A 114,576-nucleotide genomic window follows, 5' to 3' on the forward strand; every position below is an offset into this window, starting at 1 on the left:
ATGTCCCGACTCAATCCCCGGCAGCAAGAAGCCGTGAACTACGTCGGCGGCCCTCTATTGGTGCTCGCCGGTGCAGGCTCCGGCAAGACCAGCGTGATCACGCGCAAGATCGCGCACTTGATCCAGAACTGCGGCATCCGTGCCCAGTACATCGTCGCCATGACCTTTACCAACAAGGCTGCGCGGGAGATGAAGGAACGGGTCGGCACCCTGCTCAAGGGCGGCGAAGGTCGTGGCCTGACCGTGTGCACCTTCCACAACCTGGGCCTGAACATCATCCGCAAGGAACACGTGCGGCTGGGCTACAAGCCGGGCTTCTCGATCTTTGACGAGACTGACGTCAAAGCCTTGATGACCGACATCATGCAGAAGGAATACGCGGGCGACGACGGCGTCGACGAGATCAAGAACATGATCGGCTCGTGGAAGAACGACCTGATCCTGCCGCCCGAAGCCCTGGAAAACGCGCGTAATCCCAAGGAACAGACCGCCGCCATCGTCTACACCCACTACCAGCGCACGCTCAAGGCGTTCAACGCGGTGGACTTCGACGACCTGATCCTGCTGCCGGTAAAACTCTTCCAGGAACACGCCGACATCCTCGAAAAGTGGCAGAACAAGGTGCGCTACCTGCTGGTGGACGAATACCAGGACACCAACGCCAGCCAGTATTTGCTGGTGAAACTGCTGATCGGCACGCGCAACCAGTTCACCGTGGTCGGCGACGATGACCAGTCGATCTACGCCTGGCGCGGTGCCCGGCCGGAAAACCTGATGCTTTTGAAGGACGACTACCCGTCCCTGAAAGTGGTGATGCTGGAGCAAAACTACCGCTCCACCAGCCGCATCCTGCGCTGCGCCAACGTGCTGATCTCGAACAACCCCCACGAGTTTGAAAAACAACTGTGGAGCGAGATGGGCCACGGCGACGAGATCCGAGTGATCCGCTGCCGCAATGAAGACGCCGAAGCCGAGCGCGTGGCCGTCGAGTTGCTGACCCTGCACCTGCGCACCGACCGGCCGTACAGCGATTTCGCGATCCTCTATCGCGGCAACTACCAGGCCAAGCTGATCGAGCTGAAGCTGCAACACCATCAGATTCCTTACCGACTTTCCGGCGGCAACAGCTTTTTCGGACGTCAGGAAGTGAAAGACCTGATGGCCTACTTCCGCCTGATCGTGAACCCGGACGACGACAACGCCTTCCTGCGCGTGATCAACGTGCCGCGTCGGGAAATCGGTTCGACGACCCTGGAAAAACTCGGCAACTACGCCACCGAACGCAAGATCTCGATGTACGCCGCCACCGACGAAATCGGTCTGGGCGAGCATCTGGACACGCGCTTCACCGATCGCCTGTCGCGCTTCAAGCGCTTCATGGACAAGGTCCGCGAGCAGTGCGCCGGCGAAGACCCGATCTCGGCCCTGCGCAGCATGGTCATGGACATCGACTACGAGAACTGGCTGCGCACCAACAGCTCCAGCGACAAGGCCGCCGACTACCGCATGGGTAACGTCTGGTTCCTGATCGAGGCGTTGAAAAACACCCTGGAGAAAGACGAAGAAGGCGAGATGACCGTCGAAGACGCCATCGGCAAACTGGTTTTGCGCGACATGCTCGAACGTCAGCAGGAAGAGGAAGACGGCGCCGAAGGCGTGCAGATGATGACCTTGCACGCCTCCAAGGGCCTGGAATTTCCCTACGTGTTCATCATGGGCATGGAAGAGGAAATCCTCCCGCACCGCTCCAGCATCGAAGCCGACACCATCGAAGAAGAACGCCGACTGGCCTACGTCGGGATTACCCGGGCGCGTCAGACCCTGGCTTTCACCTTTGCCGCCAAGCGTAAGCAATACGGCGAGATCATCGACTGCGCACCGAGCCGCTTCCTCGATGAACTGCCGCCGGACGACCTGGCCTGGGAAGGCAACGACGACACGCCCGTTGAAGTCAAAGCCGTTCGCGGCAACACCGCATTGGCGGATATACGCGCGATGTTAAAGCGCTAGAATCGACTACTTTTTAACCAGCCCTGGACGCACAGGCGTCCGTAGAGGAAAGCTTCATGGAAGCACTGCACAAGAAAATTCGCGAAGAAGGCATCGTGCTTTCCGATCAGGTCCTGAAAGTCGACGCCTTTCTGAATCACCAGATCGACCCGGCCCTGATGAAGCTGATCGGCGACGAATTCGCCACGCTGTTCAAGGACTCGGGCATCACCAAGATCGTCACCATCGAAGCCTCGGGCATTGCCCCGGCGATCATGACTGGCCTGAATCTGGGCGTGCCGGTGATCTTCGCCCGCAAGCACCAGTCCCTGACCCTGACCGAAAACCTGCTGTCGGCGACCGTTTATTCGTTCACCAAGCAGACCGAAAGCACCGTGGCCATCTCCCCGCGCCACCTGACCAGCAGCGACCGCGTGCTGATCATCGATGACTTTTTGGCCAACGGTAAGGCGTCCCAGGCGCTGATCTCGATCATCAAACAGGCTGGCGCGACGGTCGCCGGTTTGGGGATCGTGATCGAGAAGTCGTTCCAGGGTGGGCGTGCGGAACTGGATGCGCAGGGTTATCGGGTTGAGTCGTTGGCTCGCGTTCAGTCGTTGGCTGGCGGTGTCGTGACCTTCATCGAGTAACCCCCGCAATGATCGTTCCCACGCTCCGCGTGGGAATGCAGCCCGGGACGCTCCGCGTCCCATCCAAGCCGAACGCGGAGCGTCCGAAGAGGCATTCCCACGCAGAGCGTGGGAACGATCAGCATGTCGTGCCAAATGTTGTAGTCGACATAACCCCTGTAGGAGCGAGGCTTGCCCGCGAAGGCGCCCTCACTGCTGGCCGGTGGCTTTCAGGCCGGTGAGCAGTAGCCGCTGAAACAAATCCTCTTTCAACCCGTCCGTGTCAGTCAGCTGCATCCGCTCCAAATGTTCCGGGTATTGCGATGCTTCAGGCGCATCCAGCGCAGCCTTGCCCAATTCCAGAATCTCGCTCAGCTTGAACTTGCTCTTCAACCAGTTCAGCGCCCGCAACACATCCCGCTCCACCTCGGTGAAATCACAGCCCAGCGGATACTCCGGAAATAAATTCGGATGCCGCGCCTGGATCGCCTGCAAACGCTGTGGATGGTTGTCGGCAAAGCGCGGATCGAGGCGGAAGTTCTTCGGCAACTTGCCAACGTTCTGCGCCTGTTCAATCAGCCCCGGCTGGAAGCGTGAATCGCTGATATTGAGCAACGCCTCGATCACCGCCGAATCGGTCTTGCCGCGCAAATCGGCGATGCCGTATTCAGTGACGACGATATCCCGCAGATGCCGGGGAATGGTGCAATGGCCGTACTCCCAGACAATGTTCGAACTGACCTCCCCGCCCGACTCACGCCAACTGCGCAGGATCAGCACCGAACGCGCGCCTTCCAGCGCATGGCCCTGGGCGACGAAGTTGTACTGCCCGCCGACGCCGCTGAGCACCCGCCCGTCTTCCAACTGATCCGCCACACCGGCGCCCATCAGAGTCATGGTGAACACGGTGTTGATGAACCGCGCATCCAGGCGCTGCAAACGCTTGAGCGCTTCCTGGCCGTAGAGTTCGTTGATGTAGCTGATGCGGGTCATGTTGAATTCGAGGCGCTTGCTTTGGGGCAACTCGCGCAGGCGCTCGTAGAAACTGCGCGGGCCGAGGAAGAAGCCGCCGTGCACCGAGATGCCGTCGGTTTGCGCCGCTTCGTCGAGGGTGCCGTCGTTGGCCTGTTGCTGGGTCGGCACGTCCGGGTAGACCTTGCGCCGGATGATGCCGGCGTCGCCCAGCACCAGCAAACCGTTGACGAACATCTCGCTGCAACCATAGAGCCCCTTGGCGAAAGGTTCGACGCCGCCCTCGCGCTCGATCAACTGCGCCCACTGGCTCAGGTTCAGGTCAGCCAGCAGCGCCTTGTACCCGGCGTTATCCGCCTGGCGCGCCAGCAATGCCGCGGTCAGCGCATCCCCCATGGAGCCGATGCCGATCTGCAAGGTGCCGCCATCGCGTACCAGCGTACTGGCGTGCAGGCCGATGAAGTGATCCTGGAAACCCACCGGCATGTTCGGCGTCGAGAACAGCGTGGTGTTGTCCTTCTCGTCGATCAGCAGGTCGAACGCGTCCATGCCGACTTCGGCATCACCGGGCATGTAGGGCAAATCGTTGTGCACCTGGCCCACCAGCAGGATCGTCTCCCCCGCCTCACGCCGTTTGGCGATCATCGGAAACAGGTCGAGGGTGATGTCCGGGTTGCAGCTCAGGCTCAGGCGATCGGGATGCTCGCTGTGGCTGGCCACCAGTTGCGCCACCAGGTTCAGCCCGGCAGCGTTGATGTCACGGGCGGCGTGGCTGTAGTTGCTGCTGACGTAATCCTGCTGGGCCTGGGCGCTGTGCAACAGGCTGCCGGGTTGCATGAAGAATTGCTGGACCTGGATGTTCGGCGGCAGGCTGTCTTTTTGCAGCGGCGCCAGAAACTCCAGCTCTGGATAATCGCCGAAGACCCGTTCAATGAAGGGTTCGAGGAAGCGCTTTTGCAGGCCATCGCCCAAGGAGGGCCGGCCGAGGCACAGGGCGGTGTAGATCGTCAGCCGCCGCTCGGGCAGTTGCGCGATACGCTGGTACAGCGCGTTGACGAAGTGATTGGGCTTGCCCAGACCCAGGGGCAGGCCCATGTGAATATGCGCCGGCAACCGCGCCAGTACGTCATCGACCGCCTGTTCGATAGAACACAACTGCACCATCTGATCCTCCCGCACGTTCCGTGAATTGGGGTTGGACCGAGCTTGCCGGGTCTTTGCTGCAAAGAATAGTCGCGCAGGCAAATCGCAGGCACAAAAAAGCCGCTCGCAAGCGGCTATTTCGCTGAAGATGGGGGCTTATTTCAGGCCGGACATCTTCTCGATTGCGCCCTTCAGCTCAGGATCGGAGCAGTCGGCGCAGGTGCCTTTTGGCGGCATGGAGTTGATGCCGGTGATGGCTTTGGCCAGCAGACCGTCAAGCCCGCCTTGTTCTTTGGCACGTTTGCCCCAGTCAGCCGCATCGCCGATTTTCGGCGCGCCCAACAGGCCAGTACCGTGGCAAGCGTTGCAATGTTTTGCAATCACTTCATCAGGGGTCTTGGCCCCGCCGCCGCCCGCCGAAGCCGCGACTTCCATCCCTTTGCACTCTTGACCCGTTACACAAACCTGACCCACAGGCTCAAGGCGTTTAGCAATATCGTCGTTCGTTGCAGCTTGTGCGCTCACAGCCCAAAGGGCCAATACAGTTGCTGGTGCAGCCAGCATTTTCATAATTAGGTTCACGCGTTCACCCTCAATGGTGGCTATTCACGCCCGCGGCCACGGTTCGCAGGCGGGCGCAAGTATAACGGCAAGCCCGCCACACTGAAACAACCCCAAAGTCGAAGGGGTCTTGTTGCGTGGCGTAAAACGGTTCAGGCGCCTTCGCAATGCTTACAGGACGCCTCTTTTTTAGAAGTTCGCCGGTGTGGCTGCGCTGATTAGTCGCGCCGGTGCGTCGAACGGATTCCGGAAACGGTGCGGCTTGGTACTTTCAAAGTAGTAGCTGTCGCCGGCTTCGAGCACAAAAGTTTCAGCGCCGACCACCAACTCCAGCCGCCCTTCCACCAGAATCCCGGTTTCCTCGCCCTCATGGGTGAGCATCTCGTCACCGGTGTCGGCGCCTGGCGGGTAGATTTCATTGAGGAACGCGATAGCCCGGCTCGGGTGCGCGCGGCCGACCAGCTTCATGGTCACGGCGCCATCGGAGATATCGATCAGCTCGTTGGCCTTGTAGACGATCTGGGTCGGTTTTTCCTGCAGGATTTCTTCGGAAAAGAACTCGACCATGGACATGGGAATCCCGCCCAACACTTTGCGCAGCGAACTGATCGAGGGGCTGACGCTGTTTTTCTCGATCATCGAAATGGTGCTGTTGGTGACGCCCGCGCGCTTGGCGAGCTCACGCTGCGAAAGACCTTTGAGCTTACGGATGGATTGCAGTCGTTCACCGACGTCCAATGCTGGAGCCTCCAGGGATTCAGGTTGTAAGGATATTGAGCGTTATCATGGCGACAGCGTTCAGTATTTACAACACTTTGGCCTGAATCCCATTCGGCGAGGCGACTTCCGACGCGCGTCGTTTCGTCTCAAGCCCCGGAATAGAGCAGCGGCACCCGGCGCAGGTTGCAGAAGATCTGGTACGGAATCGTGTCGGCGGCCATGGCCACTTCGCTGGCCAGGATGTTTTTGCCCCACAACTCGACGGTCGAACCGAGCCCGGCTTGCGGCACATCGGTCAGGTCGATGCAGAGCATGTCCATCGACACCCGGCCCAGCAACTGGCTGCGTTGCCCGGCGACCAGCACCGGCGTACCGGTCGGCGCATGACGCGGGTAGCCGTCGGCATAACCCATGGCGACCACGCCAATGCGCATCGGCTTCTGGGTGATGAATTTGGCGCCATAGCCAACCGGCTCGCCGGCCGGCAGTTCGCGCACGCAGATCACTTTCGATTCCAGTGCCATCACCGGTTGCAGGCGCGAGGCCACGGCGTTGGCTTCTTCAAAAGGAGTGGCGCCGTAGAGCATGATGCCCGGACGTACCCAATCGCTGGGGATCTGCGGCCAACCGAGCACCGCCGGCGAGTTGCGCAGGCTGACCTCGGCGGACAAGCCCTGGCGCGCCGCCTCGAACACCGCAACCTGCTCGGCACTGGCCTGCTCATGCAGCTCATCGGCCCGGGCGAAGTGGCTCATCAAGACGATTTTTGCCACTTTGCCGCTCGCCAGGAGCCGTTGATAACCCGACTGGAAATCCTTTGGATGCAGACCGACCCGGTGCATGCCGGAATCGAGTTTGAGCCAGACCGTGATCGGTTTGCTCAGCACGGCTTTCTCGATCGCTTCGAGTTGCCACAGCGAATGCACCACACACCAGAAGTCGTGCTCGACAATCAGCGACAGCTCATCGGCTTCGAAAAAACCTTCCAGCAACAACACCGGCGCCTTGATACCGGCGGCGCGCAGCTCCAAGGCTTCTTCGATGCACGCCACGGCAAAGCCGTCCGCCTCGGCTTCCAGCGCCTGGGCGCAACGCACCGCGCCATGGCCGTAGGCATCGGCCTTGATCACCGCGAGGGCTTTGGCCCCCGGCGTGAGTTCACGGGCGATCTGGTAGTTGTGACGCAGGGCTTGAAGGTCGATCAGGGCACGGGCAGGACGCATGGCGGCAGACTTCTAGGCGGTCATGGGAATAAAAACCGGCGCTGGCTGACGGCGTGAACCGCCAACAGCACCGGGAGAGGGATCGTTACAACCGGTTAAGGCAGTGCGGCAACCACTGACAGCTCAACCAGGATTTGCGGTTCGCACAGCTTCGACTCAACCGTGGCACGGGTCGGGGCGGCGCCTTTTGGCAGCCACTTGTCCCATACCGAATTCATGCCGGCGAAATCGGCGTTGATGTCTTTCAGGTAAATCGTCACCGACAGTATGTGGTTCTTGTCGGTGCCGGCCAGGTCGAGCAACCGCTCGATGTTGGCCAGGGTTTCACGGGTCTGCTGTTCAATCCCGGCGCTCATGTCATCGCCGACCTGCCCTGCCAGGTACACCGTACCGTTGTGGGCGACGATCTGACTCATGCGTTCATTGGTGAGCTGGCGCTGGATTGCCATGCTTTGCGGACTCCTTGATTTTGCTGCCATAACGGGAAATATCGAGGCCTTCGGCGCTGATCTGCGGCGTTTTCTTCGCCATCAGGTCAGCCAGCAAACGACCGGAACCACAAGCCATGGTCCAACCGAGGGTGCCGTGGCCGGTGTTCAGGAACAAGTTGCTGAACGGGGTGGCGCCAACGATCGGTGTGCCGTCCGGGGTGGTCGGACGCAGGCCGGTCCAGAAACTCGCCTGGGCCAGGTCGCCGCCCTGAGGATAGAGGTCGTTGACGATCATCTCCAGGGTTTCGCGCCGACGCGGGTTAAGCGACAGGTCAAAACCGGCGATTTCCGCCATGCCGCCCACGCGGATGCGGTTGTCGAAACGGGTGATCGCGACCTTGTAGGTCTCGTCGAGAATAGTCGAGGTCGGGGCCATTGCCGGGTTGGTGATCGGCACCGTCAGGGAGTAACCCTTGAGCGGATACACCGGGGCCTTGATGCCCAGCGGCTTGAGCAGTTGCGGCGAGTAGCTGCCGAGGGCGAGGACGTAGCGGTCAGCGGTTTCCAGCTTGCCGTCGATCCACACGCCATTCACGCGATCACCAGCGTGGTCGAGGCGCTGGATGTCCTGGCCGTAGCGGAACTCCACACCCAGCTTCACGGCCATTTCGGCCAGGCGGGTGGTGAAAATCTGGCAGTCGCCGGTCTGGTCGTTCGGCAGGCGCAGGGCACCGGCGAGGATGTCGGTGACAGCCGCCAGGGCCGGTTCAACCCGGGCAATGCCGGCGCGGTCGAGCAGTTCGAACGGCACGCCGGACTCTTTGAGCACGGCGATGTCTTTCGCGGCGCCGTCGAGCTGAGCCTGGGTGCGGAACAGTTGCGTAGTCCCCAGGCTGCGGCCTTCGTAGGCAATGCCGGTTTCGGCGCGCAACTCGTCGAGGCAGTCACGGCTGTACTCGGACAGACGCACCATGCGCTCCTTGTTCACCGCATAACGGTTGGCGGTGCAGTTGCGCAGCATCTGCGCCATCCACAGGTATTGGTCGATGTCGGCAGTCGCCTTGATCGCCAGCGGCGCGTGGCGCTGCAGCAGCCACTTGATGGCCTTGAGCGGCACACCCGGCGCGGCCCACGGCGAGGCATAACCCGGCGAGACCTGCCCGGCGTTGGCGAAACTGGTCTCCATGGCAGCGGCCGGCTGCCGGTCCACCACCACCACTTCAAATCCGGCACGGGCCAGATAGTAAGCACTGGCGGTACCGATGACGCCGCTACCCAAGACCATAACGCGCATTTTTGTATCCCTCATCGCGGCTTACCGCTGACGTGTGTTGTGCAGACCGAAGATGTGGGCAGTTTAAAAAAGATTAGCCAGTGCATTTCACTATATAAGTGCCTATATTTGGCGACAATTCTCGGCAAAAACCCTTTTCACGGAGGCGCATCCCCTATGCGTACCAACACTCAGACCAAACGTGAGCTGGACAAGATCGACCGCAACATCCTGCGGATCCTGCAAGCGGACGGGCGCATCTCCTTCACCGAGCTGGGGGAAAAGGTCGGCCTGTCGACCACGCCCTGCACCGAGCGGGTCCGTCGGCTGGAGCGCGAAGGAATCATCATGGGCTACAACGCCCGGCTCAATCCGCAGCACCTCAAGGGTAGCCTGCTGGTGTTTGTCGAGATCAGTCTCGACTACAAATCCGGCGACACTTTCGAAGAGTTCCGACGCGCCGTGCTGAAACTGCCCCACGTGCTGGAGTGCCATTTGGTGTCAGGGGACTTTGATTATCTGGTGAAGGCGCGGATTTCCGAGATGGCGTCGTACCGCAAATTGCTGGGCGATATCTTGCTCAAGCTGCCGCATGTGCGCGAGTCAAAGAGCTATATCGTGATGGAAGAGGTGAAAGAGAGTTTGTGTTTGCCGATTCCGGATTGACCTCACGCCGATCGTTCCCACGCTCTGCGTGGGAATGCCTCAACGGACGCTCCGCGTTCGGCTCTTGGGACGCAGAGCGTCCCGGGCTGCATTCCCACGCGGAGCGTGGGAACGATCACACGAGGACCTGCCGCGTCGAAGCCATGTACTCATGAATCTGCTTCTCCACCCGCGGATGAATCAGCTCCACCGGCCCGCGCCCGTTGGGGCATGGCAAGGTCTTGGTGGTGCCGAACAGCCGGCAGATCAGCGGCCGCTCGTCATACACGGTGCAGCCGTCGGGCCCCAGGTGGACGCAATTGAGCTCATCCATCGCCGCATCCTGCTCGGCGCGGGTCTTTCGCGGCAGGCGGGACATTTCTTCCGGTGAGGTGGTGACCGGCCCGCAGCAGTCATGGCAGCCCGGCACGCACTCGAACGAGGGGATTTGCTGGCGCAGGGTGCGAATCTTCTGACTGTTGCAGCTCATCGAAGTGGTGACCAAAAGCGGAATAGAGCGCGATTCTGACGCATCCGGCCCGATCCATACAGCCGCAACTGACCAGTGTTGCCCGCGTCGGAAGGTCCGGCTTATGCTCCGTCAACTTTTTCAAACACACGCATCAGGAATCCACGCATGAATGCCCCTGCCCGGCACACCGCCTCTTATTACGCCGCCAGCAGCCTGCCGCAGCCCGATCATCCGGCGCTGCAGGGCGAGTTGACGGCGGATGTGTGCGTGGTCGGCGGCGGGTTTTCCGGGTTGAACACCGCACTGGAACTGGCGGAACGCGGCTTCAGCGTGGTGTTGCTGGAAGCCCACAAGATTGGCTGGGGCGCGAGCGGGCGCAACGGCGGGCAATTGATTCGCGGGGTCGGCCATGGCCTCGATCAGTTCGCCCATGTCATCGGTGTCGACGGCGTGCGTCAGATGAAACTCATGGGCCTGGAAGCGGTGGAAATCGTCCGACAGCGGGTCGAGCGTTTTCAGATTCCCTGCGACCTGACCTGGGGTTATTGCGATCTGGCCAACAAACCCCGGGATCTTGAAGGCTTCGCCGAGGAGGCCGAAGAACTGCGCGGCCTCGGTTATCGCTATGAAACCCGACTGTTGCAAGCCAATGAAATGCATTCGGTAGTCGGCTCCGATCGTTATGCTGGCGGCTTGATTGATATGGGCTCCGGGCATCTGCACCCGCTGAATCTGGCGCTGGGCGAAGCGGCCGCCGCGCAGCAATTGGGCGCCAAGCTGTTTGAACAGTCGGCGGTTACCCGAATCGAGTACGGCACCGAAGTGAAGGTCCACACCGCCCAAGGCTCCGTCCGCGCCAAAACTCTGGTGCTGGGCTGCAACGCCTACCTCAACGACCTCAACCCCGAACTCAGCGGCAAAGTGCTGCCCGCCGGCAGCTACATCATCGCCACCGAGCCGTTGAACGAAGAGCAGGCGCACGCCTTGCTGCCGCAGAACATGGCGGTGTGTGATCAACGGGTAGCGCTGGATTACTACCGGCTCTCGGCGGATCGGCGCTTGCTGTTCGGCGGTGCCTGCCATTACTCGGGTCGGGACCCGAAAGACATCGCCGCTTATATGCGGCCGAAGATGCTGGACGTATTCCCGCAATTGGCCGAGGTGAAGATCGACTATCAATGGGGCGGCATGATCGGCATCGGCGCCAACCGACTGCCGCAGATCGGCCGGCTCAAGGACCAGCCGAACGTCTATTACGCCCAGGCCTATTCCGGTCACGGGGTGAATGCCACGCACCTGGCGGGCAAGTTGCTGGCTGAAGCCATCAGCGGCCAACACAGCGGAGGGTTCGATCTGTTTGCCCAGGTGCCGCACATCACCTTCCTGGGCGGCAGGCATTTGCGTTCGCCGTTGTTGGCGTTGGGGATGTTGTGGCATCGGATGAAAGAGTTGGTCTGATAGCTCTTTAGCGTCTGTAAGGGCGCCTTCGCGGGCAAGCCTCGCTCCTACAGGTTACGCGTCGTTCGTTGGATCAACGCTAAACCGCAGGAGCGAGGCTTGCCCGCGAATGGATCGAAAGATTGACACAAGACTCAGATCCGCCAGAACGGCTTAAGCCCCTCCGCCAATGCCTGCTCCCGACTCAACCCAACATCCCGCAACTGCTCCGGGGTCAGGCTCAGCAACGCCTTGCGCGTGTGCAGACGATGCCAGAACAGACCCCAGCGCCCCAGGCAGGACGGCGCGTTGCGCATTTGCGCCTCACGGGTGCCGTGGTTCTGCCCTGCCGCCAGTTCCTGACTGTGTAACGTCAGCCGCACATCGCTCAAGCCGTTCATGTTGATCGCTCCTGTTTACTTGGGTAGCCAGAGGTTTCATCATGCGCGGACGGCGAAAAGCATTACAGATTCAAAGCCGCTGTATTATTTCCATACAGATTGACCACTTAAACCTCTGAATTACGTATTTTTGCCCCATCTGTACTGGTTAACCGAATCACCCGCATCGAGGCAGTGTCATGACCCTTTACGTCAATCTCGCCGAATTGCTCGGCACACGTATCGAACAGGGCTTCTATCGTCCCGGCGACCGGCTACCGTCGGTGCGGGCGTTGAGTGTCGAGCACGGGGTCAGCCTGAGCACGGTGCAGCAGGCGTATCGGGTGCTGGAAGACAGCGGGCTGGCGACGCCGAAACCCAAATCCGGGTACTTTGTGCCGGTCAGTCGCGAGCTGCCGGAACTGCCTGCCGTCGGCCGTCCGGCGCAACGTCCGGTGGATATTTCCCAGTGGGACCAGGTGCTGGAGCTGATCCGCGCCGTGCCGCGCAAAGACGTGGTGCAACTCGGTCGCGGCATGCCGGACATCACCACGCCAACCATGAAACCGTTGCTACGCGGGCTGGCGCAGATCAGCCGTCGCCAGGACATGCCCGGCCTGTATTACGACAACATCCACGGCAACCTCGACCTGCGCGAACAGATCGCCCGGCTAATGCTCGATTCCGGTTGCCAACTGAGCGCCGCCGACCTGGTGGTCACCACCGGTTGCCACGAAGCGCTGTCCACCAGCATCCGCTCCATCTGCTCACCTGGTGACATCGTCGCCGTGGATTCGCCGAGCTTCCACGGCGCCATGCAGACCCTCAAGGGCCTGGGCATGAAGGCCCTGGAAATCCCCACCGACCCGATCACCGGCATCAGCCTCGATGCGCTGGAACTGGCCCTGGAACAATGGCCGATCAAGGCCATACAGTTGACCCCCAACTGCAACAACCCCTTGGGCTACATCATGCCGGAGGCGCGTAAACGCGCATTGTTGAACCTGGCACAGCGCTTCGACGTGGCGATCATCGAGGACGATGTGTATGGCGAACTGGCCTACACCTACCCGCGTCCCCGCACGATCAAATCCTTCGATGAAGACGGCCGCGTGCTGCTGTGCAGTTCGTTTTCCAAGACGTTGGCGCCGGGGCTGCGCATCGGTTGGGTCGCACCGGGCCGGTATCTGGAACGGGTGCTGCACATGAAATACATCAGCACCGGCTCCACCGCGCCACAAGCGCAGATCGCCATCGCCGATTTCCTCAAGGCCGGGCACTTCGAACCACATTTGCGGCGGATGCGCACCCAATACCAGCGCAATCGCGACATGATGATCGATTGGGTCACGCGCTACTTCCCCGCCGGCACCCGGGCCAGTCGTCCCCAGGGCAGCTTCATGCTGTGGGTCGAACTGCCGGAAGGCTTCGATACCCTGAAACTGAATCGTGCGCTGCACGACCAGGGCGTACAGATTGCCGTCGGCAGCATCTTTTCGGCTTCGGGCAAATATCGTAATTGCCTGCGGATGAACTACGCTGCCAAGCCAACAGCGCAGATCGAAGACGCCGTGCGCAAGGTGGGCGCGGCGGCGATCAAACTGCTTGCGGAAACTGATTGCCTCAACGACTGACCTTTATCCGAAAACCCGCGTCCATATGCCGACCCTAGCCAATCGGAACGACCCCACGTGAGCCTCAGACAGCCCCTACTCGCTCTGCTGTTACTCGCCTCGTTCCTCAGCGGTTGCGCCAGCCTCGACGTGCCCCGCGAACCGAGCCAGGCATTGCCCGCAGCCGACTCAAGCTTCGGCCGTTCAATCCAGGCCCAGGCCGCGCCGCATCAGGGGCAATCCGGCTTTCGCCTGCTGTCCAACAGCACCGAAGCTTTCATGGCCCGGGCCGAGTTGATCCGCAACGCCCAGACCAGCCTCGACTTGCAGTACTACATCGTCCACGACGGCATCAGCACGCGCATGCTGGTGGAAGAATTGCTCAAGGCCGCCGATCGCGGTGTGCGGGTGCGGATCCTGCTCGATGACACCACCAGCGATGGCCTCGACCAGATTATCGCGACCCTGGCGGCCCATCCGCAGATCCAGATCCGCCTGTTCAACCCGCTGCACCTGGGGCGCAGCACGGGCGTGACGCGGACCATGGGCCGTTTGTTCGACTTGTCGCTGCAACACCGGCGCATGCATAACAAGCTGTGGCTGGCGGACAACAGCGCGGCCATCGTCGGCGGGCGCAACCTGGGCGACGAGTATTTCGATGCCGAGCCCAACCTGAACTTCACCGACATCGACATGCTCAGCGTCGGGCCGGTGGCCGAGCAGCTCGGGCACAGCTTCGATCAGTACTGGAACAGCGCCCTGAGCAAGCCGATCGACGAATTCCTCTCCAGCAAACCGACGCTCAAGGACCTGAAAAACACCCGCACGCGCCTGGAAGAATCCCTGGAAGAAACCCGCAAGCAGAACCACGCTCTGTATCAACAACTGATGGTCTACGACAAATACCCACGCCTGGACATCTGGCGCCGGGAGCTGATCTGGGCCTGGAATCAGGCGCTGTGGGACGCGCCGAGCAAAGTCCTGTCCAAGGGCGAGCCCGACCCGCAGTTGCTGCTGACCACGCAATTGGCGCCGGAACTGCGCGGCGTGAGCAAAGAGCTGATCATGATTTCCGCCTACTTCGTGCCCGGCCAACCGGGGCTGGTGTACCTGACCGGGCGCTCCGACGCCGGGGTCTCGGTGAGCCTGCTGACCAACGCGCTGGAAGCCACCGACGTACCGGCGGTGCACGGTGGTTACGCGCCGTATCGCAAGGCCTTGCTGGAGCATGGCGTGAAGCTGTTCGAACTGCGTCGCCAGCCTGGCGCCGGCAGCGGCAGTGGTCCGCATCTGTTCCGGCGTTCGGCCTATCAGGGCTCGGATTCGAGCCTGCACAGCAAGGCGATGATCTTCGATCAACAGAAATCGTTTATCGGCTCATTCAATTTCGACCCGCGCTCGGTGCTGTGGAACACCGAAGTCGGCGTGCTGGTGGACAGCCCGGAGCTGGCCGCGCATGTGCGTGAATTGGCGCTGCAAGGCATGGCGCCGCCGTTGAGTTATGAGGCGAAACTGGAGAAGGGGCAGATCGTTTGGGTGACCGAGGACAACGGCAAGTTGCACACCCTGACCAAGGAACCGGGAAGTCTGTGGCGCCGGTTTAATGCGTGGTTCAGCACCACCGTCGGCCTGGAGCGGATGTTGTAGTCAAGGTTTACTGATCAATTGTGGCGAGGGGGCTTGCCCACGCTGGGCGGCGAAGCAGCCCCAAAGTTGACGACACGAATCTACCCGTTATGTCGCGTTGGATGGTTTTACGACTGCTGCACAGCCGAACGGGGGCAAGCCCCCTCGCCACACAAGCTCGCTTCCACAGGTTTTAAGCGGGCTCGGCCACCGCGCCAAACGCCCCTTGGCGCATCAGCAAAACCACCAACCCTAACGCCCCCACCGCCATTAGCAACGGCAACGCATGCCCGCTGATCCACTGGCTCCCCGCCCCGGCCGCCAAGGGGCCGATCAGGCACCCGATTCCCCACAACTGCGCGATATGGGCATTGGCCCGCACCAGCGCATCGTCGCGATAACGCTCGCCGATCAGGATCAGCGACAGGGTGAACAATCCACCGGCACTGGCGCCGAACAACACCCACAGCGGCCAGATCAGCAACGTATCGATCAGCAGCGGAATCGCCAGGCTGGACAGCAGCAAGACTACCGCGCAGCCCGTGAACAGACTGCGCCGGGACAACCGATCCGCCAGCGCACCGATGGGAAGCTGCAGCAAGGCATCGCCGACCACCACGGTACTGACCATGGCCAGGGCGATTTCCGCAGTGAAGCCCTGGCGCAGGCAATACACCGGCAACAAGGTCAGGATCATCGCTTCAAACGCGGCGAACAGCGACACCGCCCAGGCAATCGCCGGCAACCCCCGGCAGAAGGTCCACAAATCGCCGAAGGTCACGCTGCTGGCTTCACTGCTCGGTGCGCCGCTGCGGCCCAACAGCAGCAACGGTGCCGTCAGCAATAACCCGACACCGACCCAGAAGCCGTAATCGTGTTCCGTGCCAAGAGCCCCCAGCAGCAACGGCCCGCCCAGTTGGCTCAACGCATAGCTGCTGCCATACAACGCCACCAGGCGCCCGCGCCACTTTTCGATCACCAGTTGGTTGATCCAGCTTTCACCGAGGATAAAGACCAGGGTCAGAATCACCCCGATCATCAGGCGCAACACCAGCCAGATCGGATAACTCGGCAACAGCGCCAGCAATCCGATGGACACCGCCCCGGCCCACAGGCACAGACGCATCAGATTAGCGGTGCCAAGACGCGCGGCCAGGTGACTGGAGATCTTCGCCCCCAGCAGCACGCCAATGGCCGGCATCGCCGCCATCACGCCGATGGCAAACGAACCGTAACCCCAGCTTTCCAGGCGAAACGACACCAGCGGCATGCTGACGCCAAGGGCCAGGCCGACACTCAAGACCGACGCCAACACGGCGAAATAAGTCGCCCAACGCATGTTCCACGCTCCTGTGGATAGTGTTTTTCAAACAACAGAGACGACACAGCCGGACCTTCCTTTGAGGAAAGTCCGGCTGCGGCGATAGACCTGTGGTACCGCGTCGCCCCGCCCTACGCGATCTCTGTAGGAGCGAGGCTTGCCCGCGAAGGCGTGATCAGCAACACCGCAGGCTTGAGACTTACAACTTGATCCAGGTCGCCTTCAGCTCGGTGTACTTGTCGAACGCATGCAGCGACTTGTCGCGACCATTGCCCGACTGTTTGAAACCACCGAACGGCGCAGTCATGTCGCCGCCGTCGTACTGGTTGACCCACACGCTACCGGCACGCAGGGCCTTGGCGGTCAGGTGTGCCTTGGAGATGTCCTTGGTCCACACCGCAGCGGCCAGGCCGTAGGGCGTGTCGTTGGCAATCGCAATGGCTTCTTCGGCGGTATCGAAAGCGATGACCGACAACACCGGGCCAAAGATTTCTTCCTGGGCGATTTTCATCGCGTTGTTCACGCCGTCGAAAATCGTCGGTTCAACGTAGGTGCCGCCGGTTTCCTGCAGGATGCGCTTGCCGCCGGCCACCAGTTTGGCGCCATCGGTGTGGCCGGATTCGATGTAGGACAGCACGGTGTTCATCTGCTGGGTGTCCACCAACGCGCCGACGTTGGTCGCCGGGTCCAGCGGATTGCCCGGCTTCCAGGTTTTCAGTGCTTCGATCACCAGCGGCAGGAAGGTGTCCTTGATCGAACGCTCGACCAGCAGACGCGAACCGGCGGTGCAGACTTCGCCCTGGTTGAAGGCGATGGCGCTGGCGGCAGATTCGGCGGCGGCTTGCAGGTCCGGGGCATCGGCGAACACGATGTTCGGGCTCTTGCCGCCGGCTTCGAGCCAGACGCGCTTCATGTTCGATTCGCCCGAATAGATCAGCAGTTGCTTGGCGATCTTGGTCGAACCGGTGAACACCAGGGTGTCCACGTCGTTGTGCAGGGCCAGGGCCTTGCCGACGGTGTGGCCGTAGCCTGGCAGCACGTTCAGCACGCCTTTCGGAATGCCGGCTTCAACAGCCAGCGCCGCGATACGGATAGCGGTCAGCGGGGATTTTTCCGACGGCTTGAGGATTACCGAGTTACCGGTGGACAGCGCCGGGCCGAGTTTCCAGCAGGCCATCATCAGCGGGAAGTTCCACGGCACGATGGCGCCGACCACGCCGACTGGCTCGCGAGTGACCAGACCCAGTTGATCGTGCGGAGTGGCGGCCACTTCGTCGTAGATCTTGTCGATGGCCTCGCCGCTCCAGCTCAGGGCTTGCGCCGCGCCGGGAACGTCGATGTACAGGGAGTCGCTGATCGGCTTGCCCATGTCAAGGGTTTCAAGCAGGGCGAGTTCTTCGGCGTGCTGTTTGAGCAGGCCGGCGAAACGAATCATGGTGGCTTTGCGTTTGGTCGGCGCCAGGCGCGACCACACGCCGGAATTGAAGGTGGCGCGGGCGTTTTCCACGGCGCGCTGGGCGTCGGCGGCGTCACAGCTGGCAATCTTGCCCAGCAGACGGCCATCGACCGGGCTGATGCACTCGAAGGTCTCGCTGGAGACGGCATCGGTGTATTCGCCATTGATGTAGGCGCGGCCTTCGATCTTCAGATCGCGAGCCCGTTGTTCCCAGTCGGCACGAGTCAGGGTGGTCATTCGAGTGTCCTCCTCTTGTTGAATACGAGAGCCCCGCGTTCTTCGCGGGTGCTGTCAGGAATTCTGCCCGGCACAGCCTACTATCGGCCCGAGGCACCTGCCACCCTAAACCAGTGGCCGGGGTTGTTTCAATATATTTGACACAAGGTCGGAAAACGGCCTTGCAGTGTTCATTTTAATAAACATAGACTTTGGGTCTTTTCAGCCATTGCGCCGCAATCACGGGGGATTACAACAAAATGAATATCCAGGACGTCGTCGACTTCAGCCAAGCCACCACCCAGCCCGATCGCTATCGGCCGGACCCGGCCAAAGTCCTCAAGGGCGACCCCGAGCAAGCGGTGTACAACCACTACAACAGCCCGTGCGGGCAGATGAGCGCTGGTGTGTGGGAAGGCGAAATCGGCCAGTGGCTGGTGAATTACACCGAACATGAATACTGCGAGATCGTTCAGGGCGTGTCGGTTCTGCGCGATAACGATGGCAACAGCAAGACGCTGCGGGTGGGTGATCGTTTTGTGATTCCGGCGGGTTTTCGCGGGACCTGGGAAGTGCTGGAGTCGTGCCGCAAGATTTATGTGGTGTTTGAACAGAAGGCTTGAGGATTTGAGGATTTGTGTTGTCCGGGCCGGCCTCTTCGCGGGCAAGCCTCGCGCCTACAGTTCAGTGTGATCCGAGCGAGGCTTGCCCGCGAAGGCGTCCTGACAGGCAATGCATAACCCCCAGGCAACAAAAAAGGCCCGTATCTCGCGATACGGGCCTTTTTTGTAAGAGAGAAAAACCAATTACTTGATTTTGCCTTCTTTGTACATAACGTGCTTACGAACGCGCGGGTCGAACATGCGCTTTTCGAGCTTGTCCGGGGTAGTACGCTTGTTCTTGTCGGTAGTGTAGAAGTGACCAGTACCGGCGCTAGAAATCATTCGAATCAATTCACGCATGATTAGCTCCCTTAGATCTTGCCAGCTTTGCGGATTTCGGCCAGCACGACAGTGATGCCACGCTTGTCGATGATACGCATGCCTTTGGCAGATACGCGCAGACGCACGAAACGTTTCTCTTCTTCAACCCAGAAGCGATGATGCTGCAGGTTCGGCAGGAAACGACGACGGGTTTTGTTGTTTGCGTGGGAAATGTTATTCCCAGTTACCGGACCCTTACCGGTAACTTGACAGACTCTCGACATGCCTCAGCCCTCTAAAACCACATGCCCAACCCGGCATGGGTTGGCCGCTTAATCTCTCAGTCATTTGGCGCCAGGCGCCGCGTTTCTTTAGAGGTCTTACCGGCTACACCTACAGTGAAGGAACCGGGCCCCTAGAAAAGAGCGCTGCTTTATACCAGAAAGACCAGAGAGCAACAACATTCGGTGTGCGATGAATTTACAAAAAGCCCATTTTCCGGGCTACGAGCGCCTTGGACAAAGGCTGTCGTCGATGGCGACCGCTCGTCGCAGAGCATCGGCCAACACGCCAATCAACGGCTTTATGAAACCACGCACACGCAAATAAGGCGCCTATAGTCGCCTCAAAATGAAAATGGGGATAGTCATTTGCAAAAGAGCCCACTAGGGTAGGCCTTTTCCAGACTGCACTTGCAGATGGGCCTTCGATCTGTAAAGGAATCCGACCATGCGCCTCGCTGCCCTACCGCTGCTGCTTGCCCCACTGTTACTGAGCCCGCTGGCCCAAGCCGCCGCTCTGACCGTCTGCACCGAGGCCAGCCCTGAAGGGTTCGACGTGGTGCAGTACAACTCGCTGACCACCACTAACGCGTCGGCCGATGTACTGATGAATCGCCTGGTGGACTTCGACACCGCCAGCGGCAAAGTGGTCGCCAGCCTTGCGGACAGCTGGGAAGTCTCGCCCGACGGCCTGAGCTACGTCTTCAAATTGCACCCGCAAGTGAAATTCCACAAAACCGAGTACTTCAGCCCGACTCGCGATTTGAGCGCCGAAGATGTCAAATTCAGCTTCGACCGCATGCTCGACCCGGCTCACCCGTGGCACAAAGTCGCCCAGAGCGGCTTCCCCCATGCCCAGTCGATGCAACTGCCGGCACTGATCAAAAAGATCGACGCCCTCGATCCGCTGACCGTGCGCTTCACCCTCGATCACCCCGACTCGACCTTCCTCGCCACCCTGAGCATGGGCTTCGCCTCGATCTATTCCGCTGAATACGCCGACAAACTGCTGAAGGCCGGCACGCCCGAAAAGCTCAACAGCCAGCCGATCGGCAGCGGCCCCTTCATCTTTACGCGGTTCCAGAAAGACGCCGTGATCCGCTACAAGGCCAATGTGGACTACTTCGGTGGCAAGCCGTCAGTGGATCCGTTGATCTTCGCCATCACCCCGGACGCCAATGTGCGTTTGCAGAAACTGCGCCGCAACGAGTGCCAAATCGCCCTGTCGCCCAAGCCACTGGATGTGGTGGCCGCCAAGCAAGAGCCGACGCTGAAAGTGGAAAAGACTGACGCGTTCATGACCGCATTCGTCGGCATTAACAGTCAGCATCCACCGCTGGACAAGCCCGAAGTACGCCAGGCGATCAACCTCGCGTTCGACAAGGCCAATTACCTCAAGGCTGTGTTCGAGGACACCGCCGAAGCCGCCAACGGCCCTTACCCGCCGAACACCTGGAGCTACGCCAAGAGCCTGCCGGGTTATCCCCACGACGTGGCGAAAGCCAAGGCATTGATGGCCAAGGCCGGGCTCAAGGACGGTTTCCAAACCACCATCTGGACTCGCCCGTCCGGCAGCTTGCTGAACCCCAACCCGAGCCTCGGCGCGCAACTGTTGCAGTCCGATCTGGCGGAAATCGGCATCCAGGCCGAAATCCGCGTGATCGAATGGGGCGAGCTGATCCGCCGCGCCAAGGCCGGCGAGCATGACCTGCTGTTCATGGGCTGGGCCGGCGACAACGGCGACCCGGACAACTTCCTCACGCCGCAATTTTCCTGCGCGGCGGTCAAGTCCGGCACCAACTTCGCCCGTTACTGCAACCAGGACCTGGACAAGCTGATCAGCGCCGGCAAGACCACCAGCGAGCAAGGCGTACGCACCAAGCTCTACGAACAGGCCCAGGCGCAGATCCACCAACAGGCGTTGTGGCTGCCACTGGCGCATCCGACGGCGTTCGCGTTGACGCGCAAGGATGTGCAGGGTTACGCCGTCAGTCCTTTCGGCCGGCAGGATTACTCCAAAATCAGCTTCAAGCCGTAAGCTGCAAGCTGCAAGCTAGAGCAGGCCGTGCACTGCTTTAGCTGGCCGCTTGAAGCTTGAAACCTGCAGCTGCTTCTACATCCAGCCGTACTCGGCCATCGACAGCGGATCACCGTCGCCGACGATGAAATGGTCGAGCACTCGCACATCAACCAGCTCCAGCGCCTCCTGCAGCCTCTTGGTCAGCATTCGGTCCGCCTGACTGGGGTCGGCGTTGCCCGAGGGGTGGTTGTGGCACAGGATCAGCGCTGCAGCGTTGTGAGCCAGGGCACGCTTGACCACTTGTCGCGGATAAACGCTGGTGTTGTCGATGGAGCCGCGAAACAGCGCTTCGAACGCTAGCACCCGATGCCTGGAATCCAGAAACAGACAACCGAATACTTCGTGAGGCTCATGGCGCAGCATCGCTTTGAGGTAATCACGAACAGCCTGCGGGTTTTCCAGCGCCGACTTCTGCCGTGAGTGTTCCGCCAGATGCCGTCGCGACATTTCCTGAACGGCCTGCAATTGAGCGAATTTCGCCGGCCCGAGCCCCAATTGTTTGCTGAATGTTTTTTGATCAGCCTCCAGCAGCGAACGCAGGTTGCCGAACTGACTCAACAAGTGTCGCGCCAGGTCCACCGCGCTTTTGCCGGAGACGCCGGTCCGTAAAAAAATCGCCAGCAGCTCGGCATCCGAAAGACTCGCCGGGCCCAACTCCAATAACCTCTCCCGCGGCCGCTCCGCCGCTGGCCAATCACGAATACTCATAACACCTCCCTGGTCTGTGGGCGCCGCTGTTCCGTAGCGGTCGCTGTGATATCGTAGCCCATCTTTTTTGCGGACGAATTCATCCCTGGGGAGGGGGTTTCGCCACGCAGTCATCAACGAAATGAAAGGCAGACCTATGCAGCGGCTGTATCGGAAACGCATCGTTCTGGGCGTCGGCGGCGGCATTGCTGCCTACAAGAGCGCCGACCTGGTTCGCCGCCTGATCGATCAGGGCGCCGAAGTGCGCGTGGTCATGACCCGTGGCGGCAGCGAGTTCATCACCCCGCTGACCATGCAGGCGCTGTCCGGGCACCCGGTCCATCTCGACCTGCTGGACCCCGCGGCCGAAGCCGCCATGGGCCACATCGAGCTGGCCAAATGGGCCGACCTGGTGCTGATCGCCCCCGCTACTGCGGACTTGATCGCCCGCCTGGCCCAAGGCATCGCCAATGACCTGCTGACTACGCTGGTGCTGGCCACCGACGCCGTGGTCGCCGTGGCCCCGGCGATGAACCAGGCGATGTGGCGCGATCCTGCGACCCAGGCCAATCTGCAACTCCTCGAAAGCCGCGGCATCAAGTCCTTCGGCCCGGCCTCCGGCAGCCAGGCCTGCGGCGACGTCGGCATGGGCCGCATGCTCGAAGCCACCGACCTCGCCCAGTGCGCGGCGGACTGCTTCCAGCGCATGGCGCTGACCGGCAAACACGTGCTGATCACCGCCGGCCCGACCCAGGAAAACATCGACCCGGTGCGCTACATCACCAACCACAGCTCCGGGAAAATGGGCTTTGCCCTGGCCGAAGCCGCGGTGGAAGCCGGTGCCCGCGTCACGCTGATCACCGGCCCGGTGCATTTGCCGACGCCGGATCGCGTGACGCGCATCGATGTGGTCAGCGCCCGGGACATGCTCGCCGCCTGTGAATCCGCGATCCCCTGCGACTTGTTTATCGCCTCGGCAGCGGTCGCGGACTACCGCCCGGAAGTGGTCGCCCCACAAAAACTCAAGAAAGATCCTACGAACGGCGACGGCTTGTTGCTACAAATGGTGCGCAATCCAGACATTCTGGCCAGCATCGCCACTCGCCCTGACCGTCCGTTCAGTGTTGGTTTTGCCGCCGAAACCGAACACCTGCTCGATTACGCTGCGCGCAAGCTGAAAGACAAAAACCTCGATTTGATCGTCGCCAATGACGTCGCCAACCCGAGTATTGGCTTCAACAGCGAAGAAAACGCCTGCAGCGTGATCGACCGGGACCTGCATGCCACGCTTTTCGCCCAGACCAGCAAGAGCAAGATTGCTCGCCAGCTGATCACTTTTATCGCCGACCGTCTGAACCAGGTTTAATTTACATGCACGCTTTGCAAGCCAAGATCCTCGACCCCCGCATCGGTACCGACTTCCCGCTGCCACAGTACGCCACCCCAGGCTCCGCCGGCCTCGACCTGCGCGCCATGCTGGAAAAAGACACTGTGATCAAGCCGGGCGAAACCCTGCTGATCCCCACCGGCCTGTCCGTCTACATCGGCGACCCGGGCCTGGCGGCGCTGATCCTGCCGCGCTCCGGCCTGGGCCATAAGCACGGCATCGTGCTGGGCAACCTGGTTGGCCTGATCGACTCCGATTACCAGGGCCCGCTGATGGTTTCGTGCTGGAACCGCAGTGACAAGGAATTCACTCTGGAAGTGGGTGAGCGTCTGGCTCAACTGGTTTTGGTGCCGGTGGTTCAGGCGCACTTCGAGATGGTCGAAGAATTCGTCGAAACCGAGCGCGGTGCCGGCGGTTTCGGCCATTCCGGTAGCCATTGATCCGATAGATGCCCCCTTTGTGGCGAGCGAGCTTGCTCGCGCCGGGCTGCGAAGCGGCTCCAAAAGCTTGGGAGCGCTGCGCACTCCAGCGCGAGCAAGCTCCCTCGCCACAAGTGCATTCCAGGGTACAAATTGCACAGCCGTCATCTGGAAGGTTTACCACTGAATATCAAGGGATTGGCGGGCCAAATGCGCGCCGATGCCGCGGTCATGGCCTTTGCACACCACGAACTCTCTGTGGAAAACGCCGTCATACCCTTCAGTTTGAGCCTGCCGACAAGTTAATTCCTGGCAGGTCCAGTCACTTTCGAAATGGAGCAATCCCACAGATGAGCAGTCCAGCCCAAGTCGCACCCAAGTTCCCCGACAGCATCTTCCGCGCCTACGACATTCGCGGCACCGTCCCGGAATTCTTGAACGGTGAAACCGCTTACTGGCTCGGCCGTGCCATCGGCGCCCAGAGCCTGGCTCAGGACGAACCCAATGTTTCCGTCGGCCGCGATGGCCGCCTGTCCGGCCCGGAACTGGTCGAACGCCTGATTCAAGGCCTGGCCGACAGCGGCTGCCACGTCAGCGACGTCGGCCTGGTGCCAACGCCTGCGCTGTACTACGCCGCCAACGTACTGGCCGGTAAATCCGGTGTCATGTTGACTGGCAGCCACAACCCGTCGAACTACAACGGTTTCAAGATCGTCATTGCCGGCGACACCCTGGCCAACGAACAGATCCAGGCCCTGCACGAACGCCTCAAAACCAACAACCTGACCAGCGGCAAGGGCAGCATCACCCAGGTCGAGATCCTCGATCGCTACAACACCGAAATCGTCCAGGACATCAAACTGGCCCGTCGCCTCAAAGTCGTGGTCGATTGCGGTAACGGCGCGGCTGGCGTGATCGCCCCGCAACTGATCGAAGCGCTGAATTGCGAAGTTATCCCGCTGTTCTGCGACGTCGACGGCAACTTCCCGAACCATCACCCGGATCCGGGCAAGCCTGAAAACCTCGTGGACCTGATCGCCAAGGTCAAGGAAACCAACGCCGACCTGGGCCTGGCTTTCGACGGTGACGGCGACCGCGTCGGCGTGGTGACCAACACCGGCAGCATCGTCTACCCGGACCGCCTGCTGATGCTGTTCGCCCGCGATGTTCTGGCGCGCAACGCCAACGCGGAAATCATCTTCGACGTCAAATGCACCCGTCGCCTGACGCCGCTGATCAAGGAATACGGAGGTCGTCCGCTAATGTGGAAGACCGGTCATTCGTTGATCAAAAAGAAAATGAAACAAACCGGCGCCCTGTTGGCCGGCGAAATGAGCGGGCACATCTTCTTCAAGGAGCGCTGGTTCGGTTTCGACGACGGCATTTACAGCGCCGCGCGGTTGCTGGAGATCCTCAGCAAGGAAAAATCCACCGCGGAAGAGCTGTTTGCGACCTTCCCGAACGATATTTCTACGCCTGAAATCAATATCCATGTGACCGAAGAGAGCAAATTCAGCATCATTGATGCTCTGCACGACGCGAAGTGGGGCGAAGGCGCCGACCTGACCACCATCGACGGCGTGCGGGTCGACTACGCCAAAGGCTGGGGCCTGGTGCGCGCCTCCAACACCACACCGGTGTTGGTGCTGCGTTTCGAGGCTGATGACGAGGCTGAACTGCAGCGCATCAAGGACGTATTCAAAGTCCAGTTGAAGCGTGTTGCCCCTGATCTCCAACTACCGTTTTGATCTTCTGATTCACCCGGAGCCCTGAATGACCCTCGAACGCGAAGCCGCCGCCAACACCGCCAAGGTCCTGTCCGAAGCGCTGCCTTACATCCGCCGTTATGTCGGCAAGACGCTGGTGATCAAATACGGCGGCAACGCGATGGAAAGCGAGGAGCTGAAAACCGGCTTCGCCCGCGACATCGTGCTGATGAAAGCCGTGGGTATCAACCCGGTGGTGGTTCACGGCGGCGGCCCGCAAATCGGCGACCTGCTCAAGCGTCTGTCGATCGAGAGCCACTTCATCGATGGCATGCGCGTGACTGACGCGCAGACCATGGACGTGGTGGAAATGGTCCTCGGCGGCCAGGTGAACAAGGACATCGTCAACCTGATCAACCGTCATGGCGGCAGCGCCATCGGCCTGACGGGTAAAGACGCCGAGCTGATTCGTGCGAAAAAGCTCACCGTGACCCGCCAGACGCCGGAGATGACTCAGCCGGAAATCATCGACATCGGGCAAGTGGGCGAAGTGGTCGGGATTAACACCGACCTGCTGAACCTGCTGGTCAAAGGCGATTTCATCCCGGTGATCGCGCCAATCGGCGTGGGCGCCAACGGCGAGTCGTACAACATCAACGCCGATTTGGTGGCCGGTAAAGTGGCCGAAGCACTGAAAGCTGAAAAGCTGATGCTGCTGACCAACATCGCCGGCCTGATGGACAAGCAAGGCACAGTACTGACCGGCCTGACCACCCAGCAAGTCGACGACCTGATCGCCGACGGCACGATCTACGGCGGCATGTTGCCGAAGATCCGTTGCGCGCTGGAAGCGGTACAGGGCGGCGTGGGCAGCTCGCTGATCATTGATGGCCGGGTGCCGAATGCGATTCTGCTGGAGATCTTCACCGATACCGGTGTGGGGACTTTGATCAGCAATCGCAAGCGTCCGTAAGCGACACCTACAAAAAGACCCCGCTCAGCCTGGCTGAGCGGGGTCTTTTTTTGCCTGCGATCCCTGCGGGGGACACGTCTATTTGTGGCGAGGAAGCTTGCTCCCGCTGGGCTGCGCAGCAGACTCAAGAGCTTGTGAGCGCTGCGCACTCAAGGGGAGCAAGCTCCCTCGCCACACAAGCCCGCCTCACAGGGAGATCAGCGTTAAACGCCGAACTGGGCGCGGTAGGCTTCTACGGCAGGCAAATGCTGCTTGAGCTGCGGATCATCGGCCAGGAATTGCAGGACCTGGGTCAGCGACACAATGCTGATGACCGGGATCTTGAAGTCACGCTCCACTTCCTGGATCGCCGACAACTCGCCGTTGCCACGCTCCTGACGGTTCAGGGCGATCAGCACGCCGGCGGCTTTGGCGCCGTCCTGGCTGTCAATGATCTGCATCACTTCGCGGATCGCGGTGCCGGCGGTGATCACGTCGTCAATGATCAGCACTTCACCAGTCAACGGTGCGCCGACCAGGCTGCCGCCTTCGCCGTGGGCCTTGGCTTCCTTACGGTTGAAGCACCATGGCAGGTCACGGCCGTGATGTTCGGCCAAGGCCACTGCAGTGGTCGCAGCCAACGGGATACCTTTGTACGCAGGGCCAAACAGAACATCGAAGGGAATGCCGCTCTCAACGATGGCTGCCGCGTAGAAACGACCCAGTTGCGCCAGGGCCGAACCACTGTTGAACAGGCCGGCATTGAAGAAGTAAGGACTGGTGCGCCCGGACTTCAGGGTGAACTCACCGAAGCGCAAAACGCCGCGATCGATGGCAAAACGAATGAAATCGCGCTGATACGCTTGCATGAAAAAAACCCCAAATACCACGGATTTAGCTAATTAGGTTGACGCCGTGTATCATACACGCACGCGATTTTTGGGGCCATTTATGCGGATCATCAGTGTGAACGTCAATGGTATTCAGGCTGCAGTGGAGCGAGGTTTGCTCAGTTGGCTGCAAGCACAGAATGCCGACGTCATCTGCCTGCAGGACACCCGCGCCTCCGCCTTTGAACTGGACGATCCAGCCTTCCAACTGGATGGCTACTTCCTTTATGCCTGCGAAGCTGAAGTTCCCGCCCAGGGTGGCGTGGCTTTGTACTCGCGGTTGCAACCGAAGGCAGTCATCAGCGGTCTCGGCTTCGAGACGGCCGACCGCTACGGGCGCTACCTGCAAGCCGATTTCGATAAGGTCAGCATCGCGACCTTGCTGCTCCCTTCGGGGCAGAATGGCGATGAAGACTTGAACCAGAAGTTCAAGCTAATGGACGATTTCGCCCGTTATCTGGATAAACAGCGACGCAAGCGTCGCGAGTACATTTATTGTGGCTCGCTGTACGTGGCGCAACAGAAGCTGGATATCAAGAACTGGCGCGACAGCCAGCAATCCCCGGGCTTCTTGGCACCTGAACGTGCCTGGATGGACGAGATTGTCGGCAATATGGGTTATGTCGATGCCCTGCGCGAAGTCAGTCGTGAAGGCGACCAGTACAGCTGGTGGCCGGACAACGAACAGGCTGAGATGCTCAACCTGGGCTGGCGTTTCGACTACCAGTTGCTGACCCCAGGCTTGCGCCGCTTTGTACGCAGCGCACGCCTGCCACGTCAGCCACGGTTCTCGCAACACGCACCGCTGATCGTGGACTACGACTGGACGCTGACTATCTAAGCGTCGATTCGCCGATAAAAGAATGCCCGTATCGCAAGATACGGGCATTTTTTTATGCATCAGTCGACATGACCCGAACCTCAGGCAACGGCAAAAAACGGCAGCGCAAGGTACAGCTTGATCACGATGACGTTAATGATGTCGATGAAGAACGCACCCACCATCGGAACCACGAGAAACGCTATCTGCGAAGGCCCGTAGCGCTGCGTCACCGCCTGCATGTTAGCGATGGCCGTAGGTGTGGCACCCAGCCCGAAACCGCAGTGCCCTGCCGCCAACACCGCCGCATCGTAGTTACTGCCCATGATTCTGAACGTCACGAAAATCGCAAACAGCGCCATGACCAACGCTTGCGCAGCCAAAATGATGAAGATCGGCAAGGCCAGTGCCGCCAGGTCCCACAGTTTGAGCGACATCAAGGCAATCGCCAGAAACAGCGACAGGCTGACATTCCCCAGCACTGAGACTTCACGCTCGAATACCTGATACAAGCCCAACGCTGAAAGCCCATTGCGTAAAACGACACCCACGAACAAAACACAAACGAACGTCGGCAATTCAAGTGCCGTTCCGTGCAGCCAGCCATTCAGAAGATTGCCGGCCAATAAGCTGACGGCAATCAGGGCAAGTGTTTCGATAAACGAAAATGGCGTAATCGAGCGCTCTTTGTTCGGCTGCTCAAAGCCCTTTGGCAACTGTGGTGTTTCCTGAGGGTGGCAGCCTGGTACTTGAACACGCTTGATCAGCAGGCGAGCGACCGGACCACCAATCAAGCCACCCAACACCAGGCCGAACGTCGCAGAGGCAATCGCCAGCTCGGAGGCCGACGCCAGACCATACTTCTCGCTAAACACCGTCCCCCATGCAGCGCCTGTACCGTGACCGCCCGACAACGTAATCGAACCGGTCAGCAGTCCCATCAAAGGATCGAGCCCGAGCATTTTTGCGAGGCCGATGCCCATGGCATTCTGGACGATCAGCAGTCCGGCCACCGCCAGCAGAAAAACGCCCACTACGCGACCGCCCTTCTTCAGGCTGGCGAAGTCCGCACTCAAGCCGATCGTGGCGAAAAAAGCCAACATCAACGGCGTCTGTAATGAAGTATCGAAGCGGACTTCAATATCAAAAGTTCGTAATATCAGGAAAGCCAGGGCAACCAACAGACCGCCGGCAACGGGTTCGGGAATATTGTAATTACGTAGAAAACCAACACGTGTAACAAGTCCGCGCCCCAGCAAAAGCACCAAGGAGGCGGCCACAAGCGTTCCATAAAAATCGAGCTGAATCATTGGGATTATTCTTGGCTATATATATATTCAAAGGCGAACTTTTTACCTGCGCACGCCTCTTGAACCGGCTGAGTTTCTCAACACTGATTGCTTGAAATTCAAGGACCTTCGATGGCTTGAATATGTCGAAATATTTCTTAGTGAATATAACGTGGGGCAACTCTATCAACCGTAAAGTCTCATTGCCAAGGACGCAGCCAATGTTGAGGCATTACAGTTGTGACTAAAGATGTAAGAGTGATCGCTGATATAGAACTGCGGCGCAGTTATCACCCGCCCCGTGCGCCAGAGATGTGAATTGAACTGCAAAAATACAAATGCCCTGACAAGTCAGGGCATTTGTTTTACAGCGCTCAATGTAAGGCGGGCCTGTCCGGCTTGATCGTTACTTGATCAACCGCCAGGTGAACGGATATCGATAAGGCACCCCTTCATTGGCTTTCACGCCAGCAATGATCGTCAGCACCAACGCGCCGATGGCGATCAGGCCAAGCAGGAAGAACCCGATGACCACCAACATCAAAAAGAACGATAGGGTCGCGGCGATGGCGACGGTGATCTGAAAATTGAGCGCTTCCTTGCCCTGCGCATCAATAAACGGATCACTCTCGCGCTTCATCTGCCAGAGAATCAACGGGCCAATCAGCGTACCAAACGGAATCCAGATCCCCAGCAAGGCGGACAAGTGACAAAACATTGCCCACTGACGAACCTCCTGGCTCGGCGTGGGTAGCAGTTGCTGATCACTCATGGCGTCCTCCTTGGTGTGGAAAGGTTCGATCAGTCAGCCAGGGCGGCTTTCTGCAGTTCGAAAATTTCATTCATGCCTTTCTTGGCCAGTTCCAGCATGGCGTTCAGCTCTTCCGGCTGGAACGGCGCGCCTTCAGCGGTGCCCTGGACTTCGATGAAGCCGCCAGTGCTGGTCATCACGACGTTCAGGTCAGTCTCGGCAGCCGAATCTTCCAGGTAGTCAAGGTCAAGCACAGGTTCGCCCTGGTACATGCCCACCGAAACGGCCGCGATCATTTGCTTGAGCGGGTCGCCGCCTTTCAGGCCGCCGCGCTTCTTGATCACTTTCAAGGCATCGACCAGCGCAACCATGGCGCCAGTGATGGATGCGGTGCGAGTGCCGCCGTCAGCCTGGATCACGTCGCAATCGACGTACAGGGTGACATCGCCCAGCTTGGACATGTCCAGCGCAGCGCGCAGGGAACGGCCGATCAGGCGCTGGATTTCCAGGGTGCGCCCGCCTTGCTTGCCACGGCTCGCTTCACGCTGGTTACGCTCGCCGGTGGCGCGCGGCAGCATGCCGTATTCAGCGGTCAACCAGCCTTGGCCTTGACCTTTAAGAAAACGTGGCACGCCGTTCTCGACGCTGACGGTGCAGATGACTTTGGTATCACCGAACTCGACCAGCACAGAACCCTCGGCGTGTTTGGTGTAGTTGCGGGTAATGCGGATCGAGCGGAGCTGATCGGCAACGCGACCACTTGGACGTTTCATAGGGAATACCTGTACTGGGGACGGAAAACTGCGGAGCATTATAGAGCCGCCAGCCACGACTGGGCACTTCTAAAAAATCCGGCCGACGGTTGAAGGCGGCAAAAAGCGCCTAACCGACGGCCTGCTGCCCTTTGTCACAGGGTGTGTTTGGGCGCATCCGCCCCACTGCGCTACAATCCTGCGCCTTTGCTGCCAGTCGGCTTACATTCATTGATATCGGGTCCGCGAAGCCCTACGGGTTTCGCGCCGGCCTGCATTGCGAGGTACCTCCATGGTGCACAGCATGACCGCCTTCGCCCGTGTCGAAAACGCCGGTGTCCAAGGCACCCTGAGCTGGGAACTGCGCTCGGTCAACAGCCGCTACCTGGAACCGCACCTGCGTCTGCCGGAATCCTTTCGCGACCTCGAAGGCGCCGTCCGCGAAGCGCTGCGCCAGGGCATTTCCCGAGGCAAGCTGGAATGCACCCTGCGTTTCACTGAAGAAAGCACCGGCAAAACCCTGCAAGTGGATCGCGAGCGCGCCGCGCAATTGGTCGCGGCCGCCGAAACGATTGCCGGCCTGATCAAGAACCCGGCGGCGTTGAACCCGCTGGAAGTCCTGGCCTGGCCCGGCGTGCTGGTGGGCGACGCTACTGACCCGCAAGCCCTGAATGCCGAGGCACTGGCGCTGTTCAATCAAGGCTTGAAAGAGCTGAAGGCCGGCCGCGAGCGCGAAGGCGCGGAGCTGGCTCGCCTGATCAACGAGCGCCTGACGTCCATTGAAGAAGACGTCGTGACCCTGCGCGAACTGGTCCCGCAGATGCTCGCCACCCAGCGCCAGAAAGTCCTCGATCGCTTTGCCGACATGAAAGCCGATATGGACCCCCAGCGCCTGGAGCAGGAAATGGTCATGCTCGCGCAAAAGAGCGACGTCGCCGAAGAACTGGATCGCCTGAGCACCCACATCATCGAAGTGCGTCGGGTGCTCAAGTCCGGCGGCGCAGCCGGTCGGCGCCTGGACTTCCTGATGCAGGAACTCAACCGCGAAGCCAATACACTGGGCTCCAAAGCCTTCGATCCGCGCAGCACCCAGGCGGCGGTCAACCTCAAAGTGTTGATCGAGCAGATGCGCGAACAAGTACAGAACATAGAGTAAGGCCACCCCGACATGACCCACAGCACCGGCACCCTTTACATCATTTCCGCGCCTTCGGGCGCGGGCAAGAGCAGCCTGGTCAAGGCCCTGACCGACTCCGACCAGGAAATCCGCGTCTCGGTTTCCCACACCACCCGCGCCATGCGTCCCGGTGAAGTGGACGGCGTGAACTATCACTTCGTCTCGCGCGAAGCGTTCGTGAAGATGGGCGAACACGGTGATTTCCTGGAGCGCGCCGAAGTGTTCGGCAATCTCTACGGCACCTCGCAAAGTCACTTGCAGCAGACCCTGGACGCGGGCCACGACCTGATCCTGGAAATCGACTGGCAGGGCGCCGAGCAAGTGCGCAAGTTGATGCCGCAAGCCCGTTCGATCTTCATTCTGCCGCCGTCCCTGGAAGCCTTGCACCAGCGCCTGACCAATCGCGGCCAGGACAGCGACGAGATCATTGACGGCCGGATGCGTGAAGCGGTCAGCGAGATGAGCCACTATGTCGACTACGACTACCTGATCATCAACGACGATTTTGCCCACGCCCTGCACGATTTGAAGGCGATTTTCCGTGCCAATCAGCTGCATCAGAAGCGTCAGCAGCAGCGTAACGGAAAACTTTTGGCTGAATTGCTCGGCTAAACAGCTCTTCCCAAAACCGCTGCGGGGGCTTTACATTGGCACTTGCAGCGCGTTGAAGGGCTTGGTCAAAAAATCAGCGCTTCCCTAATCGCTGGTGATTTTTTAAACTGTTGAGTCCGCTCGCCCAACCGGGCAGCGCGCATATTGCATTCGCTCCGAGGAATACCATGGCCCGCGTAACCGTTGAAGACTGCCTGAACCACGTGGAAAACCGTTTTGAGCTGGTCATGCTGTCCACCAAACGTGCCCGTCAACTGGCCACCGGCGGCAAAGAGCCACTGGTTCAGTGGGAAAACGACAAGCCTACCGTTGTAGCGCTGCGTGAAATCGCTGAAGGCCTGATGAGCTATGAGTTCATCGCCAATGCTGAAATCGTCGAAGACGAACCGCTGTTCGCAGCGTTCGAGGACGAGTCCAACGAGGCCGTCTAAGCCTATGCCTGGTCGACGTAGCACGGCGCGGGGTCACAGCGAACGGCAGGAGTCATCATGCCGAGCATAGACGCCCTCGCCGATCGCTTATCGACCTACCTCGGCAAGGACCAGGTGAACCTGGTCCGCCGAGCGTATTTCTACGCCGAACAAGCCCACGACGGCCAACGCCGCCGCAGCGGCGAGGCGTATGTCACGCATCCCCTTGCCGTGGCGAATATTCTTGCCGACATGCACATGGACCATCAGAGTTTGATGGCGGCGATGCTGCATGACGTGATCGAAGACACCGGGATTGCCAAGGAAGCGCTGCAAGCGCAGTTCGGCGAAACCGTGGCCGAACTGGTCGACGGGGTCAGCAAACTGACCCAGATGAACTTCGAGACCAAAGCCGAAGCCCAGGCCGAAAACTTCCAGAAAATGGCCATGGCCATGGCGCGCGATATTCGCGTGATCCTGGTCAAGCTCGCCGACCGCCTGCACAACATGCGCACGCTGGAAGTGCTGTCCGGCGAAAAACGCCGGCGCATCGCCAAGGAAACCCTGGAAATCTATGCGCCCATCGCCAACCGGCTGGGCATGCACGCCATCCGCATAGAATTCGAAGACCTCGGCTTCAAGGCCATGCACCCGATGCGTTCCGCGCGGATCAACCAGGCGGTCAAACGCGCCCGGGGCAACCGCAAGGAAATCGTCAACAAGATCGAAGAATCCCTGAGCCATTGCCTGGCGATTGATGAAATCCAGGGCGAAGTCAGCGGACGGCAGAAACACCTCTACGGCATCTACAAGAAAATGCGCGGCAAGCGTCGGGCCTTCAACGAGATCATGGACGTCTACGCGTTCCGGATCATCGTCGACAAGGTCGATACCTGCTACCGCGTGCTAGGTGCTGTGCATAATTTGTACAAACCGTTGCCGGGACGCTTCAAGGATTACATCGCGATCCCCAAGGCCAACGGCTATCAGTCGCTGCACACCACGTTGTTCGGCATGCACGGCGTACCGATCGAGATCCAGATCCGCACCCGTGAAATGGAAGAGATGGCCAACAACGGCATCGCCGCCCATTGGCTGTACAAATCCAGCGGCGACGAGCAGCCAAAAGGCACTCACGCCCGCGCCCGCCAGTGGGTCAAAGGCGTGCTGGAAATGCAGCAGCGCGCCGGCAACTCGCTGGAATTCATCGAAAGCGTGAAGATCGACCTGTTCCCGGACGAGGTCTACGTGTTCACGCCCAAAGGCCGGATCATGGAGCTGCCCAAAGGCTCCACAGCGGTCGACTTCGCTTACGCGGTGCACACCGACGTCGGCAACAGCTGCATCGCGTGCCGGATCAATCGTCGCCTCGCACCGCTGTCCGAACCGCTGCAAAGCGGCTCCACGGTCGAGATCGTCAGCGCGCCTGGCGCGCGGCCGAACCCGGCGTGGCTCAACTTCGTGGTCACCGGCAAGGCGCGGACCCACATCCGCCATGCGCTGAAGCTGCAACGCCGCTCCGAATCCATCAGCCTCGGCGAACGCCTGCTGAACAAGGTCCTCAACGGTTTCGACAGCACCCTGGACAAAGTCCCGGCCGAGCGCGTCAAGGCGATGCTCACCGAGTACCGCCTGGAACTGATCGAAGACCTGCTCGAAGACATCGGTCTGGGCAATCGCATGGCCTATGTGGTCGCTCGCCGCCTGTTGGGCGAAGGCGAACAACTGCCGAGCGCCGAAGGCCCACTGGCGATTCGCGGCACCGAAGGCCTGGTCCTCAGCTACGCCAAGTGCTGCACGCCGATCCCGGGCGACCCGATTGTCGGGCACCTGTCGGCGGGCAAAGGCATGGTCGTGCACCTGGACAACTGCCGCAACATCAGCGAAATCCGCCACAACCCGGAAAAATGCATCCAGCTCTCGTGGGCCAAGGATGTCACCGGCGAATTCAACGTCGAGTTGCGCGTCGAACTGGAACATCAGCGCGGCCTGATCGCCCTGCTGGCCAGCAGCGTCAACGCGGCCGACGGCAATATCGAAAAAATCAGCATGGACGAACGCGATGGTCGCATCAGCGTGGTCCAACTGGTGGTCAGCGTGCACGACCGTGTGCATCTGGCCCGCGTGATCAAGAAACTGCGCGCCTTGACCGGGGTGATTCGCATCACCCGCATGCGTGCGTAGCCCATCCATTACAAGGAGTCATTCATGACCAAGACTGTTATCACCAGCGACAAAGCCCCGGCCGCCATCGGCACTTATTCCCAGGCGATCAAGGCTGGCAATACCGTCTACATGTCGGGTCAGATTCCCCTGGACCCAAAAACCATGGAACTGGTCGAAGGCTTCGAAGCCCAGACCGTCCAGGTGTTCGAGAACCTGAAAGCCGTGGCTGAAGCCGCTGGCGGTTCGTTCAAGGACATCGTCAAACTGAACATCTTCCTCACCGACCTGAGCCACTTCGCCAAGGTCAACGAGATCATGGGCAAATACTTTGACCAGCCCTACCCTGCCCGCGCCGCCATTGGCGTTGCAGCCCTGCCAAAGGGTTCGCAGGTAGAAATGGACGCCATTCTGGTCATCGAGTAATACATCCGGCGCAGCCTCCCAGGTTGCGCCGTTTTCGTTTTGAAAGGATTCCACCATGCGCAAAGCGCTTGCCCTCTCCTTGCTCGCCGTTTTCCTCGGCGGCTGCGCCAGCAATCCTGCCGACCGTGATATCAGCGGCACCTGGATCAACCAGGTGGCCATCGATGCTGCCTCCAAGGGCGGCCCCCTGCGCGAAGCGCTCCAGGCTTACGGTCCGAACCTGGAATGGGACGTCAACACCAAGGCCAACCAGGCCCGCTACACCAACGGTTTTGAAAACGTCGAAGGCAAGCTGCTGGCCGATGAGTCCGGCGCCTGGAAAGTCGACTTCTATGGCAGTTCCGCCAGCGAACTGCGACGTGACGGCAAGCAATTGAGCCAGGTCGCCAACGACAACGAACCGGCGCAAGTCTTCGACCGCGCCCTGATTCCAGTCCCGGAAGGCGCGCCAATTGGCGCCAGCTTCGAACGCGCGCTGTACTCGGCCTACATGGGCGGCAGCTGGAAAATCGTCAACGGCCAGGGTGAAGGCAGCACCGTGCAGTTCCAGGCGGATGGCCAGGTGGCCGGCCTGCCGGGTGCGGATCGTTATGCCCTGTGTCTGGCGGGTGACTGCGCGTCGATGAGCGGTGGCAACGACAATATGTGGCTGCAACTCAACGGCCAGGGCAACACCTGGATCTTTGCGCGTAAAGGCAAGGAACTGGAAATCTTCCAGGCCGTGAACACGGCGCAGGCGGATGAAATGCCGCAGTTCACGCCGGGTGATCGCAAGTGGTTGCTGGAAAAGCAGTGATCGAATACCTGTAGGAGCGAGGCTTGCCCGCGAAAGCGTCATAACATCCAACATCTATGTCGGCTGTTACATCGCTTTCGCGGGCAAGCCTTGCTCCTACAGTTGTTTTGGGTGACTCGAAGTTAGCTGCGGTCTCCAAGAATTGCGGCATAGCCTTCGCGATAACTCGGGTACTTCGGCTCCCAGCCCAGCGCTTTCGCCCGCGCATTGCTGCAACGCTTGCTGCCAGTCCTGCGCACACTCTCGTTCTCGGCCCACTCGGTCACGCCCAGATACTCACGCAACCAGCCCACCACGTCAGCCAATGGCGCAGGCGCATCGTCGACGCCTATATAGACGTTATCCAGCGCAACTCCTCGCTGATCAGCCTCAAGCAGATACGCCATCAACCCAGCCGCATCGTCCGAGTGAATGCGGTTGCCGTATAACGGCGGGTCAATCGCCACGCGATAACCGCGACGAACCTGAGTCAGCAGAAATTCGCGTCCCGGACCGTAAATCCCGGTCAGCCGCACGATGCTCGCCGGGACGCCGCTATTAAGGGCAATTTGCTCGGCTTCCAGCATCACTTGCCCGGAATAACCAGCCGCCACAGTCGGTGAAGTCTCGTCGACCCACTCGCCGTCCTGCTGGCCATAAACGCTGCTGCTGGACACGAACAGCAACCGATTCGGCACCTGGCCGTAATCGCCCAGCCATTCCAGCACGTGCTGCAAACCCTGAATATAAGAGGCGCGATAACCTGCTTCATCGTGATCGGTGGCCGCCGCGCAATACACCAGGTAATCCACCGCACCGATTGGCCAGGTTTCCGGACAGTCTTTATTGAACAAGTCGCCGGCAACGCCAATCACCCCTTCGGGCAGGCGCGAGACGTCACGCCGCAAGCCGTGAACTTCCCAACCCGAAGCCAGTAATTGCGTGGCCAGACGACTGCCGACATCACCGCAGCCGGCGATCAAAACAGATGGCGCAGACATCAGAAAACTCCCTCAGGAAAGGTACAGATTAGCGCCCGTAAAGGACGATCGGATAGCAATGGAGGAAAAAAAGAGAAGCCATTACTTCTGTTAACAAGAATTACTTGCAATAATGCCGACCACTTTTGTTCTCGGCCTTACGAGGCCTGGAAGAACATTTACCCTATTTTTCTCTCAGGTCCGGCCAGCATGACACGCAATCAATTCCCCGCTTCGCCAACCAAACGACCTCGCGCCTGGAGCGCTGTGGCCGCCCTGCTGCTCAGCCTGATGCTGGCACCTGTCGCCGCTTTCGCCGATGCGCAAGCACCTGCCGCTCCTGCCGCCACCGCTGCAGCCCCGGCGGATCACGCCGCTCCCGCCGTAGTACCTGCCGCAACCGATCCGGCCCTGGCGGTAGATGCCAACGCCGAAGACGCGCCAGAAGTCCTCGAACCGGACAATTCCCTGGGCATGGCCCACGACCTGTCGCCTTGGGGCATGTACCAGAACGCCGATATTATCGTGAAAATCGTGATGATCGGCCTGGCCATCGCCTCGATCATCACCTGGACCATCTGGATCGCCAAGGGCTTTGAGCTGATGGGCGCCAAGCGTCGTCTGCGCGGTGAGATTGTCCACCTGAAGAAAGCCACCACCCTGAAAGAAGCCAGCGCCAGCGCCACCAAGCAAGGCACCCTCGCTCATCTGCTGGTCCACGATGCCCTCGAAGAAATGCGCCTGTCGGCCAACAGCCGCGAGAAAGAAGGCATCAAGGAACGTGTCGCCTTCCGCCTTGAGCGTCTGGTTGCCGCCTGCGGTCGCAACATGAGCAGCGGCACCGGCGTGCTCGCCACCATCGGTTCCACCGCGCCGTTCGTGGGTCTGTTCGGCACCGTGTGGGGCATCATGAACAGCTTCATCGGCATCGCCAAAACCCAGACCACCAACCTCGCCGTCGTCGCTCCCGGCATCGCAGAAGCCCTGTTGGCTACTGCGCTGGGCCTGGTTGCCGCGATTCCTGCCGTGGTCATCTACAACGTCTTCGCCCGCTCCATCGCCGGTTACAAGGCGCAGGTGTCGGACGCCTCTGCTGAAGTCCTGTTGCTGGTCAGCCGTGATCTGGATCACCTGCCGACCGCTGAGCGCTCCACGCAACCCCACGTGGTCAAAGTAGGGTAATCAGCCATGGGCTTGCATTTGAAAGAAGGCGCAGACGACGATCTGGCCGAGAACCACGAAATCAACGTCACGCCGTTTATCGACGTGATGCTGGTGCTGTTGATCATCTTCATGGTGGCTGCACCATTGGCCACCGTGGACATCAAGGTCGACCTGCCGGCCTCCAGCGCCAAACCGGCGCCACGCCCGGAAAAACCGGTATTCCTCAGCGTAAAAGCCGACCAGCGCCTGTTCCTCGGTGAAGACGAAGTGAAGGCCGAAGCACTCGGCGCCACCCTCGACGCCAGGACCAAGGGCAAGAAAGACACGACGATCTTCTTCCAGGCCGATAAAGGCGTGGATTACGGCGACCTGATGAGCGTGATGGACAACCTGCGCTCCGCCGGTTACCTGAAGGTGGGTCTGGTCGGGCTTGAGACGGCAGTCAAGAAATGATCACGACGCGCCATAAGCTGACGCGTTACAGCGGGAGCCTTGCCGTGGTGCTGGGCGTCCATGCGCTGGCCATTGCGCTGGCGGTGAACTGGACGGCGCGCCCACCGATTGAATTGCCTCCGCAGGCGATGATGGTCGAGTTGGCGCCGGTTCCGGCCCCGCCACCGCCGGCACCGCCGAAGGTGATCACGCCGCCTCAGCCACCGGCCCCGGTGGAAGAACTGCCGATCCCGAAACTGGCGCAAGTGCCTAAGGCAGAAATTGCCGTGCCGAAACCGGTCAAACCCAAGCCCAAGCCGCAACCGCCCAAGCCTGTGGAGAAAAAGCCGGAGCCGCCGAAGGAAAAACCGTCCGAGGAAAAACCGAGCGACGCGCAACCGACCCAGGCCCCGACCGAGAAATCCGCACAACCGGCGCCAGGTCCATCGCCCGCCCAGCAGGCCGCCAAGGCCAGTTGGCAAGGCACCCTGCTCGCGCACTTGGCCAAGTACAAAAAGTACCCGGCCAGCGCGCAATCAAGGGGCAAGGAAGGTCTGAACCGCCTGCGCTTCGTGGTCGATGGTGAAGGCAATGTGTTGTCGTTCGAACTGGTGGGCCGTTCCGGCAACGCCGACCTGGACCGGGCGACCCTGGACATGATCAAACGTGCCCAGCCGCTGCCCAAGCCACCGGCCGACATGCTGAACAACGGCTCGATCGAAATCGTTGCACCGTTTGTTTATTCGCTGGAAAAACGCCGGCGCTAAACAACACACGGCAACTGTAAGAGCGAAGCTCGCTCGCGAAGAGGCCATCACATCCAACATCCATGTTGGCTGATAAACCGCTTCCGCGAGCAAGCTCTGCTCCTACAGGTTATGCAGCGGCCATAAAGGCACCGAAAGGTGCCTTTTGCTTATCCGCCAGCGGCAAACCCGCATTGCCCTGTGTCACTCAACACACTCTCTCTGATAACGTGCGTCTATCGATTGCAGCCGGTATGCTTGGCCCGCAACTTCATGGACGCTCGCTATGACTCTTACAGAATTACGCTACATCGTTACCCTCGCCCAAGAGCAGCACTTCGGCCACGCGGCCGAGCGTTGCCACGTCAGCCAGCCGACCCTGTCGGTGGGCGTGAAAAAGCTTGAAGACGAACTCGGTGTGCTGATTTTCGAGCGCAGCAAGAGCGCCGTGCGCCTGACTCCGGTCGGCGAAGGCATCGTGGCCCAGGCGCAGAAAGTCCTGGAACAGGCCCAAGGCATCCGCGAACTGGCCCAGGCCGGCAAGAACCAACTGACCGCGCCGCTGAAAGTCGGCGCGATCTACACCGTCGGCCCGTACCTGTTTCCGCACCTGATTCCGCAACTGCACCGGGTCGCCCCGCAGATGCCGTTGTACATCGAAGAAAACTTCACCCACGTGCTGCGCGACAAACTGCGCAACGGCGAGCTGGACGCGATCATCATCGCCCTGCCGTTCAACGAAGCCGACGTGCTGACCCTGCCGCTCTACGACGAACCGTTCTACGTCCTGATGCCGGCCCAGCACCCGTGGACCCAGAAAGAAACTATCGACGCCGCCCTGCTCAACGACAAGAGCCTGCTGCTGCTCGGTGAAGGCCACTGCTTCCGCGACCAGGTGCTGGAAGCCTGCCCGACCCTGGGCAAAGGCAACGACGGCGCCAAGCACACCACGGTGGAATCCAGCTCCCTGGAAACCATCCGCCACATGGTCGCTTCCGGCCTGGGCATCTCGATCCTGCCGTTGTCGGCCGTGGACAGTCACCACTACGCCCCCGGCGTGATTGCCGTGCGTCCTCTGTCGCCGCCGGTGCCGTTCCGCACCGTGGCCATCGCCTGGCGCGCCAGCTTCCCGCGGCCGAAGGCGATTGAAATCCTCGCTGACTCCATTCGCCTGTGCTCGGTGGCCAAGCCACAAGCGCCGGTGGTGGCCGGTTAAGTCGCTGCCATGACCGAGTTGTCGCAAGTGTCGGTGACGGCACTCAAGGGTGTCGGTGAAGCCATGGCCGAGAAACTGGCCAAGGTCGGCCTGGAGAATCTCCAGGACGTGCTCTTTCACCTGCCGTTGCGTTATCAGGACCGCACTCGTGTGGTCCCGATCGGCCATTTGCGACCCGGTCAGGACGCCGTGATCGAAGGCACCGTCAGCGGCGCCGACGTGGTCATGGGCCGCCGCCGGAGCTTGGTTGTGCGGATTCAGGACGGCACCGGCGGCCTCAGCCTGCGCTTCTACCATTTCAGCAACGCCCAGAAAGAAGGCCTCAAACGCGGCACGCGGATTCGCTGCTACGGCGAAGCCCGGCCCGGCGCTTCGGGGCTGGAAATCTACCACCCGGAATACCGCGCCATCACCGGTGACGAACCGCCGCCGGTGGATGAAACCCTGACCCCGGTTTACCCGCTCACCGAAGGCCTGACCCAACAACGCCTGCGCCAACTGTGCATGCAAACCCTGACCCTGCTCGGCCCTACAAGCCTGCCCGACTGGCTGCCGACCGAATTGGCCCGGGACTATCAACTGGCGCCGCTGGCCGATGCGATCCGCTACCTGCATCACCCGCCCGCCGATGCCGACGTCGACGAACTCGCCCTCGGTCATCACTGGGCGCAGCATCGCTTGGCCTTTGAAGAACTGCTGACCCATCAACTGTCCCAGCAGCGTCTGCGCGAAAGCATGCGTTCCCTGCGCGCGCCGGCGATGCCCAAAGCCACCAAGCTGCCGGCCAAGTACCTGGCCAACCTCGGCTTCACGCCGACCGGCGCCCAGCAGCGGGTCGGCAATGAAATCGCCTACGACCTCAGCCAGCACGAGCCGATGCTGCGCCTGATCCAGGGTGACGTCGGCGCCGGCAAAACCGTGGTCGCCGCCCTCGCCGCGTTGCAAGCGCTGGAGGCCGGTTATCAGGTTGCCTTGATGGCGCCGACCGAGATCCTCGCTGAACAGCACTTCATCACCTTCAAGCGCTGGCTCGAACCGCTGGGCATCGAAGTCGCGTGGCTGGCCGGCAAGCTCAAGGGCAAGAACCGCGTCGCGGCGTTGGAGCAAATCGCCAACGGCGCGCCCATGGTGGTCGGCACTCATGCGTTGTTCCAGGAAGAAGTGCAGTTCAAGAACCTCGCGCTGGCAATCATCGACGAACAGCACCGCTTCGGCGTCCAGCAGCGCCTCGCCCTACGGCAGAAAGGCGTGGGCGGACGGATGTGCCCGCATCAACTGATCATGACCGCCACGCCGATTCCACGGACGTTGGCCATGAGCGCCTACGCCGACCTCGACACCTCGATCCTCGACGAACTGCCGCCCGGTCGAACCCCGGTCAACACCGTGCTGGTCACCGATACACGGCGCGTTGAAGTCATCGAACGGGTGCGCGGCGCCTGTGCCGAAGGACGTCAGGCCTATTGGGTTTGCACGCTGATCGAAGAATCCGAAGAGCTGACCTGCCAAGCGGCGGAAACCACTTACGAAGACCTGACCGCCGCCCTCGGCGAGTTGAAGGTCGGGCTGATCCACGGGCGCATGAAGCCTGTCGAGAAAGCCGCGGTGATGGCCGAATTCAAGGCCGGCAACCTGCAACTGCTGGTCGCGACCACGGTGATTGAAGTCGGCGTCGACGTGCCGAACGCCAGCCTGATGATCATCGAAAACCCCGAACGCCTCGGCCTCGCGCAACTCCACCAGTTGCGCGGTCGTGTCGGTCGGGGCAGCGCCGCCAGCCATTGCGTGCTGCTTTATCATCCGCCGCTGTCACAGATCGGCCGTCAGCGCCTGGGCATCATGCGCGAGACCAACGACGGATTTGTCATCGCCGAAAAAGACCTCGAACTGCGCGGCCCCGGCGAAATGCTCGGCACACGCCAGACCGGCCTGCTGCAATTCAAGGTCGCGGACCTGATGCGCGACGCCGACCTGCTGCCCGCCGTGCGCGATGCGGCCCAGGCGCTGCTGGAGCGCTGGCCCGATCATGTCAGCCCGTTGCTTGATCGTTGGCTGCGCCATGGGCAGCAATACGGCCAAGTGTGAGCACCGTCGCAGTTTCTGGACCATGGCTTTAAACAAGCTGGTTATACTCCAGCAATTGTTTCAAAAACGGATACACACCATGACCGAAGCTGCCCTCATCCCCGAAACCCCGCACGCTCCGTCTGTTATTCGGCTGCTGCTCGGCAAGCTGGGCATCGCCTACGAAGAAGTCCTCGACCATCACGGCCTCAACGCCGCACGTAAAGTGCAGGCGGTTTTGCTGGATGATGCGGTCGGCGCACTCATGGTGCTGTTCCCGCAGAGTCAGTTGCTGGACCTCAATCGCCTCGCCGAACTGACGGGCCGCCGACTGACTGCTGTCTCGACCGAACGCCTGGAGAAGATGCTCGGCAAACACAGCCTGAGCCTGCTGCCCGGCCTGCCGGCGCTGACCAGTTCACCGTGCCTGTACGAAGAAAGCCTGCTGCGCGAGCCGAAGTTGCTGATCAACTCGGGCGAGCCGAATGTGCTGCTGGAAATCACCAGCGAAGCCTTCAAGAGCATGCTGACCAAGGCCAGCGCCGCCAACTTCGGCGAAGCCCTGACCAGCATCCGCCCGAACCTCGACCGCCCCGACGATGACCGCGAGGAAATCACCCAGGCCGTCCAGGCGTTCACCGCGCGGCGCATCCAGCAACGCCTGGAAGCCACCATCGAGATTCCACCGCTGGCCGAAACCGCGCAAAAAATCATCAAGCTGCGGGTCGACCCCAACGCCACCATCGACGACATCACCGGCGTGGTTGAAACCGACCCGGCTTTGGCCGCGCAAGTCGTGAGCTGGGCGGCGTCGCCGTATTACGCCTCGCCGGGCAAGATTCGTTCGGTGGAAGACGCGATCGTTCGGGTGCTGGGCTTCGATCTGGTGATCAACCTGGCCCTGGGCCTGGCCCTCGGTAAGACCTTGAGCCTGCCCAAAGACCACCCGCAACACACCACGCCGTACTGGCAGCAATCGATCTACACCGCCGCCGTCATCGAAGGCCTGACCCGCGCCATGCCCCGGGCCCAGCGCCCGGAAGCCGGCCTGACCTACCTCGCCGGCCTGCTGCACAACTTCGGCTACTTGCTGCTGGCCCACGTCTTCCCGCCGCACTTCTCGCTGATCTGCCGCCACCTGGAGGTCAACCCGCACCTGTGCCACAGCTATGTTGAACAACATCTGCTGGGCATCAGTCGCGAACAGATCGGTTCCTGGTTGATGCGCTATTGGGACATGCCGGATGAGTTGGCGACTGCGCTGCGCTTCCAGCACGATCCGGGCTATGACGGCGCCTATGCCGAATACCCGAACCTGGTATGCCTGGCGGTGCGTTTGCTGCGCAGTCGCGGGATTGGCTCCGGGCCGGATGAAGACATCCCGGATGCGTTGCTGGAGCGTGTGGGCCTGACCCGCGACAAGGCCAACGACGTGGTCAGCAAAGTGCTTGAAGCCGAAGTGCTGCTGCGCGAACTGGCCTCGCAGTTCACCCAGGCCTAAAAGCTTCGCGGGCAAGCCTCGCTCCTACAGGAGCAAGGCTTGCCCGCGATGAACCCAACTCGGTCTTCCTGACTACCTGATCGTTCCCATGCTCCCGCGTGGTAACGCATCCCGTGACGCTCCGCGTCACAGCCCCAACACCGAACTCAAGCCTTAGGCTTAGCCTTCCTCGGCTTCAAATACTTGGTCAACCCCTGGAACCAGATCACCAGCGCCGGGTTGCCCTTGATTTGAATCGACTTGTCCTGAATCCCCGTCATAAACGCCAACTGCTTGTTCTTCGCCTGCATCGTGGCAAAGCCATACGCCGCGTCTTTAAAGGCAATCGCAAACGCCGGTTCGGCATACACCCCGGACTTGCTGGTGATGCGCTGATCCTTCACGCGAAAATGCCGCGCCACCTTCCCGTCCAGGGTCTGGAGTTGAAACACCAGTTCCTTGTCCCCCAACTGCTGTTGAAACGCAGGATTGGTCCGACTGGCCTTACCCATCAACAAACCCAGCATCCACAGAAGAAAACGAAATTTCATGCGCACAGCCTCAAAGAAAAATGAACGGCCGGCGCAGTGTAGCGGCTTCAGACGATAACGACACTATTGCGTTGTGTTTGAAGAAGATGATGCGGTTTTTGGCGTCAATGACTGCCAAGTCACGCTAACTCCCCAACGGATACACTCCCTTAGGAGCTGCCGAAGGCTGCGACCTTTTGATCTTCGCGTCTGCCCATCACTCCACCACTCCACTGCTACGCTCAGCCACTCGCGCAGGAATCTTCGACGCCTTGCCCGCGTCGCTCATTAGCGAGGCGTACTTCGTGTAAGCCTGTGCCGCCAGCGCTTTATTCTTCAAACCCCAGTAACTGTCGGCGAGGTTCAGATAGGCCACGGTGCGTGTGGGATTTCGGGCAATCACCGCGTTGAGCAATTCGACAGATTCATCGTAATAACCGGTCTCACCGAATAGAAACCCCAAGTCATTCGACCAGGCGGGTAACTGAGGAAAGTCATACTTTTGCGCGATGTACCTGTCCGGGTCGCATTGACCTGCGTTGTCGTACATCAGGAAGCTTCCCATCACCTCCGAGAGCGCCTCGGTCTGCCCTTTTCGATACAGCGCCAACGCCTTGTCGAGCTGTTCCGCGACGTCCGTCATCATCAATTTTTTGTAATCGCCGCCCGCTTGAATGCGCAATTCAGACAACTGCTCAAACAGCTTGCGGCCATCGAAAGACGCCAGGGACATTTCGCCGATCAGGCTTTTGGGGACTTCTTCAACACTGACAACCGAGTGATCGCAGGACTCGTTGTTGACGACCTGCAATACATGTTTCAGCTCGAACTGCCGGGAGCTTTTGTTGTAGCGAAACACCAGGTTGAAGTTATAAACGGCGTTATCTTCTTCGCTGCTGACCAGTACAAGGGCGTTCCCGGCCTCGGCAGAAGGCTGCTTGACCGACACGGTGTCACTTTGCGGATCGATGACCTTCAGCACGCCTGCCGGGTTGCTGATGATGTGGACGCTGAAGATATCGCTCATGGCCGACGAGTATTGGCTCTTGATCAACGGCAATGCTTTGGCCGTATCCAGCAGCATGTCGTTGCCGGTGCCGTGTTCAGGTGTGATCTGCAGGCGGCGGTAGTCTGCGCCGGCTTCACCGGACAGCACAGACACGTTTTGACGGGATGCGGCACCCAATAAACTGGCCTGTTGCTGTTTGATCACCGTTGGCGGATTGGCACCGGAACTTGGTTGCGCGACCTTGCCCGTACTTTGCGAAGCCGTTTCTTTCAAGGGCAGCGCGCAGCCGGAATCACACGCCAACTTCAAAAGCTCAGGCGCGTCCGTCCCCTCGAACACATAAGTTGCCGCGCCATTGCGTTGCCCGTCGCTGTACACCGGCACACTGACCGCCAGCGAAGCGGCGGCCGAAGAGGCCGGAGCAGGTTCAACAACCGTTACCACGTTTGCTTCAACGTCCTTGCAAAGGGTATCGGCTGCCGACTCCAAGAGTGACTTCCCCGTATGCGCGCCCAACTTCGCACTGACCGGACGGCAGTCATAGCCATGCCAGTAAGGGCCCACTTGCATCGAGATATTCTGGGAAAAAATATAGAGATGGTTCAGGACGACTTCTTTGCCGTCATAACTGAAGACCACCCAACGGCGAGATTTAGCGGAAGAGTAATTCTCACTGTCCAGAATGTACTGATTGCCGGATCGATACAGCGCGTTGGTAAACATCGCGCCGGTATATTCCGCGTCGTCGAACAGTCGCTTTCCTGAGCTGGCATCTAAGATGTAGCCGTCAGCGTCCAGGGCCAATGAACAACTGCCGGGCGCCTTGCCATAAGGCTCACAGCGGGTTGCGTGCGAGAAAACCGACTCAGCAGCACCCGCGCCAAAGCTCAATAACACCATCAAGAACATTGAAATCTTCAAGGTAAACAGCTTCACCACTGACACCCCTTCTCGGCAGAAGACTCAGTCAACGGGTGATGATCAAACTCAAACCGCTTCTTGGTTTTGGCATTGGTGTAGGACATGCCGTAAATCAACGCACCCTGGCGAACCATGACGTATTCACCGGTGACGGCGCCGCCCACGACTTCGACCCAGGTGGTGGTGAATTGAAAAGGCCGGCCCTCGGCCATTTCTTCTTGCTCGGTACTTTTGAACACCAGCGGGATCGACTCTTTGGACGTCCCATACTTGGCCCCCGCCCCGCTCCACTTCGCGGCCTCATCACGGTAGATCCTGAACTCAAGCTTTATGTTTTTGCCTTCCAGGGATTTAAAACAGTCAATTTCCGTTCCCACTTCGCTGTGAGCGAATGCGGGGAAGGCCAGCAACATCAGCATCAATAACTTTTTCAAAGACAACTCCCTTTGCCAGATCGCTTATGAATCGGTGATTTTCAACAGCCGGAATTCGTTGTTCACAAACTCGTAATAGCGCGTTCGGTAGAGATTTTTCAGCGGTTTACCCATCAGGTCTTCTTCGGTGTCGACGGTGATGCCGTAGACGATGATCAAGTTGCTGTCGGGCCGGTAAGACAGCGCCAGCGCGTTGCCGTCGTAGGCATTCGGCAGACCCGTGGAGATTTCGCCCGTCTGCGCATCCAGCACCTCGACACACATCGTGCTGCCGCCACAGCCCATCCGGTGCAGAACGTAGTGCCCGGCGAAATTGACCTTGCCGGCGAGGGCTTGTGCGCGCGCTTCATCCATCCATTGATTGCTGTTTTCCTGGGGCACCGGGGCGTGGTTTGGGCCGGCAAACACTTCGGTGATGGTGAAGTCTGTGAAGGATGGATCGGCGGCGAAGGATAAAGAAGTTGCACCGGCCAGGATGCAGCCCAATAAAATCGACAGTCCTTTCATGTTGTAACTCCTGAACAAATTCACTGTTCCCATTGGCATCCGTTCTCCGGAGAAAAATCGATACTCCAGTTGTGAGAAAAGTCGTACTGCCTACCATTCGATTTCTTCGTGTAAGTCATGGAAAGGACTGTTACGCCCTGACTCACCATTTCGTATACGCCGGTTACCTTCCCCTCAGAGACCTCGGTCCACGTAGTGGTGGCCAGCCAAGGCCTATCCGGACTCACTTCTTCAGATTCGCTGTCGGTTAAAACCAGAGGAATCGCCACACCGGAGGAAGCGTACTTAACAAACCCACCGTGCCATTTGTTCGTTTCGTCGTAATAGGTTCGCAGCTCGAAATTCACCGGGCTCGACTCACCTGTCCCAAAACAATAGATTTCCGACACCACCTCGCACCGACCCACCAACGGCAGCACGCCAACCACCAACAGCAGCCATCTTTTCACTTCAAATCCCTTGAAATAACCCGCCTTCAAATCGAAAAGTCCTGCACTTCATCCAGCCCCCAACACCCCTCAAAACTGAACCGGTAAATCACCTGATAACCCGTATCCGGCTTTTGCAGTTTCACCGTCGCCGACGTGTCGCTCTTGTCCACGATCTCTAGCGTCAGCCCTTGCATCTCACGCGCCTTCGCCTCGGGGATCAGCGGGAACACCAGGTCACTGCGATCCAGCATCGTACTGACCTGCTTCGGCTCGGGCTCTGCATCCACCGTGATCAGCTTCTTCATCGGAACGCGGGTGAAGGTTTTTTGACTGGCCGTGCTTTCCATGAAGTCGGCTAAAAACCCTTCGAAATCCTTCGAGGGACAGCCCAACACCTGGGCTTGTTCGGCAGGTTCCGGCATCAGGCAGGGCTTGGCCGGGTCAACCTGTATGCCTTGAGCGCTCAACTGCTCTGCGTTAGTGCGTGAATCTTCCTGTCCCATGTTGGCCGCCGCCAGGTAACAGGCCAGTGCCCGTTGCGAATCCTGAATGCCCAGGGTGCCACGTTGAAAGGCACTGCCCAGGTCATTGAGCGCATAGGACGCACCTTGCGCGGCAGACCTTTTCAGCGCCGCCAGGGATTTGGCCGGGTCGGCGCAAGGACGCGGGTCGCCATACTCGCCTTCGTCACAATAAAACCCGGAAAGTGCATGACTGGCCTGGGCCAGCGTTCGGGAACCTTGGCTCAAAAGCTCGAGAATTTTGCTGTTGTCCAGGCGCGGCGCCTGCCCCGAAAGGCTGACTGACGCGGCAGCATAGGCCGCCTGGTCGTTACCTTGGGCGGCCCCGTCCAGGTAACTGTCCAGGGACGAAACATACAACTGCACGTCGGCCGGATACCCCGACTCGTTCGTCAGCTTGTCATACAGCGCCCCTCGCTTGAGGGCGCGGGCACCCGGCGCAGCGCGCAGTTCCCCTTGTTGCTCGGACAGCACCTTTTCCAGCGACCAGTCTTCGACCCGCACCAATTTCCAGCAGTCGCCGAACTTGAACGTGAAGGCCTTCAGCACTTCGCCTTTGTGGTCGCGGACGAACACATAGTTGGGCAACTGAACCTGCAAACTCAGCCCGGATTTCGCGATGTAGTCCGCCGACAACTCAGTCAGAGATCGCGGCGCCAGCGTCGCCACCTGCCGTTGCACCACCCGGGGTTTCGACCCGGTGGAGACCACCGACAACTCCATCACCGGCGAAGCGACAAAGGCTGGCTGAGTATCGGGATTCGCCGTAAACGCGGTGACGAACTCCACAAAATTGGCGCTGGGGCATAGCACTGCACCCGGCTCCGCCGCAAACGCCGCCGACGACATCACCAGCGCCAACCACACCAGGCACCCACGCTTCAAACCCGCCACTAGAGAATTCCTTTTCATCAAAAAATCACTTCACCAACGTCAGCTCACCATCGCGATACAACACCTCACACCCCAGCCACGCCACGTCGACTTGAGGCAGCACCGCCGAAGGTTTGCGCAGTTCACGCAACAAGGTCGAGCCGTGGGACAAGCGCCCACCCATGCGCGCAATCACCGCCCGCGCGGCCTGGTAGTGCGCGTGGCGACCGGGGTCGAGGGTGTCTTCGAGCAAAATGTCGTCGCCCAGAATGCCTTGCACCTGGCCCGGATAAATCATGAAACCCGTCGCTTGCTCGGTGCCTTCGCGACCGTCTTGCCAGAAGCTGCCGTCGCGGCTGCGAATGTCTGGATGCGGCGCGAACCAATGCACTCGATCCGCCATCGGCATGGCGTGGTGCAGGCGGAAGAACACCCGCATCAGGTTGTCGCGATACCACTCGCGCACTTGCAGGTAGTAGCCGCGCAGGCCCGGCAGGCCAGTGGAATGGGCGACACGGATAAGCCCCGACCATCGCGGGAAGGCCTGCAACGGCAAGTCAGTCGGTGCCGGCCGTGGCGTGGCCGGATCGGTTTCCCAGGGCAATCGATGCGGGCTGTTTTCAAGATCTTCATACGCCGTCGGCGGCCGGCCCAGCAGATCGCCGCCGCTGCTGGCCAATGATGTGGCGATGCACAGATTGCCTTGCACCACGAACACATAGAACCGGGTGAACCAGTCTGCCAGTTGTTGGCCGTTGGCACCTTGGGCGATCAGTCCGGACAGTTCTTCGTCGAAGCGGCGCAAGCGCGGTTCCAACGTCAGTAAGTGCCCGCGGGCGATACGTTGCATGCGCAGGAACAACGGCAACGAACGCAGCATTCGCAGCGGTCGCCACGGCAGGTGCGGTGTCGCGCCACCAACTTCACCGGCATAGCTGCTGGCGGAAATCCCCCAGTCGGCCAACCGTGCCAGAAACAGGTCGTTGTTGATGTATGAGGCGCCGCCAAACACGGCGGTAAACGGCTCGTTGTCCTGCAACACCCGCGAGTCCCAACGCGCCATGATCGCCGGAATACTCGCCGCCGCACGCCGTTGCGCGTACTCCACGAACACGCTCGGTTGCGGTGGCAGGATCTCGGCAATGTTGGCGGCGGTCAGGTGCCGGCGCCAGCCGTAGTCGCTGATCGGCCGGTATTGCAGCAACCAGAGTTGCTGGCCATCCCAGGCCCATTCGACGTCGCCGGGCACGTAGTGAAAGACCCGCAACACGCCTTGCAGAAAGCGCCACAACAGGTCCGCCGTCAGGCCATGGGAAGGCTTGAACGTGTCGCTGCTCCACGAATCACCGAGGCGGGAAATGATCGCGCGCTCGGGGCTGACCTGACCGTCGGCCAGCGACTCGAGATGCCCTTCGACCCACTCCAGTTCCACCGACAGATGCCGCACAAACCCGATCCCGGACACCTTGGGCGTGATGAAGCGCTGCACCACCACTTCTTCCACACCCGCCGCGCTCAACTCGGCGATGCGCGCCGACACGTTGGACGTCGGTTCGCGCAGGAACGTGGTGCTCAACCCGGCATTCGCCGCATCGGCCTGATCCTCGCCATAACTGGAGGAACGCACCGCCCACGTGGCGTCCGGTTGGCTGGCGAGAAACGCCGGCAAGCGCGGATCATGACCCTCGTTGAGCGACAGCGCCGGCGGCACCGCTTGCCCGGCCAACTCCGCCAGACGCAAGCGACCGCCCTTGGTGTGCGCAACGAATCCGCATTCGCCCGATTCCAGCCACCCGGCGAATTCGGCCGGTGAGTCGATCCACGGGTAATGGCCCCAACCGGTTTTCAAGCTGATTGTGAGATCTGCGCGAGCCAGAATCGCCGACCACGCGGCAGCCTGCGCGATGCCGAGCACGTTGTCCTGATCGCCCCACACCAACTCCACAGGGTCGGTGATCCACTCCAGCAGCGGCAGCGCCGTGTCGGCGCGCACCAGGTCCCAGTGCGGCACAAACGCGCGGCAGCGAGCGTATCCGGCGCCCATGCGCTGGTACTGCGCGGGCGTCCAGGTCTGGTTGGAGAACTTGTGCGCGAACACGGCGGGTTTGTTCGACAGCAACCAGTGAATGGTCTTGCGAATCGGCAGCGGCGACATCAACGCCGGCAGCCGTCGTTGCCACAAGAATGCGCCGACCGGCGCCAGCAACACGCTGCGGCAAAAGTGCCCCGGCTGACGTTGCAGCGCGTGCAACACCAGCAACGCATTGACCCCGACCGCCATGATCGCGCTGCCTTCAACCGTCATCGCCAGCAACGCTTGCGCGTACGCCGTAAGGTCTTCGCACGGCGCCTGTGGATTGCTGCCGAAGCCCGGCAATTCCAGCGGCACCACGTGGTAGCGCTGAAAGTGCGGCAGCGCGTCATCCCACCATTCGGCGGCGCTGCCGTTGCCGGCCAGCAGGTACATCACAGGCTTGCTCATGGACAATCCTCAGGTCAGGTCGCGCAAGGCAGCGTCGAGGGTCGGGTAACGGAAGGTGTAGCCGGCCTCGGTCAATCGGCTCGGCACCACCCGTTGCCCATCGAAAAACAACTGCGCCATCTCGCCGGCCAGTGCGCGTACGGGCGCGGCGGGAATGTGGAACCACACCGGGCGCTTCAGGGCTTTACCGACGCGGCTGGCGAACACGCCCTGACTCACCGCATCCGGCGCCACCAGGTTGTACGTGCCGCTCAAGCTGTTGTCATCGAAGGCACGGGCGATCACTTGAATCACATCGTCGCGATGCACCCAACTCATGATCTGCTGCCCATCGCCCATGCGCCCGCCGAACCCCAGGCGAAACGGAATCAGCAACGGCAACAACGCGCCGCCCGGGCCGAACACCACGCCCAAGCGCAGCACCACCTGACGCACGCCGAACTCGGTGGCCGGTTGCGCGGCGGCTTCCCACTGGGCGCACAACTCAGCCATGAAACCGTCGCCCTTGCTCGCGCCTTCATCCAGGCTTTCGCTGGCATCGCGCACGCCGTAAAAACCGATGGCCGAGGCCTGAATCCACAGCGCCGGTTTGTGTTTGGCGTTCTTCAGCCAGGTCATCAGCGCTTCGGTGGTGTTGACCCGACTGGCGATCAATTGCGCCTGGCGTTTCTCACTCCAACGCGGCCCGGCGACCGGTGCGCCCGCGAGGTTGATCACCACGTCGAACGTCTCGTTGTAGCCGAGCTTGCTCAGGGAACGCACGCACCGGGCGCGACCATCAAACAGGTACGCCGCTTTCAACGGATCACGCGCCAAGACGCTGACCGTATGACCGGCGTCGAGCAATTGATTGACCAGCACTTCACCGATAAACCCGGTGCCACCGGTCACCAGCACGCGCTTATAAGTGCCACCCGCGAACGGGTTCGACGGTTTGCCTTCGCGCTGCATGCGCAACGCCGCCAAGCCATCGCGAATCCCAGAGGCCGTCACGCCAATGGCGAACAACGTCAGCAACCAACCACGCCAGCCGAAATCAATCGCGGTCAGCCCTGTCGGCAGGCTCGCCCACTGCGCCAGTTGCACGCCGTACAGCGCAAAAAACGCCCCGCCATTCACCGCCAACACGGTGTGCATGATCCGCTCGATGGCCGGCAGTTTGCGGCTACGATCCTCGACCACGAAATCCCACAGCGTCAGGCAAATCTCCAGGGCAAACAGCAGCGCAATCACAATCGCCCACGTGCCCTGGAACGCCAGATGCGCCATGCCCAGAAACAGAACCCCGTAGAAACACGAGCGCAGCGCATGGATCGACAACTCCAGCCGCGCACTGTGCCGATACGGCAGCGCGACGGTCAGTTCGTGGTGATAAATCGTATCCAGCGCACCCAAAATGGCCTGGGCAATCAGCAGCGCGACCGCCCAATCCAGAAGAGAAAAATCAGGCATGGTCAGCGTCACTCGGTGGGGTGTTTGAAGAGGCGGCGCGGCGGTCGTGGCGATAGAGCCAGATCAGCGGCGGCAATAAAGTCAGTAGCGCGAAGCCATCGATCCACAGGTTCACCCACAGCTGCGCCGTCAGGGAGAACCACATGTCCTGCGGCGCCCACAACACAATGCCGGCGATCAACCAGCCCCAGGCCATGGGACTTTTCAGGCGATTGCCGATGCGCACGAGACCGAGCATGTAGAGGGAATAACTTTGCAGCGTGGCGCCGAACACGGCGAGCCACCAGAGTTGCTGCTCGCGGGCGGCGCGCGGTGGCAGGTCCGTCCAGAAGGCGTAGTCGACGTTTTGCAGGTAGACGTCGAGCCATCCCGAAGGGCCGACCCAGGTCAGCACGATACTGACCAGCAGATGCACCAGCGCGGCGGCGGATAGCCAAGCAACCAGGGCTTGGCGAAGGGTATTTGAGGGGACTGGCATTCCGTGTCCTGAGGGCTTCCTTGAGGGGGGCAAGTCTAAAGGAAATTGGGGACAGGAAATTGGGGACAGATTTATTTATTAATGGCAGTGGCGAGCCTCCACTCATAGGCCGAAGTATCAATCAGCAACCACCCGTATCACCGCATTGCACCCAACCCCTAATGGATTTGCCCTTGGGGGTTTTGAACAAGATCTTGACCCAACCCGCCTCAACCCCTTCCTGCAACACCGAATCACCCGGGATCAAATACATCTTCGTCACCTCCGCTAAAACCGGCGAACTGTAGAGGGAGGTCTTCTTGTTGATGGTGAGCGTTACTTTGTCTCCCGCTGCCCAGTGTTTATAAGCGGCGGAATTGAGTTTGGCGACGATGGCATCGGCGGTTTTATAGGGGAATGTGTAGACCAACTCCTCGGAGTCGAAATCGCGCACGATATCGCCGCCATTGCCGAAGTAGTTCGACAGTTGCTCATCCCTCACATAGCCCTTCGCCGTAGGGGAATACGCGTGAACGGTGTAGTACTCGCCCAAATAATTAACGCCGGTATCGGCTCTGATTCCGACGGCATGAATGACGAACAGCATTGGCTCGGCGTCGGGTTTGGCCTGAGCGAAGAAAGCCGCTTGTACGCGCCCGGTGGCCGCCAGAAATGGCAGGCCGCCGATGTTCGTCTTTTTACCGTCGGCGCAATTTACGAAATCGATGTCGATGGCTTTTTCGTCGGGGTCTTGGGATTCGTTTTCGGGGAGTTTGATGTAGTTGAAAACGATAGCGCCCGAGTCTGTTTGCAGCGCTGGGAAGGCTTCACTTTTTGCGGGGGTGCAGGTGATTCCGGCGAGGAGTTTTTTCAGGCTCGAGACACCCTCTTCATAAAAGGTGTTGCACTGCGAAACCACGACAACACCCTGGGCTGTTTCTGCTTGAAGTGTGTTGCAGGTTAACGAAAACCCCTCAACATCCTCCGGGCCAGGGTAGATAACGTTTTTCATGTCCAACAGCGTCCAGCCTTGCTGCTGCATTAACGCTTTTGCGGTGGGCGCAGCGTCCGAAAACTCCCTGAGTTCTTCAGCGCGAGGCACTTCGATCAGCTTGTTGTAACGCCGTGCGCTGTCGATGCCGACAACCGCCAAAATGTCCGGCAGGTTTTTCCCGGAGACGACGAAGGTAGGCAGGTTATCGAAGACGTTGGTGGACTCAGGGTTGTTGCGGGGCACGAGTTTCAGGATGTTCACGCTCCCTTCCTGCATGCAGCTCGCGACCTTCAGATCTGTTTGCGGGACTTCGAACGGGCAAGGTGGGTCTTCAGCGAATGCATGCGCGCTGCCCAGGAACAGGCTCAGCAGGAAAGCAGCCTTCAGTGCTGCGCGGTTTTTGTTAACTAAACAATCCATGTCGATCACTCAAAAAGACCTTGTTTAAGCTGTGCGGTGGCTGCGTTTAAAAGTGTCGGATCATCCGCTTACATTGCCTGCAAAACCATCGGATATTTCCTTCGATACGTGGGGGTGTTCGTGAACTAGGCGGGCTGCATTCATAGGGATAACCTTTCTTCGTCACCGCAAAATCGGTGACTCGAACGTGCAAGTTCGGTGGGATACACAATGGTTATGGCAATTCGTCGTGCGTTTTCCTATGCTCGCGAACCGTTATGGCAGTTGTGTATGGGAGACCTTCGGGTCTGCCGGATAATCCCGCCGGTCTTGCACACCTATGCACAGCTGCCACCTCTTTCGAAGCGCAAGCGAAACGGTGTCGGCTCCTTAATTACGGGATTACTTCTATGATCAAGCCAACACCAAATCCACCCGACGACTTATCCACATCCCCCTACGAATCCCTCGATTCCAGAAAACTCCACGAAGCCGCCGAACGCGCCCTCGACTACCACCTCGGCCCAAAACCCGACGCAAAACCCAAAACCAGGCCCCGCAAAGGCGCCCTGTTCAACGTCACCCCCGACCTCCAAACCGAAACCCTCCTGGCCAACGCGTCCGAAGACCTGCTGTCCATCAGCGCCATCGCCGCGGACCTGGCCGATGACGTGGAAGGCTCCCGCCGCTCGGTAGCCTTGGCATTGAGTCGATTGGCGGACGGGGTGCATTTGTTGGTAGAGCGAGCGCTGGATCAAATTGATTCGCCAGATCCTGAGGGACATCGGGCCGCCGCGTAGTAAAAGTACGAAGGGGACTTAGTGTCCCCTTCTTGCTGCGGCGTAATACGATCAGCCAGCCCCAACCTCACACGTACCATCCTGAAGATCAGGCATCCTGTTTTTCCCCTTCGACAGATACCAATCAGCTAGCGCGCTGCTTGAGCAAAAAGCGTTTTTCTCAGCATCGAAATACAGCGCCACGATGTGGTTCACCATCGCGCCACGGTTGGGCAGGAAAACCTCCAACTCGTACACAACATCCGGCAGCGCAGCTTTCCTGTCGGATTTCAGCTTCGGCGGGCCTTTAAACTTGCAGGGCACGTTCAAAAACACCACGCCCAGAACACCGCCCTGATAGGTATAAATCGAACAACTGCCTATCGAATCCTCATACGCTGCCACCCCGACAACACTCCCCTTCCAACTCACCGAACCGTTTGGTACCAGGCGAAGCTCCTGCGCCGACATATGATTTTCCAATTCGATGGCGGCGACCATGGCAGCGGGCAATGAGGGTTCTACTTTCAGAGCGGAAGACGCGGCGTTAGCGGACACACCCTCCAACTCCTCGCTTCGTTCCTTAACGCGCTTCGGGATTTTTTGCTTCTTGCCCGACAACTCCATTAATTCCGAGTATTTCTTGTAATGTCCCAACGCAATCCGCTTTTCATTTCGGCCCCAATAGGCGTCAGCCAGATTGAGATAAGCAACAGCACGCTCAGGACTATTAGTGATCACCTTTTCAAACAACAAAATAGCATCCTCATTAAACCCAGCTTGTTGCCAGTAGTAGGCAATATCATTGTAAAGCTGCTGATCAGACTTAGAATAACCATTGAGCTTTATATAACGTTCAACAAATGAACGCCTAGGGAAGCCGCGAAAATGCTTTTCATCAAGATACAGTCGAGCCGTAGCGTTCTTAAACTCGATTAACGCTTCGGACTTGATACTTAACTCAAGTCGCTGAACGAGTTCTTTTTTTGTTTTACAGTCAGCGGTGTCGCACGAATTCGGCATCCCTGAATCATCAACCACGTAACAATAAGGTTGAGGGGCACCAGCCGGACTTGGTATTTTGCTCAATCTCACCAGCGCCCCTTGAGATTGCGACGATATTGAACAAAAAGGTACCAAGCCAAAAATATCTGACACTCCTGCCTTGTTTTTCTCAAACTCTGCAAAAGTTAATATTTTACTCGCATCAACTAGGACAACAGACGAGTCGTCAGACTTGTTGATAAGCCAAAAAGCATTTTCTTGCGATGTACAGTTACATTCGCAACTGAGCACGTACTGATCAGAACGCATATCCCATCTGGTTTTGGCCGTTTCTCCCAAGCCACAATAATTATCAACCGAGGTAACAGTACAAACGTTTGAGTCTGGATCGCAATTAAGATTTCGAGCATCGGCCGAAATATGTCCAGCGAATAAAACAAGAAAGGCCCCTAACGCGATTGACTTCGCACTTACCATTGATTGCCCCAAATATTGTAAATGCTTACTAAAAAAGAAATGGATTTATTTCTCGACAACCAAAGATCCAGCCTAACCCACAAACAATCCGCCTCTTTTCAAGTAAATGGGGACGGGTTTATTTATCCATTGACGCTGAATAAGACAAACCATACCTAGAAGCAGCCTTGGACGATAAATATTTTTGCACCTGCAAAGCAAAGACCAATGCAGGAGTAACACATCCTTTTTCTAGAACCCATTCGTTTGGCGAATCCTTCTCTAATTCATCCGAGATTTTCACCAACGAATCGCCATCCATTTCAACCACACAGCGACCATAGGTGCTGGCAAACAATTTCGTGGCGTTGTCATTATTTTCCAGCAGAAACTGGTAACTCAGTGACTTCAAGGGAACGGCTGGCTTCTGATAAAAAGTACCGACTAACGCAATTTTATCCGCACTTGAAGCAGTCTCTTCTCGCGAGAACACAAACTGCCCGTCTTTAAAATTACTTATGATATTTCTAAGATAGCAGACACTACTTGAGGGACTGCAGAAACGATATCTAATAGAAATATTCCCATCCACCACAGACAGACCTTGAAAAACTTCCAGCCCACCACTGTTCTTTAGAGTTTTCGGTACGAGGTTTTCATTTTTCAAGATCTCCTTGCCACCAGATTCAACAATGAGCTCGTAAAATTCGGCGTTACTGTCGATGAGTTTTATCTGATCAATATTTCCGTCCCCGGTCACATCTCGGTTAATCACGATAAAATCGGAGGCATTCGCAAGACCAATGCAACTACTGAGCAAAGCAAATATAAAAATACCTATTCCGAAGCATTTTTTTATTTTCCTAGGTTTTGGCGAACTGATCTGTACAAATAAATCTGCTTCCTTTTCCGTGGCAACACAAGGCTGGACGAATAGCAATACAAACAACGTAGTTGCGTGATACTGATTAAACATTTAAGGCTACCTTTGCGGCGTCAATACATACATTGGCAGATCTGTCGATCCAGTATAATTTCTAGCATACTCGACCAGATCCCTTGGATAGACTGTTAAATCGACTATGCTGTCATCGATACCGTATAAAAAAGCAATGGCGCCCGCCTCAAAAGCCCAATAGCCAAAATAACTACCGTCATCACCATCGATACTTAAGTGTGTATCATGCCAACCGGCTTTTAGTTCACCGAACGAAGAATACCACTGAGCACAATATTCATTGAGCAATTTAGAAGCATCGGCTTTATTACCAGCATAAATCGATCGAATTAACAGGGTATACACAGCATGAAACCAACCGTCTAGATCCGCTCTTCCCGGAAGAACTTTACGCAACAAGTCCTCATACAACTTATCTTCGCCGTAAAAGCCTGCTGCATCAGTCAACAGTACAAACCGAGCTAGCAGATCGTTGCGATGCAGTAAAATGCACAAACTTACGATTTGAACAAATTCCTCATAATCACTTGGCGACTCATCCAGATTAAAAGGTGAAATGTTAGCGACACCTTCATACTTGGCCAACGCTCCTTGATAAGCTTCAAAATTCTGTATCAAGCGCTCAAGCGGTTTAATTAACGCCTCAACGGGTTCGCCTGCCGTATATCTAATTATCAAGGCGCCGAATGAATCTTGCTTGATCTCGAAGGCTTTTAAAGATGCTTCCTGCCCCGGAAAATCTTCCTCTATTCGATGAGAAGCCCAATAAACTTCTGAGGAGTCATAAAATTCGACAAGAACTTTGTAATAGCTTTCCGTAATATACTGCTGTCTTCTTTTCATTATTTTTTGAGTATCCAGCCTGTTTTCTCGCTAGAAAGACCTGCCCAAACACGTGGAGCACCCGTAAAGTTGGTCGTGACGAAGTTTCGTGCATAGTCGACCAAATCTTTAGGGTAGACCCTGTGCTTAATTGCGCTGTCATCAATACCATACAGATAGGCAATTGCTGCGGCCTCAAGGGCCCAATAGCCAACATAGCTCCCTTTGTCACCCATCAAATGAGTATCGTGCCATGGTGCCTGTTCAAAGGCGGAATACCAGCTCCGGCAATACGCTTCGAGCAGCGCCGAAGCCTCTTCTCCATCCTCCTCATAAATGGCATGAACCAGCAGGGTATAGGTTTCGTGGTTCCACTCATCCACGTCTTGACGATTGGGAATGACCTTACTCAGCAAATCCTCAAGAAGCGTATCGTCGCCGGCATAACCCGCGTTATCAAACATCGCGACGAAGGGAACCACTAAATCTATTCGATGAAGCAATACACACAAGCTGATGACTTGAACACATTCCTCATATTCGTAAAGCTGGCATAGATCAAGCGGGGGGATATTGGGTGAATTTTCATAAACCGCGAGGGCTTTTTGGAATTCCTGATATTGCTCGACGAGCTTTTCCAAGAAAGTAGCCAGACTGTCAATTGCATCCCCAGCCGTGTAACGAATCAATATTTCATCCAGAGTAAGCTCTTGAAAATACCGAGCCCTAAGAGATTTTTCCTGTTCTGGTGAATCAGCTTCAAATATATTTTTATTGGCGAACTCAAAGTCAGCCTCTTTGATTTTAAAGAAATTTAAAAGCCTTGTATCACTCAAAAATTCTTGTCGTTTGCTCATGACTACCAAACCTTTTTAACCAAGGCCTTCAACGCGCTGAAAAAATGGACATATTTATCATTGAACAATGGCTAATCCTATTCCATAAATAAATCTTCCATTTTTCATATAAACAATGCCGATCTTAAGTTTGAGGGAGTTTGGTAACGCACCCTTTGGGCACATTCATTTCCCAATAAGTGCTGACTAGCGTTTTTCGCGCGCGCTCTATGCGGAGATTGACAAATCCATCACCACAATCAGGACGCAGTTCCTTAAAAGAACCTGATTCAGGCTGATAAACAAAAATCCTACTAACGGTATAAGTTCCCATCCCGTCATCGACCTGCCAGACAGCGAAATCCTCTTTACCATCGAAGTTAAAATCGTCTATTTGAATGTGCAATTCGTTGATTGCTTCAAAGTCGATTGTCTTGGTTTCGGTAAGAGAGCCGCTTTTAATACCAACCGTTAAAACAGATCCGCTCAATGCAAGAGTGGCTTCAACTTCTTTCGATGGATGAAAAGAAGTAACAGCGGTAGAAGGTGGAGTTTTTGAATCTGGCGAGCCTTTCTCAACTGAAGCAAAATAATTTTTAATACTCGCTGCGTCCTTGTAAGGACACACTACCTCTTTTCCAGTAGCTAAGTCACGACCATCATTACAGTTCTGCAATGCAGGATATTCTTGGTCGCCTGAGAAAAAAGCGACAGACAGCTCACCGCCGTTTTTAATCAGCGGCAATACCATTACCGAATAGCTGACACCTTCAAACACAGCATTTGAAACTTTGTTCTTCACTAACACATACATTGACTTCTGCCCTCTATCCGGCAATCTTCTCTCATAGAAAAATACCGACGCAATCTGCTCGCCTTCAATCTTCCACACATAATTTAGCGAAGGCTTGGCAACATTCATGGGCGAGTAAAATATTTCCGCATAAGGCACATGAGTTTCTACCACTTTGCCTTTCAAATTATTCGTCAAAAAGAACACTGTAATCTTTTGATCACCTAATGAAGCTATAACAGGAGGATGTAGCTCTCCGATAGTACGCGCATCCTCTGCCAATGTGATTTGACTGGATAGTCCAATCATTATCGCGAGAACGCAGATACCGCTGAAAACCCTGTAAAAGCCCATATACTTTCCATAGCAATAATAAATTATAGGAAGGAGATCAACTCTCTCTTCAAACAAGAGCACAGCATGCAAGGATCGCTCTAGAATACACCACGCTTATCGAATCACTTTTTCTTAGGAATGTAGTAGTTAACTGGAAAGGTACTATCTAAATAATTTGATCGTTCGGGACTCATGTTGGCGACGCAGATGTTCACCGTCACCTCATAAGCTGGCATCGCCTCATCATATTCAAAAGCTTCTATAGCGCAATTAGTGTCCCGCAACTTTAACCAAGCCAGTTGCGAAGCTTTCAACTTAATCAAAAATTTTGCTCCCAGCTCAGCATCTCTTTGATATTGAGCGCCCACCCTAGCTATAAGCTGCTTGTAGCTTACATTCAGCTTCGAATCAGCGGAATTCTTTGCCTGTTTAACACACAAATTAAATTCCAAAGTTGACGCAACGACACCACAATCAGTTTCACCCGCCAAGACAAAGAGCGGACAAACCAAGCAAATAAACAATATAAACGATTTCATAGTCATCCTGTCGATGATTTGCTTAGTTGATTGGTTCTTCGCCAGGTTGGCTCATGCTACAGATTTCAAAGAGACAGATTATTTTTATCGAACGCTAGAAGCTTAGACTATCCAATAAATAAATCTGTCCCCTTGCAGCCTGGTCCCCTTGCAGCCTGAAAACACAAACGCAAAGGACGGCTCATCAAGAGCCGCCCTCCGCCGTTTTGCAGTTACACAGTCTTTTCAGACGAGTTCAACTTACCAGCCTGATCGGCCACCATATCCATCCAACCTCCGGGCTTATCCTCATCGTTAGCCGCTTTGGCCACCAGACTTGCCAAGGCACTAGCGTCTTTCTTGCGGGCTGCTTCGACTGCCTGATGGGCCACCAGGATTTTCTGAAGGGCTGGAGTGTTTGCGTTGGCTGCGGTAAGCGGCTGCAGCGCGGGTAATGCGGCGACTTTAGCCACCATGTCGCCTGGTTCTTTGGTGAACGACCTCAATGAATCGAGGTTAGTGAGCATCGGTAGTGCGATACCGGTAAGCGGGTCGAAGGCGCTGATTTCCGGAAGACCAACTTTGCCGCTCAGGACCGGCCGCGCCAAGGACGGCAAGAACAGTCCCAGCAACATACGAGGATCTTTTTTCTTGATGCTCAAACCGATACTAGCCAAGGCAATGCCAACCCCTACCACTCGACCGGCGGTGGCCAATAGTGATAACTGCTTATTCGACTCATTGTCGAAGTGGACTAACCGGATACGGAAATAGTCTGTAAAGGGTTCGCGAGGCCCCATTTTGTCATCCGAATTCATGAACCAGGCGCGAGAGTCATGGACCTGATCATCAAAGAGTGCCACCAAGTCCTCTTTACCTGCTCTTGGTTTACCTGGAGTACTAAACATTTCTTGATAACGCGAAGTCCCCTCTTTATACAAGTAAGTATATTCCTCGGCTTCGTCCTCTTCGTTTATCAAGTAAACAGTTCCGCCCAGCAACATATCCACCACACCGAGGACGGTAAACCCATCCTCCACAGGCCCCCATTCCTGTCGGTAGTCATGACGAAATTCGGCAGCCGCTGCACTTAGTTGTCGATGGTCCAAAGGTGGTTCAAATACCTTTTCCCAAAGCATCTTGTCGACTTCTTCTTGGCCACCAACAATTTGAACATTCAGCTTATTCTCTTGCTCTTGAGCCTGAGAGTAAACCGGCACAGGAAGCTTGTTGCTTTCAGCAACAACTTCTGCATTGTGTCGCTTTTCAATCGCTTTCCAGGCATCTATTTTAGCCTTCGGCATATCCGGAGCAGCATTTTTGAAAAACGATTGTTTTTCTACACCGCCGGCATACCGATCGATTCGCCATCCAGTAATTAAAGCTTGTTCACGCTTCATCATCTCTTCTAAAGGGCCGCTTTTGCACTGTGCTTGCCAAGCATTGAAACGCTTAATGAGTGTCTCCGAGATCATGAAATCAAGCTCAACGTCCCTAGACATAGCCCTCCAATCGTCGTGAACCTCTTTTTGCACCGCCGGCGGTGGAACCAACAACGGCGCGCCAGCCATGAACGCTTCCGCGTACATGTGCTGTAGAGCTATTTGCGATAACACATGATCGGAGCCAGCGGTGGCTTTACCCTGATCATTTGGTGAATACCCCCCCCCTACATCCGAATGAACTCCGGGGTAAATGTATTCGACTGTGCCTTGCCGATAACTCGAAGCTTTACTTTTATCACGGTTTCCATCAGATAATTTCGGACGCCTTCTTATCGAATCCAATGGGAAACTTGATCGTTGCTCATGCCCAGAAACCAAATGAACGCAACGCTTTAGAAAAGCGCAGTCATCAGGCAATGCCGTACTCTCGCAAACGGAGGCAGCCTCATCAGGTAAACGCATGGTGCCGTCAGCCCAGTCCATATGCCCAGCAGCAAATGGCACACTGTCGGCAAGTCCTACTGCCGCAACCGTATCGAATAGTCCTAGAAAATTTATAGAAATTGGAAGTCCCGCAAAACGATATTCAACTTCACCATTCACACCCTGGCGACGAACTAATTTCTGCAACCAATTAATAAAAGTCCGAGCTTCCGCCGCGCCGCGAGAAAATCCATAAACATAAAGTCGAATCGCCAATATATGTGGCTTTATTTCTGACTTATTTCTCTGCTTTAGTTTTTTTTCAAGATCCTCTATTTCTAATCGCATTGTTGCTTCGCGTTTTTTTTCTCCATTGCCTGAACTCAGAATATTTTCATACCGCCCGGTTGCCATGGATTTCAGCAAAAATTTTGATTTTTCGCCTGTTAGCCTTTCAACTCCGATGCTCTGATTCAACGCATCCAACAATCGTGTGAGCGCCCAGTTTATACGGTTTTCGCCACCACTCGCCCCAACCAACCCCTCTTGATCTGGAATAAACTCATTAACATCAGCAAATACTGTTCCTACCCCCGGACAGTAGTACTTAATAAACCCTCCATTCTGCATTGTGTCGTCAGCCCCCAAACTCGCATGAAAAAGTCGGGCTATATTGCTACGCGAATTAGGAGTTGATGCTCCGTCTGATTTATCGTTGTTGTTGGTACCGTCAAATGCAAATGTGATATGCAATGTTTTGCAGCATGGCTCCCCACTATTCGCGCCCCCTTGGGCTTGAATCAGTGCTCGCTGCTGATTCCCAAACGCTTTTTCGTCTTTTTTTTGTAGTTGTATATTTTTTGTTAATTGACCGGGATCATTTGGCAGTCGACGCGTAAGTGGAAAGCTTGGGGGAACTAACGCACCTGCCGGCGGAGGGGCATTTTCTCCGATCAATGATTCGAACATGTTGTGGGCTCCTTAACCTTAAAATATGCGCTATCTGGATAATTTGGACTGCTCGGCGTGTGGCAAGTCGTAGATACTTTTACTGTATCGCAAGGAAGGAAGTGGACCTGTAAAGCACAAAAATCCCTGCCATACCTAGGAATCTCAACCGTCGCTTCATGATGAGAATAACTAGCGGTGTGGCGAACAGCAGCCTCTTTAACAATTTGACCATACTGATCACGTTTAAGGGCCTCATAGGGTTTCGGATCTTTGTCCCACTTAATAATCGCTCTATCTCCAGGGCTCCACTGACTCGGGAGTAAGCCACAGCAGACTTCGCTTCCTCCGCCCTGATTTGCCGGAACTCGAGGACCGCCCGCACCATTAATACTGAATCGTATAATTTCTGCAGAAGTATGGTTATAGCCAACAACGCCTATAGAAACCATTTCAGGACCAGCGCTACAAGCATTCACACAGATAAGGCTGACAAATAAGACCAATAGTCTCTCATGCCTTTTTGGACCGATACCGTCCTCTGAATTGAACTTCCTCACGAATATCCTTGGCAACAACCTGGCGAAATAGCGCACTGATTGAATCACACCAATTAATATTAACATAACTTTGGCTTCTCCTTGATCATCGGGCAATTGTAGGGTAGACAAGACAGCTAGTGTAATAGCTATGCAAAGATGCGTATCTGATCAAAGAGCCTGACATGTCTTGGACTCCTTAACCTGAAAATATGCTTTATCTGGATAATTGGGATTATCATAGGAGTAGCAGGTTGTGGAGATTCCTACTTTATCGCAAGGTAAAAAGTGAACCTGTAAGGCGCACAACTCTGCCGCGTACTTAGGTATATTAACCGTCGCAGTATGATGCGAAAATTTGGCGGAGTGACTAACATAGGCATTTTTATCTATCTGACCATACTTATCACGCTTGACGGCTCCATATGGAGTTGGATCTTTATCCCATTCGACGATCGCTTTTAGTCCGGGACTCCATTGCATGGGAAGTGCGCTACAGCAAACTTCATTCCCCCCCCCTTGATTAGGAGGAATCCGGGCGCCGCCAGCACCATTGATACTGAACCGCATAATTTCTGCAGATGTGTGATTAAAACCTTTAACGGGTGCCGATACCATTTCAGTCTCAGCGTTGCTTGCGCTTATGCAGAACAGGCCGAATGAGAGAGCCAATGCTTTTCCAAGCATCTTAGAACTAGCGTTTCTTTTCGCCAAATAGTGCTTTTTCGCGAAAACATTTAATGTCAAAGCCACGTAATAGCGCCCGACTCTAATAGCATCAATTAATATTGACATACCTTCGGCTCCTCCATGTTCATCGGGTAGTTATAAGGGTAGTCCGGCTCACCAAACTTAATGTTGTCTGCGGAGACACGAACCTGATCACACGGTAAAAAGTGTACTTTCAACGATCCTGCAACATCGTATTTTGGAATCTCAACATTCGCTACATGGTGCGAGTAATTAGCGGCATGTTTTTTTAGCTTCGCACGAAACTCATCGGTTCCAAGAGGTGGCCATTTTTCTGGAAAATTTGATTTGGGGTCTTTCTCCCACTCAACAATCGCCCTCAATCCTGGCTTCCAGACGGGAGGAATCATCCCGCAGCAAACCTCACTGCCTCCACCTATTCTGGGTCCTAGATTCGGTCCGACTGCGCCATTAACAGTAAACCGATTGATGGCTGCCGATGTGTGGTTATACCCAGTCACCGACGTACTCAACATCCTAGACTTATTGCTGCTACAGGAGTTCAGAATCAGCAAGCATAGGACCAGAAAACCGATGCTACTTATTGATCGCATATGAGCGACCGATCGAATTAAAGTACCGAACATATCGTCGACTCCTTGACTTTGAAATAAGCTTTGTCTGGGTAGTCTGGATGTGCAGGTGTAAAACAGGTCGTTGATACTCGGACCTGATCGCACGGCAAAAAATGCACTTTCAGCGAACAAATTTTCTCGGCAAAACGAGGTATCTCAACAACCACTTTATGTTGTACGTAATGAGCGGCGTACTTCTTATAAGCAGCCCTAAATTCATCCGTCCCTAAAGGGGGCAGATTGTTTTCCGAACTGGCATTGGGATCAGTCTCCCACTCAATAACTGCCCTCAAACTTGGATTCCATTTAGCTGGAAGGGCACTGCAGCAAACTTGTTTGCCACCTCCCTCAAACGGCCCAATGTTTGGCCCCCCTGCGCCGTTCACTGTAAATCTATTAATATTCGCAGACGTATGGTTATAACCTTCTACAGGAGCACTCACCATTTCAGGCCCGGTATGGCAACCGCTCAAACCCAACAGCCCCATGCACAGCAAAAATCCACGTAAACTCACAGGCCGAATAGCCTTCAAAACGCTGATCAAAGAATCGGGCATGTTGTGGGCTCCTGAATCTGAAAATACGCCTTGTCAGGATAATTCGGATGGTTAGGGGTATAACATGTTGTGGACACCCTTACTTCATCGCAAGGAAAAAAGTGAACTTGTAAAGCGCACACTTTTTCGGCGTATTTAGGAATTTCTACAGTAGCTGAGTGATGAGAATAACCAACGGTGTGGCGAATAGCGGCCTCTTTGACAATTTGGCCGTACTGATCACGCTCTAGGGATTCGTATGGCTTTGGGTCTTTGTCCCATTCGATAAACGCTCTAAGTTCAGAAGTCCATTGAACAGGAAGTACGCCGCAGCAAACCTCACCTCCAGCCTGATTGGGTGGAATCCGAGGACCGCCAGCGCCATTGATACTGAACCGTATAATTTCTGCAGAGGTATGGTTATAACCAGTCACCGATTCAGACACCATTTCGGGGCCTGAGCGGCACCCGCTTACACCTACCAGCACCACCAACACCCACCCACGGACCAGCCAAGAAGCCATCACTTCCCCCGCAACTCCCGCCAACACACTCATCAAATCAACGCCCTCACCGGCTCATCAATCACAAACGCCGAGTTCTCCACCAGCCATTGATCAATAAACGGCTCCCGCTCTTCCGGCTCTTTCAATCCCTTCTGGTTCGCCGCCAATTGGCTGCGATACAGATGACGAATAAGGCTCTCATTACGGCTTAAACCATAGTGCTGCGGGATGGCGCAGTGGTCGATGCGGTAGGCGTCGGCTTCGGTCCAGGCGAGCAGGTTGGCCACTTGTGCGTGGTCGAACATGACCGGGGCGCTGGGTGGGGCGGCAGCGTGGCGGACGTAGTTGCCGGGCAGGCTTTGTGGGCGTTGGTCGCGGTCGAGCCAGTGCCAGGAAATGATCGCGGCATGGAAGGCGTTGCTTTGCGCCGGGGTGAGGGTTTCGGCGACCGGCAGTAGCATGCGCGGGTCGTAGTAGCGCAACACGCCTTCCGAGCGGCCCTGATTCCATTGGGCTTGGAGGAAGCCGCGCAGGTGATCGGCCAAAGCTTCGAACGCCCAAGGGCTGAACAAGGCGACGACGTGTTTGTTGCAGTCGACGGCGCTGATGAAGGTTTTCAGCCAGGGCCGTTGGGACGTATCTACGCGCAGCAGCAGCGGGCCGAAGTCGGCGATGGCGACTTCCGGGGTGTTTTCGAACAGTTTGGCCAATTGTGGCGCGTCGGTTTGCTCTGCCAGTTCTTGCAGCAGCGGGTAGTCGAGGCTGGTGGCGTCGATCAGCAGGTCGAGGTGCTGGTGTTGCAGTTGCTGGGCGTTGACCCATAACTCGTCGAGCCAGTGCAGGTTGCTTGTGGTCATGAAGTCGTCCTTTATCGCGCGGCCAGGGCCTGGGCGTTTCGTTTGGCCCGGGCCAGGCATTCTTTGCAGACTGGCGGTGGCGGCATCGGCGTCGGGGCGTTGCCGAGTGCCTGGGGCGGTACGTCGCCAGCGATGTCCGTGTCGGCCGCGCCCGGCAGCACCGGCGGCTTGATCCCAATCCCGGTCCCACTCCCCGCCGACCCACCGGCATTGATCTTGATCACCGGCCCAACCACCGTAATCCCACCGGCATCCAGCTTGATAAAACTCCCCCCGGCCTTAACCGTGAGTTCCATCCCCGCCTCAATAACAATCTTGTCCCCAGCCTTCAGGTGAATCTCTTTCCCGGCACTGGTCAGCTGTGCAGTCCCGAGCTTCACGTGCTGGCTCTGGCCGATCGTCAGGTGATCGTCCATCCGCGTTTCGATCTTGCGGTCGGCAATGGTGGTGCGGTGTTCTTCGGCTTTGAGTTCGGTGTAGGTGTTCTTCTCGACGGTGTCGTGGCGTTCGTTGCCGACGCGGATTTTTTGGTCGTGTTCGATGTTTTCATCCCAGTCTCGCTGGGCGTGGAGGTAGATCTGTTCGGCGCCTTTTTTGTCTTCGATGCGCAGTTCGTTGTAGCCGCCGCCTCCCGGTGAGCTGAGGGTTTTGAAGACGGTGCGGGTTTTGTTGGCGGGCAGTTCGTAGGGGACCTGGTTTTCCTTGTGGTAGAGGCAGCCAGTCACCAGGGGTTGGTCGGGGTCGCCTTCGAGGAAGGTGACGAGGACTTCCATGCCGATGCGCGGGATGGTGATGGCGCCGTAGCGGTCGCCGGCCCAGCTCGACGAGACGCGCATCCAGCAGCTGGTTTTGTCGTCGGCCTGGCCTTCGCGGTCCCAGTGGAATTGGACCTTGATGCGGCCGTACTGGTCGCAGTGGATTTCTTCGCCTTTGGGGCCGGTGACCAGGGCTGTTTGGCTGCCGAGGACGCGGGGTTTGGGGTGTTGTAGCGCCGGGCGGTAGAACACGGTCCATGGGGTGGCGAGGAAGCGGTTGCGGTAGCCCTGGTGGAAGTCGTCTTTGTTGTCGGTGGTGTCGCTGGTCACCGATTCTTCGAGGACTTGCGGTTGCTTGCCTTCGTGGAGGATTTCGGTGAGCAGCCAGAGGTCGTTCCACTCGGTGCGCGGGTGGTCGGAGAGTTCCAGGAAGTGGCCGCTGACCAATCGCGTCTGGTCGCCGTGGCCTTCGGCTTGCTGGTAGTCGGCGCGGTGGCGTTCGAGGGCGCGTTGGCTGAGGAACTTGCCGCGCGCGCGGTCGATGAAGCGGCCGGGGTAGTCGTAGTCTTCCAGGTCCGGTTCGGTGCTGTCGCCGTCGGGTTTGTAGGCGGACTCCAGTTGCAGGCGCGGCTTTTCAAAATCGTAGTCGCGACGGGTGACGCGGCCGGTGCGGGTTTCCAGGCGCAGCTTGAAGCCTTTGATCACCGGTTCTGCGGCGACCATGCCGCTGCCCTGCACATACGCGGTGGGCTGGCCGAGTTTGGGGAACACGGTCTGGTCGTCGCCGAACACCAGCAAATGCCCTTTTGGCGTGTGCTGGAAGTGGTAGTGAATGCCTTCTTCTTCGCACAGGCGCTGGACGAAGTGCAGGTCGGTTTCGTCGTACTGCACGCAGTAATCACGGTCCGGGCAGGTAACGCTCAACTGGAAGTTGTAGGCGTTGGCCTTGATGCCGTGTTCTTCGAGGATCAGCGCGATGATTTTCGGCGCCGACATCTGCTGGTAGATGCGCTGGTTGGTGCGGTGGTGCAGGTATTGCAGTTGCGGCACCAGGGAGATTTTGTAGCGGGTCAGGCGTTTACCGGCATCGCCTTGGGCGACGCGGTAGATCTGGCCGTGGATGCCGGAGCCTTGCGGGTCGAACGCCAGGAACGCCTGTTTGTGCAGGAGTTTTTCCAGGTCCAGGTCGGGGTTTTCGCTGACCAGTTCCACCTCCATGCGATAGGGCTGGCTGATGCCTTCGGTGCCGGTGAACGACAGCACTTGCAGGTCGCCCACGTAGTCTTCAACGGTCAGGCTGAAGTGCGTTTCGTTAGCTGGGTTGAACATTGGTCGGTCCCTGTTCGAGTGTCATCCGTTACGCCGAGAGACGCAGGCGTTGCAGCCAGGACGAGGTGGCGCCCATGGCGTCGCGTAGTTGAGCGGCGCTGACCGTACGATCAGCCGCGTTGAAGGTCAGCGCGTTGCGCAGGGCTGGCCAGCAGTGTTTCGGGAGGTTCTTGGGTGCGTGCAGTTCGCGCTCCAGACGTTCGTCGCGGGCCTGGGTCGAGGGCAAGCGGCGGAACGGGTGTTTGCCGCTCGCCAGTTCGTAGAGCACGCAGGCCACGCCATAGACGTCGGCGCTGGCGGTCAGCGGCTGGCCTTCGAGCAGTTCCGGGGCGGCGTAGCCGGGGGTCCAGGCGTTGAAGCGGCTGCGGCTCAGGTGCGGCAGGCCGGGCAAGATGCCCTCTTCGGCCTGGCCGAGGCCGAAGTCGAACAGGCGCACGCCCTCCTCGCTGAGCATCACGTTGCTCGGCTTCATGTCGCCGTGCAGCACGCCGCGAGCGTGGGCGTAGGCCAGCGCGTCGAGCAGCGGCAGCGCGATGTCGCGCAGTTCTTTCCACGGCAGGCCGGTGGGCCGCTCGCAGAGTAATTTGTCCAGGGTCAGCCCACGCATGAGTTCCATGGTGATGAAGGCGCGCTGGCAGTCGGTGTCGACTTCAAAGGTGTGCAAGCGCAGCACGTTGTCGTGGCGCAGGCGTCGGGTCAGGGCGAACTCGCTGTAGAGCAAGGCACTGGCGTCCGGCGATTCGGCAAATTCTTCGCTGAGGATTTTCAGCGCGATGTAAGGGTCGGGATCGCCGAACTGTTCGTTCAGCAAGTCCCGTGCGCGGTAAACCGCGCCCATGCCACCGGCACCGAGCAAGCGCTCGATGCGGTAACGCCCGCCCAGCACGTCGGGCAATTCGCCGACGCTGGCCCGTGTGGGCGCCAGTGCAGGTTCGGCCTGATGAGATTTGGCGAACGCAAAGTAGGTCAGGTTGTTGTCCTGCTCTTCGCTCACCAGCAGGTCGTCGATCGGTCGCATGAGTTCAGTCATTGGCGGATCACCACAGCAGTCAGGTTGTCCCGGGCCGCGCCACGCAGAGCGCTGTCGAACAGACGCTCCAGCGCAACGTGCGGCGCGGTCAGGCTCAGGGCGTTACCCAGGGCATCGCTGCTGAGCCCTTGGTACAAACCGTCGCTGCACAACAGGAACGTATCGCCGGGGTAAACCTCAAGTTCGAGCACGTCCAGCGTCAGCACATCGGCCGCCCCGACCGCACGGGTCAGGGCATGGGCCGAAGGATGGGCGCGGGCGTCTTCGACGCTCATGTTTTGTTCGTCGATCAGTTGCTGTTGCAGCGAATGGTCCTTGGACAGCTGATACAAACGCTGGCCACGCCACATATAGCAGCGGCTGTCGCCGGCCCAGATGCAGGCCGCGCGACTGCCTTCCACCAACAGCGCCACCACGGTGCTGCCCATGATGCTGTCGTGGCGCCCGGCGGTGACGGTCAACTCCTGGCCCAAGCGGCGGTTGATCCAGTGCAAGCACTGTCGAATGCCTTTGAGTCGTTCGTCGAAGTCGTCCTGCACCGGCAATTCCGCCAGGCTGGCGACGATCAACTGGCTGGCAATATCGCCAGCCTGATGACCGCCCATGCCGTCCGCGACCACCCACAGCCCCTGCTGCGGCGAGTCGAGGAAGGCATCTTCGTTGCGCGCCCGAACCTTACCCGGATCGGTACGCGCAGCGCTGCGCCAGAGACTGGCAACCGGCATCAGAGTTGCACCGGCATACGGAAGGTCCGCAGCACGCCCATGTCGAACGGGTTCGGCGTGCGTTGGCTCGACAGCAGGTAGTTGGCACGCAGGCCGCCCACGTCCGCTTTCAACACCAGCACGTCGCGACCGTTCAGGTACTCGGTCTGCATCAGGTCGAACAGACGGAACAGCGACCAAGGGCCAGTGTTTTTCTCGATACCGATCGGGCGGCCGGCCATTTTGTCGAGGACCAGGCTGGTGCGACCGTCTTCAGCATCGGTCGGCCATTTGAACGACACCGGCACGATCGGGCCGTGGCGGTATTCGATGGTCTTGTCGCCAAACTTGAACTCGGAACGGCTGACGGCCGGGTCGAGGGTGTACGGCTCCAGTTTGAATTGCACTTGCGGCTCGGCCGGGTTCTCGGCAAAGAAGCTCTGGCGAATGGTTTGCGCCGCCGCCATCTGGTCGAGGTAGACCTTGGAGATCGGCAGGCTGTGGCCATCGACGCTACGCATGCGGTAGTTGCCCGGATCGCCGCTGACGAATGGACGCATGTAGGTTTCGAAGAAGCGGTCGCTGATGCCTTGAGCCTTGAAGAACTCGCGGAAATCGCTGATCGCCACGTCGCTGGTGCTGTGGGCGCTGAACGGATAGCGCTTGTTGATCGCCTTGCCGTAGAAGCTGTACAGCTCGCTCTGGTAGCGCTGGTTCAGGTACTGGTAGGAATCGTTGAGCACCAGACGCCAGGTGTCTTCGGCCAACACGTTGAACCAGACACTGACCGGACGCGGCAAACGGTTGGACGCGTTGCGCAGGTTGCTCAGCGCATCACGCTGGCCGCCCATGCGGGTCTTGGCCATTTCGAACGCGGCTTGCTCCGGCGAACTGGCGCGGGCCAGGCTGGCGACTTGCAGTTGCAGGTCGTTGAGCGCTTGCAAGGCAGGCGTCAAATCAGCGGCCGGGCCGTTGTTGTCATCCAGCAGACGGTGCAGCGGTTCGAAGCGTCGTTGCAGGGATTTCTTCGCGGTGTCCGGCAGGTTTTTGGTCGCCGCCATGTCCGAGGCTTTGTCCGCGGCGGCCGCCGCCAGTTTGCCGACTTTGCCCAACTTGCCCTTCTGATCAGCCAATGCGCCAGCCGCATCCGCCGCTTGATCAACCGCCTCGGCTTCGGCCGGGAACCGGGTGTTCTCGCGCACTTCCACCAGCAGTTGCAGGACGGGGGAGTTGGCCGAGGTCAGGCCCGCCAGTTGCTCGGCGCCCTCGCTGAAATCATTGATCGGTGGCAGCGCAACCTGGCCCACCGCTTCACTCCAGAAGTTGGCGTAGTCGCGGAAGTACAGTTGCTCCAGTTCGACCATCAGGCGACGCAAGTCCATGCCGCTGATGCCCGAGCCTTCGCCCAGCACCCAGTTGTCGCGCAGGATATCGGTGACCAGCGCCGAGCCCTGGATCGAGAAGTACTGCTGATAACCCTGTTGGGTGTAGAAGCCCGGGATCACGTAGTCAGTGCCGACAAACAGCGCCGCTTGCGGGCCCATGTGTTGGCTCAGACGGTATTCCGGCAGGTTGCGGGCCTGCTCGCGCAGCATCCGGTAAACCACGTTGGCCAGGGACTCGCTGCGCAAGACCTGACGGGCCTGGGCCACCAGTTGATCGTTGAGCGGGTAGATAAACGGCTGCTGCAACAAGCGCTCGAAGTGCGTGTTCAAACCGTTCTGCACCGCGGTGTTGCCGGCGTAACGCGTGGACCAGTCGGTGGCGACCCAATCCTTGAGCCAGCCTGCATCGCGGCGATCCTTCATGTTCAGCATCAGGTACGCGCGCAGGCTGTTGAGCAAGCGCTCGCGGTCCTGCATGTTGGCGCGGATCTGCCCTTCGAGCAGGGTCGCGACCCGTGGCAACAGTTGAGCTTGAAGCTCACGCTCATAGGCAGCCTTGACCACCGGATTAGACTCTTCGCCCTGATACAGACCGCCGCGCTCGTGGTAACTCACATCACCCTTGTTCGGGAAGACCTGAGTCGCCGCGTAGCTGGTGTCGAGGGTCTTGAGCACGGCCATGGAGTCGTCACGCGCGGTCAGTGCCGAGCGCGATTGCGTCCAGTTTTGTGCCAGGTTGCGCAGGCTTTCCAGGCGCTCGTAGTTAGCCGAGAAACCACCGGCCCACAGGATGCCGAACAGCGCCAATGCCGCCAGCGCCCCCACGTACAAGGCACGCTGGCCCCAGTGGATGCGGCTGCGCTCGCGCTTGTCCAGGCCCGCCAGATCGGCTTCCGGGAAAATCACGCGGCTGAGCAAATGGTGGATGAAGCGCGAACGGCCACTGCGCAGGGTCGGCAGCACGCCGGCATTCAGCCCCAGATTGGCGCCGATGCCGGCGGTGGTCTGGTCCATTTCCTGGGTCAGGTGCGGTGCGCTGGTCAGGTAGAAACCACGCAACTGGCTGACACGCTGGTAGCGGTTGCCGGTAAACGCCATGTCGACGAACAGGCACAGGCGCTCGCCGATCTGCCCCAGTTGATGCGGGAAGTCGAGAATGCGGCCACGGCGCTGGGTGTCGCGCTCCTGGTGCATGCGCATGATCACTTGGCTGTTCAGACGACGCAGCAGCTCTTCGAACTCGGCGCGCAGCACGGCGACATCGGTGCCGCTCTGCTCTTTGCGGAAGCTGGTGCCGAGCACCTGATCGCTTTCTTCGCGGGTCAGTTGATCGAAGAACTCGTCGAAGCCGAGCAGGCGATCAGCCTTGCTCAATACGAGATAGATCGGCACGTCGACGTGCAGTTTCTGATGCACCTCTTGCAGACGGGCACGCACCTGGCGCGCCAGAGTGTCGAGGTCCTGCTCACTGCCGCCCAGCAGGGTTTCCACCGGAATGGTCACCAGCACGCCGTTCAACGGACGGTTGCGACGACGCTTGCGCAGCAGGTCGAGCAAGGTGTTCCAGGCGCTGCCATCGACCTCTTGATCCGGCTGGGTCAGGTAGCGGCCAGCGGTGTCGATCAGTACGCCGTGGTCGGCGAAGTACCAGTCGCAATGACGGGTGCCGAGGGTGTCGCGGGTCAGTTTGCGGTCGATCTTGTTGATCGGAAACTCAAGGCCCGAGAAGTCCAGCAGACTGGTCTTGCCGCTGCCCTGTGGACCGATCAGCAAGTACCAGGGCAAATCACTGCGCCAGCGCTCACTGCGACCGCGATACAGGCTCGAGGTCTTCAGGGTTTTCAGCGCGTCTTTGAAGCGCACCTTCAACTCTTTCTGCTCTTCGTCGATCAGCTCTTCACGGCGGATACGATCCTGGCCGTCTTCGGTGTCTTCGATGGCCTTTTTACGCACACCGGCGCGCCAGCTGACGAAGACCATGGTCAGGCCCCAGATCAGGAACAGCACACTGATGGTCAGCAAGCGGGAGGTCGAACCTTCCCAGAACTTGTAGTCATCCACCGCCAGCAGCGGCCCGACGAACCACACCAGCAGCGCGAGGAACAGCACCACCAGCAAGGTCCAGACCCAGGTCTTGCGCAAGAATGCGCCGACTTTCTTGAAAAACTTTTTCATCACACGTCCCTGTTTACGGCTGCGACTGCGGCGGGACCGCGGCCGGATCTAGCTGCTGATAAGGTTGCAGAACGGTTTCGCGTTGTTCGCCCAGTACCCAGGCAAAACCCGAATACATCACCACCAGGCAGACCACGGTGAACAGCACCACCATCCACGCCGGCACGATGCGCACCAGGCTGCGGCGTTGATCGTTCAGGCCTTCCCAATGGGGTGAAAGCTCACGTGGCACGTCGCCGCGCAGTTGACGGATCTGACGATACAAGGCGTCGCGGATGCCTTCGAGTTCGAGCATGCCGCGGGCTTGCACCCGGTACTTGCCTTCGAAGCCCAGGGACAGGCACAGGTACATCAGCTCCAGCATCGGCAAGTGCTTGACCGGGTTTTTCGACAGGCGATCCAGCAGCTGGAAGAACTTCTCGCCGCCGAAGGTTTCGTTGTGGAAGCTGCTGAGCAAGCTCATCTGCGACCACTCGCTTTCGTTGCCCCACGGCGTGGTCACGACGGCTTCGTCGACCACGGTACAGAGCACGTAACGGGCGGCCATCACCTGGCTGCTTTCGGCGCCGTTGTGCAGCGCGCGCACTTCAAACAGCTTCAGCGCGGAGGTCAGACGCTCGTTGAGCGCGTACATGTCTTCGCGGGTGTCGCTGTGCTTGAGGCGCACCACTTCCGACAACAAGTCAGACGCGGCGGCCACCAGCGAATTGAGGCTGATGTTGAACGCTTCGGCCGGACGCAAACGCGCGGCGTAGATCATGCGTTCTTCGAGCTGTTCGAAACGCGGTGGCGCGGCGAAGTCTGTCAGCGGACTCGAAGCAGGGCCGTGGCCCTGGCGGTCGAGCAGGACGGTTTTATCGTCCTGGTTGTATTCCGTGTCCTTGATCATGTCGGTCAGTTCCTGATGGCCCAGAATTTCAGTTCAAGCTCGGCGAATTCGCCGGACACGTGGAACGCGAAGCCGCCGGAGCGCTCGAGTTGCGCCAGGTCTTCGGAACTGAGTTCGAGGATGAAATAGGTTTTGTTGGAGTGGAACGCGATCTGCCGCGGGGCCACCGGCAACGGTTTGACCTTGATGCCTGGCAGATGCAGGTTGACCAGTTGGCGGATGCGCTCCACCGGGCCGACCTTGAGGTGCGCCGGCAAGCGGTGGCGCAGTTCTTCGGAATCGCAGTTGGCACTGGCCGCGAGCACGAACGAGGCCGAGCCCAACAGTTTGTGGTCGTGCAACGGCGAGACGATGATCCCGTACTGACGCGCTTGCAGCACCAGCTCGATGGCGTGCTGTTCGAGCACCATCGACAGCACCTGACGAATCGCTTCCATCAGTTTGCGGAAGCTCGCGCCCTGGTCGCTGTGCTGGTAACGGCTGTCCAGGCGCGGGCGTTTGCTGTCGCTGGAGAAGGTCGCCAGATCACCGAGCATGGTCAGCAGCGTGCGGTACAACTCTTCCGGGTGAACCTGTTCCAGGCCGAGGTAGTGGCGCAGCAGCAGTTCGGTGCGGTTGATCAGTTGCAGCATCATGAAGTCGCCGACTTCCGCGCCGCCGACCTTGCCGTTGGAACGGATCCGGTCGGCGATGGTGTCGCCCCGGTGGCCGAGCATGCTGATCACTTCTTTGAGGCACGACAGCAGGTAGCTGGAGGAATGCGCCTGGATGTAAGTCGGCACGAAGTCCGGGTCGAGGCTGATCACGCCGTCGGGCGTGGTGTCGAGCACTTCGCAGATCTTCAGCTTCACGTAAGCCTGGTCGCTCTGCTGCTCGCCGAGCAACAGTTTGAAGTCCGGGCGGGCGCAGCTGACCTGGCTGGCGGAGTCGTCGCCGGCGTTGGAGTCGGCGACTTCCGCTTCATACGCGGTGTAGCGCGCCAGCACGTCGGATTGCTCCGGGCGGCGGGCTTCGATGTGGTTGCCCGTGACCAGCGGCAGCGCCAGGTAAATCGGCGTGTTGCCGGTGTTCGGCGGTACGTCGAGCGCCAGCGGCTCGGTGTTGCCGCCCAGTTCGAACAGGCTGCCGTCCGGCAGGATCCCCGAGGCCTGGCTGATCACCAGTTTGCCCATGTTGAGGAACTGCAAGTCGATGTCCAGGTTCAGGAAGCCCCAGGTGTAACTGCCCAGCAACTGGGTGCGGGTCTTCATCTGGTGGTCGTAGTAACGATCGTTGTGCTGGAAGTGCTGCGGACGCAGCAGCATGCCTTCCTGCCAAATGACTTTATGGGAGTTCATGATCAGTCAACCGCCTTGGCGAGCGTTTCATTGGTGTTGCGGATGCCGGCCTGGTCGAGAGTCAGGTCAGCCTCGGTGAGTTCCACCGGGGTGACTTGCACCGTGTAGCGCCATTTGGTTTCTGGCAGGTCGCGGTAGGCCGCGAGGACGCCCACGTAGCGGCTGCCCTCCTCCACGCTAAGCTTGAGGTCCACGGATTCGCCCGGACGCAGTTCCAGCTCTTCGGTGGCGACCAGGTCCGGGGCCAGGGATTCCTTGGCGCGTTCGTACAGGCTGAAGAAGTCAGCGTTCTCGAAGGTCACCGGGTGCTTGAGCTCAAACAGGCGCACCACGATCGGCGACGGGCGCCCATTGAGGTCCGGGTTCAGTTGATCGCTGGCGGTCAGCTTCAGGTTGAGCTTGGTCACGGTGGAATACGGCGACAGCGACGAGCAGCCGGCCAGCAGCACCAGGGCCGTCAGCGCCGTCAGCGTCTTGAAAAAAGCGGTCGAGCAGCGAGACATGCGCATCATCCTTGGTGGTCGGTGTGTAGGGTGGAAATCAGGCGGATCTGTTCTTCGTAAGCCTGGGCAAAGTCCCGGGCCAGCAAGCGTTCGCTCCAGTCATCGTCCTGGCGCAGGGCCTGGTGATAACGGCCGTAGGCTCTCCAGCGACTGCCGGAAGTGGCCAGGATCGGCTTGTTGTCGCGCTCGAAACGCAAGGTCAACTGCTCGGGCGAGAAGTGTTCCAGGGTGCCGCGAACCGCCGCACGGCTGGCGGTCAGCAACGCCACTTGGTGCGCCTGCAAATCGCGGAACGAACGGGAGATCGCCTGCTCGGCCGGCATCTGCCCCGGTTTGTTCGGCTGTAGCAGAATCTCCAGCGCTTCACCCGGATCCACGGCAAATTTCAGCGGATTTTTCTGGTTGCCCTGAACCAGGGTCTGGGCCAGGCGCAGTTCGTTCTTCAACTCGCTACGGGTGCGCAGGCTCTGTTGCAAGCCGCCGACGCTTTGGCGCAGCAGACGCGCAGCGTGCAGCGCCAGGGCTTCGCGGGCGTCGTGGTCGAGGCCTTTGAGGTCCACGCCCAGGGCGGCACCGAAGTGTTCCCAGAAACCGTCGCTCTGACGCTCGACAGCTTTCGGCGGCGGGGCTGGCGCCGGTTCGACCGGGGCGTCGATCAGCTCCGGCACCATCAGGCTTTCCATGTCGATACGCGCGTAATCGGCGCGTTGACGGGTGTCCTCGGGCGCGTTGCGCGGGGAGATCAGTTCGTCGATTTCCGAGTACACGCGCTCCTGCTGGTCGAGGGCGTTCATCGGGTCGAGGTCGAGGAACGCATCGTCAGGAATGATGCTGCCCGCGGCCTGTGGACGGCCGACTTCGACGTCGAACGTCGCCGGGTCGCGCACCAGGCGCGCGCGGATTTCAAAGTCACCCAGCACGTAGGTGCTGCCGTGTTCGATACGCACCGCTTCGCCCTTGCGCAGGCGCGCGCCGCTCTGCCCGTCCTGAACACCGTTGCTGCTGGTGTCGGTCAGGAAGAAAGTGCCTTCGCGGTAGCTGATGTCCACATGGTGGTTGGACAGGTGACGCTTGCGGTCCGGGATGATCCAGTCGCAATCCTCGCCCCGGCCAATCACGCCACCGGCCTGCTTGAAGGTCTTCTGGCACAAATCCGTGGGCACGAACTGCTTGGTGTTCAGCATTTCGAAAACCAGTTCCATGATGATGCTCCTTGCGGTCACTTGCCGCGATTGACCGCCTGCGGATCACCCAATGGGCGATAGGTGTTGTCGTTGAATTTGTAATTGCCGCTGCAGCCGCCGAGGCCGCATAGAACGACGAGGGTCAGCAGGACGGCTTGCCAGTGACGAACAGACATCAGAGGGACTCCAGAGGTAGACAAAGTACAAAGCGCCGACCCTTACGGGTGGCGCTGTCAGAAGCGAATAAGGTGAAGCCAAGGGCTCTGGCACGAGGCCTCTGTGGCGAGGGAGCTTGCTCCCGCTCGACTGCGCAGCCGTCGTAAAACAGCAGACGCGGTTTGGCTGACGCCCGGCGGCGCAGGGTTTTGGGGCTGCTGCGCAGCCCAGCGGGAGCAAGCTCCCTCGCCACAGGGAATTCGCAAGCCACAGGTGGCGTTCCAATCCGAGTCCAGACGTTGAGATCAGCCATCGAAATCACCCAAATTGATATTCAAGCGCCCAAGGCGATACAGCAGCGTGCGGCGTGGCAGCCCGAGTTCTCGGGCGGCGAGGGTCTGGTTGCCGTCGTTCTTGCGCAGGCAATCGAGCAGCAGGCTGCGTTCGACCTGCTCCAGGCGTTCGCGCAGGTTCAAGCCGCTGTTGTCTTCGGGCATGGCTTCCATGCGCAGGGAGAAATGCTCGGCCAGCAACTCGCCGCCCTCGCACAGCAGCACCGCGCGTTCGACCAGGCCTTTGAGTTCGCGCACGTTGCCGGGGAAGGCGTAACCGGACAGGTGATCCAGCGCCGCCTCGGACCAACGCACCGCATCGCGCTGCAAGAATGCACAGGCCTTTTCGGCGAAGTGCCGGGCCAGGTCGAGGATGTCGCCTTCGCGCTGACGCAGGGCCGGCAACTCGATCGGGAATTGCGCGAGGCGGTAGTACAAGTCCTCGCGGAATTTGCCTTCGCTGACCAGCACCGCCAGATCCCGGTGGGTCGCGGCGATGATGCGCACGTCGATCTTGTGCGTGTCGTTGGAACCCAGCGGCCGGATCTCGCCTTCCTGCAACACACGCAACAGCTTGGCTTGCAGGGACAACGGCATGTCGCCGATTTCATCCAGCAGCAAGGTCCCGCCGTTGGCCGCGTCGAACAGCCCGGCGCGGTCGCGATCAGCGCCGGTGAAGGCGCCTTTGCGGTAGCCGAACAGCTCGCTTTCCAGCAGGTTCTCGGGGAACGCCGCGCAGTTCTGCACGATGAACGCCTGGGAACGGCGCGGCCCGCAATCGTGAATCGCCCGCGCGACCACTTCCTTGCCGGTGCCGGTTTCGCCGCGCAGCAGCACGGTGTACGGGCTGTGCAGGACTTTGCTGATCAGCGAATAGGTCTGGCGCATGGCCGCACTTTTGCCGATCAAGCCATAACCGCTGACACTCGGAGCACCGCGATTGACCGGCGCGGCGGCATTGGCAGGCTGACGCAGGCGTTGCAGCAGATGCAATTGGCCGAGCACGAACGACCCCAGTTGCCCAAGGGAATCGGCAAAGCCTTGCAGGGCGATGTGCCGGGGGCTGGCGCACAGCAGCAAGCCTTCGACAGCCTTCTGCTGATTGACCAGCGGCACGCACAACAGCGATTGCCACGGCGTGGCCTGCAGCGGCAGAAAACTGGTTTCGTGCAGGCTGCCGCTCAACTCGCTGAGGCACACCACGCGGTTCTGGCACAGGGCGAATTGCAGCAGTTGCTCACCGGTGTAATCCGCCGGCATGCTCGCCGCGCCTTGCAGTTGCAGGGTGCCATTGAGGCACTCGGCGTTCATGCCCAGGCAAGTGTGGGTCGCGTCCAACAGGTACAACTGGGTCAACTCGCAACCGCTGAGTTCGGCCAAACCGCGCACGAAGTCACCCAGCAGCGCAGCACCGTTCGCTGCCCGCGACAGGCTGGCGAACTGCGCCAGCAAGGCTTCGGCATAGACCAGTGGTTGCGGCACTTGAGTGAACATCACACCCACCTCAGGCAAACTCGCAAATCACGCTGGCGTTGCCGTCGAGCGTTGCGTGAACGCGCTTGAGGCTCTCACCGGTGGCCATCGCATCGAGCAAACGGTCGGCTACCAGCGGCAGCACGTGCAGGTCCAGCAGATGGTCGATCAGACGCGCGCCGCTGTCGCTTTGGGTGCAGCGTTCGGACAGGTGATCGACGAGGTTCTGGCACCAGGTGAATTCCAGCTGACGACGGTTCAAACGCTCGCCCAGACGACCGAGTTTGATCTCGATCAGCTCGCGCAGCACCGGGCCGCCCACCGGGAAGTAAGGGATCACGCGCATCCGTGCCAGCAGTGCCGGTTTGAAGTGTTTGCTCAGCACCGGGCGAATGGTTTCTTCGAGCACTTCGGCCGATGGCCGCTCGCCGTTTTCGCAGAGGTCGGCGATCAGGTCGCTGCCCAGGTTCGAGGTCATCAGGATCAACGTATTGCGGAAGTCGATCTCGCGCCCTTCGCCGTCGTTGGCCACGCCTTTGTCGAAGATTTGGTAGAACAGGTTGAGCACGTCCGGGTCGGCTTTTTCGACTTCATCGAGCAACACCACGGAGTACGGTTTCTGCCGCACGGCTTCGGTGAGCATGCCGCCCTCGCCGTAGCCGACGTAGCCTGGCGGTGCACCGATCAGGCGCGACACGGTGTGCTTCTCCTGGAACTCGGACATGTTGATGGTGGTGATAAAACGATCACCGCCGTACAGCAAATCGGCGAGGGCCAGCGCGGTTTCGGTCTTGCCGACGCCGCTCGGGCCGACCAGCAGGAACACGCCCACCGGTGCATCGGGTTTGTTCAGGCCGGCGGCAGTGGCGCGCATCGAGCGATCCAGCGCGTGGACGGCTTGTTCCTGACCACGGATGCGCACGCGCAGGTCGGTGGCGAAGCTTGCAACCTTGGCGTTGTGCTCGCGGGCCAGTTGCGCCAAGGGCACGCCGGTCCAGGCGCTGATCACTTCAGCCACCAGACGCGGGCAGACTTCGAAGCTCACCAGCCGCTCTTTGACTTGCAGTGCTGTCAGGGTTTTGTGGGTGTCGTTAAGCGCGGCTTCCAGGGACGCGACGCTTTGCGTTTCATCCACCGGCACTTCGAGGGTTTCGATCACGGTGCCTTCGGCGTCTTCTTCAACCGTGACGGTGGGCTCAACGGCGACCGCGACCCGGGCCTTGGCCAGTTGCTGACGCAGATCCAGCAGGCGCTCGGCGAGTTCTTTCTGTTCAGTCCACAGGGCTTCCAGCGCGACGCTTTCGTCCTCGGCTTCTTCCAGGCGAGCTTCCAGAGCCTCCAGCGCTTCGTGGTCGATCAGCAGACCGGCTTCGGCATCCCGGCGCAGGGCCTGACGCTGGCGACCACCTTCAGCCAGTTCGCCACGCAGGCGCTCCAGGCTTTCCGGGGCGGCGGCGAGGCTGATGCGGACGCGGGCGCAAGCGGTGTCGAGCACGTCCACAGCCTTGTCCGGCAGTTGACGACCGGCGAGGTAACGGGCGGACAGTTCGGCCGCTGCAACCACCGCGTCATCACGCAGGTAGATGCCGTGGCTTTTCTCGTAGACCTGAGCCAGGCCACGCAGGATGGTCACCGCTTCGCTGACGGTCGGTTCGTGCAGTTGCACCGGTTGGAAACGACGGGCCAGGGCCGGGTCTTTCTCGAAGTACTTCTTGTACTCCGCCCACGTGGTGGCGGCGATGGTGCGCAACTCGCCACGGGCCAGGGCTGGCTTGAGCAGGTTGGCCGCGTCGGAACCACCGGCATTGCCGCCCGCGCCGATCAGGGTGTGGGCTTCGTCGATGAAGATGATGATCGGTTTTGGCGAGGCTTTGACTTCGTCGATCACGCCTTTGAGGCGCCGCTCGAATTCACCTTTGACGCTGGCACCGGCCTGCAACAGGCCCATGTCCAGGGACAGCAGCTCAACGCCTTTCAACACTTGCGGCACTTCACCGGCCGCAATGCGCGAGGCCAGGCCTTCGACGATCGCGGTTTTACCGACGCCGGCTTCACCGACCACGATCGGGTTGTTTTTGCGGCGACGGGCGAGGATGTCGATCATCTGGCGGATCGCGCCATCGCGGCACAGCACCGGGTCGAGTTTGCCGTCGCGGGCCTGTTGGGTCAGGTTGTGGGTGAAGCGCTCCAGCAGGGATTCCCCCGGCACGGCGGATTTGCCAGTGGCCGGTTGTTCTTTCTGGGACAGGGCGAATTCTTTCAGGCGGTCGATGTTCAGTTTGGCCAGCAATGCCTGGTAGCGGCTGCCGGCGTAGCGCATCGGATTGCGCAGCAGCGCGAGGATCAACGCCGCTTGCTCGACCTGGGTCTGGCCCAGTTCAAGGTTGGCCACCAGCAAGGCGTCTTGCAGCCATTGCACCAGTTCCGGGGCGAACACCGGGTTGCGCGAGGCGCTGTGCTCGACCCGCGATTGCAGGGCGGCGCTCAGTTCTCCGGCATCCACTTCGGCATCTTGCAGCGCGCGTGCGAGCAGGCCATTGGGACGCTCCAGCAAGCCCAGCAGCAGGTCTTCGACGAGGATCTTGCTGCCGCCACGGGCGACGCAGCGTTCGGCCGAGCTTTCCAGGTCACGGCGGGTTTCGGCGTCCAGCGCCTGAATCAGTTGTTGCAGGTCTACGTTGCTCATTTAGTCATCTGTCCTTAATGAATTTTGCTGCCGAGGGTCACCACGCCGTCCGCTTTTTCGCGGCCGAGCCAACTGGTCCACCCCAGGCGACAGGCGTTCTGCTCACCGATGCGCAGTTCGCGGATTTCTTCCTGGCGCAGCACCAGGCGAATGTCGTAATCGAGCGGGTCACGCAGGGTGAACCGCACCAGCGCGCACAACGGCTGGTAGCCGAAACCGATGGGCAGGAATTCGTGAAAACGCAGCCAGTCGAGTTCGCGGATGTGAATGCGGAACTTGCCACTGCGGTCGCGCACGTGCTCGCCGAGGACCAGGTCTTCGCCGAGCATGCTGTTGGCGCGGCCCAAACGATTGCGCTGCTCGTCGAGGATTTCCACGCGGCGCTCGATGCACTGCTCGATGGTCAGTTCGGCGTGTTTGAAGTAGTACCGCAGCACCGCTTCGATCAACGCCGCCGAGTGCGCGCGCAAGCTGAGCAGGCCGAGGTACGGCAGCAGGCGTTTCCAGTTCAGTTCCTTGGCCTTGCGGATCTCTTCGCCGCCCAGACCGATCAACGCAAACAACTGCGCGGAGAACGGGTCAAGCGCCCCGCTCTCGAAGCTCGCGCGGTAGCGGTACTTGCGCCAGATCGGCAGCATCAGCCGTTGCAGGCGATGGTGGAACAGGTCGAGGAAGTTGCGTGTCGGGTTGCCGTCTTCGCTGTCGCCCAGGGCTTGTTCGCCGTAGAACGCCGGCAGCGGCGAACCCGAGCCGACCAGGCCGATCAGGTTGAAACGCATACGCGCGCGCAGGTGCCCGTGCTCGGTGAAAAACTCCACGCGATCAACGTCACTGCCAGGGAAACCCAGGCTCGGGTTGGCCTGGAATTCCAGCTGGTCGTACAAGTCGTCCTGGCTCAGGTGCGGGTGGGCCTCGCGCAGCCGGTCCACCACCAGCAGCACGGCCTGAAACAGCGAGTACTCGCGTATTCCTCGGGTCAGCCCGCTTAAAGCAGCGGCTGAAGGCCCATACGTGGTGTCCATTGGTACACCTCTCCCTGTGTGCTTTTTACGCGCAACTCGTGGTACGAATTGAGACTGGCGTAAAGCGCGAAAAACTCGTTAAGAACCGAAGCGAAAACGAACAGGTCGCCTTCGCCGATATACCCTTCCGGGTCGATGGTCAGCTCGGTGCGCAACCCGCGTACCGGCAACCCTCGGTGCAATCTGTCCACGTGCTGGTGCTTGATCGACTTGAGCCCGCCCAGCAGGCGTTTGCTGACTTTTTCGGCGTGTTGGTCGTAGTAGCGCGGCAGGTCGTAGGTTTCGAGAATCACCTTCAGCGCGTTGACGTCGGCCAGCGACAGGTAGTTAAGCGACATGTTGCTGATCAGCTTCCACAGGAAGTCACGGTTCAGCGGCGGCGCGTAACTGGGCGTGGCCGGGGTGATGTTGCGGAAACTCAGGAACTCCGGCGTCTCTTCGCAGGCCTGGCTGATGTCGCCGAGCTTGAGCTTGCGCGGCAGGTTCTGGTTGGTGCACATCAGCTCGATCGACAGGGTTTCGTGGGCTTCGGTGTGGCGGATGCCGAAGCTCAGGTAGGTGTCGAGGCCGTTGTGCAACGAGGACGAACGCTGGCGGATGCTGTAGTGCGGACGGCTGTTGGGCACGTCGAAACTCGGGTCGTGCTCGAAGGATTCGAACGGCACGTATTCCTGATAACCGAGGCCGCCCGGCTTCCAGCCCGTGACCGTTTCGACGGAGAACACGCCGCAGTTTTCCAGGTCGTATTCCGCCGGCAGCAGCAGGTATTCGTCCTGTTTGCCATCGAGGCGGATCGGCAACGCATCGTGCTTGAACAGGTTGACGATGGGCGTGCAGTAGAGCTTCACGTTGTCCAGGGTCGGGCGCAGGCGCTGGATGCCGCTCTTGCGAATGTCGAAGCGCAATTCGAGGCCGCGCACTTGCTTGAGGGTGTCTTCCGGCAGCGCCTTGAGCAGGTCGAGGCCGTTGATGTCGACGAACAGGAATTTGTCCTGGAAGGCGAAATACTCTTGCAGGTAGCGGTAGCCGCGGAAGGTGTTCAGCGGATACGGGATCAGCGCTTCTTCTTCGGCAAACCCCACCGGCTGCACGCGGTCGCCCGGCATCTTGAACGCCATCGGCGTGCCGTTGACGCCATTGATGGGTTTGCCGGCGCCGTCGAGCGGGATCAGCTCGATGCCTTCGAGGTTGCGCAGCAGGCTCAAGTAGAGCATCTGGCTGATGTAGCGCTCGCCGGCAAAGTGCAGGCGCAAGCGGCTCAGTTCCAGCTCTCCGAGGTGGCCGTCGGCGCTCATCTCCAGCCGCAGGCTCAACAGCGAACCGTCGCCCTTCACCGAGTAATTCAGCGCGGCCAGATCCAGCGGCAGGACTTCGGTCGGGTAGCAGGTGCGGAAGCGGCAGCGCACGTCGTCAATCGGTACGCTTTCCACCGGTGTGTCGCGCTCGACCATCAACGCCGGCCCGGAACGCTTCAGCGGGTCGAACTGCAAGATGCTGAACGCCGGCAGCGGCCGCATGTAGTTGGGCCACAGCAGGTGCATCAGCGAATGGCTGAGTTCCGGCAACTCGTCATCGAGCTTCTGGCGCAGGCGTCCGGTCAGGAAAGCGAAGCCCTCGAGCAACCGCTCCACGTCCGGATCCCGCCCGGCCTGACCCAGGAAAGGCGCCAACGCCGGGCTACGCTCGGCGAATCGACGACCCAACTGGCGAAGTGCGGTGAGTTCGCTTTGGTAGTAGTGGTTAAAGGACACGGGTTACCTGCCTGGTAAGAAATCTCATGAATAAAACGTCCTGTAGAGCGCAACCGTGAGCCCGGAGATGACGTAGCCGACGCCCAGCAGATAGGGCAAAAACGCCACCCACATCACCATCATTCCGAGCCCGGACAGTTGCCCGAAAAGCAAAAGACCCAGCCCGCTGATCACCCAGGGCGCCGCGTAAAAAGGGATGAACATCAGCGGCGCGCACCAGATTTTCTTCACGATCTGTTGTTCGGTTGTCCTGCTCAGCTTTCGCGTTGCCCACGCGGCAAAAACGATATAGGCCAGGGACCCGAACCAGAGGACGTGGATCGTCAGGAACTGCTCCCAGTTGAATGCCGTCGGGTTCCACACCGTCGATTCGAGATAAATCAGAACCTCGAACGCGATGATCGGCACCCAGAGGGCGGCGCCCAGGAACAGGCGTCGGTTCAGACTGATCACGGGCGAACACCTGCGCTCGGGGTTTGTCCGGTGCGGCGATTCCACAACCTCTGGGCCCAACGCAATTCGATGACTTGCGTCGTCAGAATCGCCATGAACGTGACAGAACCCTGGGCCACGCCGTAGAACAACGCCCGCAGCGGATTCTCGGGCATCATCCAGAGCAGGATGAAACCCACCATCACGCTCAGTAACAGCAGCTTGGCCAACAGGTTCGGAATCAACGCGACGATCAAATTGACGGTCACAAAGATATAAAAGAGTGCGTGGCTGGCCCCGCCAATCGCGACGCCCCGGGTGGTGAACCCACCGTTGAATGCTTTATAGGCATGCACGACCGCGTCATTCAGGATCGCGTAAGCCAGACAGCCAAGGCTGTGGATCAATACGCTGATTAGAATTCGGCTCGGGGTGTTCATGCCGGGCTCACTGAGGAGTAGCAACTGCCGGCGACTTCGATCGCGACCAGTGAAATCAGGACCATGAACGTCAGCGCGCGATGCAGCCGCGACTGGCGCAGGCGTCGGCTGATCGCCGTGACCACCAACAGCAGGCTCAGTATCGCGAGGCCGCCGAACAGATCACTGTCGGCCACGTACATCAGGTAACCACGCATCTCGTCCGATACGTTGATCATGGGCAAAAGACTCCATCCTTGAGTGTCCAGATACGGCGACTGCCATCGCGTTCGCGTTTGATGCCAGGCAGGGCGTTGCGTAGGTCGTCCGCGCTGAAGAGGCGCGTTTTTTCAGTTCCTTTGACGGTCAGCAAGAAGTTGTCATCAACCTGTATACCGCCGTCTTCGTCGTAAGACAGGTAACTGGCCACGGCGTACTGCTTGCCCGGTGCAAGGACGCGCGGCTCCATCAGCGGCAACCAGTTGCTGGCATTTTTCGATTCAATCTGCAGCGGCACGCCGCAGGTATTCAACAGGTCAATTTCGTAGATGTACGTCAGTTGCGTCGTGCAGCCGACCAACGACAGATATCCCGCTGCCAACACAGACGCCACGAAGGAGCGAAGGCTCATCGACGAGTCCCTCCTTTGTTCGGTGTCATGGGCAGGTACGAGTCGACATACAGGAACTCGCCATCAGCACTGTTGACCCGCGCCATCGTCAGCGGCTTGCCGTCAGGGGTCTGGAACCGGATCCAGCCCTCGCTATTGAGGTCTCCGGTTTCATACCGCACCTGCACAAAGTAATCCGGCGGATTGGACCGGGTGATCTCGATGAAAAAGCCGCCATCCTGCGCCCCGCGCCAGACCGCATCCGGGTAACCCGGCAGCACGGGCGCTGAAGGATTGGAGGGGCGCAGCGAGATGAACAGCGTGACCAGCGCGATGATCGTCAACACACCGATGGCGCTCAGCACATGATTGAGCCATTTCCACACCTGCATCGAACGCGTCATGGTGTGCACCAGGTGTGCACATCGCGCTTGTCGAAGCCTGCGCACTGATTGCGCTTGGCGATTGAGCGATAAGGCGCGTCGGGGGTGTAGGCGAAGTAGTAATAGCGCTGCGCGTCTTCGCCGTAGAGCCAGTAGTTGCTCGAGCCCTGGTTGATTTCGTAGGGCTCGAAGGTCCAGATCGACGACTCGCGCGGAATGAAATTCGCCCGGTCCATCAGCAACATGAAGGCGTTGGAAAACACAGGCGTCGCCCAGGCCAGGATCGCTGTCACGACCGCGACGGCCACAGCGAGCCCTTTGGCCAGAGGATGTTTGACGGGCGCACGAGGCGCGGGGGATCGGGCCACTCCCTGTGCTGCGCGCCAGCGGGTAAAAGCGGCATTGAGGGCGCGGGTGACCAGAATGGCGCAAAGGGTCAAACCACCCGCCAGGGTGCAATACGCCATGGCCCGTACGGGATAGCGCGGCAGCAGGTAAACCAGGATCGAGACCATCATGAAAATCGCCACGCCAAACTGGGCGGCCAGGCGCGGGATGAAGACCAAAACAAGATTCAGGAAAACGAAAAAGTAATAAACCAGGTACATGCCCATGCCGATGGCGACGCCACGGGAAGTCAGCCCGCCGACCAGGGTTTTATAGATCGGCACGGCGAAGCCATTCATCACGATATAGAGCACGCAGGCCATCCCATGGACGACCAACCCGATCACTCGTTGGCTATTCATGTTCAAACGCTGCCACGCAATGCTTCGCCACGATCAATCACCCAAGATCCCTCTTCCCTTTCATCCTGTAAAAAAAACATCAGCACCGCGTCTGTTCAGCCTTGGCCCGGTCGGCACTGAGCACCTTGCATTGCTGGAGGTAAATAACGCCCTCCCCAGTGAACACGACCACATCATTCGCCGTGAGCGGCTCGCCGTTTTTCTCACCAAACTTGAGCCAACCTTCGTCCCATAACGAGCCGTCGTCGTTGCGAACCTGAACGAAGTAATAAGGCGGTTCGGAGCGGGTGACTTCGATGTACTGCCCACCATCGGCACCGCCACGCCATTTCGCGTTGGGGTGCTCACTCAACACCCGAGGCTCAGCCTTTGAAAAATCCATCCGGGAAACGACCAACACACTGGCGATGCAGGCCAGGAGCCCTACCACCATGAGGAAGCGTTTTACCCAGATCACTGCGATGCCTCCAACGTCATCAGACCTCAGAGTGAGTCAAGTAATAAAGTCCCAGCAGGTACATTGCCGGAATCGCCATAACGCACAAAAAATTAAAAAATTTATAAGACTTTTTTACCCTGATACGAGGGACCAGACCCGCAACTCCAACTACAAAACAAAAAATCGCCAACAACCCGAAATAATTGTTATCTACCATTCCAGAGAAGTAGCCTTCCATGTTCACTCCTTATTAAAGCCGATAAAATTCCAGCGATAAAACTCGAAGGCCTTTAAAAAATCTTCCCGTGTGGCTCCCTTATTCAAATTATGATAAGTCCAGCCAGATACGTCTTTGGTGAAATAACCTTTCTGAACAGGAAGGCCCACATATCCACCACTTTGGGGATCAGCCATATCTTTCCCTGTTAGTTTTACCCCCCAAGTAAACGGCCACACAATGGCGGCATCGGTATTTCCTTGGCGTATATCTATCCGGTCACTGGTCACGGAAACGGCCATTTGAATATGATGGGCGGTTGTCATCATCGGCCGGTCAAGCGCCTGAGCAAGAATGTCGCCGGGCTTCAAATCTTCGACTGTAGCTACTGCCGTGGTGTTTTCTACGGTGTTTTGCATCTCACGTGCGCCGTAGGTCAGCATGACCATTTCGGCGAAACCGTACATATTCGAGGCATATCGATCATGTGCAGCCGCGCTATAGTTCTCCATGTTTTTATAAGCTCTGACACCGGTCTTAAGTTTTACCGGCAGCCCGCGCTTACTGGAAAACTCTACCAAGACGCGTATTGCAAAATCCTCGCAGGTAAACTTGTAGTCGCTTACCTCCCCGTCTTTATTCCAATACTTCTCATTAATTAGTCTTTCTGCAATCATCGGCGCCTCATCGTGATAGGCCGCGATATCAGCGTCTGACCATAACTTCGTAGTTGGCCAAAAAACCTTCAAGACTACTTCTTTCCCAACCGGATCGGCTTTTGGAGTTAGAGCCACCGAGGAGACATACAACATCGAGAGAACTTCCGCAGTCATAGCAGAACCCCGTCGATGGCTGGATGAAAATCAAAGCTCTCGCCTTCCTTGCCTCCAACCATTTGAGTTCTTCCCATGGCATCTGTTTGTCCCGAGACAATTTCTCCCTTGGCATTTTTAATGTGATACGGAATCCCCTGTAATGGATTGCCGTCCTGGTCTTTCATCACAACATGCTGGCAATGAGAGAAAAGCATCAGTGGAATCGGCGCCACAAACGGCACCGCCGAATGCGAATTCCCAATAATCACCGTCCCGGAACCCGCCGTAACTTTGTTGCCATGCGTCCCCACAGAATCAACCGTGGCCGCCGCTTTCCCATTAATCAAAACCGTCGTCGCCAACCCATCCGACATCGCACCACCACACGCCGAGGCATCGCCTTGGCGGGCGGCCGCGAGGCCGTCGAAGAAGACGTCGCCGGAACCGGCGGCGATCGGGTTGGTGCCGTGGCCGGAGACCGGGCAAGCGGTGGGGTCGGCAAGGCGTGCTGCGGGTTTGCCGGACATACGGGTCTCCTTAGTCGACCTTGACTTGACCGTTGCCATTTCGGCTCACGGATAGGTGGAACGAATCGGGTTTTGCGCCAGCGACGTTACCCATGGTGTGACGACTCATTGCTCACCGACACGCTGGAACATTCCAGCTCTCGTAGCCTTTCACGGTCGGGTAGATCGCACGGCCACCCACCCACTGTGAGCGCTCATCCACGGTGAATTCGTTCTGCCAGAGCAACCATTCGGACGACTTCAACAACGTGCCGTCCTTTGCGTACACCCTGAAAAACGCTTCGCTGGTGAATATCCGGACAATCTGTCCGGCCAGCCCCAGGGCCGAGTACTGGGGAATGTACGAGTTGATGTAGCACGTCCCGGCATCGTTCCAGGTCTTGGAATAGACATGCGCCAGCCGCGCCGCCGCCATTTTCACGTAGCAGGCGCCTGAAACCGCCGCAACGGCCGCCAAGGCTATGAGCAGCAACGCCCTACGCCCCGTCATGACCACTGCATCCTGCTTCGGAATTGTCCATTGCATGCCTTAGCTGACCTTGACTTGACCGCTGCCATCCAGGCGCGCGGCGAAGGTGACCTGGCGCTTGAAACCATCAACTTCCAGCAGGCCTTCGATGCTGAAGGACAGGCGAAGCTGATCGTGGTCACGCGGCAGGGAAATGACACGCACATTGCTCAGGCGTGGCTCGTAGGCTTCGATGAAATTTTCGATGGCCAGACGGGCCTGACTCAGGGAGTCGTGCAGGCTCAGACGCATGTCATTGAGATCGGGTAGCCCGTAATCGGACAGCGTTTGCACGCTGCCCGCACGGGTGCTGAGCATCTTGGCCAGATGGGCAGCCACGGACGCCATGGCGGAGACCTCGCGGCTCCAGCCGACGCGTTTGTCCGCGTCGCCACCCAGGCGTTCGAAAAGGCTGCCGTATCCAGTCATGAGTTAGCTCCGCTTACTCTTTGTCCAGCTTGCCAACCAGCGACAGGGTGAAATCGGCACCCATGTACTTGAAGTGCGGGCGCACGTTCAGGCTGACGCGGTACCAGCCAGGCTCGCCTTCGACATCGCTGACGATGATCTGGGCTGCGCGCAGTGGACGACGGCCACGGACTTCGGCGCTTGGGTTTTCCTGGTCGGCCACGTACTGGCGGATCCACTTGTTGAGTTCCAGCTCGAGGTCGGTACGTTCTTTCCACGAACCGAGTTGCTCGCGCTGCAGCACTTTCAAGTAGTGAGCCAGGCGGTTGACGATCATCATGTACGGCAGTTGGGTGCCGAGCTTGTAGTTCAGCTCTGCGGCCTTGCCTTCTGCGCTGATGCCGAAGAACTTCGGCTTCTGCACCGAGCTCGCGGAGAAGAACGCCGCGTTGTCGGAGCCTTTGCGCATGGTCAGGGAGATGAAGCCTTCCTCGGCCAGTTCGTATTCACGACGGTCGCTAACCAATACTTCCGTAGGAATCTTGGTTTCGATTTCGCCCATGCTTTCGAAGTGGTGCAACGGCAGGTCTTCAACCGCGCCACCGCTCTGCGGGCCGATGATGTTCGGGCACCAGCGGAACTTGGCGAAACTGTCGGTCAGCTTGGTGCCGAACGCGTAGGCCGTGTTGCCCCACAGGTAGTGCTCGTGGCTGTTGGCGACGGTTTCTTTGTACACGAACGATTTGACCGGGTTTTCTTCCGGGTCGTACGGGTTACGCAGCAGGAAACGCGGCACGGTCAGGCCAACGTAACGGGAGTCTTCCGACTCGCGGAAGCTCTGCCATTTGGCGAATTGCGGGCCTTCGAAGTGATCTTTCAGATCCTTCAGGTCCGGCAGGCCGGTGAAGCTTTCCAGACCGAAGAATTTCGGGCCGGCCGCCGCGATGAACGGCGCGTGGGACATGCAGGCAACGCTGGACACGTACTGCATCAGCTTCACGTCCGGCGAGCTTGGGGACATGTAGTAGTTAGCGATGATCGCGCCCACAGGCTGACCACCGAACTGACCGTATTCAGCGGTGTAGATGTGCTTGTACAGGCCCGACTGCATCACTTCCGGCGAATCTTCGAAATCGTCCAGCAGGTCTTCTTTGGAGACGTTGAGGATTTCGATCTTGATGTTTTCGCGGAAGTTGGTGCGATCGACCAGCAACTGCAGGCCACGCCACGACGATTCCAGGGACTGGAAGTCCGGGTGGTGCAGGATTTCGTCCATCTGGCGGCTGAGCTTGGCATCGATCTCGGCGATCATGCGATCGACCATGGCCTTCTTGACCGGCTCACCGTTGTTCTGCGGCTTGAGCAGCTCTTCGATGAACGCCGACACGCCGCGCTTGGCGATGTCGTAGGCTTCGTCGTCCGGCGTCAGGCGGGTTTCGGCGATGATGCTGTCGAGAATGCTGTATTCGCCGCTCTCTTTGCTCTTTTGCTGTGCTGCGCTAGTGCTCATTGTGTTGGCTTCCTTGGCTGATAGAGACTCAGGCGTCCTGGGCGGCGGCGTTCAAGCCCAGCTCACCCAGTACGCGACCGCGGGATTCGTCGTCGGCGAGAACGCCTTCGATGGCTTTGCGGAACGCAGGCGCGTTACCCAGCGGGCCTTTGAGGGCCACCAGCGCGTCGCGCAGTTCCATCAGTTTCTTCAGCTCAGGCACTTGCTCGACCAGCGAGGCCGGGTTGAAGTCCTTCATCGAGTTGACGCGCAGTTGCACGCCCAGCTCTTCAGTGCTGCCTTCTTCCTGAAGACGGTTCGGCACGTTCATCGTCAGGCTCAGCTCTTGCTTGGCCAGCACTTCGTCGAAGGTCATCTTGTCGATGCTGATCGGCTTGCGATCTTCGACTTTGCGTTCGTCCTTGCGGTGGGTGTAGTCACCGATTGCCAGTAGTTTCAACGGCAGTTCGATCTCTTCCTGTGCACCACCGGTGGCAGGTTTGAAGGTGACGTTGATGCGTTCCTTGGGGGCTACCGAGCCTTCTTTGGCCATGGCTTTTCTCCTTGCGGTTGTGGCCCTGGGGCCTATTCGAGTACCACTTCGAGATCGAGGTGGCACAGCCTGCGATAAATCTCTTCCTTGCGTTCACGCACTGCATGGTTCTGCGGTAACAACTCACAGCAGCTATGCAGCAAATGCAGCACTTCCAGCGCAAGATCGGGCTCCCAGGCGTTCAGGCCTGAGTCCTGTAATGTTTGGTCGAGGGTTTCGAGTTGGGTCCTGGCCAGTTCGTACTTTTTGGCCATGAAGCACAGCCGCGCCAGGGCGAACTGCCAGAAAAATCGCGCCCGCCCACCTTGGGCACCTTGCAGGCCCTGCTTGAGGATTTGCACGGCGGCCTTGAGGCCGTCCTTGCGCAAGATGGGCAGGACTTCTTCCAAGGCCACTTCCCAGGCCGGCTGGTTGTCGACAACTTCGACCTTGCGCGGCGCACTGGCGCTTTGCAGGTGCGGCATGACGTGGGCGCTGACCCAGGCACGGGTGGCCGGGTCGGCAAACGGCGCGCCGTCATGGAAACGCAATTCGATGATGCCGGGCAGGCGCTGAATCAAAAGCGCGAAGTGGATTTCCACTTCGCGCATAGCCATCTCGGCATTCAGGCCCTGGAGGCATTCCCAGACCATTCGTTGGCCATCGAACCAGAACGGCGCCTTCGCCAGGCTCGCCTCCAGTTCTACCAGTAGGTCGGCGTATTTGGCCTGGTCGTAGCGATCCTGATAGGCCTTGAGCTTGTCCGCCGGCAACCCGCGCAACATGGTGATCTGCTCGGCGTTGCGCTCGGGCACCGCGTCGATGGGCAGCCACAGCAGCGTGCGATTAAGGCGCAGGGCGCGCAGGTCGGTGGCTTTCTGCTTGAGCCACCAGGCGCACAACGGACGGGCGTTTTCCTGCTGGGCGCGCAAAGCCTTGTGGGCTTCTTTTTCGTTATCGATTGGCGCGCCGGGGGTGAACAGCTGGGTCGCGGCCTGTTTGACCTGGGCCACGGCAGCCCCGACCACACCGGGTTCCGGCTGGTTGTCGGCGGCGCGCTGCACCATGTTTTTCAGGCGGCGGGAGATCGGCAACAGCAACGGCGCGTCATCGCCCAGGTGCTCGGTGCAAGCGGCATCGAGACCTTCCAGGTGCTCCACCATCCGGCGGAACATCGGCAATTGCTCTTTGATCGCGACATTTTCGGTCAGCACCTGCTCAAGACGCGGCACCAACCAACTGATGGCCGCGGAGCGGGTACGCGCCTTGTTCGGGTGAACTTCGGCCCAATGATTTTCCGTCAAATGGTGCAGCAAACCGAGGCCCGCCAGCAGCCCCTGAAAGGATTCGCGCTGGTACAAAGCCCAGGTCAGCCAGGCGCCGACCCGCAAATCCTTGGACTGGGTGCGCAGCAGATTTTCGCTGTTTTCACGGATTTTCAGCCAGTCGATCTGACCGGCTTCGTGCATCGACTGGGCTTTGGCCAGCTCGCTTTCCAGGGCCTCATATTCGCTCGAAAAGCGAACATCCTCGCCCGCGAAATTCTCTTTGGAAACAGAGGCTTTTGCGAGTTCAAGGTAATGGGCGGAAAGCTTGCTTGAGTAGGACATCCATGGCCTTTATTTAGGATTACGGTCACACGCCAATCGGAGTTTCAACGGCGGCGGACAGTATCAAAGAGCTGCGATGGGACTCATCCAATTGAGTTCGTGCTCTTTCAAGTTGGCGCATCGTACTCACGATGATGGCCACTAGCAAGCATCCGATTAAACAACAAGACGAGCAGTTCAGTGCCTCGTGTAGGAGATAGCCCTATATTTGTAAGGGTATCCCCTGATATCACTTTAATATTCCCTCTGCTGACCTGCTGACCCGCAACCCCTGCTCCAGAGCGTTCGCGCAAATCCCCAGCAATCATTGGCGTTTCCGTCAACGATGTGGGCGCAAAGCATGACAAGAATTGAAAAAGATGAATGTAGGATTCTTCCGAAAAGTTACTGCGACAGACCTTCAATTTGATGAAAGACAACTGCCAATTAAAAAAACGCCATTAAAGTGATGGCATTTTTATGTTTCAACAAATGCGTCCAATGCTGTCATGTGAAGGGCAATTGCACGGAGTTATCGTCCAATTGCACGCAACTTACACAATCGTGTCCTAGGAACACACGCCCACTTTAAACCCGGAAGGCTCTCACTTTATTCAAAGATTCCTCCTACATTAATCCTCTCTCCCCGTTGATAACGTGCCCGCCAGTTTTCGCGTGCACAAACCATGGACGGTTTGGATATCGCGCTTTTTTCCTCTTTAGCTTAAGGATAAGCGTATGTTCGGGCCGGCCAATGCGGCGCATTTTTCGCTTCACATCCCCGCTGTTCGTCACGATTTCAAGGTGCTGGCCTTCGACGGCAGCGAAGCCATCAGCACCCTGTATGCCATCCGCGTTGAGCTGGTCAGCGAGCACCCGGATTTCGATATTGAAAGCCTGCTCAGTCAACTGGCGTTTCTGCAGTTCGGCCTCAAGGGTGAAGGGCTGCACGGCCGTATCGAGGACGTCTGGGTGGGGGACGCCGGCAAGCGCCTGACCCGTTATCACCTGACCCTGGTGCCGGCGCTGCACTATTTGCAGTTCAGTCACGACCGGCGGATTTTCCAGCACCTGACGGTGCCGCAGATCATCGCGCAGGTGCTTAAAGGGCACGGCCTTCAGAGCGACGCGTTCACCTTTCATGTCAGCACCAGCCCCGTGCGCGACTACTGCACGCAGTACGGCGAATCCGACTTCGAGTTCGTCCAGCGCCTGTGCGGCGAGGACGGTATCGCCTGGCATCACCAGCATTCGCCCGAGGGCCATGTGCTGGTGTTCACCGACGACCAGACCTTTTTCCCCAAGCTGGGCGCCACCCCGTATCAGCAAGATTCAGGGATGGTCGCGGAGCACCCGGTGGTCAGCCACTTCGCCGCCGGGTTTCGCACCCGCACCAGCAGCACCACGCGCCGGGACTACGATTTCCGGCGCCCCAGCCTGTTGCTGGAAAGCCGTTTCACCGCCGAGTTCAGCCCCGAGCTCGAAGACTATCGCTACCCCGTCCTGATCGAGAACGAAAAACGTGGCAGGCAACTCGCCCGCCAGGCCCTGGAGCGGCACCGTTGCGATTACCAAGTGGCCGAAGGCCAGAGCGATCAGCCATGCCTGCGCAGCGGTCACTTCTTCGACCTGACCGAACACCCGCGTAAAACCCCCAACGGTCTGTGGCTGTTGCTCAGCGTGACCCACACCGGCCGACAGCCTCAGGTGCTGGAGGAGTCGGTCACCAGCGACGTCAACCCCGAGGACGGCTTCACCCAAGGCTACCGCAACCGCTTCAGCGCCATTCCCTGGGACGTGCATTTCCGTCCGCCGTTGTGCCCGCGAACAACGCAACTGGTGAGCCAGACCGCCCGCGTCACCGGACCGCCCGGTGAAGAGATTTATTGCGATGAATATGGAAGGGTGAAGGTCGAACTGCCGTGGGATCGCGCGGAACTCGACAGCGAAAAAAGCAGCTGCTGGCTGCGGGTTTCCTCGAGTTGGGCGGGCCAGGATTTCGGCGCGGTGACTATCCCGCGTATCGGCATGGAAGTCGTGGTCACGTTTCTGGAAGGCGATCCGGATCGGCCGCTGATCACCGGTTGTGTGGCCAACAAAGTGACCTCTGTGCCCTACACCTTGCCCGAGCACAAGACCAAAACCGTGCTGCGCAGCCACAGCTCGCCACACAACGGTGGCTACAACGAGCTGTCGCTGGAAGACCGCGCCGGGCAGGAAAAAATCTACCTGCGGGCGCAACGCGACATCGAGCAACTGATCCTCAATGACAGCGCCACCCAGATCGGCCACGACCGCCGCGAACAAATTACCCGCGACAGTCACAGCCTGATTGGTGGCGACCGTTTTGAGCAGGTGGACCAGCACAGCGCGAGTCTGATCAAAGGCGATGAGACGCACACCACCCAAGGCCTGCGCAACACGGTGATCGGCGGGGATGAACTGATCAGCATCAGCGGCAACAGCAGCATGACAGCGGCTGGCACGCTGGTGATTCAGGCGGGGCCGCAGGCGCATGTCACCGCCGCGAACGTGGTGATCGAGGCGGGCATGAGCCTGACGCTCACGGCTGGTGGGCATCACATCGTCATCAATGCCGGTGGGATTTTTAGCAGTGTGGCGATTGTTGAGGGTGGTTCGCCGGTAGCAGGAATGGCGGCGCAGTCGGCATTGTCGGTTATTCCGCAGGCTGCCGAGGCCATGGTAATTGACGCTATCGCCATGGAAGCCCTGCTCAAACAGGAAATTGTCTTTCGTGAAGCCAGTTCCGGCATCTGTCCGGTGTGCGATGCCGCACAGGAAAGCCAGACAACGGAGGGCGCTGAAGCATGACGTCAGTCACCCCGACCCAGGGACTGCTGCTGCTTGACGGCGCCCGCTATGAGAACGCTACGGACTGGCTTTACGAGCACTACGGCGCGGACAACCCTCAGTCGCTATTCAAAAGCACTGCCTACGAGCCCATTGGCGCAGCAGGGCCCTTCCTTCTGAATGCCTCGCTCGGCAGCGCAGCGTACGCCGCGTGGTGGGGTGGTTGCGACCTGCAGCATGGCGTGTGGCTGGCGTCTGCAAAAAGCGCCCAACAATTGCTGCCGATCCTGCAACGTCGCCTGCGCATTCTCGATGAACAGCAGAGAGAGTTCTGGTTGCGTCTGGCGGATGGCGCGGTGCTGAGCCGCGTGTGGCTGGCCGATGCGCAATGGCCCGCAGGGTTTTGGCATGGCGTCGATAGCGTCTGGCTACGGCATGACAACACGCCGGTGTGCGCATGGGTAAACGAGGCGCCTGAACACGACGCGGCACCAGCCTGCAAAGGGCTGGCCGCGCAAATCACACTGCCTGAGCCGTTGTTGCACGTACTCAGCCTTCCCGCCGCCCCGGAGCCAAATCCATGAGCGCCCAGAACACAATCCGTGCTGGCGCGTGCCCGCTGTTCGCCGCCGTCCTGCCCCTGCGTTATGCCGTAGGCCCAACCACTGCCGTCGACACCAGCGCCTATGGCGTGCCTGCACTGAACGGTCAATTTCCCGAGTTGGGGCCTCGGCATCCTGATCTCACCGCGCATGCGCTCAATTACACCTCCCGTTTGTTGCGCGACGGCTGGCTCTACGTGTGGCAGAGCAACCCGCCCAAACTGGTCGAGTATCAGGTCGAAAAGGCACTGCTTACGCAAACCCCACGTGCGGGCAAAGTGATCGACACTCGGGTCAAGCCACATCTGGTGTTAAGGGCTGGCGATCCCGCCGGATTGGTCTGGTCGCCCGTTCGCTGGAGTGAACCGCAGTACCAGGCTTCCAAAAAAGACCCCGCCGTGCGTCAGCGCATCATGCGCAGCTTCGTACCGGGCGTTGCGCCGTTCAGCGGCCCGGTTAGCGCCATTGCGAAGCAGATTGGCGAATACACCGATGCGACGAGCTATGGCTGGAGTGGTCAGCCGGAAACCGAAAACGCGCCTGACTGGCTGAAACTGCTGAAGCAGATGAAGGCATGCGAGCAACAAGCCTTCGCGGTCATTGATGATGCGTGGGGCGTGCTGTTCGACGTCGCCGCGTTGATGCGGGTACGCAAAGAGGCCTTTGACAGCTATCAGCAACACCATGCGGAAGAGTGGGCCTTGGCCGGGGTCATCAAGTCACTCAGTGAAGGCGACCGCCAACTGAGCGCGCAACTGCCATCCATCACCCGCTATGACGAACTCCAGCGGGCGTGGAAAGATCAAGACATCCACAACGACCGATATGCCGCTGACATACGGCGACTCGCTCAGCTCTGGGTGGCGTGGTTCAACACCCTGCAAGTGACAGGCCCGTCGAGTATGGATACGGCTTGCGGTCATTTCGACATTACCCACGCGATTGCTCGCGAGGCACTGGAACTGCACTTCGCGGCGGCCTGTCTGGGGCCGGCCAACACCAGTCTCGGGGCCCAGGCCATTACGCTGAATCTGGAAGGTAAATTGCCGGGCAAGCCATGGCTGCTGTGGGCTCTGCTTGGGTTGCCATCACGTTTGGGTGTCGGCGAGATCAAATACCTTGTGGATGCGAGCGATATGGCTCGCGACCACAATCAAACTCTGCAAGAGGGCGCCAATAAACTCGCCAGAGCTTTTGGCTTTACAGAGGCGATCAACCGCACCGCCGACAAACTGAAGCAACACAAACCGGCTGCGAGCGTTGAGGCGCTGTTCCTGTCGATCGCCCCGGTGGCCGGGCTGCAATTGCATCAAGGTGAAAAGGCCACCGGGACGGCAGGGCATTTGTACATGGCAGCAGCGCTGGCCCGTAGCGACCAGCGCATTCAGACCTCGGGCGTCACATCGCGGCAGCTAGGCGAGTGGTATAGCGATCTGATGGGGACGCGGCCTGCGGTGCCTACTCATTTGAGCGTCGCCCCGCTGGTCAGCGGAGTGGCTGAGGGTATTCCGTTCATGCATTTGGTCCCGGCCAGCACCAAGCTGCCGCCGTTACCGGCGAATCTGGCGGCGGGGGTTGAGCTGAGCGGAGTGTTTGATTTGAAGGGGGCGCTGAGTAAGGCGCCGATTAAGTCGATTGTTGCGTTGGTGGCGGGGGGGAATTTTGTTTCCTCGGGAGAACAGGTTTTTGAAAAGCGAACCTACAAGAGTGTATTTAGCGCAACCGGAGCGGCGTTTGGTATTGGTGCCGCATCTGCTGCGGTTTTTCAACGAATGGCGGAGGTTGATTGGTCATCGACCGTCCGCCATAGCAGTCACTCTTCAATTTCATCACGACTGCTTTTGGCCAAGGCTTTGGGGCGCGCCGCAGCTACTGCTTTGGCACAAGGCCTCTTTCTAGCGTTCGACGTCGTGCTTTATGGAATTGACGCCTTTGAAGCCTATAAAGCGGGCGATTTCGATACGACGGCCGCGAACTTGACGGTAGCAAGCGCTTCACTGGTCAGTATCAAGCTCCAGGTCCAGGCCTTCCGGGCGTTACGAGTCGCACGGGCTGCTGTGATAGCGGGGGATGTGGCGACTATTGCCAGAGGGATCAACGTAGTTCCCCATTTGGGGACCAAGTTACTGGGTCTAGCCGTTCTAATTGTGGGCGGTGTCATTGCCCGTCTTTATACGACCGACTCGTCGCTGGAAAAATGGGTGAAGAGCAGTCGTTTCGGTATACGTCCGGACGACACCTGGTCTCACGACTATGCGCTGTCCATGGATAAGCTGTACCCCATTCTGTTTCCCATCAGTTTTGATGCCTGCCGGTTGGCAGAAATGCATCCCTATCAAGGACAGGTCACCTCCACGTACCTGCTGCTGAAACTGCCGGGTGAAAACGTACTGCTGACCGACGCCATGATTCACTTCAAGGGTGTCGAAGTCTGGGGCGATACACTCGGCTATCACTCCGATCATATAAAAAAGGTCGAATGGACGGGCAAAGACTTTGCCCAGCACAGCGGTACTCGCATTCCTATACCTGTTGGCGTCACTCCATACCGCCGTGTTTACCATGAGGATGGAGTGCGGGACTTGAAGTGCATTGAGGGGGAGTTGATCTATTCCCCACAAGAAGGACTGACGCTACCCGCCGTAAAAATCATGGAACGAGCATGGATATGAATACGCAAGAGACACTTAGCTACAGTGCTGTCCCCACAGTCGTGCTTGCAGCGGACAAATCGACGGGTACACAGCCGATGGAGCTGTTTATTACCGATGAACACACCGAGCACTACTTGGCGTTGCAAGCAGGTGGCGACTCTGATCGAGGAATGCTGACGGGAGTGTTGGCCGGAATGGGGGGCAGCGCCTTGGTGGGTCTTGGCGTTATAGGCGCAATGCAAGGCAAATTCGACATCACCTACATGACGTTCGTTACAGGCATATTCCTATTTCTAGCGCCTTTCCTTTGGGAAGTCCTTCGGCCCTTGCCATTACCTATTCTGTTTAACCGTCGAACCCGCGAAGTGTATTTCGATTACGACGGCGATCTGTACCACGCCCCATGGGACGGCATTATCGCCGTAGCCAACGAGTTTGAACTGGTAGGCACCCAAATCGGTGGCCTGCAAAACGCCTCGTTGGAAATTCGCCTGTGGAAGTTTGAAGATCCGGCAACGGCGCTGATGGTCAGTCTCGGTTCACCCTTCGGCAAATCACTGGCGATGCAAAAAGGCTTTTGGGAGTACATCCGCTCTTATATGAACAACGGCCCTTATTTCGATGAGCACGGTAATCATAGTGAGTCGGATGCGTTTGTAAAAAGCCAGTTGGCGGTGCGATTCAAAATGAGTGACAGCTTCAAACACACCCTGGCGCAGCTGAAACAGGCGAAGAAAGACGCCGGTGGCAAAAACTATTTACAGAGCAGCGATGTAGCAAAACTGCTACTTGAGCCACTGCTCTACCCGCAGGATCGAATTCAAGAACTCACCTACAGCCTCGCCAAACGGCGCTCTCGCAATCTGTGGCCGGCAATTGTCACTGAGCGCCTAAAAGCCAACGGCCCCACCACACGGCTTGTCGATCTGGAACGCGAGCCGGGTTTCGGCGTATCAAAAGAGACTTGATCTATTCACTCGGAAAAGGACTGACGCTACCCGCCGTAAAAATCATGGAACGAGCATGGATATGAATACGCAAGAGACACCTAGCTTCAGTGCTGTCCCCACAGTCGTGCTTGCAGCGGACAAATCGACGGGTGAACAGCCGATGGAGCTGTTTATTACCGATGAACACACCGAGCACTACTTGGCATTACAAGCCGGAGATGAATTTGATAGAGGGGCAATGGCCGGACTTTGTGGATGGGCTTTCATTGGCTGCTTAGGCATAGGCATTTACAGTCTTATTCAAAGCGCCGAATTGAAGGGGCTTTACATAATGCTTGGAATTGGCTTGCCGATGTTTTTGGTACCGTTCCTATGGGAGATCCTCCGTCCTTTACCCCTCCCCATCTTGCTCAACCGTCGAACCCGCGAAGTGTATTTCGATCACGACGGCGATCTATACCACGCCCCATGGGACGGCATTATCGCGGTAGCCAACGAGTTTGAACTGGTAGGCACCCAAATCGGCGGCCTGCAAAACGCCTCGTTGGAAATTCGCCTGTGGAAGTTTGAAGATCCGGAAACGGCGCTGATGGTCAGTCTCGGTCCACCTTTCGGCAAGTCGCTGGCGATGCAAAAAGGCTTTTGGGAGTACATCCGCTCCTATATGAACAATGGCCCTTATTTCGATGAGCACGGTAATCACAGTGAGTCGGATGCGTTTGTAAAAAGCCAGTTGGCGGTGCGATTCAAAATGAGTGACAGCTTCAAACACACGCTGGCGCAGCTGAAGCAGGCGAAGAAAGACGCCGGTGGCAAAAACTATTTACAGAGCAGCGATGTAGCAAAACTGCTACTTGAGCCACTGCTCTACCCGCAGGCCCGAATTCAAGAACTCACCTACAGCCTCGCCAAACGCCGCTCTCGCAACTTGTGGCCGAAAGTGGTTACCGAACGCCTGAAAGCCAACGGTCCCGACACGCGCCTTGTTGATATGGAACATCAACAGGACAGTGGACTTTCGAGGGAAAGTTGATTGGCTTTGCGTTGGTCAAACCACCCCATCACACCTCATCGGAATACGCACGCCCATAAAAAATGGGCATCCGACCGCAATCGATATGCCCATTTTTCAATACTGTTCTCCCTGTTACTCAGGGAGTTCGCCGCAATTATGGATTGACGCTGTCTTTCAACGACTTGCCTGGCTTGAAGGCGACGGTGTTGCTGGCCTTGATTTTCACAGGCTCACCGGTTTGCGGGTTTTTGCCGGTGCGGGCACCGCGGTGGCGTTGCAGGAAGGTACCGAAGCCCACCAGCGTGACGCTGTCCTTGCGGTGCAGAGCGCCGGTGATTTCTTCGAGAACGGCGTTGAGTACGCGGTTGGCCTGCTCTTTGGTGAGGTCTGCTTTTTCAGCGATTGCAGCGGCGAGTTCTGGTTTACGCATTAGTGAAGCCCCTTTGACGGTTTTTTGTTGTTATGTCCGTGCTGTTCTCGTTGGAACAGCGCCCAAGGCGCCGCAGGTGCTCTACTCTGCGGCAGACGGGAGTGAGGATGGCACGCACGGAAGAGCCGCGCCAGTCTCGGCGCGACCTTTGTAGGGGCAAAAGCGGGGTGAATCCGACAGAACGACCGGTATTTACGCCAGCAGGGCCGGAAGCTCTTTGTTCAATGCGAGTTTTTCCATCACCGCCGCGCCTGTCAGGGCATAACCGAGCAATTTGCCCGAGTCATCGCGGCACAGGACCTTGATGTCGGCGCCCTGCCCCTCGACCGTCCAGACGCCCTCGGCGCCCCGCGGAGGCGGCGAAACCACCAACGGGCAGACCGGGGTTTTCACGGTGATCGGCATCGGGCCATAACTCACGGCCGTAGGGTTTCCCGCCAAGGTTTGTGCCAGCGCTCTCGCACAGCTCATCAGGGGCATCACGTACAACAAATTCAGTCCATCGACCTCGGCACAGTCGCCCAGGGCGTAGATATTGGCGTGGGACGTCTTCAGGTGCCGGTCGACCACCACGCCGCGATTGACCTGGACACCTGCGGCAGCCGCCAGATCAATGCGCGGCCGCAGGCCAATGGCCGAGACCACCACATCGCACGGGATGACCTGGCCGTCCGACAGATGTGCCTCCAGTCCGTCTGCCACCCGCTGCAACCGGTTGAGTACCGGCCCGAGGTGGAAGCGTGCACCGAGGCTTTCCAGCCCGGCCTGGACCGCTGCGGCCGCCGCTGGGTGCAGCAATGTCGGCATGACCTGTTCGCATGGTGCGACCAGTTGCACTTCGTAACCGCCGAGGATCAGGTCGTTGGCGAATTCGCAGCCGATCAGGCCGGCACCGAGCAGCAATACCCGGCGCTTGCCGGCCGCCGCGGCGCGAAAGCGCGCGTAGTCTTCCAGGTCATTGATCGGGAACACCGCATCAGCGCCGTCGCCTTCGATCGGCACCCGCACGGTTTCCGCGCCCCAGGCCAGGATCAGGTCACGGTAGATCACCGCTTCCTCGCCGATCCACAGGCGTTTGTGGCCCGGGTCGATGCCGCTGATGCGGGTGTGGGTGCGCACTTCGGCTTTCAACTGCTCGGCCATGGCGCCCGGCTCGGCCATGCTCAGGCCGTCGGCGTCCTTGTTTTTGCCGAAGCCGGTGGAGAGCATCGGCTTGGAGTAGGAACGCCCGTCATCGGCGGTAATCAGCAGTAGCGGGGTTTCGCCATCGAGTTTGCGAAACTCCCGGGCCAGGTTGTAGCCAGCCAGGCCAGTACCGACGATCACGACAGGTGCGTTCATTCCCTACTCCTCTTTTGTCTTAGTTGATTTCGATCATTTCGAAATCCATCTTGCCCACGCCGCAGTCCGGGCACAGCCAATCTTCCGGCACGTCCTGCCACAGGGTGCCCGGCGCGATGCCGTCATCCGGCCAGCCGTCGGCTTCGTTATAGATCAGGCCGCAGACCACACATTGCCACTTTTTCATTCAGTTACTTCCTCGGGATTCAGGCGTTTGCCGGCGCGAACGGTCGATGGGTAAAGCGTTGCCGTCCGGCTCAGGGCGTTTTGTACTGATCGAACCCGGCAGATGCAAGCCTGTTCGATGCAAGGTCGGGTCGACTCAATCAAAATCGCCGGCTGCCATGGTAAGCTCGCCGCCTCATTTGCTGCCAATAATGACTCACTGTGCCGCACTCAAAATCCCCGTTCTGGCTCCCCCAAAGCCGACTCACTCCCCTCCCCGACGCGTCTACCCTCGACTGGCTGTTCGACGAAGGCTCCCTGACCCGGCGCCTGATTGGTTTGTCGAATGACCGCTTCAGCGTCACGCCATTATTCGAAGGCTGGCAAGCCTTGCGCGCCGACGAATGCGCGGCGCTGGAACTGGAAGAAGGCAGCGAAGGCTGGGTACGCGAGGTGTACCTGCGCGGCAATGGCGAAGCCTGGGTGTTTGCCCGCAGTGTGGCGGCGCGCAGTGCGTTGCAGGGCGATGGGTTGCACATGGATGAGTTGGGCAGCCGGTCGTTGGGCGAGTTGTTGTTTTGCGATCGGGCGTTCCAGCGCCAGGCCATCGAGGTTTGTCACTATCCTCAAGAATGGTTGCCGCTGGAGTCCCGAGCGCCCGATCTGTGGGGCCGCCGCTCGCGTTTCGACCGTGGCGCCTTGAGCGTGCTGGTGGCCGAGATTTTCCTGCCGACCTTATGGCTCGCCGCCCGCGTCCATCCGGAGAACCGTTGATGTACACCCGCCTGCTCAAATCCCTGAACCGCCTGAATCCCCGGGCCTGGGATTTCATTCAGCTGACGCGCATGGACAAGCCGATCGGCATTTACCTGCTGCTGTGGCCAACCCTGTGGGCGCTGTGGATTGCCGGCAAGGGTACGCCGTCATTGGCCAACATCGTGATTTTCGTGCTGGGCGTGGTGCTGACCCGCGCGGGCGGTTGCGTGATCAATGACTGGGCGGACCGTAAGGTCGACGGCCATGTGAAACGCACCGAGCAGCGGCCACTGGTGAGCGGCAAGATCAGTTCCAAAGAAGCCTTGGTGTTTTTTGCCGTGCTGATGGGCATCGCCTTTCTGCTGGTGCTGTGCACCAACGCGGCAACCGTCTGGCTATCGCTGGGCGGTCTGGCGCTGGCCTTTAGTTACCCGTTCATGAAGCGATACACCTACTACCCGCAAGTGGTACTGGGCGCGGCGTTTTCCTGGGGCATGCCGATGGCGTTCACGGCCGAGACCGGTTCGCTGCCGGCAGAAGCCTGGCTGCTGTGGATTGCCAACCTGCTGTGGACGGTGGCCTACGACACCTATTACGCGATGACCGACCGCGACGATGACTTGAAGATCGGCGTGAAGTCCACGGCGATTCTGTTTGGTGATGCGGACCGGGTCATCATTCTGACGTTGCAAGGTCTGGCGTTGGGCAGCCTGCTGCTGGCCGGGTCGAAGTTCCAGCTTGGCGGCTGGTTCCATCTCGGGTTGCTGGCCGCCGCCGGGTGTTTTGCCTGGGAGTTCTGGTACACCCGGAGCAAGGACCGGATGCGTTGCTTCAAGGCGTTCTTGCACAACCACTGGGCAGGGTTGGCGATTTTTGTCGGGATTGTGCTGGATTACGCATTGCGTTGATAAAAAGCGAAAAGATCGCAGCCTGCGGCAGCGCCTACAGGTGTATATCCGTAGGCGTTGCCGCAAGCCGCGATCTTTAACGACCTGGCGAAGCGCTTACTTCTGCGATTCGTGAACGACGTGCCAGACATCTTTCATGCCGTCACCCTTCATCTCTCCAGGTTTTTCGTCCTTCACAAACGTGTAGAGCGGCTTGCCGTCGTAGGCATATTGCATCATGCCGTCATCACGCTTGATGACCGTCCATTTGCCTTCAGCCTTGGCACCCGCCGGCGCCATCATCGGCGGCCAGTTCTTGGCGCAATCCGCGTTACACATGGACTTGCCGCCACTGTCCTTGTCGAACGTGTAAACGGTCATGCCCTTGTGATCGACCATCATGCCGCCCTTCATCATGGCCGGTTCGGCAGCGAAGGCCATCGCCGGTAACGCCAGAGCAGCGGCCAACATCAGAGCCTTGAGGGAGAACGTGAATTGAGTCATGGAAACCTTCTCTTGTGGTTGTCAGGATTCGGAATTAGAGCTTAGCCCAGGATCATGACAATCGCCGCTCGACTAAAATACTGTCACACGACTGCAATAATTCCGTTATCTAATGCGGCGCAAGACAGTTAAATGACAAGAGGAATATAGGCATGGTTGGCAGGAGCATTCTGATCGTCGACGACGAAGCGCCCATTCGCGAAATGATCGCCGTTGCGTTGGAAATGGCCGGCTATGACTGCCTGGAGGCTGAGAACTCCCAGCAGGCCCATGCCATCATCGTCGACCGCAAGCCGGACCTTATCCTGCTGGACTGGATGTTGCCCGGCACGTCCGGCATCGAGCTCGCCCGGCGCCTCAAGCGCGATGAGCTGACCGGGGATATCCCGATCATCATGCTCACCGCCAAGGGCGAAGAGGACAACAAGATCCAGGGCCTGGAAGTCGGCGCCGATGACTACATCACCAAACCGTTCTCGCCCCGCGAGCTGGTGGCGCGCCTCAAAGCCGTGCTGCGCCGCGCCGGCCCGACCGATGGCGAAACCCCGATCGAAGTCGGCGGCCTGCTGCTGGACCCGATCAGCCACCGCGTGACCATCGACGGCAAACCCGCCGAGATGGGCCCGACCGAATACCGTCTGCTGCAATTCTTCATGACCCACCAGGAACGCGCCTACACCCGTGGCCAGTTGCTGGATCAGGTCTGGGGCGGCAATGTCTATGTCGAAGAACGTACCGTCGACGTGCACATCCGGCGCCTGCGCAAAGCCCTCGGCGATGCCTATGAAAATCTGGTACAAACCGTGCGCGGCACCGGTTACCGGTTTTCCACCAAAGCATAGAAGCGGCGGCAAGCTTTAAGCTACAAGCGGCAAGCGAAAGCAGAGCCGCTTTGACTTGAAGCTTGTAGCTTGAAACTTGGAGCTGCGCTAGGACGCCCCCCCTTGAACCAAAACTGGCATGGCACCCTGATTCGCCACATGCTGTTGCTGGTCACCGCCTGCTTGGTGATCGGCCTGATTTCCGGCTACTACGGCTGGAGCCTCGCCGCTGGCCTGGGCCTTTACCTGGCCTGGACCCTCAAGCAGCTGTTGCGCCTGCACGAATGGCTGCGCCTGCACAAACCCGATGAAGCACCGCCCGATGGCTATGGCCTGTGGGGCGAAGTGTTCGACAGCATCTACCACCTGCAACGCCGCGACCAACGGGTGCGCGGGCGACTGCAAGCGGTGATCGACCGGGTCCAGGAATCCACTGCCGCGCTCAAAGACGCGGTGATCATGCTCGACAGCGACGGCAACCTCGAATGGTGGAACCGCGCCGCCGAAACCCTGCTCGGCCTCAAAACCCCGCAAGACAGCGGCCAACCGGTGACCAACCTGGTGCGCCATCCGCGCTTCAAGGAATACTTCGAGCAGGACAGCTACGCCGAGCCGCTGGAAATCCCCTCGCCGATCAACGATCGCCTGCGCATTCAGCTGTACATCACCCGCTACGGCAACAACGAACACTTGATGCTGGTGCGCGACGTCACGCGCATCCATCAGCTGGAGCAGATGCGCAAAGACTTTATCGCCAACGTTTCCCACGAACTGCGCACGCCACTGACGGTGATCTGCGGCTACCTGGAAACCTTGCTCGACAACGTCGAAGACGTGAACCCGCGCTGGACCCGCGCCTTGCAGCAGATGCAGCAACAGGGCGGCCGCATGCAGACCCTGCTCAACGACCTGCTGCTGTTGGCCAAGCTGGAAGCCACCGATTACCCGTCGGACAACCAGCCCGTCGTCATCGACAGCCTGCTGAAATCGATCAAGAGCGATGCTCAGCAGCTGTCCGCGCAAAAGAATCAAAAGATCACCCTGGAGGCCGATTCCACGATTCTGCTCAAGGGCAGCGAAGCGGAATTGCGCAGCGCGTTTTCCAACCTGGTGTTCAACGCCGTGAAATACACCCCGGCCGAAGGCAATATCCGCATTCGCTGGTGGGGCGACGACCAGGGCGCGCATTTGAGCGTGCAGGATTCCGGGATCGGCATCGACAGCAAACACTTGCCACGGCTGACCGAACGCTTCTATCGCGTCGACTCCAGCCGCAACTCCAACACCGGCGGCACCGGGCTCGGGCTGGCCATCGTCAAGCACGTGCTACTGCGCCACCGTGCACGGATGGAAATCAGCAGCGTGCCGGGGCATGGCAGCACCTTCACCTGCCATTTTGCGCCGGTCCAGGTGACCAAATCCCAGCTGATCAGCGCTGCCGATTGATACCGGCCGGCACTCGCCCCTAGGCAATCGCCGAGTCAGCCGCTACATTGGCTGACTTGTGTCTGCCCTTCAGGCACCGCATTTCCTTCTTTTTCGAATACACGGAACCCGCAAAACCCCATCATGGACCCATCCCCTGGCTTGACCCTCGCGACACTCTTCGCCGATTTCGGCATGATTCTTTTTGCTCTGATCCTGGTTTTGCTCAACGGATTCTTCGTTGCGGCCGAATTTGCCATGGTCAAACTGCGCTCGACCCGGGTCGAGGCCATCGCTGATAAAAACGGCTGGCGCGGACATATCCTGCGCACCGTGCACAGTCAGCTCGATGCGTACCTCTCGGCGTGCCAGTTGGGTATCACCCTCGCCTCGCTGGGTCTGGGCTGGGTCGGTGAGCCGGCGTTTGCGCACATCCTTGAGCCGATCCTTGAAGCCGTCGGCGTACAGTCGCCTGAAGTGATCAAAGGCGTGTCGTTCTTTGCCGCGTTCTTCGTGATTTCGTACCTGCACATCGTGGTCGGTGAGCTGGCACCCAAGTCGTGGGCGATCCGCAAACCCGAGCTGCTGTCGCTCTGGACCGCCGTGCCGCTGTACCTGTTCTACTGGGCGATGTACCCGGCCATCTACCTGCTCAACGCCAGCGCCAACGCGATTCTGCGCATCGCCGGCCAGGGCGAACCCGGCCCGCATCACGAACACCATTACAGCCGTGAAGAACTGAAACTGATCCTGCACTCCAGCCGTGGCCAGGACCCGAGCGACCAAGGCATGCGTGTATTGGCCTCGGCAGTGGAAATGGGTGAGCTGGAAGTGGTGGACTGGGCCAACTCCCGGGAAGACCTGGTGACGCTGGAGTTCAACGCACCGCTGAAGCAAATCCTTGCGTTGTTCCGTCGTCACAAGTTCAGCCGTTATCCGGTGTACGACAGCGAACGCCAGGAGTTCGTCGGCCTGCTGCACATCAAGGATCTGCTGCTGGAACTGGCGGCCCTGGACCACATTCCCGAGTCGTTCAACCTGGCGGAGCTGACTCGCCCGCTGGAGCGCATTTCGCGGCACATGCCGCTGTCGCAATTGCTGGAACAGTTCCGCAAGGGCGGCTCGCACTTCGCCTTGGTCGAAGAAGCCGACGGCAACATCATCGGCTACCTGACCATGGAAGACGTGCTGGAAGTGCTGGTAGGCGACATTCAGGACGAACACCGCAAGGCCGAGCGCGGGATCCTCGCGTACCAGCCGGGCAAGCTGCTGGTGCGCGGCGATACGCCGCTGTTCAAGGTTGAACGCCTGCTGGGCATCGACCTGGACCACATCGAAGCCGAAACCCTCGCCGGGCTGGTCTACGAAACCCTGAAACGGGTGCCGGAAGAGGAAGAAGTGCTGGAAGTCGAAGGTTTGCGGATCATCATCAAAAAGATGAAAGGGCCGAAGATTATTTTGGCCAAGGTGTTGATGCTCGATTAAGCGATCCGGGTGAAACCGCATCGCGCCCTTCGCGGGCAAGCCTGTTGGGGTCCAGTTTTTTTGGACCACTCCGTAGGAGCTTTAGGCCGCCTGCTGCTCAAAAAGCGCAGGCGGCAGGTTATTCGATGCGGTGTGGCAGCGGCGATGGTTGTAGTGCGACACGAAGTCGATCACATCCTTTTCCGCCTCAAGGTGATTCTGATAGCCATTTTCTGGCATCCAGTCGTGCTTCAACGTTCTGAAATAACGCTCTACCACCGCGTTATCCCAACAGTTACCGCGACGACTCACGCTGTGGACGATTCGGCATTGCGCCAGACACGCTGAAAATCGCTCAGAGGTGTACTGACAGCCCTGGTCTGAATGAAACAACAGCTCAGGCATTGGGTGGCGCAGTGCTACTGCCAATTTCAGTGCTTTGATCGACAGGTCCGTGTCGGCGGTTCTTGAACAAGCCCACCCCACAATCCGGCGTGAAAACAAATCCATCACTACGGCTAGATATAACCAGCTATCCCTCACTTTGATGTAAGTGATATCGCCGGCCCAGAGCGTGTCTGGCTGGACCGGATTAAAGCGACGATCAAGTATGTTCGGTGCCGTGATACTTGGTTTGGTGGCGCGACGATAGTGGGCGTAACGCGGCCGGCGCCTGGTTAAATCAAGGGTCTTTATCAAGGAGCGCATGCGGTGACGTCCGATAGAAATACCTTCTTTCCTCAACTCCTTGGAAAGCCCTCGGGCCCCTAAAGCTTCGCGATGCTCGGTATGCACCGCACGAATCGTCATCTCCAAACCACTCTCGATAACACGAGGCGGCTTGGGTTTACGTTGCGCGTAATAGCTACTGCGGGCCAAGCCTAAGACCAGACACGTGCGTCTAATCGACCCTGCCCCTCTAGCGCCGTCAATCACTTGGTTCGACTGAACAGAACCTTCAGATGAGAGGGCAATTGCTTTTTTAATACCTGGTTCTCTGCTTCGACCAGTGCCAATTTTGCCTGTAACGACTCAATCAGCTCCTGGTCCTGCGGCCGAGAGGGTTGTGAAATCCCCGCATGCTCCCGACGCCAGAGCAGAACCCATCGGCGTAGAGCTGTGGGTCCAATTCCCGTTAGCTTGCAGGCTTCAGGTATGGAGCAATTCATCTCCACAACCAAGCGAATGGCTTCCGCTTTTGCCCCAGTATCAACGATCCGATATCCCATGATGCTTCCTTAGGTAGATGCTCCTACATCATGGTCCAAAAACATTGAGCCACAACAGCCTCGCTCCTACAGGTTCGTGTGATCCGTAGGAGCGAGGCTTGCCCGCGAAGGCGTCAGACCAGGCACCACATCACTGCTTGCCCAACGCAAAGTTGGGCAACGCCCCCACCGGTTGATTGAACTGGTACGGAATCGACACCAGCCCCAACCCGGTATTGCGCTGCACCACGAAGTGCAGGTGCGGCCCGCTGCTGTTGCCGGTGTTGCCCGACAATGCCAACGCACTGCCCACCGCCACCCGCTGACCTTCGCGCACGCTCACCGAGCCTTGCTTGAGGTGCAGGTACACGCCCATGGTCCCGTCATCGTGCAACACCCGCACGAAATTGCCGGATGGATCATTGCCGCGACCGCTCTGGCTATTCTCGGTCTTCACTACCATCCCGGCCCGCGCCGCGATGATCGGCGTGCCTTCAGGCATGGCGATGTCCATGGCGAAACGGTTCTTGGCACCGAAGTGGCTGTATTGGCCATTGGCGCCCTGACTCAAGCGAAACGGCCCACCACGCCACGGGAAGGGATATCGATAGCTCTGAGCGGCGCCTGAAGGGTCGCCCATGGAGTATTGGAAGCTCGGGGTGTACACCAGCGGCTTGCCGCCCGTAATCGCCGTGAGCAACGCCAGGCGCGAGTTGCTGCGCGCCGGCAAGACCCGGCGAATCGGCTGGCTCGGCGCGCCCTTCACATTGCTCAACCCGGCAAAACTCAGCTCGACCTCCACCGGTGCATACAAATCGTTGCGCACAAACACCACGTCCACGCCCTTCTGCTTCTTGATGTCCAGATACACCTGCCGCTCCAGGTGCTCGACCATCCGGTCCCGAAAAACGAACACCTGGGAGCCTTTCGTGGG

At 58.7% G+C, this 114,576-nt stretch carries 111 protein-coding genes and 1 pseudogene (1 of these 112 only partly in view); 36 read left to right on the top strand and 76 right to left on the bottom strand.

The window, feature by feature from the left end:
- Entirely contained in the window at positions 1-2,010 is a 2,010-nt protein-coding gene (gene rep, locus ACY4LX_RS00005; protein ID WP_092276241.1) for a DNA helicase Rep, read from the top strand.
- 56 nt (positions 2,011-2,066) lie between these two features.
- Positions 2,067-2,639 (top strand): xanthine phosphoribosyltransferase, encoded by a 573-nt coding sequence (locus ACY4LX_RS00010; RefSeq protein WP_020799401.1) that lies wholly within the window; start codon positions 2,067-2,069, stop codon positions 2,637-2,639.
- A gap of 189 nt (positions 2,640-2,828) precedes the next feature.
- Here ACY4LX_RS00010 and ACY4LX_RS00015 read toward each other — a convergent pair whose 3' ends face one another.
- The 6 genes from ACY4LX_RS00015 to dadA all read right to left on the bottom strand — a co-directional run bounded on the left by ACY4LX_RS00015 (position 2,829) and on the right by dadA (position 8,962).
- Positions 2,829-4,754, bottom strand: coding sequence for an acetyl-CoA hydrolase/transferase C-terminal domain-containing protein (locus ACY4LX_RS00015; protein WP_463258847.1), 1,926 nt, complete (start codon positions 4,752-4,754; stop codon positions 2,829-2,831).
- Positions 4,755-4,889: 135 nt separating this feature from the next.
- Positions 4,890-5,303: a c-type cytochrome gene (locus ACY4LX_RS00020; RefSeq protein ID WP_463258848.1), complete on the bottom strand. Its 414-nt coding sequence runs from the start codon at positions 5,301-5,303 to the stop codon at positions 4,890-4,892.
- Positions 5,304-5,483: 180 nt separating this feature from the next.
- A complete protein-coding gene (locus ACY4LX_RS00025) occupies positions 5,484-6,032 on the bottom strand; it encodes a cupin domain-containing protein (protein ID WP_047226150.1) in 549 nt (182 codons plus the stop codon).
- Between the two features lie 128 nt (positions 6,033-6,160).
- Complete coding sequence (gene alr, locus ACY4LX_RS00030) at positions 6,161-7,237, bottom strand: alanine racemase (RefSeq protein ID WP_463258849.1); 1,077 nt, start codon at positions 7,235-7,237, stop codon at positions 6,161-6,163.
- Positions 7,238-7,332: 95 nt separating this feature from the next.
- On the bottom strand, positions 7,333-7,686 hold the full coding sequence (locus ACY4LX_RS00035) for a RidA family protein (protein ID WP_463258850.1): 354 nt from the start codon (positions 7,684-7,686) through the stop codon (positions 7,333-7,335).
- Positions 7,658-8,962: a D-amino acid dehydrogenase gene (dadA, locus tag ACY4LX_RS00040; RefSeq protein ID WP_463258851.1), complete on the bottom strand. Its 1,305-nt coding sequence runs from the start codon at positions 8,960-8,962 to the stop codon at positions 7,658-7,660. Before dadA ends, ACY4LX_RS00035 begins: the two co-directional genes overlap by 29 nt.
- Before the next feature lie 156 nt (positions 8,963-9,118).
- Between dadA and ACY4LX_RS00045 the strand changes: the two genes are divergently transcribed.
- Positions 9,119-9,607 carry an Lrp/AsnC ligand binding domain-containing protein gene (locus ACY4LX_RS00045; protein WP_010465173.1) on the top strand — a complete coding sequence of 163 codons (489 nt, stop codon included), beginning with the start codon at positions 9,119-9,121 and terminating at the stop codon, positions 9,605-9,607.
- A gap of 115 nt (positions 9,608-9,722) precedes the next feature.
- Here ACY4LX_RS00045 and ACY4LX_RS00050 read toward each other — a convergent pair whose 3' ends face one another.
- A complete protein-coding gene (locus ACY4LX_RS00050) occupies positions 9,723-10,076 on the bottom strand; it encodes a YkgJ family cysteine cluster protein (protein WP_064680422.1) in 354 nt (117 codons plus the stop codon).
- Between the two features lie 147 nt (positions 10,077-10,223).
- On the opposite strand from ACY4LX_RS00050, the gene ACY4LX_RS00055 reads away from it, so the two are divergent.
- Positions 10,224-11,516, top strand: a complete 1,293-nt coding sequence (locus tag ACY4LX_RS00055) for an NAD(P)/FAD-dependent oxidoreductase (protein ID WP_463258852.1) — start codon at positions 10,224-10,226, stop codon at positions 11,514-11,516.
- Positions 11,517-11,650: 134 nt separating this feature from the next.
- On the opposite strand, the gene ACY4LX_RS00060 is transcribed toward ACY4LX_RS00055, so the two are convergent.
- Positions 11,651-11,896, bottom strand: a complete 246-nt coding sequence (locus ACY4LX_RS00060) for a DUF1127 domain-containing protein (protein ID WP_149659489.1) — start codon at positions 11,894-11,896, stop codon at positions 11,651-11,653.
- 179 nt (positions 11,897-12,075) lie between these two features.
- On the opposite strand from ACY4LX_RS00060, the gene ACY4LX_RS00065 reads away from it, so the two are divergent.
- Positions 12,076-13,509, top strand: coding sequence for an aminotransferase-like domain-containing protein (locus tag ACY4LX_RS00065; RefSeq protein ID WP_463258853.1), 1,434 nt, complete (start codon positions 12,076-12,078; stop codon positions 13,507-13,509).
- A 57-nt stretch (positions 13,510-13,566) separates the two neighbouring features.
- A complete protein-coding gene (locus tag ACY4LX_RS00070) occupies positions 13,567-15,135 on the top strand; it encodes a phospholipase D family protein (RefSeq protein WP_463258854.1) in 1,569 nt (522 codons plus the stop codon).
- A 172-nt stretch (positions 15,136-15,307) separates the two neighbouring features.
- On the opposite strand, the gene ACY4LX_RS00075 is transcribed toward ACY4LX_RS00070, so the two are convergent.
- Both ACY4LX_RS00075 and ACY4LX_RS00080 read right to left on the bottom strand, forming a co-directional pair.
- On the bottom strand, positions 15,308-16,453 hold the full coding sequence (locus ACY4LX_RS00075; RefSeq protein WP_149659486.1) for an MFS transporter: 1,146 nt from the start codon (positions 16,451-16,453) through the stop codon (positions 15,308-15,310).
- Positions 16,454-16,634: 181 nt separating this feature from the next.
- Positions 16,635-18,128 (bottom strand): aldehyde dehydrogenase, encoded by a 1,494-nt coding sequence (locus tag ACY4LX_RS00080; protein WP_054048467.1) that lies wholly within the window; start codon positions 18,126-18,128, stop codon positions 16,635-16,637.
- Between the two features lie 239 nt (positions 18,129-18,367).
- Between ACY4LX_RS00080 and ACY4LX_RS00085 the strand changes: the two genes are divergently transcribed.
- Entirely contained in the window at positions 18,368-18,730 is a 363-nt protein-coding gene (locus ACY4LX_RS00085; protein WP_123515785.1) for a cupin domain-containing protein, read from the top strand.
- A 183-nt stretch (positions 18,731-18,913) separates the two neighbouring features.
- On the opposite strand, the gene rpmG is transcribed toward ACY4LX_RS00085, so the two are convergent.
- Entirely contained in the window at positions 18,914-19,069 is a 156-nt protein-coding gene (gene rpmG / locus ACY4LX_RS00090; RefSeq protein ID WP_008150173.1) for a 50S ribosomal protein L33, read from the bottom strand.
- An 11-nt stretch (positions 19,070-19,080) separates the two neighbouring features.
- Positions 19,081-19,314: a 50S ribosomal protein L28 gene (gene rpmB, locus ACY4LX_RS00095; protein WP_007894701.1), complete on the bottom strand. Its 234-nt coding sequence runs from the start codon at positions 19,312-19,314 to the stop codon at positions 19,081-19,083.
- 445 nt (positions 19,315-19,759) lie between these two features.
- On the opposite strand from rpmB, the gene ACY4LX_RS00100 reads away from it, so the two are divergent.
- Complete coding sequence (locus ACY4LX_RS00100) at positions 19,760-21,349, top strand: ABC transporter substrate-binding protein (protein WP_463258855.1); 1,590 nt, start codon at positions 19,760-19,762, stop codon at positions 21,347-21,349.
- A gap of 75 nt (positions 21,350-21,424) precedes the next feature.
- On the opposite strand, the gene radC is transcribed toward ACY4LX_RS00100, so the two are convergent.
- Positions 21,425-22,099, bottom strand: a complete 675-nt coding sequence (gene radC, locus ACY4LX_RS00105; protein ID WP_149659484.1) for a RadC family protein — start codon at positions 22,097-22,099, stop codon at positions 21,425-21,427.
- 136 nt (positions 22,100-22,235) lie between these two features.
- On the opposite strand from radC, the gene coaBC reads away from it, so the two are divergent.
- The 4 genes and pseudogenes from coaBC to argB all read left to right on the top strand — a co-directional run bounded on the left by coaBC (position 22,236) and on the right by argB (position 26,563).
- On the top strand, positions 22,236-23,444 hold the full coding sequence (coaBC, locus tag ACY4LX_RS00110; protein ID WP_463260661.1) for a bifunctional phosphopantothenoylcysteine decarboxylase/phosphopantothenate--cysteine ligase CoaBC: 1,209 nt from the start codon (positions 22,236-22,238) through the stop codon (positions 23,442-23,444).
- Positions 23,445-23,449: 5 nt separating this feature from the next.
- Positions 23,450-23,905 (top strand): dUTP diphosphatase, encoded by a 456-nt coding sequence (gene dut / locus ACY4LX_RS00115; RefSeq protein ID WP_123403789.1) that lies wholly within the window; start codon positions 23,450-23,452, stop codon positions 23,903-23,905.
- A 350-nt stretch (positions 23,906-24,255) separates the two neighbouring features.
- Positions 24,256-25,632 (top strand): annotated as a pseudogene (locus tag ACY4LX_RS00120) (phosphomannomutase/phosphoglucomutase); the annotation flags it as partial.
- A gap of 25 nt (positions 25,633-25,657) precedes the next feature.
- The gene (gene argB, locus ACY4LX_RS00125; RefSeq protein ID WP_123403785.1) at positions 25,658-26,563 is read left to right on the top strand and encodes an acetylglutamate kinase; all 906 of its coding nucleotides are present in this window, start codon (positions 25,658-25,660) and stop codon (positions 26,561-26,563) included.
- Positions 26,564-26,766: 203 nt separating this feature from the next.
- Here the strand turns inward: argB and pyrE are convergent, their stop codons facing one another.
- Complete coding sequence (gene pyrE / locus ACY4LX_RS00130; RefSeq protein WP_133835392.1) at positions 26,767-27,411, bottom strand: orotate phosphoribosyltransferase; 645 nt, start codon at positions 27,409-27,411, stop codon at positions 26,767-26,769.
- 82 nt (positions 27,412-27,493) lie between these two features.
- On the opposite strand from pyrE, the gene ACY4LX_RS00135 reads away from it, so the two are divergent.
- The gene (locus ACY4LX_RS00135) at positions 27,494-28,273 is read left to right on the top strand and encodes an exodeoxyribonuclease III (RefSeq protein ID WP_007934608.1); all 780 of its coding nucleotides are present in this window, start codon (positions 27,494-27,496) and stop codon (positions 28,271-28,273) included.
- Between the two features lie 80 nt (positions 28,274-28,353).
- Here ACY4LX_RS00135 and gltS read toward each other — a convergent pair whose 3' ends face one another.
- From gltS to rph, 3 genes are all read right to left on the bottom strand, one after another.
- Positions 28,354-29,562 carry a sodium/glutamate symporter gene (gene gltS / locus ACY4LX_RS00140; protein ID WP_463258856.1) on the bottom strand — a complete coding sequence of 403 codons (1,209 nt, stop codon included), beginning with the start codon at positions 29,560-29,562 and terminating at the stop codon, positions 28,354-28,356.
- A 385-nt stretch (positions 29,563-29,947) separates the two neighbouring features.
- The gene (locus ACY4LX_RS00145) at positions 29,948-30,313 is read right to left on the bottom strand and encodes a DUF4870 domain-containing protein (RefSeq protein ID WP_463258857.1); all 366 of its coding nucleotides are present in this window, start codon (positions 30,311-30,313) and stop codon (positions 29,948-29,950) included.
- Positions 30,314-30,342: 29 nt separating this feature from the next.
- Entirely contained in the window at positions 30,343-31,065 is a 723-nt protein-coding gene (gene rph / locus ACY4LX_RS00150; RefSeq protein WP_046030686.1) for a ribonuclease PH, read from the bottom strand.
- A 271-nt stretch (positions 31,066-31,336) separates the two neighbouring features.
- On the opposite strand from rph, the gene ACY4LX_RS00155 reads away from it, so the two are divergent.
- From ACY4LX_RS00155 to ACY4LX_RS00180, 6 genes are all read left to right on the top strand, one after another.
- Positions 31,337-32,200 carry a YicC/YloC family endoribonuclease gene (locus ACY4LX_RS00155; RefSeq protein ID WP_149659480.1) on the top strand — a complete coding sequence of 288 codons (864 nt, stop codon included), beginning with the start codon at positions 31,337-31,339 and terminating at the stop codon, positions 32,198-32,200.
- Positions 32,201-32,212: 12 nt separating this feature from the next.
- On the top strand, positions 32,213-32,833 hold the full coding sequence (gmk, locus tag ACY4LX_RS00160; protein WP_149659479.1) for a guanylate kinase: 621 nt from the start codon (positions 32,213-32,215) through the stop codon (positions 32,831-32,833).
- Positions 32,834-33,000: 167 nt separating this feature from the next.
- Positions 33,001-33,264: a DNA-directed RNA polymerase subunit omega gene (gene rpoZ, locus ACY4LX_RS00165; RefSeq protein WP_007894670.1), complete on the top strand. Its 264-nt coding sequence runs from the start codon at positions 33,001-33,003 to the stop codon at positions 33,262-33,264.
- A gap of 57 nt (positions 33,265-33,321) precedes the next feature.
- Complete coding sequence (spoT, locus tag ACY4LX_RS00170) at positions 33,322-35,427, top strand: bifunctional GTP diphosphokinase/guanosine-3',5'-bis pyrophosphate 3'-pyrophosphohydrolase (protein ID WP_213937837.1); 2,106 nt, start codon at positions 33,322-33,324, stop codon at positions 35,425-35,427.
- Positions 35,428-35,451: 24 nt separating this feature from the next.
- Positions 35,452-35,832, top strand: coding sequence for a RidA family protein (locus tag ACY4LX_RS00175; RefSeq protein ID WP_003229509.1), 381 nt, complete (start codon positions 35,452-35,454; stop codon positions 35,830-35,832).
- A gap of 55 nt (positions 35,833-35,887) precedes the next feature.
- Positions 35,888-36,628: a hypothetical protein gene (locus ACY4LX_RS00180; RefSeq protein ID WP_463258858.1), complete on the top strand. Its 741-nt coding sequence runs from the start codon at positions 35,888-35,890 to the stop codon at positions 36,626-36,628.
- Positions 36,629-36,750: 122 nt separating this feature from the next.
- On the opposite strand, the gene ACY4LX_RS00185 is transcribed toward ACY4LX_RS00180, so the two are convergent.
- A complete protein-coding gene (locus ACY4LX_RS00185; protein WP_463258859.1) occupies positions 36,751-37,608 on the bottom strand; it encodes an SDR family oxidoreductase in 858 nt (285 codons plus the stop codon).
- Positions 37,609-37,797: 189 nt separating this feature from the next.
- Between ACY4LX_RS00185 and exbB the strand changes: the two genes are divergently transcribed.
- From exbB to ACY4LX_RS00215, 6 genes are all read left to right on the top strand, one after another.
- Entirely contained in the window at positions 37,798-38,769 is a 972-nt protein-coding gene (gene exbB / locus ACY4LX_RS00190; RefSeq protein ID WP_463258860.1) for a tonB-system energizer ExbB, read from the top strand.
- 6 nt (positions 38,770-38,775) lie between these two features.
- Complete coding sequence (gene exbD / locus ACY4LX_RS00195) at positions 38,776-39,204, top strand: TonB system transport protein ExbD (RefSeq protein ID WP_008150131.1); 429 nt, start codon at positions 38,776-38,778, stop codon at positions 39,202-39,204.
- Positions 39,201-39,950: an energy transducer TonB family protein gene (locus tag ACY4LX_RS00200; RefSeq protein WP_463258861.1), complete on the top strand. Its 750-nt coding sequence runs from the start codon at positions 39,201-39,203 to the stop codon at positions 39,948-39,950. The genes exbD and ACY4LX_RS00200 overlap by 4 nt, the downstream gene beginning before the upstream one ends.
- A 265-nt stretch (positions 39,951-40,215) precedes the next feature.
- Positions 40,216-41,145, top strand: coding sequence for a hydrogen peroxide-inducible genes activator (locus ACY4LX_RS00205; protein ID WP_123408680.1), 930 nt, complete (start codon positions 40,216-40,218; stop codon positions 41,143-41,145).
- 9 nt (positions 41,146-41,154) lie between these two features.
- Positions 41,155-43,230, top strand: a complete 2,076-nt coding sequence (gene recG, locus ACY4LX_RS00210) for an ATP-dependent DNA helicase RecG (protein WP_054048424.1) — start codon at positions 41,155-41,157, stop codon at positions 43,228-43,230.
- Positions 43,231-43,309: 79 nt separating this feature from the next.
- Entirely contained in the window at positions 43,310-44,710 is a 1,401-nt protein-coding gene (locus ACY4LX_RS00215; protein WP_149659472.1) for an aminoacyl-tRNA deacylase and HDOD domain-containing protein, read from the top strand.
- A gap of 146 nt (positions 44,711-44,856) precedes the next feature.
- On the opposite strand, the gene ACY4LX_RS00220 is transcribed toward ACY4LX_RS00215, so the two are convergent.
- From ACY4LX_RS00220 to ACY4LX_RS00265, 10 genes are all read right to left on the bottom strand, one after another.
- Entirely contained in the window at positions 44,857-45,240 is a 384-nt protein-coding gene (locus ACY4LX_RS00220) for a helicase (protein ID WP_133835380.1), read from the bottom strand.
- Between the two features lie 196 nt (positions 45,241-45,436).
- Positions 45,437-47,164 carry a hypothetical protein gene (locus ACY4LX_RS00225; protein WP_463258862.1) on the bottom strand — a complete coding sequence of 576 codons (1,728 nt, stop codon included), beginning with the start codon at positions 47,162-47,164 and terminating at the stop codon, positions 45,437-45,439.
- On the bottom strand, positions 47,161-47,583 hold the full coding sequence (locus tag ACY4LX_RS00230) for a hypothetical protein (RefSeq protein WP_463258863.1): 423 nt from the start codon (positions 47,581-47,583) through the stop codon (positions 47,161-47,163). Before ACY4LX_RS00230 ends, ACY4LX_RS00225 begins: the two co-directional genes overlap by 4 nt.
- A 24-nt stretch (positions 47,584-47,607) precedes the next feature.
- A complete protein-coding gene (locus tag ACY4LX_RS00235) occupies positions 47,608-48,090 on the bottom strand; it encodes a hypothetical protein (protein ID WP_463258864.1) in 483 nt (160 codons plus the stop codon).
- 20 nt (positions 48,091-48,110) lie between these two features.
- Positions 48,111-48,569 carry a hypothetical protein gene (locus ACY4LX_RS00240; RefSeq protein ID WP_463258865.1) on the bottom strand — a complete coding sequence of 153 codons (459 nt, stop codon included), beginning with the start codon at positions 48,567-48,569 and terminating at the stop codon, positions 48,111-48,113.
- Complete coding sequence (locus ACY4LX_RS00245) at positions 48,566-49,936, bottom strand: SEL1-like repeat protein (RefSeq protein ID WP_463258866.1); 1,371 nt, start codon at positions 49,934-49,936, stop codon at positions 48,566-48,568. Before ACY4LX_RS00245 ends, ACY4LX_RS00240 begins: the two co-directional genes overlap by 4 nt.
- A 25-nt stretch (positions 49,937-49,961) precedes the next feature.
- Complete coding sequence (locus ACY4LX_RS00250; protein WP_463258867.1) at positions 49,962-52,397, bottom strand: alpha/beta hydrolase; 2,436 nt, start codon at positions 52,395-52,397, stop codon at positions 49,962-49,964.
- A 9-nt stretch (positions 52,398-52,406) separates the two neighbouring features.
- Positions 52,407-53,849 carry a TIGR01777 family oxidoreductase gene (locus ACY4LX_RS00255; protein WP_463258868.1) on the bottom strand — a complete coding sequence of 481 codons (1,443 nt, stop codon included), beginning with the start codon at positions 53,847-53,849 and terminating at the stop codon, positions 52,407-52,409.
- Positions 53,842-54,327, bottom strand: coding sequence for a cell division protein (locus ACY4LX_RS00260; RefSeq protein ID WP_133835374.1), 486 nt, complete (start codon positions 54,325-54,327; stop codon positions 53,842-53,844). The genes ACY4LX_RS00255 and ACY4LX_RS00260 overlap by 8 nt, the downstream gene beginning before the upstream one ends.
- A 121-nt stretch (positions 54,328-54,448) precedes the next feature.
- Positions 54,449-55,720, bottom strand: a complete 1,272-nt coding sequence (locus ACY4LX_RS00265; RefSeq protein WP_463260662.1) for a hypothetical protein — start codon at positions 55,718-55,720, stop codon at positions 54,449-54,451.
- 389 nt (positions 55,721-56,109) lie between these two features.
- Between ACY4LX_RS00265 and ACY4LX_RS00270 the strand changes: the two genes are divergently transcribed.
- The gene (locus ACY4LX_RS00270) at positions 56,110-56,499 is read left to right on the top strand and encodes a DUF6124 family protein (RefSeq protein WP_463258869.1); all 390 of its coding nucleotides are present in this window, start codon (positions 56,110-56,112) and stop codon (positions 56,497-56,499) included.
- 51 nt (positions 56,500-56,550) lie between these two features.
- Here ACY4LX_RS00270 and ACY4LX_RS00275 read toward each other — a convergent pair whose 3' ends face one another.
- The 41 genes from ACY4LX_RS00275 to tssA form a co-directional block, all read right to left on the bottom strand.
- Entirely contained in the window at positions 56,551-57,792 is a 1,242-nt protein-coding gene (locus tag ACY4LX_RS00275) for a tetratricopeptide repeat protein (protein ID WP_463258870.1), read from the bottom strand.
- Between the two features lie 286 nt (positions 57,793-58,078).
- Positions 58,079-58,915 (bottom strand): hypothetical protein, encoded by an 837-nt coding sequence (locus ACY4LX_RS00280; RefSeq protein WP_463258871.1) that lies wholly within the window; start codon positions 58,913-58,915, stop codon positions 58,079-58,081.
- A 6-nt stretch (positions 58,916-58,921) separates the two neighbouring features.
- Positions 58,922-59,740 carry a PoNe immunity protein domain-containing protein gene (locus tag ACY4LX_RS00285; RefSeq protein ID WP_463258872.1) on the bottom strand — a complete coding sequence of 273 codons (819 nt, stop codon included), beginning with the start codon at positions 59,738-59,740 and terminating at the stop codon, positions 58,922-58,924.
- The gene (locus ACY4LX_RS00290) at positions 59,740-60,576 is read right to left on the bottom strand and encodes a PoNe immunity protein domain-containing protein (protein WP_463258873.1); all 837 of its coding nucleotides are present in this window, start codon (positions 60,574-60,576) and stop codon (positions 59,740-59,742) included. The genes ACY4LX_RS00285 and ACY4LX_RS00290 overlap by 1 nt, the downstream gene beginning before the upstream one ends.
- A 124-nt stretch (positions 60,577-60,700) precedes the next feature.
- A complete protein-coding gene (locus tag ACY4LX_RS00295) occupies positions 60,701-61,765 on the bottom strand; it encodes an XAC2610-related protein (protein ID WP_463260663.1) in 1,065 nt (354 codons plus the stop codon).
- A 41-nt stretch (positions 61,766-61,806) separates the two neighbouring features.
- Positions 61,807-62,223: a lysozyme inhibitor LprI family protein gene (locus tag ACY4LX_RS00300; protein ID WP_463258874.1), complete on the bottom strand. Its 417-nt coding sequence runs from the start codon at positions 62,221-62,223 to the stop codon at positions 61,807-61,809.
- A gap of 212 nt (positions 62,224-62,435) precedes the next feature.
- Positions 62,436-65,039 carry a T6SS phospholipase effector Tle1-like catalytic domain-containing protein gene (locus ACY4LX_RS00305; RefSeq protein WP_463258875.1) on the bottom strand — a complete coding sequence of 868 codons (2,604 nt, stop codon included), beginning with the start codon at positions 65,037-65,039 and terminating at the stop codon, positions 62,436-62,438.
- Positions 65,024-65,644 carry a DUF3304 domain-containing protein gene (locus ACY4LX_RS00310; protein ID WP_133835370.1) on the bottom strand — a complete coding sequence of 207 codons (621 nt, stop codon included), beginning with the start codon at positions 65,642-65,644 and terminating at the stop codon, positions 65,024-65,026. The genes ACY4LX_RS00305 and ACY4LX_RS00310 overlap by 16 nt, the downstream gene beginning before the upstream one ends.
- Before the next feature lie 84 nt (positions 65,645-65,728).
- Positions 65,729-66,352, bottom strand: a complete 624-nt coding sequence (locus tag ACY4LX_RS00315; protein WP_463258876.1) for a DUF3304 domain-containing protein — start codon at positions 66,350-66,352, stop codon at positions 65,729-65,731.
- Entirely contained in the window at positions 66,340-66,894 is a 555-nt protein-coding gene (locus ACY4LX_RS00320; RefSeq protein WP_463258877.1) for a DUF3304 domain-containing protein, read from the bottom strand. Before ACY4LX_RS00320 ends, ACY4LX_RS00315 begins: the two co-directional genes overlap by 13 nt.
- A complete protein-coding gene (locus ACY4LX_RS00325; RefSeq protein ID WP_463260664.1) occupies positions 66,879-67,370 on the bottom strand; it encodes a DUF3304 domain-containing protein in 492 nt (163 codons plus the stop codon). The genes ACY4LX_RS00320 and ACY4LX_RS00325 overlap by 16 nt, the downstream gene beginning before the upstream one ends.
- Before the next feature lie 53 nt (positions 67,371-67,423).
- Positions 67,424-67,975 (bottom strand): DUF3304 domain-containing protein, encoded by a 552-nt coding sequence (locus ACY4LX_RS00330; protein ID WP_463258878.1) that lies wholly within the window; start codon positions 67,973-67,975, stop codon positions 67,424-67,426.
- Entirely contained in the window at positions 67,975-68,781 is an 807-nt protein-coding gene (locus ACY4LX_RS00335; RefSeq protein WP_463258879.1) for a DUF4123 domain-containing protein, read from the bottom strand. Before ACY4LX_RS00335 ends, ACY4LX_RS00330 begins: the two co-directional genes overlap by 1 nt.
- Positions 68,782-68,792: 11 nt before the next feature.
- Positions 68,793-70,865, bottom strand: coding sequence for a type VI secretion system Vgr family protein (locus ACY4LX_RS00340; RefSeq protein ID WP_463258880.1), 2,073 nt, complete (start codon positions 70,863-70,865; stop codon positions 68,793-68,795).
- 28 nt (positions 70,866-70,893) lie between these two features.
- Positions 70,894-71,895 (bottom strand): serine/threonine-protein kinase, encoded by a 1,002-nt coding sequence (locus ACY4LX_RS00345; protein WP_463258881.1) that lies wholly within the window; start codon positions 71,893-71,895, stop codon positions 70,894-70,896.
- Positions 71,892-72,620, bottom strand: a complete 729-nt coding sequence (locus tag ACY4LX_RS00350) for a PP2C family protein-serine/threonine phosphatase (protein ID WP_463258882.1) — start codon at positions 72,618-72,620, stop codon at positions 71,892-71,894. Before ACY4LX_RS00350 ends, ACY4LX_RS00345 begins: the two co-directional genes overlap by 4 nt.
- Positions 72,620-76,159, bottom strand: coding sequence for a type VI secretion system membrane subunit TssM (gene tssM, locus ACY4LX_RS00355; protein ID WP_463258883.1), 3,540 nt, complete (start codon positions 76,157-76,159; stop codon positions 72,620-72,622). The genes ACY4LX_RS00350 and tssM overlap by 1 nt, the downstream gene beginning before the upstream one ends.
- A gap of 13 nt (positions 76,160-76,172) precedes the next feature.
- A complete protein-coding gene (icmH, locus tag ACY4LX_RS00360; RefSeq protein ID WP_463258884.1) occupies positions 76,173-77,048 on the bottom strand; it encodes a type IVB secretion system protein IcmH/DotU in 876 nt (291 codons plus the stop codon).
- A gap of 5 nt (positions 77,049-77,053) precedes the next feature.
- The gene (tssK, locus tag ACY4LX_RS00365; RefSeq protein WP_133835362.1) at positions 77,054-78,385 is read right to left on the bottom strand and encodes a type VI secretion system baseplate subunit TssK; all 1,332 of its coding nucleotides are present in this window, start codon (positions 78,383-78,385) and stop codon (positions 77,054-77,056) included.
- 2 nt (positions 78,386-78,387) lie between these two features.
- Positions 78,388-78,888: a type VI secretion system lipoprotein TssJ gene (gene tssJ, locus ACY4LX_RS00370; RefSeq protein ID WP_149659456.1), complete on the bottom strand. Its 501-nt coding sequence runs from the start codon at positions 78,886-78,888 to the stop codon at positions 78,388-78,390.
- Between the two features lie 5 nt (positions 78,889-78,893).
- Positions 78,894-80,090 (bottom strand): type VI secretion system-associated FHA domain protein TagH, encoded by a 1,197-nt coding sequence (gene tagH, locus ACY4LX_RS00375; RefSeq protein ID WP_133835360.1) that lies wholly within the window; start codon positions 80,088-80,090, stop codon positions 78,894-78,896.
- A gap of 17 nt (positions 80,091-80,107) precedes the next feature.
- Entirely contained in the window at positions 80,108-80,248 is a 141-nt protein-coding gene (locus tag ACY4LX_RS00380; RefSeq protein ID WP_008030659.1) for a hypothetical protein, read from the bottom strand.
- Between the two features lie 285 nt (positions 80,249-80,533).
- Positions 80,534-82,054: a sigma-54 interaction domain-containing protein gene (locus ACY4LX_RS00385; protein WP_463258885.1), complete on the bottom strand. Its 1,521-nt coding sequence runs from the start codon at positions 82,052-82,054 to the stop codon at positions 80,534-80,536.
- Positions 82,055-82,064: 10 nt separating this feature from the next.
- Positions 82,065-84,719 carry a type VI secretion system ATPase TssH gene (gene tssH / locus ACY4LX_RS00390; protein WP_149659453.1) on the bottom strand — a complete coding sequence of 885 codons (2,655 nt, stop codon included), beginning with the start codon at positions 84,717-84,719 and terminating at the stop codon, positions 82,065-82,067.
- Positions 84,720-84,733: 14 nt separating this feature from the next.
- On the bottom strand, positions 84,734-85,741 hold the full coding sequence (tssG, locus tag ACY4LX_RS00395; RefSeq protein ID WP_149659452.1) for a type VI secretion system baseplate subunit TssG: 1,008 nt from the start codon (positions 85,739-85,741) through the stop codon (positions 84,734-84,736).
- On the bottom strand, positions 85,705-87,492 hold the full coding sequence (gene tssF / locus ACY4LX_RS00400) for a type VI secretion system baseplate subunit TssF (RefSeq protein WP_123515708.1): 1,788 nt from the start codon (positions 87,490-87,492) through the stop codon (positions 85,705-85,707). The genes tssG and tssF overlap by 37 nt, the downstream gene beginning before the upstream one ends.
- Before the next feature lie 24 nt (positions 87,493-87,516).
- A complete protein-coding gene (locus ACY4LX_RS00405) occupies positions 87,517-87,945 on the bottom strand; it encodes a hypothetical protein (protein ID WP_256672289.1) in 429 nt (142 codons plus the stop codon).
- Complete coding sequence (locus ACY4LX_RS00410) at positions 87,942-88,364, bottom strand: hypothetical protein (RefSeq protein WP_149659451.1); 423 nt, start codon at positions 88,362-88,364, stop codon at positions 87,942-87,944. Before ACY4LX_RS00410 ends, ACY4LX_RS00405 begins: the two co-directional genes overlap by 4 nt.
- Positions 88,361-88,582, bottom strand: a complete 222-nt coding sequence (locus ACY4LX_RS00415; RefSeq protein WP_149659450.1) for a hypothetical protein — start codon at positions 88,580-88,582, stop codon at positions 88,361-88,363. Before ACY4LX_RS00415 ends, ACY4LX_RS00410 begins: the two co-directional genes overlap by 4 nt.
- On the bottom strand, positions 88,579-88,974 hold the full coding sequence (locus tag ACY4LX_RS00420; RefSeq protein ID WP_463258886.1) for a hypothetical protein: 396 nt from the start codon (positions 88,972-88,974) through the stop codon (positions 88,579-88,581). Before ACY4LX_RS00420 ends, ACY4LX_RS00415 begins: the two co-directional genes overlap by 4 nt.
- Positions 88,971-89,357 (bottom strand): hypothetical protein, encoded by a 387-nt coding sequence (locus ACY4LX_RS00425; protein WP_463258887.1) that lies wholly within the window; start codon positions 89,355-89,357, stop codon positions 88,971-88,973. The genes ACY4LX_RS00420 and ACY4LX_RS00425 overlap by 4 nt, the downstream gene beginning before the upstream one ends.
- Positions 89,354-89,644, bottom strand: coding sequence for a hypothetical protein (locus tag ACY4LX_RS00430; RefSeq protein ID WP_463260665.1), 291 nt, complete (start codon positions 89,642-89,644; stop codon positions 89,354-89,356). Before ACY4LX_RS00430 ends, ACY4LX_RS00425 begins: the two co-directional genes overlap by 4 nt.
- Before the next feature lie 520 nt (positions 89,645-90,164).
- Entirely contained in the window at positions 90,165-90,542 is a 378-nt protein-coding gene (locus ACY4LX_RS00435; protein WP_463258888.1) for a hypothetical protein, read from the bottom strand.
- A 19-nt stretch (positions 90,543-90,561) separates the two neighbouring features.
- A complete protein-coding gene (locus ACY4LX_RS00440) occupies positions 90,562-90,762 on the bottom strand; it encodes a hypothetical protein (protein WP_149659444.1) in 201 nt (66 codons plus the stop codon).
- 2 nt (positions 90,763-90,764) lie between these two features.
- Complete coding sequence (locus ACY4LX_RS00445) at positions 90,765-91,574, bottom strand: hypothetical protein (protein WP_463258889.1); 810 nt, start codon at positions 91,572-91,574, stop codon at positions 90,765-90,767.
- Complete coding sequence (locus ACY4LX_RS00450; RefSeq protein WP_463258890.1) at positions 91,571-92,083, bottom strand: PAAR domain-containing protein; 513 nt, start codon at positions 92,081-92,083, stop codon at positions 91,571-91,573. Before ACY4LX_RS00450 ends, ACY4LX_RS00445 begins: the two co-directional genes overlap by 4 nt.
- Before the next feature lie 112 nt (positions 92,084-92,195).
- A complete protein-coding gene (locus ACY4LX_RS00455) occupies positions 92,196-92,609 on the bottom strand; it encodes a hypothetical protein (protein ID WP_256672288.1) in 414 nt (137 codons plus the stop codon).
- Positions 92,610-92,612: 3 nt separating this feature from the next.
- On the bottom strand, positions 92,613-93,020 hold the full coding sequence (gene tssE / locus ACY4LX_RS00460; protein ID WP_133835348.1) for a type VI secretion system baseplate subunit TssE: 408 nt from the start codon (positions 93,018-93,020) through the stop codon (positions 92,613-92,615).
- A gap of 13 nt (positions 93,021-93,033) precedes the next feature.
- Positions 93,034-94,509, bottom strand: coding sequence for a type VI secretion system contractile sheath large subunit (gene tssC / locus ACY4LX_RS00465; protein ID WP_149659441.1), 1,476 nt, complete (start codon positions 94,507-94,509; stop codon positions 93,034-93,036).
- Between the two features lie 28 nt (positions 94,510-94,537).
- Positions 94,538-95,041, bottom strand: a complete 504-nt coding sequence (gene tssB, locus ACY4LX_RS00470) for a type VI secretion system contractile sheath small subunit (protein ID WP_149659440.1) — start codon at positions 95,039-95,041, stop codon at positions 94,538-94,540.
- Between the two features lie 32 nt (positions 95,042-95,073).
- Entirely contained in the window at positions 95,074-96,630 is a 1,557-nt protein-coding gene (gene tssA / locus ACY4LX_RS00475) for a type VI secretion system protein TssA (RefSeq protein WP_463258891.1), read from the bottom strand.
- A 717-nt stretch (positions 96,631-97,347) separates the two neighbouring features.
- On the opposite strand from tssA, the gene ACY4LX_RS00480 reads away from it, so the two are divergent.
- Genes ACY4LX_RS00480 through ACY4LX_RS00500 form a run of 5 tightly spaced genes read left to right on the top strand, consistent with a single transcriptional unit; the run spans position 97,348 to position 104,659 of the window.
- A complete protein-coding gene (locus ACY4LX_RS00480) occupies positions 97,348-99,441 on the top strand; it encodes a type VI secretion system Vgr family protein (RefSeq protein ID WP_463258892.1) in 2,094 nt (697 codons plus the stop codon).
- Entirely contained in the window at positions 99,438-100,004 is a 567-nt protein-coding gene (locus ACY4LX_RS00485; protein ID WP_463258893.1) for a DUF4123 domain-containing protein, read from the top strand. Before ACY4LX_RS00480 ends, ACY4LX_RS00485 begins: the two co-directional genes overlap by 4 nt.
- On the top strand, positions 100,001-102,694 hold the full coding sequence (locus ACY4LX_RS00490) for a toxin VasX (protein WP_463258894.1): 2,694 nt from the start codon (positions 100,001-100,003) through the stop codon (positions 102,692-102,694). The genes ACY4LX_RS00485 and ACY4LX_RS00490 overlap by 4 nt, the downstream gene beginning before the upstream one ends.
- Positions 102,685-103,644: a hypothetical protein gene (locus ACY4LX_RS00495; RefSeq protein WP_463258895.1), complete on the top strand. Its 960-nt coding sequence runs from the start codon at positions 102,685-102,687 to the stop codon at positions 103,642-103,644. Before ACY4LX_RS00490 ends, ACY4LX_RS00495 begins: the two co-directional genes overlap by 10 nt.
- A gap of 55 nt (positions 103,645-103,699) precedes the next feature.
- On the top strand, positions 103,700-104,659 hold the full coding sequence (locus tag ACY4LX_RS00500; protein ID WP_463258896.1) for a hypothetical protein: 960 nt from the start codon (positions 103,700-103,702) through the stop codon (positions 104,657-104,659).
- Between the two features lie 136 nt (positions 104,660-104,795).
- Here the strand turns inward: ACY4LX_RS00500 and ACY4LX_RS00505 are convergent, their stop codons facing one another.
- The 3 genes from ACY4LX_RS00505 to ACY4LX_RS00515 form a co-directional block, all read right to left on the bottom strand.
- The gene (locus ACY4LX_RS00505; RefSeq protein WP_003213368.1) at positions 104,796-105,071 is read right to left on the bottom strand and encodes an HU family DNA-binding protein; all 276 of its coding nucleotides are present in this window, start codon (positions 105,069-105,071) and stop codon (positions 104,796-104,798) included.
- Positions 105,072-105,263: 192 nt separating this feature from the next.
- Positions 105,264-106,412, bottom strand: a complete 1,149-nt coding sequence (locus ACY4LX_RS00510; RefSeq protein ID WP_429528141.1) for an NAD(P)/FAD-dependent oxidoreductase — start codon at positions 106,410-106,412, stop codon at positions 105,264-105,266.
- Positions 106,413-106,431: 19 nt separating this feature from the next.
- Positions 106,432-106,599, bottom strand: coding sequence for a rubredoxin (locus ACY4LX_RS00515; protein WP_007954349.1), 168 nt, complete (start codon positions 106,597-106,599; stop codon positions 106,432-106,434).
- 200 nt (positions 106,600-106,799) lie between these two features.
- Here ACY4LX_RS00515 and ACY4LX_RS00520 point away from each other — a divergent pair, with 200 nt between their 5' ends.
- Together ACY4LX_RS00520 and ubiA are read left to right on the top strand one after the other, a co-directional pair.
- Positions 106,800-107,351: a chorismate--pyruvate lyase family protein gene (locus ACY4LX_RS00520; RefSeq protein WP_463258897.1), complete on the top strand. Its 552-nt coding sequence runs from the start codon at positions 106,800-106,802 to the stop codon at positions 107,349-107,351.
- A complete protein-coding gene (gene ubiA / locus ACY4LX_RS00525) occupies positions 107,351-108,241 on the top strand; it encodes a 4-hydroxybenzoate octaprenyltransferase (RefSeq protein WP_463258898.1) in 891 nt (296 codons plus the stop codon). Before ACY4LX_RS00520 ends, ubiA begins: the two co-directional genes overlap by 1 nt.
- 96 nt (positions 108,242-108,337) lie before the next feature.
- On the opposite strand, the gene ACY4LX_RS00530 is transcribed toward ubiA, so the two are convergent.
- A complete protein-coding gene (locus ACY4LX_RS00530; protein WP_149659432.1) occupies positions 108,338-108,724 on the bottom strand; it encodes a COG4315 family predicted lipoprotein in 387 nt (128 codons plus the stop codon).
- 152 nt (positions 108,725-108,876) lie between these two features.
- Between ACY4LX_RS00530 and phoB the strand changes: the two genes are divergently transcribed.
- The 3 genes from phoB to ACY4LX_RS00545 all read left to right on the top strand — a co-directional run bounded on the left by phoB (position 108,877) and on the right by ACY4LX_RS00545 (position 112,455).
- Positions 108,877-109,566: a phosphate regulon transcriptional regulator PhoB gene (phoB, locus tag ACY4LX_RS00535; protein WP_008150066.1), complete on the top strand. Its 690-nt coding sequence runs from the start codon at positions 108,877-108,879 to the stop codon at positions 109,564-109,566.
- 138 nt (positions 109,567-109,704) lie between these two features.
- Positions 109,705-110,991 (top strand): phosphate regulon sensor histidine kinase PhoR, encoded by a 1,287-nt coding sequence (gene phoR, locus ACY4LX_RS00540; protein ID WP_463260666.1) that lies wholly within the window; start codon positions 109,705-109,707, stop codon positions 110,989-110,991.
- Between the two features lie 123 nt (positions 110,992-111,114).
- Positions 111,115-112,455, top strand: a complete 1,341-nt coding sequence (locus tag ACY4LX_RS00545) for a hemolysin family protein (RefSeq protein WP_149659430.1) — start codon at positions 111,115-111,117, stop codon at positions 112,453-112,455.
- 81 nt (positions 112,456-112,536) lie between these two features.
- On the opposite strand, the gene ACY4LX_RS00550 is transcribed toward ACY4LX_RS00545, so the two are convergent.
- The 3 genes from ACY4LX_RS00550 to ACY4LX_RS00560 form a co-directional block, all read right to left on the bottom strand.
- A complete protein-coding gene (locus ACY4LX_RS00550) occupies positions 112,537-113,370 on the bottom strand; it encodes an IS3 family transposase (protein WP_463257481.1) in 834 nt (277 codons plus the stop codon).
- Positions 113,367-113,663 carry a transposase gene (locus ACY4LX_RS00555; protein WP_463257480.1) on the bottom strand — a complete coding sequence of 99 codons (297 nt, stop codon included), beginning with the start codon at positions 113,661-113,663 and terminating at the stop codon, positions 113,367-113,369. The genes ACY4LX_RS00550 and ACY4LX_RS00555 overlap by 4 nt, the downstream gene beginning before the upstream one ends.
- 130 nt (positions 113,664-113,793) lie before the next feature.
- On the bottom strand, positions 113,794-114,576 hold the 3' portion of the coding sequence (locus ACY4LX_RS00560; RefSeq protein WP_463258899.1) for a peptidoglycan DD-metalloendopeptidase family protein. 114 nt of this gene lie beyond the right edge of the window; only the last 783 of its 897 coding nucleotides appear in the window; its start codon lies beyond the right edge, outside the window; its stop codon occupies positions 113,794-113,796.

Source organism: Pseudomonas sp. Emmai (genome assembly GCF_055179735.1).

Bases quoted from the DNA above. Each gene is read 5' to 3' on its own strand.
- ACY4LX_RS00480 (WP_463258892.1), top strand. From the start codon at position 97,348: ATGTTCGGGCCGGCCAATGCGGCGCATTTTTCGCTTCACATCCCCGCT.
- phoR (WP_463260666.1), top strand. From the start codon at position 109,705: ATGCTGTTGCTGGTCACCGCCTGCTTGGTGATCGGCCTGATTTCCGGC.
- ACY4LX_RS00275 (WP_463258870.1), bottom strand. From the start codon at position 57,792: ATGCGTTCTGATCAGTACGTGCTCAGTTGCGAATGTAACTGTACATCG.
- ACY4LX_RS00320 (WP_463258877.1), bottom strand. From the start codon at position 66,894: ATGTTCGGTACTTTAATTCGATCGGTCGCTCATATGCGATCAATAAGT.
- ACY4LX_RS00290 (WP_463258873.1), bottom strand. From the start codon at position 60,576: ATGAGCAAACGACAAGAATTTTTGAGTGATACAAGGCTTTTAAATTTC.
- exbD (WP_008150131.1), top strand. From the start codon at position 38,776: ATGGGCTTGCATTTGAAAGAAGGCGCAGACGACGATCTGGCCGAGAAC.
- radC (WP_149659484.1), bottom strand. From the start codon at position 22,099: ATGAGTATTCGTGATTGGCCAGCGGCGGAGCGGCCGCGGGAGAGGTTA.
- rpoZ (WP_007894670.1), top strand. From the start codon at position 33,001: ATGGCCCGCGTAACCGTTGAAGACTGCCTGAACCACGTGGAAAACCGT.
- dut (WP_123403789.1), top strand. From the start codon at position 23,450: ATGCACGCTTTGCAAGCCAAGATCCTCGACCCCCGCATCGGTACCGAC.
- tagH (WP_133835360.1), bottom strand. From the start codon at position 80,090: ATGGAACTGGTTTTCGAAATGCTGAACACCAAGCAGTTCGTGCCCACG.
- ACY4LX_RS00020 (WP_463258848.1), bottom strand. From the start codon at position 5,303: ATGAAAATGCTGGCTGCACCAGCAACTGTATTGGCCCTTTGGGCTGTG.
- ACY4LX_RS00085 (WP_123515785.1), top strand. From the start codon at position 18,368: ATGAATATCCAGGACGTCGTCGACTTCAGCCAAGCCACCACCCAGCCC.
- ACY4LX_RS00220 (WP_133835380.1), bottom strand. From the start codon at position 45,240: ATGAAATTTCGTTTTCTTCTGTGGATGCTGGGTTTGTTGATGGGTAAG.
- ACY4LX_RS00545 (WP_149659430.1), top strand. From the start codon at position 111,115: ATGGACCCATCCCCTGGCTTGACCCTCGCGACACTCTTCGCCGATTTC.
- ACY4LX_RS00305 (WP_463258875.1), bottom strand. From the start codon at position 65,039: ATGTTCGAATCATTGATCGGAGAAAATGCCCCTCCGCCGGCAGGTGCG.
- tssH (WP_149659453.1), bottom strand. From the start codon at position 84,719: ATGAGCAACGTAGACCTGCAACAACTGATTCAGGCGCTGGACGCCGAA.
- ACY4LX_RS00495 (WP_463258895.1), top strand. From the start codon at position 102,685: ATGGATATGAATACGCAAGAGACACTTAGCTACAGTGCTGTCCCCACA.
- ACY4LX_RS00335 (WP_463258879.1), bottom strand. From the start codon at position 68,781: ATGACCACAAGCAACCTGCACTGGCTCGACGAGTTATGGGTCAACGCC.
- ACY4LX_RS00350 (WP_463258882.1), bottom strand. From the start codon at position 72,620: ATGCCGGTTGCCAGTCTCTGGCGCAGCGCTGCGCGTACCGATCCGGGT.
- ACY4LX_RS00145 (WP_463258857.1), bottom strand. From the start codon at position 30,313: ATGAGTGATCAGCAACTGCTACCCACGCCGAGCCAGGAGGTTCGTCAG.
- argB (WP_123403785.1), top strand. From the start codon at position 25,658: ATGACCCTCGAACGCGAAGCCGCCGCCAACACCGCCAAGGTCCTGTCC.
- ACY4LX_RS00065 (WP_463258853.1), top strand. From the start codon at position 12,076: ATGACCCTTTACGTCAATCTCGCCGAATTGCTCGGCACACGTATCGAA.
- ACY4LX_RS00270 (WP_463258869.1), top strand. From the start codon at position 56,110: ATGATCAAGCCAACACCAAATCCACCCGACGACTTATCCACATCCCCC.
- ACY4LX_RS00445 (WP_463258889.1), bottom strand. From the start codon at position 91,574: ATGACTGCGGAAGTTCTCTCGATGTTGTATGTCTCCTCGGTGGCTCTA.
- recG (WP_054048424.1), top strand. From the start codon at position 41,155: ATGACCGAGTTGTCGCAAGTGTCGGTGACGGCACTCAAGGGTGTCGGT.
- ACY4LX_RS00315 (WP_463258876.1), bottom strand. From the start codon at position 66,352: ATGTCAATATTAATTGATGCTATTAGAGTCGGGCGCTATTACGTGGCT.
- tssM (WP_463258883.1), bottom strand. From the start codon at position 76,159: ATGAAAAAGTTTTTCAAGAAAGTCGGCGCATTCTTGCGCAAGACCTGG.
- coaBC (WP_463260661.1), top strand. From the start codon at position 22,236: ATGCAGCGGCTGTATCGGAAACGCATCGTTCTGGGCGTCGGCGGCGGC.
- ACY4LX_RS00385 (WP_463258885.1), bottom strand. From the start codon at position 82,054: ATGTTCACTCAAGTGCCGCAACCACTGGTCTATGCCGAAGCCTTGCTG.
- ACY4LX_RS00265 (WP_463260662.1), bottom strand. From the start codon at position 55,720: ATGGATTGTTTAGTTAACAAAAACCGCGCAGCACTGAAGGCTGCTTTC.
- tssJ (WP_149659456.1), bottom strand. From the start codon at position 78,888: ATGTCTCGCTGCTCGACCGCTTTTTTCAAGACGCTGACGGCGCTGACG.
- ACY4LX_RS00010 (WP_020799401.1), top strand. From the start codon at position 2,067: ATGGAAGCACTGCACAAGAAAATTCGCGAAGAAGGCATCGTGCTTTCC.
- ACY4LX_RS00235 (WP_463258864.1), bottom strand. From the start codon at position 48,090: ATGAAAGGACTGTCGATTTTATTGGGCTGCATCCTGGCCGGTGCAACT.
- ACY4LX_RS00440 (WP_149659444.1), bottom strand. From the start codon at position 90,762: ATGGAAGGCTACTTCTCTGGAATGGTAGATAACAATTATTTCGGGTTG.
- ACY4LX_RS00185 (WP_463258859.1), bottom strand. From the start codon at position 37,608: ATGTCTGCGCCATCTGTTTTGATCGCCGGCTGCGGTGATGTCGGCAGT.
- dadA (WP_463258851.1), bottom strand. From the start codon at position 8,962: ATGCGCGTTATGGTCTTGGGTAGCGGCGTCATCGGTACCGCCAGTGCT.
- rep (WP_092276241.1), top strand. From the start codon at position 1: ATGTCCCGACTCAATCCCCGGCAGCAAGAAGCCGTGAACTACGTCGGC.
- ACY4LX_RS00425 (WP_463258887.1), bottom strand. From the start codon at position 89,357: ATGACGCGTTCGATGCAGGTGTGGAAATGGCTCAATCATGTGCTGAGC.
- ACY4LX_RS00100 (WP_463258855.1), top strand. From the start codon at position 19,760: ATGCGCCTCGCTGCCCTACCGCTGCTGCTTGCCCCACTGTTACTGAGC.
- rph (WP_046030686.1), bottom strand. From the start codon at position 31,065: ATGAAACGTCCAAGTGGTCGCGTTGCCGATCAGCTCCGCTCGATCCGC.
- ACY4LX_RS00060 (WP_149659489.1), bottom strand. From the start codon at position 11,896: ATGAACGGCTTGAGCGATGTGCGGCTGACGTTACACAGTCAGGAACTG.
- ACY4LX_RS00075 (WP_149659486.1), bottom strand. From the start codon at position 16,453: ATGCGTTGGGCGACTTATTTCGCCGTGTTGGCGTCGGTCTTGAGTGTC.
- phoB (WP_008150066.1), top strand. From the start codon at position 108,877: ATGGTTGGCAGGAGCATTCTGATCGTCGACGACGAAGCGCCCATTCGC.
- ACY4LX_RS00410 (WP_149659451.1), bottom strand. From the start codon at position 88,364: ATGAACACCCCGAGCCGAATTCTAATCAGCGTATTGATCCACAGCCTT.
- ACY4LX_RS00080 (WP_054048467.1), bottom strand. From the start codon at position 18,128: ATGACCACCCTGACTCGTGCCGACTGGGAACAACGGGCTCGCGATCTG.
- spoT (WP_213937837.1), top strand. From the start codon at position 33,322: ATGCCGAGCATAGACGCCCTCGCCGATCGCTTATCGACCTACCTCGGC.
- rpmG (WP_008150173.1), bottom strand. From the start codon at position 19,069: ATGCGTGAATTGATTCGAATGATTTCTAGCGCCGGTACTGGTCACTTC.
- ACY4LX_RS00050 (WP_064680422.1), bottom strand. From the start codon at position 10,076: ATGAGCTGCAACAGTCAGAAGATTCGCACCCTGCGCCAGCAAATCCCC.
- ACY4LX_RS00345 (WP_463258881.1), bottom strand. From the start codon at position 71,895: ATGACTGAACTCATGCGACCGATCGACGACCTGCTGGTGAGCGAAGAG.
- rpmB (WP_007894701.1), bottom strand. From the start codon at position 19,314: ATGTCGAGAGTCTGTCAAGTTACCGGTAAGGGTCCGGTAACTGGGAAT.
- ACY4LX_RS00310 (WP_133835370.1), bottom strand. From the start codon at position 65,644: ATGTTAATATTAATTGGTGTGATTCAATCAGTGCGCTATTTCGCCAGG.
- ACY4LX_RS00255 (WP_463258868.1), bottom strand. From the start codon at position 53,849: ATGCCTGATTTTTCTCTTCTGGATTGGGCGGTCGCGCTGCTGATTGCC.
- ACY4LX_RS00500 (WP_463258896.1), top strand. From the start codon at position 103,700: ATGGATATGAATACGCAAGAGACACCTAGCTTCAGTGCTGTCCCCACA.
- gltS (WP_463258856.1), bottom strand. From the start codon at position 29,562: ATGATTCAGCTCGATTTTTATGGAACGCTTGTGGCCGCCTCCTTGGTG.
- ACY4LX_RS00485 (WP_463258893.1), top strand. From the start codon at position 99,438: ATGACGTCAGTCACCCCGACCCAGGGACTGCTGCTGCTTGACGGCGCC.
- icmH (WP_463258884.1), bottom strand. From the start codon at position 77,048: ATGATCAAGGACACGGAATACAACCAGGACGATAAAACCGTCCTGCTC.
- ACY4LX_RS00015 (WP_463258847.1), bottom strand. From the start codon at position 4,754: ATGGTGCAGTTGTGTTCTATCGAACAGGCGGTCGATGACGTACTGGCG.
- ACY4LX_RS00135 (WP_007934608.1), top strand. From the start codon at position 27,494: ATGCGGATCATCAGTGTGAACGTCAATGGTATTCAGGCTGCAGTGGAG.
- ACY4LX_RS00215 (WP_149659472.1), top strand. From the start codon at position 43,310: ATGACCGAAGCTGCCCTCATCCCCGAAACCCCGCACGCTCCGTCTGTT.
- ACY4LX_RS00555 (WP_463257480.1), bottom strand. From the start codon at position 113,663: ATGGGATATCGGATCGTTGATACTGGGGCAAAAGCGGAAGCCATTCGC.
- alr (WP_463258849.1), bottom strand. From the start codon at position 7,237: ATGCGTCCTGCCCGTGCCCTGATCGACCTTCAAGCCCTGCGTCACAAC.
- tssG (WP_149659452.1), bottom strand. From the start codon at position 85,741: ATGGACACCACGTATGGGCCTTCAGCCGCTGCTTTAAGCGGGCTGACC.
- tssB (WP_149659440.1), bottom strand. From the start codon at position 95,041: ATGGCCAAAGAAGGCTCGGTAGCCCCCAAGGAACGCATCAACGTCACC.
- ACY4LX_RS00530 (WP_149659432.1), bottom strand. From the start codon at position 108,724: ATGACTCAATTCACGTTCTCCCTCAAGGCTCTGATGTTGGCCGCTGCT.
- ACY4LX_RS00055 (WP_463258852.1), top strand. From the start codon at position 10,224: ATGAATGCCCCTGCCCGGCACACCGCCTCTTATTACGCCGCCAGCAGC.
- ACY4LX_RS00340 (WP_463258880.1), bottom strand. From the start codon at position 70,865: ATGTTCAACCCAGCTAACGAAACGCACTTCAGCCTGACCGTTGAAGAC.
- ACY4LX_RS00285 (WP_463258872.1), bottom strand. From the start codon at position 59,740: ATGAAAAGAAGACAGCAGTATATTACGGAAAGCTATTACAAAGTTCTT.
- tssA (WP_463258891.1), bottom strand. From the start codon at position 96,630: ATGTCCTACTCAAGCAAGCTTTCCGCCCATTACCTTGAACTCGCAAAA.
- tssC (WP_149659441.1), bottom strand. From the start codon at position 94,509: ATGAGCACTAGCGCAGCACAGCAAAAGAGCAAAGAGAGCGGCGAATAC.
- ACY4LX_RS00205 (WP_123408680.1), top strand. From the start codon at position 40,216: ATGACTCTTACAGAATTACGCTACATCGTTACCCTCGCCCAAGAGCAG.
- ACY4LX_RS00505 (WP_003213368.1), bottom strand. From the start codon at position 105,071: ATGCGTAAACCAGAACTCGCCGCTGCAATCGCTGAAAAAGCAGACCTC.
- ACY4LX_RS00035 (WP_463258850.1), bottom strand. From the start codon at position 7,686: ATGGCAATCCAGCGCCAGCTCACCAATGAACGCATGAGTCAGATCGTC.
- ACY4LX_RS00380 (WP_008030659.1), bottom strand. From the start codon at position 80,248: ATGTCTGTTCGTCACTGGCAAGCCGTCCTGCTGACCCTCGTCGTTCTA.
- ubiA (WP_463258898.1), top strand. From the start codon at position 107,351: ATGTACACCCGCCTGCTCAAATCCCTGAACCGCCTGAATCCCCGGGCC.
- ACY4LX_RS00175 (WP_003229509.1), top strand. From the start codon at position 35,452: ATGACCAAGACTGTTATCACCAGCGACAAAGCCCCGGCCGCCATCGGC.
- ACY4LX_RS00490 (WP_463258894.1), top strand. From the start codon at position 100,001: ATGAGCGCCCAGAACACAATCCGTGCTGGCGCGTGCCCGCTGTTCGCC.
- ACY4LX_RS00280 (WP_463258871.1), bottom strand. From the start codon at position 58,915: ATGTTTAATCAGTATCACGCAACTACGTTGTTTGTATTGCTATTCGTC.
- tssK (WP_133835362.1), bottom strand. From the start codon at position 78,385: ATGAACTCCCATAAAGTCATTTGGCAGGAAGGCATGCTGCTGCGTCCG.
- tssE (WP_133835348.1), bottom strand. From the start codon at position 93,020: ATGACTGGATACGGCAGCCTTTTCGAACGCCTGGGTGGCGACGCGGAC.
- ACY4LX_RS00200 (WP_463258861.1), top strand. From the start codon at position 39,201: ATGATCACGACGCGCCATAAGCTGACGCGTTACAGCGGGAGCCTTGCC.
- gmk (WP_149659479.1), top strand. From the start codon at position 32,213: ATGACCCACAGCACCGGCACCCTTTACATCATTTCCGCGCCTTCGGGC.
- pyrE (WP_133835392.1), bottom strand. From the start codon at position 27,411: ATGCAAGCGTATCAGCGCGATTTCATTCGTTTTGCCATCGATCGCGGC.
- ACY4LX_RS00330 (WP_463258878.1), bottom strand. From the start codon at position 67,975: ATGAGTGTGTTGGCGGGAGTTGCGGGGGAAGTGATGGCTTCTTGGCTG.
- ACY4LX_RS00455 (WP_256672288.1), bottom strand. From the start codon at position 92,609: ATGCAATGGACAATTCCGAAGCAGGATGCAGTGGTCATGACGGGGCGT.
- ACY4LX_RS00325 (WP_463260664.1), bottom strand. From the start codon at position 67,370: ATGGGGCTGTTGGGTTTGAGCGGTTGCCATACCGGGCCTGAAATGGTG.
- ACY4LX_RS00415 (WP_149659450.1), bottom strand. From the start codon at position 88,582: ATGATCAACGTATCGGACGAGATGCGTGGTTACCTGATGTACGTGGCC.
- ACY4LX_RS00250 (WP_463258867.1), bottom strand. From the start codon at position 52,397: ATGAGCAAGCCTGTGATGTACCTGCTGGCCGGCAACGGCAGCGCCGCC.
- ACY4LX_RS00515 (WP_007954349.1), bottom strand. From the start codon at position 106,599: ATGAAAAAGTGGCAATGTGTGGTCTGCGGCCTGATCTATAACGAAGCC.
- ACY4LX_RS00450 (WP_463258890.1), bottom strand. From the start codon at position 92,083: ATGTCCGGCAAACCCGCAGCACGCCTTGCCGACCCCACCGCTTGCCCG.
- exbB (WP_463258860.1), top strand. From the start codon at position 37,798: ATGACACGCAATCAATTCCCCGCTTCGCCAACCAAACGACCTCGCGCC.
- ACY4LX_RS00510 (WP_429528141.1), bottom strand. From the start codon at position 106,412: ATGAACGCACCTGTCGTGATCGTCGGTACTGGCCTGGCTGGCTACAAC.
- ACY4LX_RS00045 (WP_010465173.1), top strand. From the start codon at position 9,119: ATGCGTACCAACACTCAGACCAAACGTGAGCTGGACAAGATCGACCGC.
- ACY4LX_RS00300 (WP_463258874.1), bottom strand. From the start codon at position 62,223: ATGAAATCGTTTATATTGTTTATTTGCTTGGTTTGTCCGCTCTTTGTC.
- ACY4LX_RS00180 (WP_463258858.1), top strand. From the start codon at position 35,888: ATGCGCAAAGCGCTTGCCCTCTCCTTGCTCGCCGTTTTCCTCGGCGGC.
- ACY4LX_RS00155 (WP_149659480.1), top strand. From the start codon at position 31,337: ATGGTGCACAGCATGACCGCCTTCGCCCGTGTCGAAAACGCCGGTGTC.
- ACY4LX_RS00420 (WP_463258886.1), bottom strand. From the start codon at position 88,974: ATGAGCCTTCGCTCCTTCGTGGCGTCTGTGTTGGCAGCGGGATATCTG.
- ACY4LX_RS00260 (WP_133835374.1), bottom strand. From the start codon at position 54,327: ATGCCAGTCCCCTCAAATACCCTTCGCCAAGCCCTGGTTGCTTGGCTA.